The organism is Paenibacillus etheri (assembly GCF_001012825.1).
GTDB lineage: Bacteria > Bacillota > Bacilli > Paenibacillales > Paenibacillaceae > Paenibacillus_AQ > Paenibacillus_AQ etheri.
Genome location: NZ_LCZJ02000037.1, coordinates 479,010 through 594,352, shown reverse-complemented (window position 1 = coordinate 594,352; position 115,343 = coordinate 479,010). Strand labels below are relative to the sequence as shown.

At 43.6% G+C, this 115,343-nt stretch carries 104 protein-coding genes, 1 tRNA gene, 7 pseudogenes and 1 riboswitch (2 of these 113 cut by a window edge); of the genes and pseudogenes, 71 read left to right on the top strand and 41 right to left on the bottom strand.

The window, feature by feature from the left end; translation table 11 throughout:
• Positions 1-522, top strand: the end of a protein-coding gene (locus UQ64_RS26190) for an aminotransferase class V-fold PLP-dependent enzyme (protein ID WP_060626315.1). 639 nt of this gene lie to the left of the window's left edge; 522 of the gene's 1,161 nt are visible here — the last part of the coding sequence; the start codon falls outside the window, past its left edge; its stop codon occupies positions 520-522.
• Positions 523-542: 20 nt separating this feature from the next.
• The gene (locus UQ64_RS26185; protein WP_060626314.1) at positions 543-1,043 is read left to right on the top strand and encodes a DUF4446 family protein; all 501 of its coding nucleotides are present in this window, start codon (positions 543-545) and stop codon (positions 1,041-1,043) included.
• Here the strand turns inward: UQ64_RS26185 and yyaC are convergent.
• The gene (gene yyaC / locus UQ64_RS26180; RefSeq protein ID WP_060626312.1) at positions 1,018-1,623 is read right to left on the bottom strand and encodes a spore protease YyaC; all 606 of its coding nucleotides are present in this window, start codon (positions 1,621-1,623) and stop codon (positions 1,018-1,020) included. The two genes, UQ64_RS26185 and yyaC, sit on opposite strands and share 26 nt — an antisense overlap.
• Positions 1,624-1,741: 118 nt before the next feature.
• On the opposite strand from yyaC, the gene UQ64_RS26175 reads away from it, so the two are divergent.
• The 4 genes from UQ64_RS26175 to UQ64_RS26160 all read left to right on the top strand — a co-directional run bounded on the left by UQ64_RS26175 (position 1,742) and on the right by UQ64_RS26160 (position 3,384).
• Positions 1,742-1,987: a putative Se/S carrier protein gene (locus UQ64_RS26175; RefSeq protein ID WP_060626308.1), complete on the top strand. Its 246-nt coding sequence runs from the start codon at positions 1,742-1,744 to the stop codon at positions 1,985-1,987.
• A 22-nt stretch (positions 1,988-2,009) separates the two neighbouring features.
• Complete coding sequence (locus UQ64_RS26170) at positions 2,010-3,038, top strand: mechanosensitive ion channel family protein (RefSeq protein WP_060626307.1); 1,029 nt, start codon at positions 2,010-2,012, stop codon at positions 3,036-3,038.
• Positions 3,038-3,250, top strand: a complete 213-nt coding sequence (locus UQ64_RS26165; protein WP_060626305.1) for a DUF951 domain-containing protein — start codon at positions 3,038-3,040, stop codon at positions 3,248-3,250. The genes UQ64_RS26170 and UQ64_RS26165 overlap by 1 nt, the downstream gene beginning before the upstream one ends.
• Positions 3,251-3,293: 43 nt before the next feature.
• A tRNA-Ser gene (locus UQ64_RS26160) sits at positions 3,294-3,384 on the top strand.
• 381 nt (positions 3,385-3,765) lie between these two features.
• On the opposite strand, the gene UQ64_RS26155 is transcribed toward UQ64_RS26160, so the two are convergent.
• A complete protein-coding gene (locus tag UQ64_RS26155; RefSeq protein WP_042131720.1) occupies positions 3,766-3,963 on the bottom strand; it encodes a YjzC family protein in 198 nt (65 codons plus the stop codon).
• Between the two features lie 215 nt (positions 3,964-4,178).
• On the opposite strand from UQ64_RS26155, the gene rpsF reads away from it, so the two are divergent.
• The 21 genes from rpsF to UQ64_RS26050 all read left to right on the top strand — a co-directional run bounded on the left by rpsF (position 4,179) and on the right by UQ64_RS26050 (position 27,784).
• A complete protein-coding gene (gene rpsF / locus UQ64_RS26150; protein ID WP_036677776.1) occupies positions 4,179-4,463 on the top strand; it encodes a 30S ribosomal protein S6 in 285 nt (94 codons plus the stop codon).
• Positions 4,464-4,511: 48 nt separating this feature from the next.
• Positions 4,512-5,018 carry a single-stranded DNA-binding protein gene (ssb, locus tag UQ64_RS26145; protein WP_036677780.1) on the top strand — a complete coding sequence of 169 codons (507 nt, stop codon included), beginning with the start codon at positions 4,512-4,514 and terminating at the stop codon, positions 5,016-5,018.
• A 21-nt stretch (positions 5,019-5,039) separates the two neighbouring features.
• On the top strand, positions 5,040-5,312 hold the full coding sequence (rpsR, locus tag UQ64_RS26140) for a 30S ribosomal protein S18 (protein ID WP_036651767.1): 273 nt from the start codon (positions 5,040-5,042) through the stop codon (positions 5,310-5,312).
• Positions 5,313-5,863: 551 nt separating this feature from the next.
• Positions 5,864-7,816 carry an endonuclease MutS2 gene (locus UQ64_RS26135; protein WP_060626303.1) on the top strand — a complete coding sequence of 651 codons (1,953 nt, stop codon included), beginning with the start codon at positions 5,864-5,866 and terminating at the stop codon, positions 7,814-7,816.
• Positions 7,817-8,007: 191 nt separating this feature from the next.
• Entirely contained in the window at positions 8,008-9,738 is a 1,731-nt protein-coding gene (gene opp4A / locus UQ64_RS26130; RefSeq protein ID WP_060626301.1) for an oligopeptide ABC transporter substrate-binding protein, read from the top strand.
• A gap of 74 nt (positions 9,739-9,812) precedes the next feature.
• Entirely contained in the window at positions 9,813-10,757 is a 945-nt protein-coding gene (locus UQ64_RS26125) for a D-alanyl-D-alanine carboxypeptidase family protein (protein ID WP_060626300.1), read from the top strand.
• 314 nt (positions 10,758-11,071) lie between these two features.
• A complete protein-coding gene (locus UQ64_RS26120) occupies positions 11,072-12,097 on the top strand; it encodes an LCP family protein (RefSeq protein ID WP_060626394.1) in 1,026 nt (341 codons plus the stop codon).
• Between the two features lie 193 nt (positions 12,098-12,290).
• Positions 12,291-12,716: a CBS domain-containing protein gene (locus UQ64_RS26115; protein WP_042193039.1), complete on the top strand. Its 426-nt coding sequence runs from the start codon at positions 12,291-12,293 to the stop codon at positions 12,714-12,716.
• 213 nt (positions 12,717-12,929) lie between these two features.
• Entirely contained in the window at positions 12,930-13,232 is a 303-nt protein-coding gene (locus UQ64_RS26110) for a MazG-like family protein (RefSeq protein ID WP_209445886.1), read from the top strand.
• A gap of 6 nt (positions 13,233-13,238) precedes the next feature.
• Positions 13,239-14,156 carry a DUF2232 domain-containing protein gene (locus tag UQ64_RS26105; RefSeq protein ID WP_060626296.1) on the top strand — a complete coding sequence of 306 codons (918 nt, stop codon included), beginning with the start codon at positions 13,239-13,241 and terminating at the stop codon, positions 14,154-14,156.
• Between the two features lie 11 nt (positions 14,157-14,167).
• Positions 14,168-16,174 (top strand): DHH family phosphoesterase, encoded by a 2,007-nt coding sequence (locus UQ64_RS26100; protein WP_060626294.1) that lies wholly within the window; start codon positions 14,168-14,170, stop codon positions 16,172-16,174.
• Entirely contained in the window at positions 16,171-16,617 is a 447-nt protein-coding gene (gene rplI / locus UQ64_RS26095; protein WP_042193036.1) for a 50S ribosomal protein L9, read from the top strand. The genes UQ64_RS26100 and rplI overlap by 4 nt, the downstream gene beginning before the upstream one ends.
• A 1-nt stretch (position 16,618) precedes the next feature.
• Complete coding sequence (dnaB, locus tag UQ64_RS26090; RefSeq protein WP_042131710.1) at positions 16,619-17,986, top strand: replicative DNA helicase; 1,368 nt, start codon at positions 16,619-16,621, stop codon at positions 17,984-17,986.
• 209 nt (positions 17,987-18,195) lie between these two features.
• Entirely contained in the window at positions 18,196-19,482 is a 1,287-nt protein-coding gene (locus UQ64_RS26085) for an adenylosuccinate synthase (protein WP_060626292.1), read from the top strand.
• Between the two features lie 149 nt (positions 19,483-19,631).
• Positions 19,632-20,282, top strand: coding sequence for a hypothetical protein (locus UQ64_RS26080; RefSeq protein ID WP_060626290.1), 651 nt, complete (start codon positions 19,632-19,634; stop codon positions 20,280-20,282).
• 314 nt (positions 20,283-20,596) lie between these two features.
• Positions 20,597-22,141 carry a M23 family metallopeptidase gene (locus tag UQ64_RS26075; protein WP_060626288.1) on the top strand — a complete coding sequence of 515 codons (1,545 nt, stop codon included), beginning with the start codon at positions 20,597-20,599 and terminating at the stop codon, positions 22,139-22,141.
• Positions 22,142-22,331: 190 nt separating this feature from the next.
• A complete protein-coding gene (gene yycF, locus UQ64_RS26070) occupies positions 22,332-23,063 on the top strand; it encodes a response regulator YycF (RefSeq protein WP_060626287.1) in 732 nt (243 codons plus the stop codon).
• Entirely contained in the window at positions 23,063-24,892 is a 1,830-nt protein-coding gene (walK, locus tag UQ64_RS26065; RefSeq protein WP_060626285.1) for a cell wall metabolism sensor histidine kinase WalK, read from the top strand. Before yycF ends, walK begins: the two co-directional genes overlap by 1 nt.
• Positions 24,889-26,181, top strand: coding sequence for a YycH family regulatory protein (locus UQ64_RS26060; protein ID WP_060626283.1), 1,293 nt, complete (start codon positions 24,889-24,891; stop codon positions 26,179-26,181). The genes walK and UQ64_RS26060 overlap by 4 nt, the downstream gene beginning before the upstream one ends.
• A gap of 38 nt (positions 26,182-26,219) precedes the next feature.
• A complete protein-coding gene (yycI, locus tag UQ64_RS26055; RefSeq protein ID WP_042193029.1) occupies positions 26,220-26,960 on the top strand; it encodes a two-component system regulatory protein YycI in 741 nt (246 codons plus the stop codon).
• 14 nt (positions 26,961-26,974) lie between these two features.
• Positions 26,975-27,784, top strand: a complete 810-nt coding sequence (locus tag UQ64_RS26050) for an MBL fold metallo-hydrolase (protein ID WP_060626281.1) — start codon at positions 26,975-26,977, stop codon at positions 27,782-27,784.
• On the opposite strand, the gene UQ64_RS26045 is transcribed toward UQ64_RS26050, so the two are convergent.
• On the bottom strand, positions 27,750-27,959 hold the full coding sequence (locus UQ64_RS26045; protein WP_060626279.1) for a hypothetical protein: 210 nt from the start codon (positions 27,957-27,959) through the stop codon (positions 27,750-27,752). The genes UQ64_RS26050 and UQ64_RS26045 overlap by 35 nt on opposite strands.
• Before the next feature lie 374 nt (positions 27,960-28,333).
• Between UQ64_RS26045 and UQ64_RS26040 the strand changes: the two genes are divergently transcribed.
• The 8 genes from UQ64_RS26040 (at position 28,334) to UQ64_RS30440 (ending at position 37,069) form a co-directional block, all read left to right on the top strand.
• Positions 28,334-29,578, top strand: a complete 1,245-nt coding sequence (locus UQ64_RS26040; protein ID WP_060626277.1) for a S1C family serine protease — start codon at positions 28,334-28,336, stop codon at positions 29,576-29,578.
• A gap of 418 nt (positions 29,579-29,996) precedes the next feature.
• Positions 29,997-30,197 (top strand): cold-shock protein, encoded by a 201-nt coding sequence (locus UQ64_RS26035; RefSeq protein WP_019914582.1) that lies wholly within the window; start codon positions 29,997-29,999, stop codon positions 30,195-30,197.
• Positions 30,198-30,289: 92 nt separating this feature from the next.
• On the top strand, positions 30,290-30,520 hold the full coding sequence (locus UQ64_RS26030; protein WP_042131698.1) for a cold-shock protein: 231 nt from the start codon (positions 30,290-30,292) through the stop codon (positions 30,518-30,520).
• Positions 30,521-30,743: 223 nt separating this feature from the next.
• The gene (locus tag UQ64_RS26025; protein ID WP_060626276.1) at positions 30,744-32,138 is read left to right on the top strand and encodes a cytochrome ubiquinol oxidase subunit I; all 1,395 of its coding nucleotides are present in this window, start codon (positions 30,744-30,746) and stop codon (positions 32,136-32,138) included.
• Entirely contained in the window at positions 32,135-33,151 is a 1,017-nt protein-coding gene (cydB, locus tag UQ64_RS26020) for a cytochrome d ubiquinol oxidase subunit II (protein WP_060626274.1), read from the top strand. The genes UQ64_RS26025 and cydB overlap by 4 nt, the downstream gene beginning before the upstream one ends.
• On the top strand, positions 33,151-34,917 hold the full coding sequence (gene cydD / locus UQ64_RS26015) for a thiol reductant ABC exporter subunit CydD (RefSeq protein ID WP_060626272.1): 1,767 nt from the start codon (positions 33,151-33,153) through the stop codon (positions 34,915-34,917). Before cydB ends, cydD begins: the two co-directional genes overlap by 1 nt.
• Positions 34,914-36,671, top strand: a complete 1,758-nt coding sequence (gene cydC, locus UQ64_RS26010) for a thiol reductant ABC exporter subunit CydC (RefSeq protein WP_060626270.1) — start codon at positions 34,914-34,916, stop codon at positions 36,669-36,671. Before cydD ends, cydC begins: the two co-directional genes overlap by 4 nt.
• Positions 36,672-36,901: 230 nt before the next feature.
• Complete coding sequence (locus UQ64_RS30440) at positions 36,902-37,069, top strand: CxxH/CxxC protein (RefSeq protein WP_076120603.1); 168 nt, start codon at positions 36,902-36,904, stop codon at positions 37,067-37,069.
• A 95-nt stretch (positions 37,070-37,164) separates the two neighbouring features.
• Here UQ64_RS30440 and UQ64_RS26005 read toward each other — a convergent pair whose 3' ends face one another.
• Positions 37,165-38,577 carry an MFS transporter gene (locus UQ64_RS26005; RefSeq protein WP_060626268.1) on the bottom strand — a complete coding sequence of 471 codons (1,413 nt, stop codon included), beginning with the start codon at positions 38,575-38,577 and terminating at the stop codon, positions 37,165-37,167.
• 134 nt (positions 38,578-38,711) lie between these two features.
• Here UQ64_RS26005 and UQ64_RS26000 point away from each other — a divergent pair, with 134 nt between their 5' ends.
• Together UQ64_RS26000 and rlmH are read left to right on the top strand one after the other, a co-directional pair.
• Positions 38,712-39,062 (top strand): ArsR/SmtB family transcription factor, encoded by a 351-nt coding sequence (locus tag UQ64_RS26000; protein WP_060626266.1) that lies wholly within the window; start codon positions 38,712-38,714, stop codon positions 39,060-39,062.
• Positions 39,063-39,193: 131 nt separating this feature from the next.
• Entirely contained in the window at positions 39,194-39,673 is a 480-nt protein-coding gene (rlmH, locus tag UQ64_RS25995; protein ID WP_042131690.1) for a 23S rRNA (pseudouridine(1915)-N(3))-methyltransferase RlmH, read from the top strand.
• Between the two features lie 227 nt (positions 39,674-39,900).
• On the opposite strand, the gene UQ64_RS25990 is transcribed toward rlmH, so the two are convergent.
• Entirely contained in the window at positions 39,901-40,332 is a 432-nt protein-coding gene (locus UQ64_RS25990; RefSeq protein ID WP_060626264.1) for a MarR family winged helix-turn-helix transcriptional regulator, read from the bottom strand.
• 185 nt (positions 40,333-40,517) lie between these two features.
• Here UQ64_RS25990 and UQ64_RS25985 point away from each other — a divergent pair, with 185 nt between their 5' ends.
• From UQ64_RS25985 to UQ64_RS25970, 4 genes are all read left to right on the top strand, one after another.
• Entirely contained in the window at positions 40,518-41,801 is a 1,284-nt protein-coding gene (locus tag UQ64_RS25985) for an amidohydrolase family protein (protein ID WP_060626262.1), read from the top strand.
• Between the two features lie 4 nt (positions 41,802-41,805).
• Positions 41,806-43,254 carry an MDR family MFS transporter gene (locus tag UQ64_RS25980; RefSeq protein WP_156417675.1) on the top strand — a complete coding sequence of 483 codons (1,449 nt, stop codon included), beginning with the start codon at positions 41,806-41,808 and terminating at the stop codon, positions 43,252-43,254.
• Between the two features lie 319 nt (positions 43,255-43,573).
• Positions 43,574-44,203: an S-layer homology domain-containing protein gene (locus UQ64_RS31120; protein ID WP_060626260.1), complete on the top strand. Its 630-nt coding sequence runs from the start codon at positions 43,574-43,576 to the stop codon at positions 44,201-44,203.
• Positions 44,184-45,590 (top strand): DUF1833 family protein, encoded by a 1,407-nt coding sequence (locus tag UQ64_RS25970; RefSeq protein WP_245238239.1) that lies wholly within the window; start codon positions 44,184-44,186, stop codon positions 45,588-45,590. The genes UQ64_RS31120 and UQ64_RS25970 overlap by 20 nt, the downstream gene beginning before the upstream one ends.
• 145 nt (positions 45,591-45,735) lie before the next feature.
• Here the strand turns inward: UQ64_RS25970 and UQ64_RS25965 are convergent, their stop codons facing one another.
• The 4 genes and pseudogenes from UQ64_RS25965 to UQ64_RS33020 all read right to left on the bottom strand — a co-directional run.
• On the bottom strand, positions 45,736-47,151 hold the full coding sequence (locus tag UQ64_RS25965; protein ID WP_060626257.1) for a HAMP domain-containing sensor histidine kinase: 1,416 nt from the start codon (positions 47,149-47,151) through the stop codon (positions 45,736-45,738).
• The gene (locus UQ64_RS33030; RefSeq protein ID WP_425339622.1) at positions 47,148-47,501 is read right to left on the bottom strand and encodes a winged helix-turn-helix domain-containing protein; all 354 of its coding nucleotides are present in this window, start codon (positions 47,499-47,501) and stop codon (positions 47,148-47,150) included. The genes UQ64_RS25965 and UQ64_RS33030 overlap by 4 nt, the downstream gene beginning before the upstream one ends.
• A pseudogene (locus UQ64_RS33025) lies at positions 47,474-47,579 on the bottom strand (DNA-binding response regulator); the annotation flags it as partial. The pseudogene UQ64_RS33025 and the gene UQ64_RS33030, both read right to left, overlap by 28 nt.
• Positions 47,556-47,783: pseudogene (locus UQ64_RS33020) on the bottom strand (response regulator); the annotation flags it as partial. The pseudogenes UQ64_RS33020 and UQ64_RS33025, both read right to left, overlap by 24 nt.
• Positions 47,784-48,199: 416 nt before the next feature.
• Here UQ64_RS33020 and UQ64_RS25955 point away from each other — a divergent pair.
• A complete protein-coding gene (locus UQ64_RS25955) occupies positions 48,200-49,420 on the top strand; it encodes a hypothetical protein (RefSeq protein ID WP_060626255.1) in 1,221 nt (406 codons plus the stop codon).
• A gap of 379 nt (positions 49,421-49,799) precedes the next feature.
• On the opposite strand, the pseudogene UQ64_RS25950 reads toward UQ64_RS25955, so the two are convergent.
• Positions 49,800-50,105: pseudogene (locus tag UQ64_RS25950) on the bottom strand (RidA family protein); the annotation flags it as partial.
• Positions 50,106-50,115: 10 nt separating this feature from the next.
• Between UQ64_RS25950 and UQ64_RS30435 the strand changes: the two are divergent.
• Positions 50,116-50,313: pseudogene (locus UQ64_RS30435) on the top strand (response regulator transcription factor); the annotation flags it as partial.
• A 127-nt stretch (positions 50,314-50,440) separates the two neighbouring features.
• Here UQ64_RS30435 and UQ64_RS25945 read toward each other — a convergent pair.
• Together UQ64_RS25945 and UQ64_RS25940 are read right to left on the bottom strand one after the other, a co-directional pair.
• Entirely contained in the window at positions 50,441-52,432 is a 1,992-nt protein-coding gene (locus tag UQ64_RS25945) for a serine hydrolase domain-containing protein (RefSeq protein ID WP_060626254.1), read from the bottom strand.
• Positions 52,433-52,772: 340 nt separating this feature from the next.
• Positions 52,773-53,015 carry a hypothetical protein gene (locus UQ64_RS25940; RefSeq protein ID WP_060626253.1) on the bottom strand — a complete coding sequence of 81 codons (243 nt, stop codon included), beginning with the start codon at positions 53,013-53,015 and terminating at the stop codon, positions 52,773-52,775.
• A gap of 182 nt (positions 53,016-53,197) precedes the next feature.
• On the opposite strand from UQ64_RS25940, the gene UQ64_RS25935 reads away from it, so the two are divergent.
• Positions 53,198-54,079: an AraC family transcriptional regulator gene (locus UQ64_RS25935; protein WP_156417674.1), complete on the top strand. Its 882-nt coding sequence runs from the start codon at positions 53,198-53,200 to the stop codon at positions 54,077-54,079.
• Between the two features lie 285 nt (positions 54,080-54,364).
• On the opposite strand, the gene UQ64_RS25930 is transcribed toward UQ64_RS25935, so the two are convergent.
• Positions 54,365-55,294 (bottom strand): AraC family transcriptional regulator, encoded by a 930-nt coding sequence (locus UQ64_RS25930; protein ID WP_060626252.1) that lies wholly within the window; start codon positions 55,292-55,294, stop codon positions 54,365-54,367.
• A gap of 175 nt (positions 55,295-55,469) precedes the next feature.
• Positions 55,470-55,715: a hypothetical protein gene (locus UQ64_RS32420; protein WP_245238255.1), complete on the bottom strand. Its 246-nt coding sequence runs from the start codon at positions 55,713-55,715 to the stop codon at positions 55,470-55,472.
• Here UQ64_RS32420 and UQ64_RS25925 point away from each other — a divergent pair.
• The 6 genes from UQ64_RS25925 to UQ64_RS25900 all read left to right on the top strand — a co-directional run bounded on the left by UQ64_RS25925 (position 55,633) and on the right by UQ64_RS25900 (position 64,495).
• Entirely contained in the window at positions 55,633-56,565 is a 933-nt protein-coding gene (locus UQ64_RS25925; RefSeq protein WP_342447616.1) for a serine hydrolase domain-containing protein, read from the top strand. The two genes, UQ64_RS32420 and UQ64_RS25925, sit on opposite strands and share 83 nt — an antisense overlap.
• Positions 56,566-56,891: 326 nt before the next feature.
• Entirely contained in the window at positions 56,892-57,200 is a 309-nt protein-coding gene (locus tag UQ64_RS25920) for a hypothetical protein (protein WP_060626250.1), read from the top strand.
• Between the two features lie 81 nt (positions 57,201-57,281).
• A complete protein-coding gene (locus tag UQ64_RS25915) occupies positions 57,282-57,956 on the top strand; it encodes an HAD family hydrolase (RefSeq protein ID WP_060626249.1) in 675 nt (224 codons plus the stop codon).
• Between the two features lie 349 nt (positions 57,957-58,305).
• A complete protein-coding gene (locus UQ64_RS25910; RefSeq protein ID WP_060626248.1) occupies positions 58,306-61,212 on the top strand; it encodes a response regulator in 2,907 nt (968 codons plus the stop codon).
• A gap of 166 nt (positions 61,213-61,378) precedes the next feature.
• Positions 61,379-62,089, top strand: a complete 711-nt coding sequence (locus UQ64_RS25905) for a response regulator transcription factor (protein WP_060626247.1) — start codon at positions 61,379-61,381, stop codon at positions 62,087-62,089.
• A 426-nt stretch (positions 62,090-62,515) separates the two neighbouring features.
• Complete coding sequence (locus UQ64_RS25900; RefSeq protein ID WP_060626246.1) at positions 62,516-64,495, top strand: methyl-accepting chemotaxis protein; 1,980 nt, start codon at positions 62,516-62,518, stop codon at positions 64,493-64,495.
• Positions 64,496-64,778: 283 nt separating this feature from the next.
• Here the strand turns inward: UQ64_RS25900 and UQ64_RS25895 are convergent, their stop codons facing one another.
• Positions 64,779-66,524, bottom strand: a complete 1,746-nt coding sequence (locus UQ64_RS25895) for a methyl-accepting chemotaxis protein (protein WP_060626245.1) — start codon at positions 66,522-66,524, stop codon at positions 64,779-64,781.
• Between the two features lie 403 nt (positions 66,525-66,927).
• Between UQ64_RS25895 and UQ64_RS33015 the strand changes: the two are divergent.
• Positions 66,928-67,326 (top strand): annotated as a pseudogene (locus UQ64_RS33015) (NAD(P)H-dependent oxidoreductase); the annotation flags it as partial.
• 124 nt (positions 67,327-67,450) lie between these two features.
• Here UQ64_RS33015 and UQ64_RS30420 read toward each other — a convergent pair.
• From UQ64_RS30420 to UQ64_RS25835, 13 genes and pseudogenes are all read right to left on the bottom strand, one after another.
• Positions 67,451-67,633: pseudogene (locus UQ64_RS30420) on the bottom strand (hypothetical protein); the annotation flags it as partial.
• A 149-nt stretch (positions 67,634-67,782) separates the two neighbouring features.
• On the bottom strand, positions 67,783-68,607 hold the full coding sequence (locus tag UQ64_RS25885) for an HAD family hydrolase (RefSeq protein WP_167348526.1): 825 nt from the start codon (positions 68,605-68,607) through the stop codon (positions 67,783-67,785).
• Complete coding sequence (locus UQ64_RS32410) at positions 68,561-69,427, bottom strand: 5'-nucleotidase C-terminal domain-containing protein (RefSeq protein ID WP_245238237.1); 867 nt, start codon at positions 69,425-69,427, stop codon at positions 68,561-68,563. Before UQ64_RS32410 ends, UQ64_RS25885 begins: the two co-directional genes overlap by 47 nt.
• A gap of 90 nt (positions 69,428-69,517) precedes the next feature.
• Positions 69,518-70,090: pseudogene (locus UQ64_RS33010) on the bottom strand (bifunctional UDP-sugar hydrolase/5'-nucleotidase); the annotation flags it as partial.
• Between the two features lie 34 nt (positions 70,091-70,124).
• On the bottom strand, positions 70,125-70,721 hold the full coding sequence (locus tag UQ64_RS25875) for a glycerol-3-phosphate responsive antiterminator (RefSeq protein ID WP_060626242.1): 597 nt from the start codon (positions 70,719-70,721) through the stop codon (positions 70,125-70,127).
• A complete protein-coding gene (locus UQ64_RS25870) occupies positions 70,699-71,952 on the bottom strand; it encodes an MFS transporter (RefSeq protein ID WP_060626241.1) in 1,254 nt (417 codons plus the stop codon). The genes UQ64_RS25875 and UQ64_RS25870 overlap by 23 nt, the downstream gene beginning before the upstream one ends.
• A 3-nt stretch (positions 71,953-71,955) precedes the next feature.
• Positions 71,956-73,308, bottom strand: coding sequence for an ABC transporter substrate-binding protein (locus UQ64_RS25865; RefSeq protein WP_060626240.1), 1,353 nt, complete (start codon positions 73,306-73,308; stop codon positions 71,956-71,958).
• A gap of 20 nt (positions 73,309-73,328) precedes the next feature.
• On the bottom strand, positions 73,329-74,144 hold the full coding sequence (locus UQ64_RS25860; RefSeq protein ID WP_245238232.1) for a carbohydrate ABC transporter permease: 816 nt from the start codon (positions 74,142-74,144) through the stop codon (positions 73,329-73,331).
• 14 nt (positions 74,145-74,158) lie between these two features.
• Positions 74,159-75,028, bottom strand: a complete 870-nt coding sequence (locus tag UQ64_RS25855) for a carbohydrate ABC transporter permease (protein WP_060626238.1) — start codon at positions 75,026-75,028, stop codon at positions 74,159-74,161.
• A 411-nt stretch (positions 75,029-75,439) separates the two neighbouring features.
• A complete protein-coding gene (gnd, locus tag UQ64_RS25850) occupies positions 75,440-76,840 on the bottom strand; it encodes a decarboxylating NADP(+)-dependent phosphogluconate dehydrogenase (RefSeq protein WP_060626237.1) in 1,401 nt (466 codons plus the stop codon).
• 103 nt (positions 76,841-76,943) lie between these two features.
• Positions 76,944-78,290, bottom strand: coding sequence for a GntP family permease (locus UQ64_RS25845; RefSeq protein WP_060626236.1), 1,347 nt, complete (start codon positions 78,288-78,290; stop codon positions 76,944-76,946).
• 27 nt (positions 78,291-78,317) lie between these two features.
• Positions 78,318-79,856 (bottom strand): gluconokinase, encoded by a 1,539-nt coding sequence (gene gntK, locus UQ64_RS25840; RefSeq protein ID WP_060626235.1) that lies wholly within the window; start codon positions 79,854-79,856, stop codon positions 78,318-78,320.
• Positions 79,849-80,580: a GntR family transcriptional regulator gene (locus UQ64_RS25835; protein WP_060626234.1), complete on the bottom strand. Its 732-nt coding sequence runs from the start codon at positions 80,578-80,580 to the stop codon at positions 79,849-79,851. The genes gntK and UQ64_RS25835 overlap by 8 nt, the downstream gene beginning before the upstream one ends.
• A gap of 391 nt (positions 80,581-80,971) precedes the next feature.
• On the opposite strand from UQ64_RS25835, the gene UQ64_RS25830 reads away from it, so the two are divergent.
• Both UQ64_RS25830 and UQ64_RS25825 read left to right on the top strand, forming a co-directional pair.
• Positions 80,972-81,766: a DUF6597 domain-containing transcriptional factor gene (locus UQ64_RS25830; protein ID WP_060626233.1), complete on the top strand. Its 795-nt coding sequence runs from the start codon at positions 80,972-80,974 to the stop codon at positions 81,764-81,766.
• Positions 81,767-81,878: 112 nt separating this feature from the next.
• A complete protein-coding gene (locus UQ64_RS25825) occupies positions 81,879-82,250 on the top strand; it encodes a DUF8051 family protein (protein WP_156417673.1) in 372 nt (123 codons plus the stop codon).
• A 209-nt stretch (positions 82,251-82,459) separates the two neighbouring features.
• Here the strand turns inward: UQ64_RS25825 and UQ64_RS25820 are convergent, their stop codons facing one another.
• Together UQ64_RS25820 and adhP are read right to left on the bottom strand one after the other, a co-directional pair.
• Entirely contained in the window at positions 82,460-83,311 is an 852-nt protein-coding gene (locus UQ64_RS25820) for an alpha/beta hydrolase (protein ID WP_060626231.1), read from the bottom strand.
• Between the two features lie 193 nt (positions 83,312-83,504).
• Positions 83,505-84,521, bottom strand: coding sequence for an alcohol dehydrogenase AdhP (gene adhP, locus UQ64_RS25815; RefSeq protein WP_060626230.1), 1,017 nt, complete (start codon positions 84,519-84,521; stop codon positions 83,505-83,507).
• Positions 84,522-84,761: 240 nt separating this feature from the next.
• Positions 84,762-84,842: riboswitch (glycine riboswitch) on the top strand.
• 133 nt (positions 84,843-84,975) lie between these two features.
• Here adhP and UQ64_RS25810 point away from each other — a divergent pair.
• Positions 84,976-86,334 (top strand): amino acid permease, encoded by a 1,359-nt coding sequence (locus tag UQ64_RS25810; protein WP_060626229.1) that lies wholly within the window; start codon positions 84,976-84,978, stop codon positions 86,332-86,334.
• A gap of 138 nt (positions 86,335-86,472) precedes the next feature.
• On the top strand, positions 86,473-86,925 hold the full coding sequence (locus UQ64_RS25805) for a helix-turn-helix domain-containing protein (RefSeq protein ID WP_060626228.1): 453 nt from the start codon (positions 86,473-86,475) through the stop codon (positions 86,923-86,925).
• An 80-nt stretch (positions 86,926-87,005) separates the two neighbouring features.
• Here UQ64_RS25805 and UQ64_RS25800 read toward each other — a convergent pair whose 3' ends face one another.
• Positions 87,006-88,469 carry a DHA2 family efflux MFS transporter permease subunit gene (locus UQ64_RS25800; RefSeq protein WP_060626227.1) on the bottom strand — a complete coding sequence of 488 codons (1,464 nt, stop codon included), beginning with the start codon at positions 88,467-88,469 and terminating at the stop codon, positions 87,006-87,008.
• A 166-nt stretch (positions 88,470-88,635) separates the two neighbouring features.
• On the opposite strand from UQ64_RS25800, the gene UQ64_RS25795 reads away from it, so the two are divergent.
• Positions 88,636-89,196 (top strand): TetR/AcrR family transcriptional regulator, encoded by a 561-nt coding sequence (locus UQ64_RS25795; RefSeq protein WP_060626226.1) that lies wholly within the window; start codon positions 88,636-88,638, stop codon positions 89,194-89,196.
• A 290-nt stretch (positions 89,197-89,486) separates the two neighbouring features.
• On the opposite strand, the gene UQ64_RS25790 is transcribed toward UQ64_RS25795, so the two are convergent.
• The 3 genes from UQ64_RS25790 to UQ64_RS31395 all read right to left on the bottom strand — a co-directional run bounded on the left by UQ64_RS25790 (position 89,487) and on the right by UQ64_RS31395 (position 92,465).
• Positions 89,487-90,875 (bottom strand): MFS transporter, encoded by a 1,389-nt coding sequence (locus UQ64_RS25790; protein ID WP_060626225.1) that lies wholly within the window; start codon positions 90,873-90,875, stop codon positions 89,487-89,489.
• A 413-nt stretch (positions 90,876-91,288) separates the two neighbouring features.
• Positions 91,289-92,029, bottom strand: coding sequence for a GntR family transcriptional regulator (locus UQ64_RS25785; protein WP_060626224.1), 741 nt, complete (start codon positions 92,027-92,029; stop codon positions 91,289-91,291).
• 283 nt (positions 92,030-92,312) lie between these two features.
• Entirely contained in the window at positions 92,313-92,465 is a 153-nt protein-coding gene (locus UQ64_RS31395) for a hypothetical protein (protein ID WP_209445884.1), read from the bottom strand.
• 202 nt (positions 92,466-92,667) lie between these two features.
• On the opposite strand from UQ64_RS31395, the gene UQ64_RS25780 reads away from it, so the two are divergent.
• Positions 92,668-94,176: a thiol-activated cytolysin family protein gene (locus UQ64_RS25780; RefSeq protein WP_060626223.1), complete on the top strand. Its 1,509-nt coding sequence runs from the start codon at positions 92,668-92,670 to the stop codon at positions 94,174-94,176.
• 334 nt (positions 94,177-94,510) lie between these two features.
• Here UQ64_RS25780 and UQ64_RS25775 read toward each other — a convergent pair whose 3' ends face one another.
• Positions 94,511-94,945 (bottom strand): pyridoxamine 5'-phosphate oxidase family protein, encoded by a 435-nt coding sequence (locus UQ64_RS25775; protein ID WP_060626222.1) that lies wholly within the window; start codon positions 94,943-94,945, stop codon positions 94,511-94,513.
• Positions 94,946-95,042: 97 nt separating this feature from the next.
• Here UQ64_RS25775 and UQ64_RS25770 point away from each other — a divergent pair, with 97 nt between their 5' ends.
• The 7 genes from UQ64_RS25770 to UQ64_RS25740 all read left to right on the top strand — a co-directional run bounded on the left by UQ64_RS25770 (position 95,043) and on the right by UQ64_RS25740 (position 103,283).
• Entirely contained in the window at positions 95,043-95,972 is a 930-nt protein-coding gene (locus tag UQ64_RS25770; RefSeq protein ID WP_060626221.1) for a helix-turn-helix transcriptional regulator, read from the top strand.
• 239 nt (positions 95,973-96,211) lie between these two features.
• Positions 96,212-97,285, top strand: a complete 1,074-nt coding sequence (locus tag UQ64_RS25765) for a zinc-dependent alcohol dehydrogenase (protein WP_245238230.1) — start codon at positions 96,212-96,214, stop codon at positions 97,283-97,285.
• 36 nt (positions 97,286-97,321) lie between these two features.
• Entirely contained in the window at positions 97,322-99,262 is a 1,941-nt protein-coding gene (locus UQ64_RS25760; protein ID WP_060626219.1) for an alpha-amylase family protein, read from the top strand.
• Between the two features lie 15 nt (positions 99,263-99,277).
• On the top strand, positions 99,278-100,414 hold the full coding sequence (locus UQ64_RS25755; protein WP_060626218.1) for a sugar ABC transporter substrate-binding protein: 1,137 nt from the start codon (positions 99,278-99,280) through the stop codon (positions 100,412-100,414).
• 21 nt (positions 100,415-100,435) lie between these two features.
• Complete coding sequence (locus tag UQ64_RS25750; RefSeq protein ID WP_060626217.1) at positions 100,436-101,095, top strand: dihydrofolate reductase family protein; 660 nt, start codon at positions 100,436-100,438, stop codon at positions 101,093-101,095.
• A 74-nt stretch (positions 101,096-101,169) separates the two neighbouring features.
• The gene (locus UQ64_RS25745) at positions 101,170-102,534 is read left to right on the top strand and encodes an MATE family efflux transporter (protein ID WP_060626216.1); all 1,365 of its coding nucleotides are present in this window, start codon (positions 101,170-101,172) and stop codon (positions 102,532-102,534) included.
• A 164-nt stretch (positions 102,535-102,698) separates the two neighbouring features.
• Entirely contained in the window at positions 102,699-103,283 is a 585-nt protein-coding gene (locus UQ64_RS25740; RefSeq protein ID WP_060626215.1) for a DUF2238 domain-containing protein, read from the top strand.
• A gap of 214 nt (positions 103,284-103,497) precedes the next feature.
• On the opposite strand, the gene UQ64_RS25735 is transcribed toward UQ64_RS25740, so the two are convergent.
• On the bottom strand, positions 103,498-104,256 hold the full coding sequence (locus UQ64_RS25735; protein WP_060626214.1) for an SDR family NAD(P)-dependent oxidoreductase: 759 nt from the start codon (positions 104,254-104,256) through the stop codon (positions 103,498-103,500).
• 138 nt (positions 104,257-104,394) lie between these two features.
• Between UQ64_RS25735 and UQ64_RS25730 the strand changes: the two genes are divergently transcribed.
• The 3 genes from UQ64_RS25730 to UQ64_RS25720 all read left to right on the top strand — a co-directional run bounded on the left by UQ64_RS25730 (position 104,395) and on the right by UQ64_RS25720 (position 108,455).
• Positions 104,395-104,781: a MerR family transcriptional regulator gene (locus UQ64_RS25730; protein ID WP_060626213.1), complete on the top strand. Its 387-nt coding sequence runs from the start codon at positions 104,395-104,397 to the stop codon at positions 104,779-104,781.
• Positions 104,782-105,591: 810 nt separating this feature from the next.
• Positions 105,592-107,541: an FAD-dependent oxidoreductase gene (locus tag UQ64_RS25725; RefSeq protein WP_060626212.1), complete on the top strand. Its 1,950-nt coding sequence runs from the start codon at positions 105,592-105,594 to the stop codon at positions 107,539-107,541.
• Positions 107,542-107,654: 113 nt separating this feature from the next.
• Positions 107,655-108,455, top strand: coding sequence for a MurR/RpiR family transcriptional regulator (locus UQ64_RS25720; RefSeq protein ID WP_060626211.1), 801 nt, complete (start codon positions 107,655-107,657; stop codon positions 108,453-108,455).
• A gap of 320 nt (positions 108,456-108,775) precedes the next feature.
• Here the strand turns inward: UQ64_RS25720 and UQ64_RS30410 are convergent, their stop codons facing one another.
• Positions 108,776-108,946 carry a cupin domain-containing protein gene (locus UQ64_RS30410; protein ID WP_156417672.1) on the bottom strand — a complete coding sequence of 57 codons (171 nt, stop codon included), beginning with the start codon at positions 108,944-108,946 and terminating at the stop codon, positions 108,776-108,778.
• Between the two features lie 130 nt (positions 108,947-109,076).
• Positions 109,077-109,766, bottom strand: a complete 690-nt coding sequence (locus UQ64_RS25715) for a helix-turn-helix transcriptional regulator (protein WP_060626210.1) — start codon at positions 109,764-109,766, stop codon at positions 109,077-109,079.
• 176 nt (positions 109,767-109,942) lie between these two features.
• Here UQ64_RS25715 and UQ64_RS25710 point away from each other — a divergent pair, with 176 nt between their 5' ends.
• The 4 genes from UQ64_RS25710 (at position 109,943) to UQ64_RS25695 (ending at position 113,552) form a co-directional block, all read left to right on the top strand.
• Positions 109,943-110,323, top strand: a complete 381-nt coding sequence (locus UQ64_RS25710; protein ID WP_060626209.1) for a RidA family protein — start codon at positions 109,943-109,945, stop codon at positions 110,321-110,323.
• Between the two features lie 27 nt (positions 110,324-110,350).
• Positions 110,351-111,634, top strand: a complete 1,284-nt coding sequence (locus UQ64_RS25705; RefSeq protein WP_060626208.1) for an MFS transporter — start codon at positions 110,351-110,353, stop codon at positions 111,632-111,634.
• Positions 111,635-111,675: 41 nt separating this feature from the next.
• On the top strand, positions 111,676-112,626 hold the full coding sequence (locus UQ64_RS25700) for a sugar phosphate isomerase/epimerase family protein (RefSeq protein ID WP_060626207.1): 951 nt from the start codon (positions 111,676-111,678) through the stop codon (positions 112,624-112,626).
• A 545-nt stretch (positions 112,627-113,171) separates the two neighbouring features.
• The gene (locus tag UQ64_RS25695; RefSeq protein WP_342447615.1) at positions 113,172-113,552 is read left to right on the top strand and encodes a hypothetical protein; all 381 of its coding nucleotides are present in this window, start codon (positions 113,172-113,174) and stop codon (positions 113,550-113,552) included.
• 283 nt (positions 113,553-113,835) lie between these two features.
• Here the strand turns inward: UQ64_RS25695 and UQ64_RS25690 are convergent, their stop codons facing one another.
• The 3 genes from UQ64_RS25690 to UQ64_RS25680 all read right to left on the bottom strand — a co-directional run.
• The gene (locus UQ64_RS25690) at positions 113,836-114,594 is read right to left on the bottom strand and encodes an SDR family NAD(P)-dependent oxidoreductase (protein WP_060626205.1); all 759 of its coding nucleotides are present in this window, start codon (positions 114,592-114,594) and stop codon (positions 113,836-113,838) included.
• 169 nt (positions 114,595-114,763) lie between these two features.
• Entirely contained in the window at positions 114,764-115,018 is a 255-nt protein-coding gene (locus UQ64_RS25685; RefSeq protein ID WP_245238250.1) for an MFS transporter, read from the bottom strand.
• A gap of 121 nt (positions 115,019-115,139) precedes the next feature.
• Positions 115,140-115,343 carry the end of a beta-glucosidase gene (locus UQ64_RS25680; RefSeq protein WP_060626203.1) on the bottom strand. The gene runs 2,094 nt beyond the window's last position, so 204 of the gene's 2,298 nt are visible here — the last part of the coding sequence; its start codon lies beyond the right edge, outside the window — the gene reads right to left on this strand; its stop codon occupies positions 115,140-115,142.

Below are 115,343 nucleotides of genomic sequence, written 5' to 3'. Positions count from 1 at the left end.
TATATATCACCTGAATTGGATCTTGAACCCTTAATGTATGGAGGGACGGGGAGTCAATCTGAAAACAGTGATCAACCCTCTGTTCGTCCAGATCGGTATGAAGCGGGAACGCAAAATACGGTAGGGATTGCCGGTTTACTAGCAGGTGTTCAAAAGGTACAATCTTTAGGGACAAAGGTTATTCATGAGAGAGAGTGGGTATTAACTCAAAGACTGATGGAGGGGTTGTTCAACATCCCTGGCATTAGAATATTAGGACCCTCACTAGGGGCTCTGAGAACCGGCATTGTATCGTTTGTAGTGGATGGAGAAGAATCGGCGAATATTGCTCATCGTCTTGATCGTGATTATAAAATAGCGGTCAGAGCAGGTATGCATTGTACCCCTCTGGCACATAAGGCTGTTGACACGCTAGAGAGTGGTGCTGTTCGGGCGAGTGTAGGCGTAGATACGACAGAGCATAATATAAGCAGAATGCTGGCTGCTATGGATGAGTTATATGGCAATGCCCGCAGCAGATGAATAAAAAGGATGGTCCATTCATGTCTGAATTGAATCAATTAATTAGTGAACAGTTGCATTGGTTTGTGTTTGCTTTTACAGTAATTATGTTGGTGCTGGTTATCACTGTGATCGCCCAGGGGGCTAAGTTGCGTACTATGCGGCGTAAATATGAGGCCATGATGGCTGGGAGCGGTGTGGAGGATCTGGAAGGCCTTCTGATTGATCTTAAGAACCAAAGCGACATGCTGGAAGAAGAACAACGTGAGCAAAAAGCGGTATTGGAAGCTACTCAAACTAAAATGCGTGTCATGAAGTCCAATATTGCGCTGAAGCGTTATAATGCCTTTGGTGAACGTGGCAATGATTTGAGCTTCTCAGTTGCTATACTGGATGACAACAGCAGTGGCATTGTATTAACTAGTCTTCATAATCGTGAGAATTCTTACATTTACTCAAAACCTATGCAGAATGGCGAATCACAGTATATCCTATCACCTGAAGAAAAAGAAGTTGTTACTCTCGCGTTGCAGCGGACCTAGCATGAAGATTCCATTGCTTTAAGGCAGAATATAGACTCGTAGCTATAATATCAGATAGTCGCATAACTAAACTTAATCGCGTGTTCTGCAATACAAAATACTCCATAAAGCCGCCGACATTAACGATTCCCGTCAAATGGATATCGCCTACCGGCGGCAATTGTTTATTTACGCCAGCACCTGGTCTTAAAGGACCTTCAACAACTTGAATGCAGCCCACACTAGTAGAATGACCTAAACAAGCGTCTATACCGATGATAAAGGGGCTACTATATCTTTCGTTGATTAGAGATAGAGTTTCTTCAAGGTTAACGGCATGAACAGGCTCTTCAAGCGTTCCATATAAATGAAACAGAGGACTATGAAAACGTGACAATGCAGTGCCAACAAGAGGACCAAGAGAGTCTCCAGTGGATCGATCCGTACCCACACAAATGACGACAATCTGGGTCTCCGGGCGTGTGCGTGCAAAGTGAAAAAGTAGTCGGTGGGTAATCGCAGAATAGATATCCGGATCTGTATGTGATATTTTTAAACAAGACGTTTCTTGCGCTGATGTAGCTTTGGATGAAAAATTCATACCATCTTCCTTTCTGAAGCTGATTCTATTTGATGGTATCTAGTATATGGATAGAAGAGGGGTTTTATACTACAGCGGCAAGAGATAGGACGATAATCCTATGGGAGGCGTAACGTATATGCAGGAAGAGATGTTGATCGCGTTTGACTCTACCCAGCAGGCGCTTCGTGCTGAAATGCTACTTGAGTATGCAGAAATTGAAATTGATATATTTCCAACCCCGAAAGAGATCACGGCAGGGTGCGCGATATCGATTCAGTTTTATCAAAGTGCGCTGGGAGAGGTGCAGAAGATTGTAACTGAGCAGAATATCGAAATACGCGGTATTTACGGAAAGCACAACGAGAGCTACATACTGATTTGAGAGGTAGGGAGGAATACACGATATGAATAGGTGGATATTGGAGGCGACTACTCCCGATGATGCGGTGAAAAATGCTTTGCGGTTTAAAGATAAGGTGTGGAATTGGTTTACCAATGCAGATATGTGGGCCAATGTCTTATTCTCAGGATTGCGAATTCTTATTATTTTTCTCTTAACTAGGGTTATTATTAAAATTGTTTCTAATATTATTGATCGTTCGCTTGAGCGTAAAACCGGAGGCAGAATTCTGTCTAACACACGAAGGTTTACAACGGTAGGGGAATTGATGAAAAATGTAGTCACGGTTATCTGTAATTTTGTGATGATCATGCTCGTTCTTTCAGAGTTCCACTTCGATTTGGCACCTTTGTTGGCCGGAGCGGGTGTGCTTGGTTTAGCAGTAGGTTTTGGAGCACAAAGTCTGGTGAAGGATGTTATTACAGGGTTCTTTATTATTTTAGAGGATCAATTTGCGGTAGGTGATGTAATTCAGACGGGCACTTATAAAGGGACTGTGGAATTAATCGGATTGCGAACAACAAGACTACTTAGCACTACCGGCGAGGTATTTATTATCCCAAATGGCTTAATTACAAATGTGACTAATTATTCTCTTTACAATGCATTGGCTGTAGTTGATGTTCCTGTGAAAATGGAGCGAAGCTTGGAAGCCACGTTAGGATTAATTGGAGAGGCGCTAAAAGACATAGAAGAGCGTAACTCCAATGTGCTTGCTTACCCTAATGTGCTCGGTATACAGTCCATGAGTACCTCGGAATATGTGATTCGTATAGCAGCCAGCTGTGCTCCTAATGCAAGAGAGGCAGCGGAAAGACAAATTCAAAACGACATAAAACAGGCATTAGAGAAACAGAGCATGCTGGAACAGGCTCAAGCTGAAGAGGAAGCACGTAAGAAAGCAGAAGCAGAGGCAAAAGCCGAAATAGATCTTGCGAAAACAGAACATGCACTGGAAGTGACAGAGTCGGCAAACACTGGATCAAGACGGCAAATCGCAGCTACACAAGAAGGAGAAGAGGGGGAAGAATAGTGGAACGAAAAGTTTTTCAGCTTGGGGATATAGTGCAGATGAAGAAGCAGCATCCTTGTGGATCGAATGAAATGGAAATTATTCGCATGGGGATGGACATCCGAATTAAATGTACAGGCTGTCAGCATAGTGTTCTGATTCCCCGTGCTAAATTCGAGAAGAATATGAAGAAGGTACTGCGCTCTGTGGAGGGAAAAACAGACAATAATTAAGCTTGCAAATGGCATGTCTGCATGATACAATTATTTTTGCTGCGGAGAGGTACCCAAGAGGCCCAAGGGGGCTGACTCGAAATCAGTTAGGCGTGTCACAGCGTGCGTGGGTTCGAATCCCACCCTCTCCGCCACTTCAGCATAATATAACATTTAATGAATCCTTCGTTCCTGTAACGGAGGTTTTTTTGTATTTACAATAACCGATAAACAGATAATATATAACGCAAAAAGAAGGGCCCTTTCGGGTCCTTCTTCAGGAGGCAGTACATCAATGATGTTGGAATTTCTCTGGTTATAGCGACTAAAGTGATTTAGGCGTTGCTGAGGCTAATGCTTTTTTAAGGCAATTACCCACTACTCTTCCCAGCTTACAATAGATGCTGAATCAGATCTCCTGTGATTGTGTTCGTCTACGACGGCCAACGGAACCACACCTCTCTTTTGTACTGCCTGAGTATAGTATGTGTAATGTCGATTTTTTTATACACATTTATTTTTAAAATATGCTTAAATTAATGTACCCGTGCTTTTTCAACCTTTTTCCACTTTCGATTTTTGTTGGTGGTTTCAGGGAAGGTGTCCCCTTTTTCCATTTTGATGTGCTGTGGATTTGAAATCTCAGTATGGAAGCTTCGCGCTTCGCCTACCTCTGTGTACATGCCTGGATTGGGGGCTTTGTCGCCTTCTTCATATTCCGTCTTCTCACCCATCATTATTCCTCCTTTTTTAGTGTAGATGAATTCGTAATTATTGTGCGCAGGTAGTGATTTTTTCATGTAAAAAGAGGAGGAGGAGTTGTCTTGTATTAATATTGCTTGCACTCTGCTGCTCATTTTGGTATATTAATCAGGTGCGAGTCTATGTTTGTGCTCGTTCCTTGCTCCTGACGTGATTAGGGGCCTCAGACCATAAGGAGGTGAAAATTATGCGCAAATATGAAGTGATGTACATTATTCGTCCTGACATTGAACAAGAAGCCGTTCAAGCAGCAGTCGATAAATTCCAAGGCATCATCTCCAATGGCGGGGAAATTACAAAGCACGAAGTGCAAGGTAAACGCCGTCTTGCGTATGAGATCAAGAAATTCCGTGATGGCGTTTATGTTTTGGTTAACTTCAATGCAGAACCTGCAGTAGTTACTGAATTAGAACGTCTTATGAAGATTTCTGACGAAGTTATTCGTTATCTCATTACGAACGACGTTGCTTAAGATCTTGACAAGCTTTGTAATGAATCGCTCTAAAGGAGGGGACCAGAATTGTTGAACCGTATCATTTTGATCGGACGGTTGACCCGTGACCCGGAACTTCGTTATACTCCCGCTGGTGTTGCCGTAACGCAATTTACGCTAGCCGTAGATCGTAACTTTACGGGCCAGAACGGTGAACGTGAGGCAGACTTCATCCCGGTTGTAACCTGGAGACAGCTAGCAGAAACCTGTGCCAATTACTTGCGCAAAGGTCGTCTGACAGCAGTGGAAGGACGCATCCAAGTGCGGAATTATGAGAATAACGAAGGCAAACGTGTATACGTAACTGAAGTTATTGCTGATAATGTTCGTTTCCTGGAATCTTCACAGAGCCGTGAAGGTGGAAATACTTCAAGTGGTGCAAGTAGTATGCCTGAAGAGCCAGCATATGGTGGCGGTGGTAACGCTGGACGCGGAAATAACAACAATAATTTCTCGCGTAACAACAATACTCAAGATCCTTTTTCGGGCGATGGTAAACCGATTGATATATCGGATGATGATTTGCCATTTTAATTAGGAAGGACTGAAAAGAATATGGCTTTTAAACCAAGAGAAGGCGCCGACAACGACAAAAGACCGGCACGTCGTGGTGGACGCAACAAGCGTAAAAAAGTTTGCTTTTTCACTGTGAACAAGATTACTCACATTGATTATAAAGATACCGAACTTCTTAAGAAGTTCATCAGCGAACGTGGAAAGATTTTGCCACGCCGTGTAACAGGTACAAGTGCAAAATACCAACGCGCTCTTACCATTGCTGTAAAACGCTCGCGTCAAATCGCGTTGCTTCCTTACACAACGGAATAGGACGTTTTATAAAAGCAGTCGGGAAACCGGCTGCTTTTTTTGTGCATAGAAAATGGAGTACAGATAGATGGATGAGCATGAAATCGCGTCATTTGGGCGTTGAACCGTTTGACGTTCGATTGGTTATGTGTTAAATTACAGCTATCCTATAACTAAAGGGGAAATTTTGATGTTGGTGACCGTTCTTAACTAGCAATTTCATAACACTTGATTAGGAAGGCTTTAGCAGGCTCGTCATGAGGCGATTACGTGCTCTATTTGAGTTCGTTTTACGCAGCAGTCTGTTGTTCCTTACGGGTGGATGATTTAGTTAAGAACACACGAAGCGTCAAATGGCCTCTTTACGGCTGTTGTTCTCTTTGTAATTAACCGTGCTCTTATTGCACGGTTTTTTTGTTTTTTGGCACCTGTTGTATTGCGGGGGGCCTTAGAACGATAGGAGGCATCAGTATAAAAAGAAGGGCAAGGACTGCCATAGTGGCATTCTTTGCCCTTCTTTGCGTTAGGGAGAATTAGGTCCAAACTAATAGAGATTTGAAGGAGGATTTGCTGTGAATTTACAAAGTCTAAACACACTGGAATACGAAATCATTAAAACCGAGCTTGGGCGCCACGCAGTATCTTATGTGGGAAAAAAAGCTGTAGAAGAGCTTATGCCAATGACTTATTTGCCGACAATTCAAAGAGCAATGGAGGAAACTTCTGAAGCTAAAGAACTGCTGGAACGAGGATCGAGTGTACCCATTCCTTCATTAGAGGGCATTGAGTGGATTATGTCTTTAATGGGAACTGGATATTTGTACAGTGAGCAAGATTTCACTGCAGTTGCTACATTTCTTAAGAGCTGTAGTCAATTACGCAAATATATGGCCTCTAAAGAACAAAGCGCTCCACGAATTGCTGCGTATGCTTCTTCATTGATGGAATTAAATCATGTGAGGGAAGCTATTGACCGCTGTATCCGTTTTGGTGCGATTGATGATGGAGCGAGTAAGGGGCTTGAGCGAATTCGTAAACGGATCGTAGTGGCTAAAGAACGTCTTCATAAAAAAATTGAAGGGATTATGTCACGCCATCAATCGATTTTGCAGGAGAATATTTATAGTCAGCGAGGTGGGCGTTACGTTATCCCCGTAAAACGGGAATATCATAAGCAAATAAAAGGATCAGTCCTTGACCAATCCACAAGTGGACAGACGGTATTTATCGAACCAGATGAGATCGCTGCCCTCCAGATTGAGCTTGATTTGCTATTAGGAGAAGAGGCGCGAGAAGAAGCTGTTATCCTCAGCATGCTGACTAGCTTGGTAGAACAGGAACAGAATGCTCTAAACCTTAATATTGAGGTTACAGGCACTTATGATTTTATTTTTGCCAAAGCCAAATATGCACGAACGCTGGGGGCATCTGCTGTTGCTCTGAATGCGAAAGGTTATCTAAAGATGAACGGAGGCAGGCATCCCATGCTGAAGGGGATGATCCCGATCAACCTGGAGGTTGGTAAGGGTTATAAATCTCTCATCATTACAGGCCCAAATACAGGTGGCAAAACGGTGGTTCTCAAGACACTGGGGCTGCTGACGATCATGGCTCAATCAGGGATGTTGATTCCGGTCGAGGAGGGTAGCGAATTTACTATTTTTACGGATGTGATCAGTGTAATCGGCGACGGACAAAGTCTGGCACAATCACTTAGTACGTTCTCCGCGCAAATGAAGAGTATTGAGGGAATGCTGAGAGATGCATCTAAAGGGGTGCTGCTGCTCATTGACGAGCTGGCGGCTGGTACGGATCCAGGGGAAGGTATTGCGCTCTCTATCGCGATTCTGGAAGAGCTGAGCCGTAAAGGGGCGAATATTATTGTTACCACACATTTTAATGAGCTAAAAGCCTTTGCAGCCGCAACGACTGGCTTTCAAAACGCACGCATGGAATTCGATAAAGAATCGCTACAGCCGTTGTATCGATTGACGATTGGAGAAGCGGGGGAAAGTTACGCTCTGCAGATCGCTAAAAAGCTGGGGATACAGGATAACGTTATTAAGAGATCATGGGAAATCGTAGAGGCGCAGCAACAAAGGCTACAGAAAGGCAGCGGAGAGGCATGGGGAAGTCTTTTCAGCAAAGATGGAGAGCAAGGAAATGCTGCTCTTACAGTAGAGGAACATGAGAACGTAGAAGAAGAGGCTACACAATCCGTCCGCAGCAAGGAGAAGCTGGTCCAATTTGAAGTCGGGGATGCAGTTGTGGTAACTTCACTCGGCCGGACAGGGATCGTATATGAGAAGAGAGATCCTTTAGGAATGGTTGGAGTGATGATCCAGAAGCAAAAAATGAAAATAAACCATAAGCGGTTGAAGCCTTACCTTTCAAAAGATGAGCTATACCCAGAGGAATATGACTTTGATATTATCTTTGAGAGTAAGGATACTCGTAAAAAGCGCAAATTGATGCAGCGGAAACATGTAGAGGGTTTGAGGATTACGCATAGAGATGAAGAATAAATTCAATGAAGATCTGTCCAAGAGGCAGGTCTTTTTTTATATATATAACGAAATATGTGAATTTCAAGCAGGAGTAAAGGCCTAGGGCTTAGAAGTTATTGTAACCGCCATAAAACTTTGTTACAGTAAAAATATTTATATTCCATACCTTAAATGTAGATATATGTTCAACTAGAGAAGGGAAGAAACACATGAATAATAAGAAAATATGCAGGTTGTTGTTAACGCTGCTCGTGATGGCGACCTTATTGTCAGCATGTAGTAGAGCAACTTCCAGCAGTCATTCATTATCTTTGCGACATAATTCGGCAGAGGATAAGCCACAGGCTGGTGGAGTAGTTACCTACGGATTCTCCTCACCGTTTACAGGCTTGTTTGAGCCTGCTTTTTATGAAGGTGAAGATGATTTTCATGTGCTGGAGTTTATTACTGAGCCGATGTTTAATATAAATGATGAACTAGTGACGGTTCCTAATATCGCATCTTGGCAGGAATCTGATGATCATAAAATATTTACCTTTAAAATCAAACCGGGAATCCGCTGGCATAACGGTGATGAATTAACGGTGGAAGATTGGAAATTTGCGATTGAAACTATCGCTAGTCCAGATTATACGGGTGCGCATTATTATAGTGTTGAGATGATTCAGGGTGCAGAAGCCTATCATAATGGAGAAGCGAAGGCTATATCCGGCTTGAAGGTTATAGACCCCTATACTTTGAAAATAACTGTAACTGCTGCACAGGTAAACACTATCGATAGTCTGTGGCCTTATCCGATGAATAAAAAATACTATACTGGAGTCGCTGTTAAAGATATGCCCGAGAGTGACCAAATGCGAAAATCTCCTATTGGGATTGGCCCTTTTGTGGTTGAACATATTCAGCCTGGCGAGAGGGTAGAAATGAAACGTTTTGATCAATACTATAAGGGCAAGGCGCTATTGGATGGCGTAGTGTATAAGGCATTTGATGATAAGGAAGTGACTGAACGCTTTCAAAAAGGAGAAATTGATATAGAGTCAGCCCCTCGGGATGCTTATGATAAGCTAAATAAACTGGAGAATATAAACATTCTGCAAACTGCTGAGCTAGGCTATGAATATATAGGTTTTAAATTCGGGCATTGGGATACGAAAACCGAGACAATCGTAATGGATAACCCTAAATTTGAAGATAAAAGATTACGCCAAGCTATGTACTATGCGCTAGATCGTGAAGGGATCATTAAAGCATATTCCCACGGACTAGCTGAGCCTGTTGAGACACCAATATCTAGTACAAGCTGGGCGAAGATCCCTGATACTGAGATTAATGATTATCAATATAATCCCGCTAAGGCTAAGGAACTGCTGGATGATGCTGGGTTCTTAGATCTAGACGGTGATGGATTACGGGAAGACGCAAAGGGCCAGAAGCTGATGATCCATTTTGATTCTATGCTAGGCAGCCAAACAGCAGAGCTACGTACGAATGCTATTTTAAGGAATTGGCGTGATGTTGGACTCGATGTACAGCTAAACGGTGGAGCATTAAAGGAATTCCACACCTTCTACGATGCAGTGGAAGCCGACGATCCGTCTATCGAACTATTTTACGGAGTATGGGGGCTAGCGAGTGATCCCGATCCAACAGGTCTATGGAGAGAAAATGATCTATGGAATTATCCACGTTGGTCTTCAGAGCGGAATGAAGAGCTGATTCGTGAAGGCGTAAGTATGAAGGCGTACGATATGGATTATCGTAAAGAAATATATTATGAGTGGCAGAAGCTGGTCAATGAAGAGGTACCTATGATCTTCTTTGCTGAACGTAAAGCCATTGTTCCAGTAAATAAGCGCCTTCAAGGCGTTCGTGTGAATTCTATAAGTACGATTATCGACCCTTATAAATGGTGGATTAAGGAAGAGGACGAAAAATAAAATAATAATTTTTTGTGAAAAGTGAAATCAAATTGTAGTTTCATTCGTCATATATAGTATGGAGGATGACAACGATGAAGAAACGGATAGTAGTGGGGACAATTGCAGTTGTTTTAGTCGTTGTCTTGATTGTCGTGTGGAGGCCAACTGGGCTTGGTTTTAAACCGAATATTGATGCGGAATCAGCAGTGCTTCTAGATATGGATACTGGAGACATCTGGGTGGATATAAACGGCGATCAACCCATGCCACCGGCTAGTGTGTCTAAATTAATGACAGAAATGATTGTGCTGGATCAAATCTCCTCCGGAATGATTAGATGGGAGGATAGAGTACCAATAAGTGCCTATGCAAGTAAAATGGGCGGTACTAGTCTCTCATTGAAGCGGGGAGAATTCTATTCAATAAGAGAACTATTTGAAGGAATCGCCATATACTCTGCCAACGATGCTACTGTTGCATTGGCAGAGTATATGGCTGGTTCAGAAGACTCTTTTGTGCTAATGATGAACGACAAGGCACGTAATCTAGGTTTATCTTCCAATACAATATTTACTAACGCAACGGGACTATCAGGTAAGGATCTTGGTTTCACTGCTCCGAATATGCATATTAGCGGGGAGACTATGATGACAGCTCGGGATACCGCCAAATTGGCTGCCGCACTAATCTATCATCATCCGGATATTCTTAATATTTCTAGCCGTACACAAATGCATTTGAAGAATAAGGGGCTATATGTAAGTAACAGCAATTTCATGCTGCCGGCTATGGGTGGCATTTACGCTTATGAGGGTACAGATGGTTTAAAGACTGGACACAATAATCGTGCAGGATACTGCATTGCAGGCTCGGCTCAGCGGGATGGGCATAGGCTTATTGCAGTGGTTATGGGGGCAAAAACTTATGAGAGCCGATTTGAAGGAGCAGCCAAATTATTTGATTACGGATTTTTCCGCAGTTTACAATCCGGAGATCGGGTTAAACATATGATGAAACCGCTCAGAACTAGGAACTAAAGTTGGAGCGCCATACCAGTATTTATTACTTGGTTTGGTGCTTTTTCCCTATTCATGTCGTTATTTGTGGTTTCTTTTTATCCGTTTAGTGATTACAATAGAAATATTGTTTTAGTCCACATTATCTTAGAACCGCCAAAACTTTTTTTCTATAATTTTGAATGACCTGAATTTCCTGAAAGGGGGGACAATAGAATATTGGAATAAGGGACAGCCGATCGCCGTGAGAAATAAAGTCATGACTGCCTGATAAAGATTCAGGAAGCATTATATATATGGCAAGCAATTATTCTACAATAAAGAAGGAATCAAAGATGAAAAAAATAAAGAAAAGATATATCGCCCTCATTGTTCTTGTTGTTATTATAGCGGGAGGATTCCTGTTTCGTAATTCCCTGGCTGTATTAGCTTTCGACCTCTTTTTATCTGATCGGGTTGAAACTAAGCTAAAGGAAGAATCTTACCAACCCCTTAAGGATGATAACAAGGTTAAGCCAGAACCGGTTGTGTACACGAGCGATCCGTTCTCAATTATGCTCTTAGGTACCGATCAACGCGATAATGAAACGGCACGTTCAGATACCATGATGTACGCTGTTGTTCGCCCAGAGGACTATAAGATCCTGCTTATTTCTATTCCGCGTGATACGTATACGGAAATAATAGGTCATAAGGATAATAAAAAGGATAAGATTACACATGCCTATGCTTTCGGGGGGCAACAGATGGCCAAGGATTCCCTAGAAGCGCTGCTCGGTCATGATATCCAATATTATGCCACAATTAATTTCCAAGGACTCAAGGATGCGGTAGATGCTATTGGAGGCGTTCCGCTGCCGATTAAGAAAGACATTGTGAACAAAGGTAAGGATCATGAAAAGTTTACAATTGAAGCTGGAAAGTCGCTTTATAACGGGCAAGAAGCGCTGAACTATACACGTTATCGTGAGGATAGTGACTTTAACCGCACCAAGCGTCAACAAGTTTTTATTGATGTTGTAGCTAATAAAATGTTATCGATCAGCCAAATTGGTAATATTCCGAAGTTGCTGGATATCATGGGAGATAATTTCAAGACCGATATAGAGCCTTCAATGATCATTAGTCTGGCCAAGAAATTCATGGGCGGAAAAGGCATGGATATCTCAAGCTTCACAGTTATGGGTGAAGGTAAACGTATGGATGGTGTTTATTACGATATCGTTGATGAAGAAGATCTGAGCGAAGCTAAGGCGATGATTGACAACTGGATGAGTGCAGGAACACCTGTAGATCAACTAATTGAGCCTGGAAAAGCAAGTAATGCACTGGAGCCTAAATCAACAGCAGTTACGCAATAATTCTAAAGTGGAATTCAAACTCATATAATTAATTGCAGCAGCCATTCACATTCTTATGGCTGCTGCTTACTGTCTTCATGCTATAATGTATTGGAACTATTATTAAGCTGCCACGTATTAATAATTTTGCATGGCAGTAAAAGGAAGTTAAAGAACCGTAATTCCTTCGGAACTCTTTGAGGAGGATCAAGAGATGAATATTGCATTTTTTTTACTTCCGAAACAGGAAGTCGCTTGCGTAACGATCGATTCAACGCTACGCCAAACGTTGGAGAGGATGGAGTATCACCGTTATACTGCTGTCCCTATTCTGAACCGAAATGGAGAATATGCTGGTACGGTTACAGAGGGTGATCTGCTCTGGTACATGAAGGAATCCGAGGGCAAGGTTACTTTCGAGAACGCTTCAAAATTCTTACTTAAAGATTTGCCGTTGAGGATGAATAACAGACCTGTCTCGATTGATGCGGATATGGAAGATCTGATTAATTTGGCTAAGGTACAGAACTTTGTTCCTGTAGTCGATGATATGAACCGGTTTATTGGCATCGTTCGCCGGAGTCAAGTCATAGAATATTGCGAGAAATTTGTATCAAAACAATCACAGGAGTCATTATAGCCCAATTTATTCGCGGGAATAGAAGCAATCGGAACAAGGCCTGTATTTCCGGCGATAACGGAAAGCAGGTCTTTTTTTAAAATGTAAGAAGTACTAGTTCATCCCTGGATGAAGCATACTTAAGGTACGCGGGGCGCCCTTGTGTGACACGGAATTTTTTATGCTATAATGGAGAATAAAGCTTTTTGCCGGAGGTAGAGAGACGTGTCCAATGTGCCGAAGGATCTGGATGTCGCTAAACGCGCCAAGGTAATTGAATGGTTAAAAACAGAAGTGATTGACCAAGTTTCACGGTTATTTAAAGCGTTATGGGAAGGCAGTACTACCCGTGTGGGCGACAGCCTCGCTAGTTTGATTATGAGCTCTTATATTTTGGGCCGCAGACTAGGGATTCCCTATCGTCAATTAGATGACTTGCTACTCGAGAAGCTCAAAAAGCATAAGCAGGAAGGGCATCAACTGGAAGAATGGTATCAGGATATATCTGCTTTAGAAGAACATATGCGTAAGAGGTGAATACTGTTGAAATTTCGCTGGTCATCTGTGGCTTGGAGCGTAGCATACTTACTTTTGCTGCTTAGCTTAATGACTCCACTGCTCATCATCACTACCCTATTTATGATTGTTCCGGCAGTAGTGTTATTCACTACGCTGAACACCAAACAATTCGTTCTACACGTATTGCCGGTGTTGCTGATTGTTGGTCTGATTACACCTATTTATGTGCTAATCGCGGCGTATTTCTTAATACCTGCTCTGGTTATGGGACGTTGGTATAAAAGACATGCCTCAGCAATATCTACCGTGATTGCAGGTACGGTTACAATTCTTGGAGAGTTCCTGTTACTCTTATTACTCGGTACGGCGTTATTTAATTTCGATCTGTCTAGCTATGTGAACGATGTACTGCAGATGGTAAACTCGCCTCTGTCTGATCTTGGTACCGCTAATCCACTGTTTACTGATCTTGGATTTACGACTGAGGATGTAAACAAGCTAAGTCATATGACGGTTCAAATGATCCCAATGACTCTAATCGTAAGCTCTTTCGTGATAGCTGTTATTACGCATTCTATTGTTCGTCCGATTCTGAACAGTATGAATTACGCAGTGCCTAAGATGAAGCCTGCTCGTGAGTGGAGACTTTCGAGATCATTTATTTGGTATTACTTGATTGGTGTGGTTCTTCAGCTCTTCTTCTCAGGATCAGAGAATAATTACATCCTTATGATTTCTGCCAATCTGCTACCGTTGCTACGAATTGGCTTTATGATTCAGGCGATTGGATTTTTCTTCTTCCTGGCGCATGAACGCAAATGGAACAAGATGGTTGCCATTCTGCTAGCAATACCGGTCATTTTGCTGCCGCCGCTACGCATTATCGGGATTATTGACCTTGCTTTCCCACTGCGGGAGTATGTGACGAAATCGAAACGATAGGGTGAGAGTTCATGCCTAAATTTCTGCAAAGACGCTGGCACGGATATCATACCGTATGGGCGTTCATGCTACTGTTGGCCCTTATTATAATTGTTAGTATTTATAACTGGGCTCTTGGGGTCGTTAGCCTGTTTCTGGCAGGTACATTATGCTTCTATATGCTGAAGACGGAGATTTCGTTCCGCCGTAATCTGGTGGAATATATTAATGGATTAACTTTTCGTATTAAGCGAGTGGAGGGAGAAGCAGTTAGTATGCTGCCCCTCGGAATCATTCTGTTTAGCGAAGATCGAACAGTAGAATGGAATAACCGCTACGCTGGTGATGTTTTTGCGCGCAAGTCTTTAGTTGGGGAACCGCTACAGGAATTGCTGCCGGATATGCAGTCTTTTTTTACGACAAATGTATCGGGAAAACGGGATGTTCACAAAGAAGGCGTATTGCACGACACTCGCCTTGAGCTCACTGTGGATGAACGATATTATCAAGCCGTTATTATTCCAAGTGAACGTATTCTTTACATGTATGACATCACTGAGCTTGTGGTTCTACGTGAACGTTATGAGGATGAGAAGCTGGCGATCGGCATAGTGATGATGGATAATCTAGATGAATCTGCTCAAGGAATGGATGATCAACAGCGTACTTCTCTGATCGCTAAGGTAGCGAGTGAGATCACCGAATGGAGTAAACAGTTTGATGTTTACCTGCGTCGCCTGTCGTCTGAGCGTTATCTAATGCTACTTAATCATCGTAGTCTGCAAGCACTGGAAGAAAGTCGATTCGTTATTCTCGATGAGATTAGGGAAATGACGGCCGATCTTAAAGTGCCAATGACACTAAGTATTGGTATGGCATTTGGAGCGGACTCTGCAAGTGAGCTAGGCGCTCTAGCACAATCCAGTTTGGATATGGCGCTCGGCCGAGGCGGAGATCAGGCAGCTGTAAAAGCAGGCCAGAGGTTGTCTTTCTACGGTGGAAAGAGTAATGCCGCGGAGAAGCGTACACGAGTGCGGGCACGAGTCATTGCGCATGCGCTGCGTGATTTGATGCAGGAGAGTGACCGTGTGCTGATCCTCGGCCACCGGACACCAGATATCGATGCTGTTGGTGCTGCGATTGGCCTTTTGAGAGCCGCACAGATGTATAATGTAGAGGCTAGCATTGTGATGGAGACTCCTAATCCTTCCATAACGAACATGATGGAGCAGATTCGGAAAGATGATGAATTGTTTAAGTCATTCATCACAACGGAGCAGTCTTTACAAGTGATGACGGAGCATACACTGCTTATTGTTGTGGACACCCATAAGGCGTCTATGACAATGGAACCGCGGCTTGTGCAATATGCGAGTAGAATTGTGGTGGTGGATCATCACCGTAGAGGTGAAGAGTTCATCAACGATGCTGTACTTGTTTATTTAGAGCCTTATGCTTCATCAACCTGTGAGCTGGTGACAGAGTTGCTTCAATATATCCATGAGAAGGTAAAGATTAGTCCATTGGATGCTACAATGCTTTTAGCAGGAATTACTGTAGATACGAAGCACTTTGCACTGCATACAGGCTCACGTACATTTGAAGCTGCAGGGTTTCTGCGCCGAAATGGTGCGGATACCGTTCTTATTCAGCGTATGTTGAAGGAGGATTTACAGGAGTATATTTCAAAAGCCGAAATTATCAAACATGCGCGTATGATTTATGATCAAATCGCATTGGTCGTTACGGCACCAGGTATGAAGATTCCACAGCTACTTATCGCTCAGACTGCGGATACATTACTTGGGATGACGAATGTAGTCGCTTCATTTGTCATTAGCGAGCGACCAGACGGCCTGATAAGTATTAGTGCCCGATCACTTGGGCGTATGAATGTTCAGGTCGTGATGGAAAAAATGGGTGGCGGTGGGCATCTATCGAACGCCGCGGTACAGCTAGAAGGAACATGTAAAGAAGCAGAAGCCAGACTGCTGCAGGTGCTGGCTGAAATCGAATCGAAAGAGGGTTTATTCGAATGAAGGTCATTTTCATAAAAGATGTTAAGGGTCAAGGTAAAAAAGGTCAGGTTAAAGAGGTATCCGAAGGTTATGCTTCGAACTTCCTATTACCACGAGGATTAGTTCGTCCGGCAACGGAAGGCAATGTGAAGACGCTTGAGAATCAAGCAGCTGCTGAACAACGCCGTAAAGATAACGAAAAAGAAGAAGCTCAGCAACTGGGCAAGAAGATAGATGAGCTTACCCTTACTATGAAAGCAAAAGCAGGTGAAGGCGGCCGTCTATTCGGCGCAATCACGAGCAAACAAATTGCTGAGACGCTAGCTTCCACTCAAAGCATTTCCATCGATAAGCGCAAGATTGAGCTAGGAGAACCGATTCGCCATTTGGGAGTGTTTCAAGTAAGTATAAAACTACACACTGAAGTAAAGGCTACCCTTAAGGTTCAGGTAACGGAGGAGTAACATGGGTGGAGATCTCTTTTTCGATCGGGTTCCCCCGCAGAATCTTGAGGCGGAGCAAGCGGTAATTGGTGCTGTTCTGTTGCAGGATGAAGCGCTCATTACTGCAATGGAGCGGGTGAATACCGAAGACTTCTACGATAAAGCGCATCAAATGATTTTTGAGGCGATGGTGCAGCTCGGAGAAGAGAGCCAGCCGATTGATCTTGTTACGCTTACCTCTAGACTGCAGGACAAGGGAGAGCTTGAAGATATTGGTGGTGTCAGCTACTTAGCTAAGCTTGCACATGCTGTGCCTACTGCAGCTAACGTAGAATACTACGCGCAGATTATTGAAGAAAAGGCTATGCTGCGGCGTTTGATTCGTACAGCGACGCAGATCGTGAGCGAGGGTTATACGGGTGGCGAAGATGTAGCCGATATGCTCAGTGATGCAGAACGGCGAATTCTTGAAATCTCTAACCGGCGCAGCGGTAGTGGATTTATCGCAATCCGCGATGTTTTGATGGAAGTATTCGATAAGGTTGAACTACTTCATCAGAATAAGGATAAGGGCGGCATGTCAGGTATTCCAACGGGATTTGTCGATTTAGACCATATGACTAATGGATTCCAGCGCAATGATTTGATCATTGTTGCAGCCCGTCCTTCTGTAGGTAAGACAGCATTCGCGCTAAATATTGCTCAGAATGTGGCAGTGCGTGCAAAAGAGACTGTTGCCATATTTAGTCTGGAAATGTCTGCGCCGCAGCTAGTACAGCGGATGATTTGTGCCGAAGCTAATCTGGATGCGAATACTATGCGTACCGGTGACTTCAAGAGTGATGATGATTGGTCGAAGCTGACTATGGGCATTCAGTCCCTATCGGAGGCGGAGATTTATATCGATGATACAGCAGGGATTACGGTAACGGATATTCGTGCGAAATGCCGCAGGCTCAAGAAGGAAAAGGGCCTGGGGATGATCGTCATTGACTACTTGCAGCTCATTCAGGGCCGCGGTAAAGGCGGGGAGAACCGTCAGCAGGAAGTATCGGATATATCCCGTACACTGAAGCAGATTGCCCGTGAATTGGACGTGCCGGTTATCGCCTTGTCGCAGCTTAGCCGGGGTGTGGAACAACGTCAGGACAAACGACCGATGATGAGTGACTTGCGTGAATCCGGTTCTATCGAGCAGGATGCCGACATTGTTGCGTTCCTGTATCGTGATGACTATTATAATCAGGACACCGAAAAGAAGAATATTATTGAAATTATTATAGCCAAACAGCGTAATGGTCCCGTAGGGACAGTAGAGCTTGTCTTTCTCAAAAACTTTAACAAGTTCGTTAACTACGAGCGAGCACATGCAGAACCATTTGCTGGTTAACCTGTCCTGTATGATATCCGAACGATTGCACATTTCCTCGTGTAATCGTTCGTTTTATTTGACTTTGAAAAAAACGGCTGTTACACTGAGTATTGTCCTTTAGTGGGTAAATCCGCTTGGAGTCCGGAGGGCTACGTACATAAGAATGACGTACAGGGCCCATATTATGAAAATTAATGGTGCTGGCTAGCACCTACGGAGGAATGAACATGTCAACGGTAGTCGTCGTGGGAACACAATGGGGAGACGAAGGTAAAGGGAAAATCACTGACTTTCTAGCGGAAAGTGCAGATGTGGTCGCCCGTTATCAAGGGGGCAATAATGCCGGTCACACGATTCTGATTGACGGTGAGAAGTTTAAGCTCAGCTTGATCCCTTCTGGTGTATTTTATAAAGAAAAGACTTGTGTAATTGGTAACGGGATGGTTATTAACCCGGCTGCCTTGATCCAAGAAATTAATTATATTCATGAGAATGGTTTTGACACTAAGAACTTAGTGATCAGCGACAGGGCTCATGTTATTATGCCTTATCACATGGTACTAGATGCTCTGGAAGAAGACCGTAAGGGTCCGAACAAGATTGGTACAACACGCAAAGGTATCGGTCCATGTTACATGGATAAGGCTGCACGTAACGGTATCCGCATTGCTGACCTGATGGACGCTGAGGAATTCGAATTAAGACTTCGTCACTTGATGGAAGAGAAGAACCAAGTGATTACTCAAGTATATGGCGCGGAAGCTCTTGACGTTGAAGAGATTCTGACTCAGTACCTGGAATATGCGGAAGTGCTACGTAATTATGTAACTGACACGTCGGTCATTCTTAATGAAGCCATTGATGCAGACCGCAAAGTATTGTTTGAAGGTGCACAAGGGGTAATGCTTGATATCGATCAAGGTACTTATCCATTTGTAACTTCTTCTAATCCATCTGCAGGTGGCGTATGCATAGGTTCTGGTGTTGGACCTTCCAAGATTAAACAGGTTATCGGGGTTGCTAAAGCCTACACTACTCGTGTTGGAGATGGCCCGTTCCCTACAGAACTGAATGATGCAACTGGTGATTACATCCGTGAAACAGGTCATGAATATGGCACAGTTACAGGACGTGCTCGCCGTGTAGGTTGGTTCGACAGTGTTGTTGTAAGTCACGCTCGTCGTGTAAGTGGAATCACAGGCTTATCTCTTAACTCGCTGGATGTACTGAGCGGACTTGAGACTGTGAAGATCTGCACAGGCTACAAATACCGTGGTGAAGTAATCACGCATTACCCAGCTAGCCTTAAGATGCTAGCAGAGTGTGAAGCGGTATATGAGGAGCTTCCAGGTTGGAGCGAAGATATCACTTCTGCAAAGACATTGGACGATCTCCCAGCAAATACACGCAGATATGTTGAGCGTGTATCTGAGCTTACAGGGATTCCGATCGCCATCTTCTCAGTAGGCCGTAACCGTGAGCAGACGAATCAAGTAACGCCAATTTATATCTAAACAACATAGTTATTTATAGGAGGCCTCGCGAGAGGTCTCTTTTTTATGTTTACTTTTATGCCTATGTTTCCCGAAGCCGGTTCTAGTCAATACTGGGGGGTATAGAAAAACATGGAAATACTTGAACATAGGTGAGAGGAGAGACGAAGATGAAGATTGTAAAGCGTGTACTAGGAGTATGTCTAATTGTAGTACTCGCAAGTACACTTTCAATTCTAACAACGGGCGTAGTTGTAAATGCTTATATTCAGTCGGTGCTGGCGAGCTTCGATATTAAAGTGGATAGTCCAGGCCCAGGTTTAGGTGGGATGGTCAAGAGTATTATTGGCATGGATAGCCAATCAGACTCCAATAAAGCGAATAAAGAAGCGACGACAACAGGCAGTACGGTAAACAAGGATAAAGATAACAGTAAGGATACACCTGCAAAAGATAAAGGAGAGCCGGTGGAGGAGAAAGCACCCGAGGATGCTTTACCGGTTATGGGCCAAGCCTCAAACGAGTCTTCTACTAACGAAAGCCAGAGTGGAAATTCAGAGGACCGGAAATTGGTAATGACACCTGAGGCAATAGGTGACTTAAAAGATAATCTTCCTTCGGCGGAGAAGGTAAATATATTCAATATCTTGATGTCTAAACTACCGCAGAACGAGATGCAGAAAATCTCCACGGCGATGGAGGATGGCCTAACGGAGGATGAGGTTAAGGAGCTGCAACAAGTCATTGCCAAATATGTTGATCCCGATGAATACGAGAGTATAATGAAAATGCTTACACCAACTACAGCAACTGTACAGTAACAATAGAAATTGTCAATTTATAGACACAAGAAAAAGGATAAAATTGCATATTTGCGCAAAAAACCCGCGTATTTCGTGGGTTTTTTTATATGTACAAAGTTGAAATTTTCCGCTCAGCTGTGGTACATTAGACAAGGATATCAAAGGGTTAAATTTTTGTAACCAATTGTAACCTTTTGGAGGGTCCATTAGAAGCAGGAATTTAGAACTAGGATAAATAGAAATATTCATGGTCGTAATCTATATACTCGAGATCGTATAACTAGCTTGGCCGCTCGTCTCTGATGACAGGGCGGACTGAAAGGGAGAGTTTGATGAAGGGATTTAAGTTCATGCGCCGGATGGGGAAACTGCAGGATAGTGACACAGCAGAATTCGGAGCAGATGTTCAGCAGAGCCACAATTTCGATCACGACTCCATGCACTTTCATCAAGAAAAAGGTACTCGTAGATTTCGGCGCTCTTGGATTATGGGAGCTGTTGGACTAGTCCTTCTAACCACTGTGTTGATTGGTGCAGAGAAAAAGTATGTAGCAGCTAATACTGAAACCTACTATCAAGTGTTGGTGAAGGGTAAGGAGATCGGGAAGCTTAACGATCAAGCTCAGCTTAATCAGCTGTACGATAAGAAGCAACAGGAATATCAGGACAAGTATCCTGATAGAACGATGGTGCTTCAGACAGAAGGCATTACAATTAAACAGGAGAAAACGTACAAGCCGGAAGTTGATAGTGAAGTAACGCTTAATAAATTGGATGGTATGCTCAAGGCCTACGCCGTGGGTGTACAATTAATGGTAGATGGCAAGGCCGTTGGCATTGTTAAGGATCAAGAGACCGCAAATGCGGTACTTGAAGGGGTAAAGAATCATTATGTTCCGCAAACTGAAGTAGCAACTGCTAGTAAGCTCACAAGAACAGCGGCCTCAAGTTCAAGTGCTGCGAAAGCAAAACCGGCCAAACAAGTGGAGTCAGTCAAGATCAGTGAACAGGTCTCTATTGTTCCTGTGAAGACTGATCCTAATAAAGTGTTGGGTGTGGAGGAAGCGGTCAAGACACTTACCGAGGGTAAGGAAGCGCCACTTCTCTATACCGTTCAAGAGGGCGATACGATCTCGGGGATTGCTAAACGGTTTGAAATTACACAAAAAGAGATTTATAGTAACAACCCCGATGTGAAAGAGCTAACGTTGAAGATTGGAGATACCTTGAAGCTGAAGGTACCACAGCCAGATGTTACTGTTGTTACTCTGGAGCAGGTGTCAGAGCAAGTGGTTACTGAGCCTGAAGTGATTATACGTAAAAGCGACCAGTTACCGGCAGGCAAAAGTAAGGTCGTTCGTCCAGGACAAACGGGTCTTAAAGAAATGCAGTATCGTTTAACGAAGAAAAATGGAATGGTCGTACAAGAAGAGTGGTTGGGTCAGACCGTTATAAAATCTTCACTTCCTGAAGTGGTTTACCGGGGGACGAAGGTAGTTGGTGAAGGAACAGGCATGTTCAGTTGGCCAGTAAGCGGAGCCACCCTTACTAGTAGTTTCGGTGAGCGCTGGAGCCGTGCCCACAAGGGGATAGATATGGTATCTGGCAACCGGACCATTAAAGCCTCTGATGCCGGAACTGTAATTTTTGCAGGTGTGAAGAGTGGATATGGAAATGTGGTTATCGTGGATCACCGTAACGGATACGATACTTATTACGGTCACTTAAATAGTATCTCAGTCTCTACGGGACAGCGCTTAGAACAAGGCGCCAAGATTGGCGTAATGGGCAACACTGGACGTTCAACGGGAACACATCTGCATTTTGAGATTCGGAAGAATGGCACTGCAGTAAATCCAATGAAGTATTTGCAATAATTCATACGTTAACCTCAACTGCTCGATTAAACTCGAGCGGTTTTTATTTTTTTTGATATAGGAATGACGATATAGCTGTTTGTTTTTGCTGGGGAAACCGATTCCTTATTTCGTAGGATGTGACGGTAAGACAGGTATGTTAAAATAAAGGAATGATCTTTAAGTAGGGATAGGAAGGTGAAGCTGAGACATGCAGATGGGAACGATTCTGGTAGTAGACGATGAACAGCCTATTGCTGATATATTGAAGTTTAATCTAGAAAAAGAAGGCTACGAGGTTATTTGTGCTTTTGATGGTAACAGTGCAGTGGAACTGGCATTGTCCAGAAAGCCTGATCTTATGCTGCTTGATCTTATGCTGCCTGGTAAGGACGGGATGGATGTTTGTCGTGAGGTTCGTTCTGCGCACTTGGACATTCCTATTATTATGCTTACTGCCAAAGACGGAGAGATTGATAAGGTGCTTGGACTAGAGCTTGGTGCGGATGACTATGTGACTAAACCTTTTAGTACACGTGAGCTGCTCGCCAGAGTTAAAGCCCAAATGCGGAGACAGCACAAACCGTCACCAACGGGAGTGACGAATGAGCCTGCAGAGAACAAGCAGGGCATTTATCATTTTGATCTGTTTATTGATACAGATATGTATTTGGTATATAAAGGCGGGGAACCGCTTGATTTGACGCATCGTGAATATGAATTGCTCTACTATATGATCAAACATGCGGGTAAGGTGATGACCCGGGAGCATTTACTGCAGGCTGTGTGGGGATTCGAGTATTTCGGTGATGTGCGGACCGTAGATGTGACGATCCGTCGTCTAAGAGAGAAAATTGAGGAGAATCCCAGCAAGCCGGAATATATTTATACTCGGCGCGGACTCGGCTATTTAATGCATAGCCCTAAAAGCGGAGGACTGTGATGAAGTGGTGGTCCTTTTTCCGGACAATTCAGGCCAAGCTTATTATTATTTATGTGCTGCTGATTCTGATAGCTATGCAGTTGATCGGAGTCTATTTTGTCAGCTCGATGAAGAACTCGTTAACGGATAATTTCACGAAGGATCTTAAAGCACGTGCTGAGATGCTGTCCATCCTGACTGCTGATAAATTTGGCAGTGAGGCTGGAACGGCAGACGAGGAAACGGCTGTAGAAAGTCTGCGTGGCATGGTCAATAATCTTTACATTAATGGGGCCGAGATTCAAGTGCTTGATGCCAGCGGCAAAATCATCACCACTTCCGTGCCCTCGCAGAATGACTATGTGGGACAGCGCAACACTCAGACCGTAGTGAATCGTGCCTTGCAGGGGATCAGCGATAATGAAGAATATATTATTGCTGATGATAATGTGCGTAAAAAAGTTGTTGCCAAGCCGGTGCTCTCCGGTGACAAAGTAGTTGGGGCAATCTATATTGCTGCTGACATGAAAGATTTATATGCGACCATGGGCAGGATCAACAGTGTATTCATCTCTGGTTTGCTGTTAGCCTTGGGACTGACAGTTGTCCTATGTGTTATTCTTGCACACACCATTACGCAGCCGATTAAAGAAATGACTAGGCATGCAACAGCTGTTGCTGAGGGTCGGTTCAATCGAAAAATGCCCGTACTCGGCAACGATGAGATTGGACAACTCAGTCAGGCATTCAATTATATGACCGGCAGATTGCGTGAGGCGCTCTCGCAGAATGAAGAAGAGAAGGAGAAGCTCACCTCCATTCTGACGAATATGAGTGATGGTGTGGTAGCCACGGATGAGAATGGTGTAGTCATTCTTATGAACCTTCGGGCAGCACTTATGCTGGGAACAGAAGGTCCCTTGCCGGAAGGTGCTCCACTGGATAAATTGCTAGGTCTTGACTATGAGCAGAGTGGTTCTTTGGCTAAAGGAAATGCTCAATCCGCAATGCTTCATCTGACACATATGGGTGGAGGAGATTCTAATATCGTGAGAGTGACGTTTACTCCGATTCATCGCCGTGAAGGTGGGATTGCTGGTACCATTGCTGTGCTGCAGGATGTCACGGAGCAAGAGAACCTGGAGGAATCACGCCGAGAGTTCGTCGCGAACGTTTCGCATGAGCTAAGAACACCACTTACAACGATTAAGAGCTATGTGGAGGCACTCGATGATGGGGCACTTGAGGATCCGCAGTTAGCGGTTCGATTCGTTGGGGTTATTCGTAACGAAACCGAGCGTATGATTCGTCTGGTTACGGATCTACTACATCTTTCACGCCTGGATTCCAAAGAGGCACTTCTCAGAATTCAGCAGACGGATATTACTGAGATGCTGGAGGATGTAGCAGACCGTTTTTCTTTTCAGATTCGGCAGAAGCGTATCGATATTAGTACAAGGGTCCGTAGGGATGTCAGCACAGCATGGCTGGATCGGGATCAAATCGATCAAGTGCTAGGGAATTTAGTTTCGAATGCGCTAAAATATACGCCAGAAGGCGGTACGATTGAATTGGAAGCCTTGAAGAATGAGGATGGAATGCTCTCCATTTCTGTACGTGACTCCGGGATTGGTATTCCAAAGAAAGATATCGAGCGGATCTTCGAGCGCTTTTATCGGGTGGATAAGGCGCGTTCACGGAATATGGGAGGCACCGGACTTGGTCTTTCCATTGCCCGGGAAATTGTGAAAGCACATGGAGGTTCGATTTCCCTGCAATCCGAGCTAAATGAAGGCTCTAAGGTAACCTTTACACTACCTCTGAATGAGCAAAGGGGGAGTGAGGCATGAAGGAGAGATTGAAGTCATGGATTCTAGCCTTGCTCGTGCTGGGAAGCCTTGTTGAGAGTTATTATTTGATTTATCGCTTGCCTGGTGCAGACTCTGCGGTACTCTCCGAGAATCTATATGTGAAGACAGACAATATGGGAACGAAAGAAAAGGTTGAGAACCTGTTGTACCCTGACAAAATGATCATCCATATGGGTGATAACAAGCATACGCTTTTTTATCCAGACTCAACGTTCTATAGCTTGATTATGAATCGGTTAAAAGGGCGTGGATTTGAAAGCTTCCAGCGGCACTCGGTACAGGATTATGACTGGGATAAGATTCGCAATGAGAATCCGGGGATTGAGCTTTCGTTCGGATCCGGCATTCCGGTAACGTTACTGCAGCGGGTTATGCAGCTGTCACCTGATTCCCTATTTGAAGGAGAAAGCATCGATCGTATTTGGATCTATAACATTAAGAATGACTCCAAAGCGCATGCCATTTTCTTCAGTACGAGAGGCGACATTATATATGAAGCGGCAAAAGCGGATTTAACCGTGCAAGATGTGCAGCAGCATGTGGATTTCGGCAAGAACTGGACGCCTTACAAGTCAGTAGACGGTGATTATTATGTGCCTGACAGCAAGATTTCTCTGGTTCAGGTTGAGATGCCTTCAGGCATGTATACCATAGAACAAATGCAGAACAATCTTTTCTTCGATGTTGGAAGCACTAGATATATTCGCGAGAAAAATGGCTCGGAGATTTATACGGATAGCAAACGGAGTCTTCAGGTCGATAAGGAACGGAATTGGATGAGCTATAGCGATCCTGCCGCACTTCCAGCCGGAGATAGTACACCTGCCAAGGATGCGCTTGAAGCTGTAGAATTTGTGAACGAATATGGTGGATGGAACGGAACCTATCGTCTTGAAGCTACCGAGGAAGGGAGACAGGAGAGAAAGGTCTCTTTTCAACAATATTATGGCTCCTATCCGTATGGCTCCTATCCGATCATGAGTAATTCGCAGCTGCAGTATGGTGTAATTAATCTGGAATTGCAGCAAGGTACCGTATCCTCTTATGAACGCTCGTTAATCTATATTGATGAGAGTAAAGCAGAGAAGAAAATCGTAGAGCTATCTGGAGGCGTGGAGCTAGAGAATCAATTGTCTGTGGTCAGCAAAACTTCGGCAGTGAAGGATTTGACGCCTGCGTATGTACCTGTAGTGAAAGAAGAGAAGCTGCAACTGCTTCCAGTCTGGAAGGTTACGCTTATTGACGGCAGCGTTCTTACATTAAATTAATGTACAAGTCGTTCATATAACATTTAGGAGGTAAGGGTATGGATTGGGGAAGAGCCAAAAATGTACTAATTTGCGCCTTTTTAGGTCTAAATCTGCTGCTATGTTATCAGCTGTGGATTGATTTGCGCGATCAGGTTAGTGCCAATCTCGATTTCACTTCCCTGTCCGAAGAAACCCAGGCGGTCATGGAGCAGAAAGGGATTCGTGTGTTGTGTCCCATTCCGGCTTCTACCCCGCAGCTTCCTAATATAACTTATCGATATTCTGCTGAAGAGCAGAATGAACCACCCATTAAATTAGATGTTCCTATAGACAGTAAGCTGATCTACTCTTCATTCACCGACCTTAGCAAGGCGCTGGAGAGTCAAATTCCGGACATTGCAAATTATCGCTTCGATTCTCAAGAAAGTGAAGTTGGAAAGTTCGTTCTTCACCCGCTAGTTCAGAATCAGTGGTCGCTATTCCGAGTTAGATTAGAGTTGATTAATAGTGATCAGAAGATTGTAGCTTTCCGCTCGCCGAAGATTGAAATAGGGGCAAGCAGTAGCGATAAGGAACAGAAGGTACTGCCGGCATCGCAAGCGCTTAGCAGTTTGATTGAAAAATATTTTCCGGCAGACTCCGTAGTGAAGGAGATTGAGTTGGGGTATTACGGTGAGCTGTTCAACTCCGAAAGTCAGGTAGCGTCGCCGATGTGGCGGTTCATGCTGGAGAACGGCAATGCCTATTATGTAGATGCTATAAGTGCGGATATCATCAGTCCGAAGACAACAGATTAGAAGGAGTAAGGAAAATGGGGATTTCATTTACAGTACTGTCCAGTGGTTCTACCGGAAATGTAACGGTGGTACGGAACGGGGAGACAACACTTTTGATTGACGCGGGTTTAAGTGCCAAGCGGATCGATGAGCTGTTGGCCATGCGCGAGCTAACGGGTAATGATATAGACGGGATCCTAGTCACACACGAACATTCCGATCATATCAAGGGACTCGGGGCAATGGCCCGTAAATACGATCTTCCGATTTATGCGAACACTAATACCTGGGGAGCTATTGAGAAAGGCATTGGAAAAATACCGGACTACAACCGAATCATTATGGAGTCGGGACAGCATAGGGATTTTGGCAGTCTGCGAGTAGAATCGTTTGCGATTTCTCATGATGCGGCGGAACCGGTGGGTTACAACTTTTATGATGGAAAAGAAAAGCTGTGTGTAGCTACAGACCTGGGGTATGTTAGCGACAAGGTAAGAGATGCGATTTCAGATGCGGACGTATTGGTACTGGAAGCGAATCATGATATTGAAATGCTGAGGATGGGACGTTACCCGTGGAATACGAAACGACGCATACTTGGTGATATGGGTCACCTTTCTAATGAAGCTGCCGGAGCAGCACTTAGTGAAATACTCACAGGACGGACCAAGCGTACCTATTTAGCGCATTTAAGCCGGGATCATAATATGATGGATCTGGCTAAAATGTCGGTACGTTGCGCAATGGAGGATCGGGGCTGTTTCTTCAAAGATAGTGAGTTTAAGCTTTGCGATACGTATTATGATCAACCTACGCCATGGGATAAGTTGAGCCAGTTGTCATAAGCTGATCAAGCTCGGCAGTTTTTCGTTCTAATTCTTGGCGAGAGATCAGGCCTTTATCGATCATTAATTCGATCATAGCACTGAAGGCAAGGGTCATATGGTAGTGTTCATCCTTCAAATCACCAAGCTTACCGATAAATTCGACCAGATCCATACTTGTGGAAAAAGAACTCATAATTTTACCTCCTTATGTAGTGAAAATAGAACTAGAGTTGTAAAAAATTCGCAGGCTTTTTACCTCAGGAAAATCACGAATTGAGGGTTGCCTGTGATACAATTATAGACGTGATAAGCAAACCCTAAATTTATGGAACGTTTCTATTATTGTAGTCTTTTAAGTTACAAAATATTCCTAGTAGAGAAGATATATTGAAAGATTCTAATATTCTTTCGATTAACTGAAACTATTGTGGGGTTAATGGATAAAGTGAAACTTTTTAGTGACTGTTGGAGTCTAAAGAATGCAGAGGTTTATGCTTGGAACGTGATTGCTAGAGGTTCAGGTTTTAGATACTGTGAACGGTTGGCAATAGAAGGGGGAGATTTACGGTGGGATTGTTTGATGACGATTTCTATTCAACTAAAGTATCACGGTCCAGAGGGGATGAAGCATCAAAGGGATCATTTGCTAACCGCAAGCATTCTGTGCGAAGATCGCGTAAGGGCTTATCCACTTGGCAAATATCCGCCGTCTGCTCCTTAATTAGTGCTGTGGTGGCAGTGTTTTTGTTCAGTGTGCTTACTGGACAAATGAGTCACGAAGCTGCCCCAAAGTCAGTAGTAACAACTGGGGAGGTTGCCCCAAGCAGTGATCCGTTTGACCGTATCATTCAAGCTGCTGCTACGGTGCGTCCTGCAGTAGTAAGTATAATCAATCATAAGGAAGATAATAAAGAATTGAACATTCTGGATGAGTCAGCACTAGGCTCTGGAGTGATTTATAAAAAAGTAGATAATAAAGCATTTATCATTACTAATAACCATGTCATCGAAGACTCCGGCAATCTTGAGGTTGTAACTGTGGATGGTGAGACACGTAAAGCTACACTTGTTGGAACGGATAAAGTGAGTGACATCGCAGTTCTTTCTATTGACGCCAAGGGCATCAATACGATTGCACAGCTCGGGGATTCCTCCAAGCTTCGCCTAGGTGAAACGGTCATTGCCATCGGTAACCCGTTAGGACTTGGAGACACATTGACTTCGGGGATTGTCAGCTATACTGAACGTAAGGTTCCCGTATCCTTGAATCAGGACGGGGTATATGATTGGGAGCAAGAGGTTATTCAGACCGATGCGGCGATTAATGAAGGCAATAGCGGCGGTGCGCTTGTTGATCTGGAGGGTAAAGTCATCGGTATTAACACGATGAAAATCTCCGATGCAGGTGTAGAGGGTCTGGGATTTGCTATTCCAGCTAATTATGTGATTGATACTGCTAATGAGCTGGTTGAAAAAGGCCGTATTGCTCGTTCCTACTTAGGTGTATATTCCGTAGATTTAAACAACCCTTACATTCCTCTCGCAGAGGACCAACGCAAGGAACTGAACCTACCGAACAATGTTAAGGATGGGGTAGTCGTTCTGGATGCTGTTGGGCCTGCAATGGAAGCCGGATTGCAGTTCAATGATGTAATTACGAAATTTAATGATGAACCTATTACATCCACGCTTTCCCTTCGCAAATATTTATATAATCAGACGAAGATTGGTGAGGACCTGAAGATTACTTATTACCGAAATGGTAAAGTAAATCAGACGACGGTTAAACTTCTTGAAAAACCAGAGGAATAATATGCTGGAAGTCGGCATATAATGATATAGCAGTAATGACAAGTAGACGGACTACCCCTTCAGATGTGAAGGTAGACCTTCCTGAAATAGCGATACTTTGTATCGCTATCGGGGATCTGTTTCTTCTAAAGTTTTGATAAATATGGCAATTATAAGCTGATTTAATGAATTTTGGGCGGACTGGCAACCCTTACATTGGAAGGTAATACTTATTAGGGTAGAACCGGATATATACGGATGCTTGCTTGCCTTTGCTAATCAGGTGTGGTAATATGATATCAATCATACATTTAGTCCCTAATTTTCGCATTGAAAAGGGCTGTTATATTTGGTAATACAACCTTTTTCAATGTGTGAATTTTTTCTTTGTTTGAAGATAAAAAGAACATATTAATTTAAATTTGTGGAGGTAACACACATGCAAACAGGTACAGTTAAATGGTTCAACGCAGAAAAAGGATTCGGATTTATCGAAGTTGAAGGCGGAAGCGACGTATTCGTTCACTTCAGCGCAATCACTGGCGACGGCTTCAAAACTTTGGACGAAGGCCAACGCGTTGAATTCAACGTTGTTCAAGGCAACCGTGGACCACAAGCCGAAAACGTTGTAAAACTGTAATAATAGAAGAAACCGTCCCAGCTTGTGAAAGTTGGGACGGTCTTTTTATATCTAGTTAGTCACTATTGACTTACAGGATGGGAGGAACGGCAATGAACTACCGGAAGAAACCTTTGGAAGAAATACCGGAAGAAAATACCGCGATTTGGGCGTGTACCAATGATGGATGCAACGGATGGATGAGGGATAATTTCGCATTTGAACATGCGCCTTCTTGCCGTCTATGTGACTCTCCAATGGTTCGCAGCACGAAGATGCTACCACAATTGCTTAATTCGAATGGCGATCTCAAATCGCTGAAGAAGGGTATTTCCATTACCTAACCAATGCCTTTATGAGTCAAGATTGTTATAGAGCAGTGAACAACCTCAAGACGGTCAAACCGTCTTATTTTTTTTGCTTTTTTTAAGGTAAATTGTGATTTTTGTCACAAATCATTTGAATTTTACCGTTAAAAGCACCCATTTGTGTGACATTTATCACAAAAAGGCGTTTAAATATTTGACACAATATAATTAACGAAAAGGGGAGAAGGAAGGGAAAAATATGGATACAGTAATGCTGTCGCGTATACAATTTGCGTCGACGACAATATTCCACTATTTCTTTGTACCGGTATCAATCGGACTAGCGCTCTTGATTGCGATCATGGAGACAATGTACGTTAGAAAAGGAAATGAAGAGTACAAAAGAATGGCGCAGTTTTGGGGAAAGCTGTTTCTCATCAACTTTGCAGTAGGGGTAGTTACAGGGATTTTGCAGGAATTTCAGTTCGGGATGAACTGGTCTGATTATTCACGTTTTGTGGGTGATGTCTTCGGGGCTCCGCTTGCAGTTGAAGCATTGGCAGCCTTTTTTCTGGAGTCTACTTTTATTGGAATTTGGATATTTGGCTGGGACAAAGTGTCTAAGAGAGTGCACTTGATGTCCATCTGGCTGGTAGCATTCGGTACGATGTTATCCGCTTTCTGGATTCTAGCAGCGAACTCCTTTATGCAGCATCCTGTGGGATTTGCGATAAATAATGGACGTGCAGAAATGAATGATTTCTTCGCGCTCATTACGAACGGACAATTGCTGGTTGAATTCCCGCACACGGTTCTTGCTGCTTATGCAACAGGTGCCTTCCTCGTAACAGGTATTAGTGCGTATAAGATATTGAAGAAACAAGATGTATCTTTCTTTAAGAAATCTTTTCAAATTGCAGCGATCGTAGGTATCATTTCTTCTATTGGTGTAGCCGTGGCAGGCCATGCGCAAGCACAGTATTTGGTTGAGACTCAACCTATGAAGATGGCGGCTTCCGAAGGACTGTGGGGTAAGAGTGGTGACCCGGCACCTTGGACCGTATGGGCAAACATTGATCCTGAGAAGCAAGAAAGTACTGGGGAATTTCAAATTCCTTATATGCTGAGCTTCCTTTCATACAGTAAATTTTCCGGTGAAGTTAAAGGTATGCTTGAGCTGCAAGCTGAGTACGAGCAAAGCTATGGCCCTGGTGACTATATCCCGCCAGTACGTACGACATTCTGGAGTTTCCGGATCATGGTTCTAGCAGGAACGTTAATGATCGTAATGGGTATGTACGCAATGTATTTAATGTGGCGTAAGAAGATGGACCGTCCAAACACTTGGTTTATGCGGTTTATGTTATGGGGAATACTGCTTCCTCCAATCGCAAATACAGCGGGCTGGGTCATGACCGAATTCGGGCGTCAGCCATGGACGGTATTCGGACTGATGACAACGGAAGACAGTGTGTCGCCTAATATTACGAGTGGTCAGGTTCTATTCTCTGTTATTTCTTTTACAACGATTTACGCAATTCTTGGATTAGTACTGATTGGTTTGTTTATGAAAGTCATTAAAAAAGGTCCTTATGCGATGGATAACGATCACGGGGATTCGCATGATCCATATAACGAGGAGGGCGCCCAATGATTTCTCTTAATGAATTGTGGTTTGTGCTCATTGCAGTTCTGTTTATAGGGTTCTTCTTCCTGGAGGGTTTTGATTTCGGCGTAGGGATGGAAACACAAATACTCGCTAAGAATGATACTGAGCGCCGGATTCTGATTAACTCGATCGGACCCTTCTGGGATGGAAATGAGGTATGGCTAATTACTGCCGCGGGTGCAATGTTTGCGGCTTTCCCTGAGTGGTATGCAACGTTATTTAGCGGATTTTACATTCCCTTTGTCTTTGCTTTATTAGCTTTGATTGCACGTGGTGTTGCTTTTGAATTTAGAGGTAAACGGGATTCCGTAGCTTGGAAAAAAACTTGGGATGTTTGTATCTTTTTCGGCAGCTTCCTCCCACCTTTCCTCCTTGCTGTGGTGTTCGCCAGCTTCATCAAAGGTTTGCCGATTGATGGGGATATGCAAATGTACGCAGGTTTTACAGATATCGTAAATGTGTATACCGTAGTAGCTGGTGTGACTGTTGTTCTTCTTTGTTTGGTGCATGGACTAATGTTCACTACCCTGCGTACAGTGGGTGATCTACAGGCTCGCGCTCGAAAAATGGCGCAAAGATTGCTTTTGCCACTTGGGGCTCTATTGCTTGCTTTCGTGGTAATGACTTATTATATGACTGATATTTTCGAACAACGTGGTTTAGTTCTTATGATTATAGTAGCGTTGGGAATTATCGCGTTCATATTATCGGGTTTTTTCATGACGAAGAAGAAGGATGGCTACGCTTTTGGAATGACAGGAGCGGTAATAGCATTGTCCGTAACTTCTATCTTTGTAGGATTGTTCCCACGTGTTATGATTAGTTCAATCGATCAAGCCTTTAATTTGACAATTACCAATGCGGCTTCGGGACATTACTCTTTAAAGGTAATGACGATTGTGGCACTGACCATCCTTCCATTCGTATTGGGATATCAAATTTGGAGTTACTTTGTCTTTCATAAACGCGTTCACGAGAAGGAGCATCTTGAATACTAATGGATAAAAATTTGCTTGGGTATAAAGGAGTTAAGCCGGTATTTCTGATCGTTGGCCTCCTTACCCTGGTGCAAAGCATGTCCATACTTCTGCTGGCCAAATGGCTGGCAGAAGTCATCTCTGCGCTATTTGCGGGAGAACCTCTGAAGGAACAATGGGCTACTTCGCTATTGTTCCTTCTTGCATTTCTAGTGCGCCATGCTTGCGCCATGCTGATGAGCCGTATCTCTTACCGCTTTGCGGAAGCAACGGGCAGCAACATGCGGAGGGAAATGATGGATAAGCTCTTCCAGCTTGGACCCAGAATGGTGGGCGGGCGTGGAACCGGGGATCTTGTCACACTAGTGTTGGAAGGCGTTACAAAGTTCCGCACATATTTAGAAGCGATTATCCCTAGAATGGTAGGGATGTCAATTACACCGATTTTGGTGCTTATTTATATCTACAAGATGGATACCGCGAGTGGGATAATTCTAACGATCACCATGCCGATTATTATTGTTTTTATGATCTTGATCGGGATGACGGCTCGCAAGCAGATGGACCGTCAGCTGAAATCTTATCGCACCTTATCTAATCATTTCGTAGACTCCCTCCGTGGGCTAGAAACGCTGAAATTTCTGGGCCGCAGTCGTAGTCATAGCACGAGTATTGCCACCGTCAGCGATCGGTATCGCTCGGCGACGATGCGTACACTGCGAGTGGCCTTTTTGTCTTCGTTTGCGCTGGACTTCTTTACGATGTTATCAGTTGCTTCCGTAGCGGTAAGTCTCGGCCTGCGTCTGGTCAACGATCAGATGACACTGGTTACAGGCTTAACCATTTTGATCTTGGCACCGGAATATTTCTTGCCTGTTAGATTGGTGGGTTCAGATTTCCATGCTACTCTCGATGGGAAGGAAGCTGCTGAGGCAATGAAGAGCATTATAGATCAGGATGAAGTGAAAGCTGAAGTAGTAGGTTCTAATGGTAATCAAGCGGTGGAATCAGCATCGAAAACAGCAGAAGAGATATTCACTTGGCATGAAAAAAGTGTACTTACATTAAATGATGTTAGTGTGAAATATGAGGAAGCCGGTCTTTCTTCGCTGGAAGCGGTGAACCTGCAATTTAAAGGGGCCAGCAAAATTGGGATTATCGGAGAGAGTGGAGCCGGTAAATCTACACTAGTCGATATATTGGGTGGTTTCTTACACCCTACTTCGGGGAATATCACAATTAACGGTACAACGGTTAGTGCATTAACGGATGAGGCTTGGCGTAAACAGACTTCGTATATCCCGCAGCGCCCTTATATTTTTAGCGGTACGTTAGCAGATAATATTCGCTTCTATTACCCTGAGGCTTCTATGGAAGCTGTGGCTGCAGCCGTGAAAGCTACTGGATTATCGGAGCTAGTGGCAACTCTTCCGAATGGCCTAGATGAGATGATCGGCGGCGGCGGTCGTTCGTTCAGTGGTGGGCAGGAGCAGAGGGTTGCGCTGGCTCGAGCTTTACTCAGCAGTCGTCCGATTATGTTGTTAGATGAGCCAACGGCACATCTGGATATTGAGACGGAATATGAGCTGAAGGAGACGATGGTGCCTCTTTTTGAAGGAAAGCTGGTCTTTCTGGCTACACATCGCCTGCACTGGATGCTCGATATGGACATTATTGTAGTAATGAAACAAGGAAAAGTGGCAGAAATCGGTACCCATCAGGAGTTGCTTGCCCGCAAGGGTGCGTATTATGAGTTGATTGGGTCGCAATTGGAGGGAATCCATTGAAACGTGAAGGATGGTTTGCTCCGTATGTATCTTCGTATTTTTGGCGTTTTGTACTAATTATTGTGCTTGGGGCGTTGACGATTTTTACAGCCTCATCATTAATGTATACTTCAGGATTTCTGATCTCAAAAGCGTCTACACCCGTCGAAAATATTCTAATGATTTATGTACCGATTGTAGGTGTGCGTACGTTCGGAACGAGTCGGGCTGTCATTCATTATGTAGAACGTTTAGTTGGGCATGACACGATTTTGCGAATTCTATCTAAGATGCGTGTGCGTTTGTACAATATTTTGGAGCCTCAAGCCTTGTTCCTATCGTCCCGCTTCCGCACGGGGGATATTCTCGGGATGCTTGCGGATGACATTGAATATTTGCAAAATGTATATCTGCGCACCGTTTTTCCAAGCATCATTGCTTTGTTGATTTATGGAGCAGCTGTGATTGCACTGGGCACTTTTGATATCGCTTTTGCGCTATTGATGGCTCTGTATATATTGGTGTTAGTAGTGGTGTTGCCGTTCTTATCTCTATTGTTCACACAGAAGCGCCAACGTGAAGTGAAAGTAGAGCGTAATCGTCTCTATCAAAAGCTGACTGACGCCGTACTTGGTATGGGTGACTGGGTCATTAGTGGACGACAAAGCCAGTTCGTAGACACTTATGAAGCAGATGAGAGAAAAGTAGCCAAGACCGATGCAGCGCTGCGCAGCTGGGCACGTCTTCGTACGTTCATTGGGCAAACGGTAATTGGGATTGGCGTGCTTTCTATGCTATATTGGGCCGCTGGAGAGTTTGCAGATGGTGCTATTGCGGGTACATTGATTGCGGCATTCGTATTGGTTGTTTTTCCTGTAGCAGATGCCTTTCTGCCAGTGTCTGAAGCGGTGGAGAAAATCCCGCAGTACCGTAACTCGCTGGAGCGTTTGTCTGGTGTAGACGGAACTAAGCAGAATATCGTGTCTGAAAAAGCATCTATATCTGTAGTCGATGCTCTACCTCAGGCCATGCAGAGTGCTCACATCAAGCTCGAAAATGTAGGTTACCACTATGGGTCAGAAGCTAACTGGTCGGTTCGCGATCTCAGCCTCGATATTCCACAAGGTAAAAAGATTGCGATTATCGGCCGAAGTGGTGCGGGTAAATCGACGTTATTAAAGGCTATTCAAGGTGTTATTGAGCCTTCTGACGGCTCGGCTACGATTAATGGTATCGCTGCAGATGCCTATGGCGAGCATATTCCTTCTATTATAGCGGTGTTAAATCAGAGCCCACACTTATTCGACACTACGGTAGCCAACAATATTCGTATGGGTGATCCGAAGGCTTCCGAACAAGCCATTAAAGAAGCTGGCGCCTTAGCCAAAATGGATACGTTGATCTCCTCGTTGCCAGATGGCTATGATACCTTTGTCCGTGAAGCGGGGCAACGTTTCTCCGGTGGAGAGCGTCAGCGGATAGCGTTAGCTCGTATTTTGCTGCAAAATACACCTGTTGTCATACTCGACGAACCGACTGTAGGGTTAGATCCGCGGACGGAACGTGATCTTTTGAAGACAATGTTCGAAGCCATGAAGGGTAAGTCACTAATTTGGGTAACGCATCATTTGGTCGGTGCGGAGCAGATGGATGAAGTGATTTTTATGGAAAATGGCTCGGTAGAAATGCGTGGAACCCATGCGGAGCTGATGAAAAAAGAACCGCGTTACCGCAGATTATATGAGCTGGATCGTCCGGTGGAGTTTCTAGGGTAGGATGGAGAGTTTGGAGATAATATTTATAGAAAATAGAGAGAGATGAGTGAAGAGATTCCTTTTGCCCTTCGGGGTGGGAGGAATCTTTTTTTGATGTAAGGCAAGAATATAAACAATGGATGAATAGATCGCTGGAATGGACAGATAGGAGTTCCTTTTTCGTGGGAAGTATGGTAGAACAATAGAAGGAGTATTAGGCCGTAGCGGCACAGAAAGGGATGCTTGGTTGAATGTATGTAGTATGTAAAGAACATGTAGAATTAGCTATTGATTTATTTGTGGACGAGTATGAAGATGCACCAGATGTAGTGGATTTGAAGGAAACGGAATTCTCTGACTGGGACCCGCCGGCAAAGTGCACCCAATGTGAGAAGAACGCTGAATATTTGGTGGTCTAAAGGACCGTTAAGACCTATAAAAAAACACCTTGCAGTCCCGGAAATGGGCAGCAGGGTGTTTTTGCATGGAATAATATATCGGGGGCTCATTAATCTTATGCATCTGCTGCGTCCGCCATGCTGGTCAGTGAGCTACCTCGGTTGTTCCGGCGGTAGATAATAGCTGAGATGATGGCAAGCATTGCAGCAATAGAGAGTCCCCAGTAGATGTTCGAGTAGGCTGCCCAGAGCGGCAGCCCACGCTTCCATTCCAGTGTGCTTGCAGCCATAGCAACGCTGAAGGCCCCGCTAAAGAATTGCAGCAGCTGGAACAACCCCATTCCAGAGCCGATTTGCGAGGAAGGCAGAATCCGCGAGATTTCATTGGATACACTACTAGACAATGTAGTGAAGGCAAGACTCATGATCATATAGATAAGCATAACGGCAATCCAGGATCGTCCAGCAAAAAAAGCGAATAGGACGGTAGCAGTCAGCACAAGCAGTGGAGCGAAGCGCAATATCCCCGCATTGCCATAACGGTCGATGATTCGTCCGACGGAACGGGAAACGAAAATGGCGAGCAGCGATCCCGGAAAGATCACAAGCCCGGCATGACTTGCACTGAAGCCAAAGCGATGAGTCAAAATCTGCGGCAGCAGGAACAAGGTGGCGAAGCTGCACAGATAGGAGGCGATTCCGATCGCCGCCAGCACGAGATATGAGCGGTTACGGAAAAGCGCGGGCATTACAAATGGGTCGGGCGTGCTGCGGATGCGTCCAACAAATAAAGCAATGGCAACAAGGCCATCCACCAAGGCCATCCACAGCCCACTAGTCAGGAACAGCAGCAGTCCGGTAGTGCCGACGCCCAAGAGCAGCCCACCGAGCACATCGAAGGAGCCGCGGGTGGGTACCTCTTTAGGCAACAGGATGAGGAACAGCGGCACGAGAAGCAAAATAGCTGCCGTTACAGCGAACAACCAGATCCAGCCGAGATATTCGACGATGGCTCCGCCCGCCACCGGACCAAGGCCTAGGCCGAGTGAAACGGCTGACATAATCGTCGCCATCGCTTTGCCGCGACGGGCTTGTGGGACATAGCGGGTAAACAGAACAAGAGATAAGGACATTACTGCGCCCGCGCCCGACGCCTGTAGAATGCGCACGATAAGCAGAAAGATAAAGTTGGTGCTGAAGAAGCCGGCCACAGCTGCAAAGCCTAGCGTCAACAGGCCTATCACCAGCAGGCGGCGGATCGGCAGAAAATCAGAGAGCCGGCTGTACGTGATTGAGGCAATCGAAAACATAATGGAATACCCGGTAACAATCCAAGAAGCGGATGAAGCTGTAATGCCGAAGGCTTCGGTTACATCAGGCAGTGCCAGATTGAACATGGCTGTATTCATGATGACGAGAACCACAGCGATACTGAACAGCAGAGTCAGCAGGCCTTCCCGTGGAAGAGTCGCTTCCGGAGCGGAGGCTTCATGATCCGCATTCGTGGAAAGGTTATTTACAGAAGTCATGTGCGAAGCACTCCTTTTATTATTGTTTAATAGTTCGATTACTTACGAACAATTGAAATATAGCATGCGTTGATATAAAATGCAATTAGGTAATTTTTTTCGCATTAAAAGTAGGACAAAGGGGATAATCATCCATGAAAATACTATTTCATCCGGACCGCAAGGACATTCAGCTTGCTTCCGTATTGTATGCGCTCAGCGATCCGATTCGCCTCCATATCGTATCGGATATTCATAGAAATGGAGAACAGGCTTGCAACGGCTTCAACGTTCCGATCGCCAAATCCACTATGTCTCACCATGCCCGTACGCTACGCGAGTCAGGGGTTGTGTTTACGCGGGTGCAAGGAACACAGCGTATACTGTCGCTGCGGACGGAGGATCTTAACGCACGTTTCCCAGGTTTGCTGGATTCTATATTGAGTGCTTATGAAGCTGGCGAAAAGCCGGATTTTGCGATGGAGGAGCGGGAGGAGAGTAAGTAGGGGATGGATTGTCTGAAGAATAGGACATTTAAGGAATGCGAAAGATTAGGAAGGTACTTATTAAAACTACAAGGGACGCCCAGTGCGCGTCCTTTTGCTATTTCAATAGAGGACTATAACAGGAGGCACTTATGCTTATTCAAATTATTGGCGTAGGAAAATTGAAGGAAAAGTACTTGATTAATGGCATCGCGGAGTATGCTAAACGGCTGACACCGTACCTGAAATTTCAGGTGATTGAGGTGGCAGATGAAAAAGCACCCGACTCTCTAAGCGAAGCAGAGGTCGGTATTGTTAAGGCGCGCGAGGGGGAACGCATCCTCGCGCACATAAAGAGCGAGGCGCATGTCATTGCGCTCGCGATTGACGGCAAGCTGTGGAGCTCGGAAGAGCTTGCCGCAGAAATTGACCGGCTCGGCACCTACGGGACGAGCCATGTCGTGTTCGTCATCGGAGGGAGCCACGGGCTCTCCGACGAGGTTATGCGCCGTGCGCAGCAGCGCATGAGCTTCGGGCGCATGACGCTGCCCCATCAGCTCATGCGCCTGGTGCTGGTGGAGCAGATTTATCGCGCGGTGAAGATAAATCGGGGGGAACCGTATCATAAGTAGGGCGAAATACCCGTTATATTTCATGCCGGGAGGAACAGACTAGAGAAATATTAGAACAGCTTGCCTCACGAGGGGGGACCCCCTTGGCGATTCCTTTCGTGAGGCCATTTTGAGATTGGTCGGTCGGACTTCCTGATGATTGTCAGTGCGATGCTTAGCAATAAGCAGATAGAATGTTTTAGAACTCTTCCCGGCTGTTCCATCCAGCCTGCATAAATTGCGGGATTTTACATGGTTGCCTTTACCTTAATTAGTAATTTCTTGAAGGAATCACTTTCTGCTTCGGTAAGGCCTTGGATAATACTCTTTTCGACTTCCATGAATATTGTATTGAATTCTTCAACGAGGTCGCTCCCTTTTTTCAATAAGTATATTTTTTTCTGCCGCTCATTATCTTCCGGAATCACCCGCTTAATGTATCCCTTTTTCTCCAGCCCTTGAAGCATACTGGTGATGGTGGCTCCCTTCCGGTCGAAATGTTCGGCTAAATCCTTCTGTATCACCCCTTTGTCTTGATGTTCAAAAATGTAGCCCATCATTTGCCCCTGCTGAGCGTTTAGTCCCAGTTCCGACAATCGAGTGTTCGCCAAGCTTCTAATCTTCATTCCAATGGATCGGATCAAATCTGAATAGGGGGTAAGCGAATCATGTTCTGTCATATTGCATACAGTTCCCTTTCTATACTTAGAATTCTAACTATAAGAAAATCATAATGTCCTTTCGTCTAACTGTCAAATGCATAATATTAGTATTCTATCAGATTATACATTGACAATTAGAACTCTAACTATTATAGTTCAAACTATAAAGATTAAATTCATATTCATAACTGGAGGGAAACGCAATGATTACTGCAATTACCAATGCAAGAATTTTTGACGGCGAGAAAGTGATTGAAGCCGAAACGGTCCTGATCGAAGGTGAAAAGATCATATCGGTGGGTGGTGAAATACCGGAAGATGCGATCATTATCGATGCTGAAGGAGGGACCTTGCTTCCTGGTCTGATCGATGCGCACGTTCATACTTCCGTAGATGGCCTGCGGGACGCTCTACAATTCGGAGTTACGACGGAACTGGAAATGATGGGTGGGTTCACGAAAAATGGCCGCGAGTCACAATTGAAAGGGATCGAGGATATTGCCGACGTACGATCTGCAGGGATGGGGGTCACACCTCCCGGTGGGCATCCTGATGAACTCATGCCTGGGGATGGGGAAATTCCGGATTTTGTACTGAAGGAGTTGGAGGAGAAGATGAGCGAGGAAGATCGAAATGCCCTGCTGGCCGCTCATGCACATGATCATGGGGAGGCTCCTGCAGTATCGACCCGGGACGAAGCTATAGCATTCGTGGGTGAACAAGTTAGAGACGGAGCCGACTATATCAAGATTATGATCGAAGAAGGGACAGTATTAGCAGCGCCTGGACTGCCTGTCTTAAGCCAGGACATTCTGAGAGCGGCTGTAGAGGAAGCGCATCGTCATCACAAGATTGCGATTGCCCATGTATTGACTGCGGAATCCTCCCGGCAAGCAATAGAAGTCGGAGTCGAGGGACTCGCTCACATATTCATCGACCGCCCTGAAACGACTCCGGATCTGGTGAGAATGATTGCGGAGGCTGGCGCCTTTGTTACGCCATGTCTCGTCTTGAACTCCTCGATTATCGGTAAACCCGCATCGGAAATGGCGCGAGATCCACGTGTGAGTTCCAAGCTTAGTCCGGAATGGATCGATACTCTGAATGCCAGCTTCAATACCTACCCGCAAGGCAGTATGGAAGACAACTATCGGAACGTGATGGACCTTCACCACGCAGGTGTAGACATTCTTGTGGGTACAGATGTCTCTGTCCCGGTTCCAACGCTAGGCGGGCTTGCCCATGGAGTTAGCGTACACCACGAGATGCAGCTATTGGTGGAAGCGGGATTGACACCTGTAGAAGCCCTTCAGTCAGCAACTTCGAAGACGGCTCGCCGCTTCGACCTGGATGACCGCGGACGTATTGTGGAAGGGGCAAGAGCTGACTTGGTGTTGGTTGACGGCGACCCGACGACCCATATTTCGGATACGTTATCGATCCGTGAAGTATGGCAGCGCGGTATTCAAAAAATGGCGAAGGTCTGAAATCATGATGGCACAATTCCAGAACGCACAAGCTGAATTTTCATTGCGAAAGATTTTACCAATATTATTGACTGTCGCTGCTGGCATGTTCCTGGTTATCCTGGATAGTACAGTCATGAACGTGGCTGTACCTAAGCTGGTTCAGTCGTTCGACACCAATCTTGGCACTGTTCAATGGGTGATTACCGCGTATACGTTGGCCATGTCGGCCGTCATTCCGTTGGCGGGTTGGTTCTCGGACCGTTTCTCGGCCAAGCGGGTGTTTATCTCGAGTGTCGTTCTGTTTGTGCTGGCATCCGTACTTTGTTCGTTCGCCCAGACGCCGGAGCAGTTGATTATATTCCGGATCATTCAGGGGCTGGGAGGCGGCATGGTTGCTCCAATCGGAATTGCCACAGTCTTCCGGATTTCACCGCCCGACAAACGAGGCTCCATTATGGGGATTCTCGGAATCCCGATGTTGTTGGCTCCGATTCTTGGTCCTGTGCTATCGGGTTCGTTGATCGAATACATCAATTGGCACTGGATTTTTCTTATTAATATTCCGGTTGGAATGATTGCATTGTTGATGGCCTTAAAATACCTTCCGTCCTCCAATCCGGTGCATGAGATGAAATTGGATGTTCTGGGCGCGTTTCTTGCCCCGATCGCCTTTGCCTCACTTGTATTCGGTGTTCATCAGGCGGGAGCTGAGGGCTTGTTAAACGTGTGGGCGCTTGCCTCCCTTGTTGTTGGGGCTGTTGTTTTACTGATCTTTATTTGGCATGAACTCCGGCAGAAGCAGCCGCTGCTCGAACTGCGGACATTTCGTTCCCCGGCGTTTACGCACGGTATTATCTTGGGCTGGACCAACCAGATTGCCCTCTTCGGAAGCTTGCTGCTGTTCACGCTCTATTTGCAACAAGCCAAGGGACTTTCTCCGCTGGAGGCTGGACTGTACGTTATTCCCCAAGCGATCTTATCGACCATAGGAATTAACGTGGGTGGCAAGTTGTTTGACAAATTTGGCATACGTCCGGTTGCTATTGTTGGGATAACGTCGTTAGCCTGCGCCTTGTTCGCATTGACTCGAATTACCGCAGACACTAGCTCGGTCTATGTCATGTGCAGCTTTGCATTTGTAGGACTCGGCCAAGGATTGACAATGATGCAGATTAACACCCATGTTCTCAAGTCGGCGCCCAAGGAGCTTGTCAGTCGCGTAACGCCGATTACGGCCTCCGCGCAACAAATCATGTCATCATTTGGAATCACGATAACGACCGCTTACCTCACCCGGCAGATCCGGAATTTACCTGTGCAGCACACCATAGAGCATTTGGGGCGCGCATTTGGTCATACCTTCTGGATTACCCTTTGCTTTTCGCTAGTCGCCTTGGTTTTGAGTTTATTTCTTAAAAAGTCCCCGGCGACGAATTCAGATAAACAGGCAGGCATGTCCAGAACGCCATAAGCGAACTACCGTTAGTCTTTGAGGAAAATTTCAAGAGAAAATATGGAGAGGAAACTATAACAGCCAATATTCTTAATTGTTATTATCATAGATTATAAAGAGGAGCCTCGTGAGTAGTGACGAAGCTCTTTTTTATTTTAAAATCTGGGTTCGCGTAGGCACCCTATTTTGGGGGATTTTGATAATTCATTAAGATTTCATTAAGATTCGGCGCTGAGTTCTCATTTAAAATAGTAATTGATAAGGTTTTACGAATTGAAGCATAAGAGGGAACAGAGCATGGGGTATTCTAATTTGGGAAGGTAGGTTGAGTTTGAACATGAGCAAGAAATTATTAACTTGGTTTACGGTGCTGGCAATCGGTTTGACTTCCGCAGTATCGCTTGGCGGCGGTGTGAGTGAGGCGAAGACTTCGGCAGATTTCAGCGATTTAAAGGATTTGGACGCGGCTACGAAGGCAAAGTTCGATGCGATGATTCAAGCGGGTATTTTCGATGGAGTTTCTGAAGGTACTTTCGGTCTAAAAGACGAGATGAATCGCGCTCAATTTGCGAAGGTAGCAGCACTTATTTTTGGTCTTAACGTTAATCAAGATCTCAAGAAGTCTTCTTTCACTGATGTAAAGTCAGATGATCCAGCAAACGGCTTCGCACTACCTTATATTGAAGCGGTGAAGGCAGCTGGAATAACGGACGGCGTAGGCGGCGGAACATTTAACCCTGCAGATACGGTGACTAAAGAGCAATTAGCTACATTTCTCGTTCGAGGTTTAGGTCAGAACGCGCAAGCACAGTCGGCTCCAGGTGTTGACGATAATACCGTTTCCGATTGGGCGAAAGGTTATGTCCAGTTAGCTCTTGAGCAAAAGTTGTTTGGTAACTCTCCAAACGGTACATTTGGCGGTACAGCACAGGCGAGTCGTGGGTTACTTGCTACGGGGGTCCTTTGAAAGCGCTAAACAGTTCGAAGCTGCTAAACCTCTTGAAGTATTGGGGGCAAACTTTGTGGTGGGGAATAAACTTGAGTTGTTGCTGACGGCAGCGATCGATTTAAACTCCATTGATCTGTCCAAGATTACGATTAACGGTGTCCCGCTTGATCCAAAGTTAGTTAGCTTTGTGTTATCCGAAGACAAGAAGACGATCATAATAAAGCTCCATGAAGGTTTTAAACTGGATACCTCTAAGACACCGGTTATCGTAGTAGACGGCTTGAAGACAATATTCGGTAACGAGGTGAACAATGAGAAAAATAAACCATTACCGGTTAAAGTAACGGTTCCAGCGGTGACACCGCCAGTAGTCACGTATACACCATCGCCATCGCCATCAACACCTACGCCAACCCCAGTGCCCGATGTGACGCTGACAATCGATGATGTGAACGGAATAATCACGCAAACGACGGCTTCTTATCTGGTAACAGGATCTGTTACCGGAACTGTGTATTACTCCGTGCTGCCTGCCGATTCCGCAGCTCCCAGTTTGGACGGGATTAAATTAGGAACGAATGCTATCGCGTATGGTTCGGTCAAATTGGAAGGAACGAAGGGGAACTTGGACTTGAGTGGATTAGCAGCGAGTACCTCCTATGTGTTGTATGCTTATGAGCTTGCTAATGATAAGACATCTAAGATCTCTTCTGTACCTTTCCAGACGTTAGCTGAAGAGCAGCTCGTTCCTACAATTATTTTTAACGCATCAGGTACAAGTAGAAGCATGGGAATCAATAGTGATACGATTAATGCAAGTGTGAATTCAGAAGTATCTGACACCCTATATTACATACTTACGGAGTTCAATCCTTCTGATTCCCCAAGCGTTGCCCAGGTCAAATCGGGTCAAGATGTAACAGGAAACCCAGCGCTTCAGTATGGAACTGTCGACATGGACTTACACGGATCCTATATCAGCATCTCTGAGAACTTGCAATCCAACAAGACCTATCGCCTATACGTAGTCGGGTCTAAGGGAATATTGGATAGTGCAGTCGAGGGGTTCACCTTCTATCGAACGGATTCGATCATCGACACGTTTACGAGCGTAGGTACACCTGTCGTGAACAACAATTCGATGACAGTCTCGCCGAATTACAGTGGAAGTGAGTATCATTTCTACTACTTAACAACGGATCAATTTGCAGGTGTGAACCCGCCTTCTGCTGATTATATTGTTCATCAGGGTGGGGTTGGAGTGCATGATTCCGTAAACGGAACGTTTAGTATTCAAGGAACATTTACTCCAAATACCGGATTATATGTGGTTATTGTGGCTTACGATCAAGTGCTAAGCGATGATATCCGCTCGAATGTAGTAACTTACATTCCAATTCCCTGAGTAGAATATTGAATTCGCTGGTATATTTGATTCTAGGCAAAACTAGCGTACAAAATCGTTTATCGAGGGCACCCAATCGGGTGTCCTTTATTTTCGCCTTAAGCGTGATTCGGTGAAGCGTATCGCCAATAGTGGTAAAGCAGCGCTATTGTTCACGCTGATGATTTGGCAGCTGGATTTCGAACATTGTCTTTTCATAAGGGACACTCGTCAAAGTAATTGATCCACCATGGACGGCAATGATTTCTTTAACAATGGATAGTCCAATGCCAAGTCCTTCGCCCTTTCTGTTGCTATCGACACGGTAGAACCGTTCAAAAACATGTTCTTGATCCTGTAAAGGAATACCTCGACCCTTATCGATAACCGTCATGAATATAGCATCATCTTTTTCCGAAAGCCCGATCTCAAGATAATGACCCTCTGATCCGTAACGGATCGCATTGTCGAGCAGGTTTCGCAGTGCACGTTCGATTAGGGATGAATCAATCCGAGCTTCGATATCTTTGTCTGGGATATTTACTTCAACAGTGAAATTTTGCCCCTCTACAAACATCAGGTAGTCTGCAGCAATTTTTCGCAATATTTCAGATAGATTATCCATTGCAACATAGAACTCTAAATTGTCATCATACTGCTGAGTAATATCTAATAATTGATCCAATAGCTTATCCATATAACGAGAGCGCTGCAGCAAAACTTTGGCACTGGCTTGCAGCTCCTTCTCATCCTTATACAATCCAGCGCGAATCGTTTCTGCGTAGCCTAAAATCATCGTTAGTGGGGTGCGTAGATCATGGGAAAGATTAGACAGCAGCAGCTTGCGTCTGTTGTCAAATTGCTTGATTTGTTCGGCTTGATTTTGGATACGGCGAGCCATAGCGTTATAATGCGCAGTGAGTTGGCTGATTTCATCTTTTTTCGTGTCTTCTAGTACAGTGATTTCACTTTGGAGGTTAAGCCGTCCTATAGCATTATTGAGCTTATTGATGCGTCTGTTCATGGAGGAGAGAAACCATAGAGATAATAGATAGGGAATTAAGAAAGCAACAATTAACGGTAACATAAAAATCGACATGACTTTAAAGGTACGCATGTAAAAATAAATTTGGCCTTCTTTCATGGCGTCACTGGACAAACCCATTAGTAGATAATAGGGTTGATCCTCTTGGCTAATAGAAAAAGTAAGCGTAATCGGCTCATCGACCCCCCATAGGTTCTGGGGCATATAAAGCATACGATCTGCAAGCTGCTGAAAATCATAGTTTTTCTTTTCACCGAAGGTATCATAAATCGTCGATCCATCTGCTGCAATCCATTCAAAACGAATATCAGGATGGTTTCTATGAGCATCATCTAGTATTGGCGTTATGTCTGCGGCATGAAACGCTCGATGCTCTTCAATCGTATCGAGGATTTCTTGCGAAATGGTGTTCAGGCTATTTAGATCATAACCCTGATTTCCTATATTCCCAATAACAAGGCTAAGTGGAATAAACAAAAGAATACTGATGATTGCACTAATGAGCATAAGCAGCCAAAGCTTTGTTCGATTTTTCATTGTCCATCTCCTGAGAACTTATAGCCGATTCCACGTATGCTATAAAGGTAATGAGGGGAGCCCACCGTAGGTTCAAGAATGTTTCGCAGTTTGCTTATAAAAACACTTAAATTGTTATCATCAAAGTTTTCATGATTCCACACCTGCTTGTAAATTTCTCTTTTGGTTAAAACACGGTCTGGATTTTGCATGAACAATGCTAAAAGTCTGCATTCTACTGGGGTTACAGTAAATGACTTCCCATCATTTCGCAAAACATAATTGTCGATATCCAGTATTAATTTATTTAAACGCAGAACCTTAGCAGGATAAGAAGATTGAGGGCGATGTCTTCTTAACTGTGCTTGCACGCGAGCAACTAATTCCACCGGGCTAAAGGGCTTAGTGACATAATCATCTGCACCTAATCCGAGCGTCAAGATTTTGTCTTGCACTTCTCGCCTTGCACTAAGGGCAATAACTAATGGCCCAGCATTTGCTTCACGTAAATAGTGCAGCACCTCAAACCCGTTGCCATCATCCATCATAAGGTCCAGTATCATTAGTTCTATGGCCTGTTCCTGTAAGCATTGAATAGCTTGTCGTCCTGAACAAGCTTCTATCACTGATAATTCTGATTGTTCTAAATGCATTCGGATTAACTGCCGGATTTCAGGCTCATCATCTACAATTAAGATCTGATCGATGGTGAATCATTCCTCCCCCTCTAATGATATGAAACCAATCTTGTTTACGATCAAATCATAACAATATTCAATAGAAAAATATATATTTTAAGCTTCGAATTCAATGCTGAAAAAGCTCGAACATCCCCATAACAACTAAAGAGACTTCCATATCTAAATGATCTTCTCCGAGTTTAGTTTTTGAAACGCGAACTTTAGTTCAATTGGCAGTTGATTCAGGTCAAATTGATGTTCTAACATAGGGATGATACCTCTTCTGTGTGGTAGCGTATGATTCCGACACCCTCTAGTAAGATCCAAAGTGCCGAGATGTGGGGACACATAAAGCAGTACGCAGGCATTTAGAAGAAAGGATGATAGAAATGCCAAATGATAACCCAGCTCGTCCACCTGCTGGTTCCATAAAAGAAGTTGGTCGTTATCCCATCGACCTGACAGGTCCTCGCAGTCACACTCTTGTCATTGAGCCCGGCGTGGGCAGCCTCTCCATTGGACCGTCGCATTTGGGGAAGAAGGCAGACCTTCACGTCGCACCTGATGCGCACATCGATTGGACCGTATTTGATGCCTTTGCCACGCCAGCGGGCTCGCCCTGGCCGCGATTTCTACACTACACAGGCAATGAAGTAGGCTTCTTCGACTGGGCACAGAAACGCCCCATTGAAGAGATGGCGTGGGTTCCGATCCTGTCTGCAGACACGATGGCGGACGCCAGCCAGTCTAATTTGCATGGCTTGCATATCGAGCTGGACCAGTCCGGGGGGTGTTTGCGCCTGAAGCTTCCGAAGCGGAAGATCTTTGAATATTTCCGCCTGAGTGTGGCCGGCGATCTATCACGCTTCTCGGCCACTGGCGATATGCCATATTCTCTGACACTTGCGCCACGCACCAGCCGACGCAAGAATGATGTTCCTTTCTTGCTGCCCGACCTGGGTGAGCTGCACCAGGTGACGTGCCTGACGCTCCGAAACGCACCGCTGGGACAGCCCATCTCGCTGGAGTGTCTGAACCGCTTCCCAAACCTTGACTCACTGAGTTTGTCGGGGAACTTCTGCGACGTGGACTTGTTGGCCCGTCATGCCCGGTTAACGAATCTGGAGCTGCGCTTCATGCCTGATCTGGGTGACTTTCCGCCCTTGAACGCGTGGCCGTTGCTTGATAGATTTATCGCCTACAACGTGGAAGAGATCGTGGGCAAACGCCTAAAGCAGCAAATGAAAACACGCGCCAACACCCGTCCGTGGACCAGCCATGCTTCAGTGAGCCAATTGCGAAAGCCTGAGTGGTGGACGAGCGAGTTCGGCCGTCCATTCTCGTCTTGGCCTAAACGTCTGGCCAAGCTGGCTAACGAAGCTTACAACGTTGCAGAGGCAACCTTGGCCCAGGCCCGCAGTTTTGCCGATGCCGAGGCAGCCGTTACCGCCTTCATCTTGCGCTTCAATACTCTCAAAGGCATCGAAACCACTGAACGAGAAGACCTTGGTGAAGCAGTATGGCAACTAAGCCAGTCTGACCACCTGATCGGCCAGCCTATAACAGAAGAGATGGCTCAACGCTGGTTCGATGCAGCGCGCGATTACTGAATGAAGTGAGAATGATGGAGAAAAACTTATGGGATTCCCTGTGTCTCGCAATGAATTAATGGATTTAGTTCTCATAAAATGAAATAAGAATTCATAAGAACATCAACGAAGGAACATGCCGCAGCTACTCCTTTCGCATTTGCCGATAGCCCCGTTAAGCTGAACCATATCACAAGTAGGGGCAAGTTTTTTGAAGAAAAACTCGCAGGAGCCTGTATTTTCAGCATGTCAATCATAGGAGCGGGGTAGACCACGCTCCGGTCAGAACGATGTGTAAAACAGGCGTCTGTGGGATTTTCGTGCTACAAAATGATGATGTACCTCGACAGGACCTTTACTGTGAATCACCTGAACTATGTTTTACAGTGTATACTTTTAATTAATCTACATAGGCTACTGCTCTGATCTCGATCCATTGCTCGGGGAAGGCCAGGTAAGTGACGCCGATAAGGCTGCCAGCGGGTCGGTGTTGATCTCCCAGGTACTCCTTGAATAGCTCGATAACTGTTTCTCCATGCTCTTGCGCATTGGTTAGGTATACCTCGGCATACGCTAAGTTGGCTTTGGTGATACCGAATTCTGCTAGTACGCGATCTAGATTATCCAATGTCTGACGGGTTTGGCTCTCGATATCGCCGACCCCGACAAATTCACCCGTTGCATTGTAAGAGAATTGACCCGAGATAATAGGAGCCGCCTATGACTTAACGCTACGGGAGATTGAGGTACTGAGGTTCGTGTCGAAAGGTCTACGATATAAAACGATTGCCTCCAAATTGTATTTATCCGATGGTACGGTTAGAAACTATGCATCATCGGCCTACAGGAAGTTGGGAGTTCACAACCGGGAAGATGCGGTGCAAAAAGCACTAGAGGCCGGGCTCCTGGAATAATCTTTATCGCTCGGTATAGAATGCCATTGGACACGGCAATAACTAAAAACAAGCAGCAGCATAGGCAGCCGCTTGTTTCTTACTGTATAAGCCCTTTAATTTGGCTAGGGTTCTTGAATCGGATCAATTAGTGACTGATGGGTAAAGTATAGTAATTAAATGCTTGATCCAATAAGGCACTAGCTTCTTGACGTTTCAAAAGTTCTTTTGAACGGAAGTTCACGGAGCCATCAGATTTAATCTTCGTATCCGGGTCCATGATCCCTTGGGATACAAGCACTTTGATGGCTTCTACTGCCCAAGCATCCGTTTTTCCACTCAGTTTAACCTTCGTGCTAGGCTCTACCTGTCTCAGGTTTTGGATCATTACCGCTGCCATTTGTCTAGTGATCGGAGAATTAGGCTGAAAATTAGGCAGTCCGGCTACCATCTGCTTCTTATTGGGTTCAAGCATGAAAGGCTGTTTATCCCACCCATGGGCGCGAAGTAGCACTTCTGAGAATTCAGCTTGAGTCATCGTTCCTTTTGGATCAAAGATATGGGAAGACTTCCCGGTCATGACTTTTAAAGCGTTGAGATTGTTAATATATGGTTTATACTGACTATTCGCAGGTACATCAGAGAATGGTGAATCAACGTTAACTTTCTCTGTCATTGAAGCTGCCTCTGGTAGAGTCGTAACATACATATATGCAATTTTGCCAGCTGCGGTTTTGTTAAACGTCACTTTATTACCTGATTCATCTTCGAACAATGAAGGGCTGATCATTTTCAGCGTATGCTTACCTGAAGGTGATTCCGAAACTAAGTGCCCGTTCGAATAAGAAACCTTATATCTAAAACTATTCATACGAATGTTTTCATATAATCCGACATACGCTTTGGCTTGCTGCTCACTGAGTGCCGAATAGGTTGGCTTTGAAACCTCTTTCTTTTTTGGATAATAGTGATTCATAAGCGCTTGATACACGTCAATGCTAAACATGGGGTTGTCATCATTGTTGGTCATATAAAAGGCTACATTTTTCTCAGGCAGAATAACAATCAGGGATGATTGCCCTGTAACATTCCCTCCTTTTAGAATCACATGTTGACCATTCATCATCTCAGGGAAGTAGCCTTCGAACCCGATTGTTGTAATAGGAATCGTTTTATCAGCAAAATACTGGTATGTGTGCATTTGCTCTATGCTTTTTTGGCTCAGAATTTCTTTGCCATCATACTTTCCTTTGTTCAGATGCATTAAGAGATACTTCGCCATGTCATCTGCTGTTGAGATCATACCACCTTCAGGTTTTTCTGTAGGCATAGTTCCATCCATAGGGATCTTCTCACCCTTCGGTCCATAGTGAGCAGACATTCTGCCTAGTAGTTCAGGCGTAATCCGCACACTCGTTGAGGTCATGCCTAACGGGTTGAAAATGTTTTTCTCCATATACTTCGAATAGGGCATTCCCGAGGCGTTCTCTACCGCATACCCCGCTAGCAAAAACCCAAAATTGTCATAAACGTAAGCTTCTCCCGGAGGCCTCACAACCGTTGACATATGTGATTTGAGAAAATCCTTTATTAGATATTCTTTATTAACATATTCCGTTGAATAATACGAAGCGATATCGTCATTTTCAAATCCGGTTGAATAGGTAAGCAGATCATACATGGTCAGCTTTTTCTCCGTTTTATTCGGAATCTTCAATCCTCCTAAGTACTTTTGAATGTCGCCATGTAAATCGATTTTCACCTTATCGACCATCTGCATAGCAGCCAAGGCCGTGAATTGCTTGGTAACAGAGCCGATCTGGAAAACGGTGTCTTTATCAACGGGAATCTTCTTTTCTTTGTCGGCATAACCGTAACCTTTGCTTACTAACACTTTCCCATCGGCTACGAGCGAGAAATTAGTACCGACTATGTTATGCTTCTTCATCAGGTCCTTAAAAATGCTATTTGCAAATGCTTCTACTTCCTTGGCATCGCGGGGCCCCTCCAAGCTAGAATTTACAGGTGCATTAGTTGTGGACATTGTTGCGGCAGCTGCCTGGCTGCTAGGTGGGATAATTGTGGTCGTTGCCATAGCGGATAATAGTAGAGCCGCGACGGTGCGAGTCTTTTTGTTCATAAATGGTCTCTCCTCGAAATGTATTTGCCTCATAACGGCTAAACCGAGTATGGCAAAGGACTTGTCATATCAACAAGTTTCATTTCGTCATCCATCATGCCAAGACACCTCAAAGTGTCATATGATATTTAGGCACTAGGATTTATGACCACAAAAGAATTAAGATTCTCAAAAACGGTCGAATAACCATTTCTTTGCCTAGAACCATTAGAGACGGAGCGTGATCATCATCGCCTTATTACAGGACATCATTATAGAACACGGGTACATCTCCATTTTCTTCTGTTTGGCACTTGGTATTATTGGTTTGCCTGTGCCTGATGAAATCCACATTCGCCCACTACATCGACGAGCCGACCGGCTTCATCAGATCACCCTCCTCGCTGTATCGCTTGAGCAATCCACCGAGCAGAGTGCTAATTTTTGTTTTAGGATCTTCGATCTCGCGATACCTCTCCGAGCTCTGATCCAGTAGTTGGAGCTGAGATTCGCCGCGATTTCTTGAACGGTACCGCTCATAGCCTTTCTCCTTAAACAACTGGATCCTATTAAATTGCCTATTTATTATGTTGATTGTTATCATCCTCTTACGATGATGTGATAATTCTCTTTATTCTGAATGCCAGATCCAGATTTCGCTCTATAGATGTTACGGTGAACCGTATCACAAGTAGCGGTAAGTTTTTCAGATAAAACGAAGCACTTTCGAACAGGAATCCCTTCAGCCGTTCTTCTAGACTGAATAATGAAAGGAGATGAGAGCGAGTGGAAACGCTTCGGTTGCTTCGGCAGGCGATTGATTACGTAGAAGAGAATTTGCAATCGAATATTGAGATCGACGATATCGCAAGGTCCGCAATGACTTCGAAGTACCATTTTCAGCGGATATTCCATGCCTTGACGGGCTTTACGGTGACCGAATATATGCGTAACCGAAGGCTCACGCTTGCGGCGGAAGATCTGGCAGGATCGGATAGTAAGGTCATTGATATTGCGCTGAAATATGGTTACGAGAGTCCTGAAGCATTTGCCAAAGCATTTCAACGGATACATGGCGTAACACCACTTGCGGCAAAGAAAAAGAATGTGAAGCTCAAAGCGTTCCCTCGAATCTCCTTTCAAATTCAGATTAAAGGAGAAACAGAAATGAACTATCGCATTGTCGAGGAAAAGGCTTCAACAGCAATCGGCAAGGTCGTCATCATCAAGAAGGACCCTTTCACGGAGATACCGGCTTTCGTGGAGGTAATTTGGAAGAATGGCACACATGACCGGATTAACGAGACTGTTGGCAGGCCTGTAGGTTCTCTGTTAAACGGATATTACTTTGATTTCAGCGAGGATGGTACTAAGAGCTATATGACGGGTGTCGAGTTGCCAGAAGGAAGAGGAGTACCGGATGGGTTGAACATCCTTCAGATTCCTAATCAAAGCTACGCGGTGTTCGATAGTCGAGAATCGATTCCAGACGACATGGAGATCGGGTTAGAAATCCTAAACGTCTGGAAACCAATTTATTCGGAGTGGTTCCCATCCTCGGATTTTGAACAAGTTGAAGGACCATGTATGGAGAAGTACTATTGGGCAAATGATGATCACACCGAATCGATTTGCGAAGTATGGATCCCGGTTAGAAGAAAGTCGTAATTTAATTTTAGGCCGCCATTATGGCGGTCTTCATTATATAAAAGATACTTGCCGTTACAGACAGCGCGGTGAACCGTACCACAAATAGGACGAACAGTTTGACGTGATGTCCTTGCTGGCAGTGGAACGAGAGGGCGTTCAGCTAACGAGAAAGTTCAAATAAAAATCTATGTAAAATGATGTGAGACAATTTATTCAGGAGTGATGAGATGTCAAATATCGTAAAGCAAATATCGATGATATTGATAAATTGATAGATTTAAGAAAAAAGATGTGTCTGATACTTCAGAAGCCGGCTTCATCTAGTTTGATCGGGATGCCGAATTCCATTTCGCACTGTCCCTCCGGATGGTGAAGGGAGTTGGGGAAGTAAATCTCCAGGGCCGGACGTGAAACGTCCCATATATACGGGCTTAGGGGAAGCCGCTCGATGGAGACCAGGTGCAGCAGATCTTTCGCCATATCCGGTCTGTCTGTCATCCGCACAATGGCGTACTTGCCTCCAGGAATCGTCCGGATGCCCAGATCGCCAGTCGGTGTCATCCGTTGCTCCGTTGTAATGCAAGCGTCATACCTGTGTCTGCCGTCCGGCGTGATGAAAGGGTCGTCGAGGATGAGTCCGACCGTCAAGCTTCCTTTTTTCAGTGCTTCTCTCGCGTCCAACCACGAGGCTACCCGCTCAAAGAGCCCTGTAATGTCCGGATTGATTTTTCCTTCATTGATGGTTCCCCTATACCGGGCGTAGATCGCATTCATTGGAGCAAGGTTCCGAATCTCGATCGGGAGTTCCGCTAGCTTGCGGGACAGTTCGGTGGACTTTTCAAAGGTGAGTCGGGCCCTGAACCGTTCCGCAATCGTCTGGAGAGGAAACCTGTCCCGGCATTCGGAAGCGCTCAGCCCGGTATGTTCGCGGAACACTCTGCAAAAGTGGGCCGGGGTTTGCAGACCACAATCCAAGGCGATATCAGTTATGCTCCGGTTCGGGTGGAACAACAGTAGCTTGATTGCCTTCTCGACGCGGATCCGCTGGATAAACCCGTGCACGTTCTCGCCCATCACCGCTTTGAACACCCGATGGAAGTGAAAGGGGGAGAAGGCGCCCACTTCCGACACTTCTTTAAGGGTTAATGGATCCGTAAGATGCTCTTCCATGTAGTTGACGACATGGTTGACCCGGTACCGGTATTCCAATTCCAAGGCTTTGGCTGCCACCATCCGTTTCACCGCCCTCCCTTATTTCCATTATTGATTCAATCCTATCTCTATTATAGCAAGAATTGTTAATCGGGTAGCAAGAAATTGGAAGACGATCCGCGCCCATTACACTACCATAAGGGGAGATAGAAGAATAACCTTAAAGGGTGTGTTCATGTATGACCGAAATATTCCGTTATGCCAAGCTGGCCATGTTGGCAGGGGCAGCTAGCCTGATCCTTACCACGTCCGCTTGCTCTTCCGAAAAGTCCTTAGCCCCTGTGTCGTCCCCCAGCAACTCCAAGGTAATCAACTTGCCCAACGGGGAGTGGCCAATCGGCACTCCTGAGCAGGTTGAGATGGATCCCAAAGAAGTCGAAGAAGTGATGCAATATGCCAAGAAATCACCAGTTCTCTCCATGCTTGTTGTTAAGGACGGCACAATCGTCTCCGAGTATTACAAGGACGGCATGTCGGATTCCAAGCTGGCTGTAAACTCGATCACCAAGAGCGTGACATCGCTCTTAATCGGGATAGCTATCGACAAAGGTTATCTGAAAGGAATAAATGAGCCGATAGAGCCTTTTTTTCCCGAATATAAGGAGTTGTTCGATTCACCCGATAAGAGATCCATTACATTAGAGCACTTGCTCAGCATGACAAGTGGCTTGCATTTTCCGGAATGGACTGAGTGGAATTATATGCTCCGGCCTATGACGGAGACCAAGGACTGGAACCAATTTGTACTCAGCCAATCGATGGATTCCAGGCCAGGTGAAGTATGGAACTACAACACAGGTGGTTCCCAATTACTGGCGGCGATTCTCAGGAAAACGACGGGGCAATCCGAACTCGATTTTGCCAAGGAGCATCTGTTGGGTCCTCTCGGCATTGATAGCGTGAAGTGGCCCCGTTCACCGGACGATTCGAATTCAGGGGGCTTCGGCCTAAAGATGAAGCCAAGGGATCTGGCCAAGATTGGCCAACTGGTGCTTAACCGTGGCGTGTGGGATGGCAAGCGCATCGTCTCGGAAGCATGGATCCGAGAATCGACCTCTCGGCATTCGGAGGGAAATGTGTTCTTCGGCGAATATGGCCACCATTGGTGGATGGATCAGTACAGCGGGCACAAGGTAGTTTTCGGTATGGGTTATGCCGGCCAATATCTGACCATCGTACCCGACCTAGATCTAGTGATCGTCGTGAACTCGGCTACCACCGGGAATCCCCAGGATACCACTCTTCCCATCCGGTTTATCGAGAGCTTGGTCAAAGCGGTGAAGAACAAATAGAGGACATAGTCCTAGCCTGCCAGTGTTTTGTTGAACTATCGTTCCCTCTTAGCGTAATAAATTTTAATCAATCAATCAATAGAGTTTCATGCAGAGTAACTTCACTGCGAATAAGGAATCGAGCATTTACACCTGCCAATCCATTTGGAGATGAAGAATGTGCCATGGTTTCCTGAATGTATTCCTTTGTAGATACCATCGGCTGCCAGCTTACCTTTATCTATGAAATGGAACAACGGGTCATGAGTGAGAACTAGGATCGGTTTGCTTGGAACGATGTTTTCGAATGCGTTACCAATACACTTCGGGGAAGACTGGAGGAACGAATGTGCAAAGTAGACGAAGTGTTGATATGGATTCCAAATAGTGGAAGAGTATTGAATTTCAATAAGTCATGGGTGATTGAGCATATTCGAAGCCCCCCCTTTTACATACCGGAATTGGCTTTTATCGCATACGCCAATCATGAGCTGGCTGGTTACTTGATGTTCAGCAAGTTGATCATTCGGGAGAACGGGATCCCCCCAACAGTATTTGTATGCGGACATACGGATTTCTATCAAGAGATTGGTTTTGTTCCGCATGTGGGAGTAGTAGGGGGGAAAAAGAAGAAGCGGTATTGGCATATGAGTTAATTGATGGAGCATTATCCGGAATTAGCGGGCAGATGGAACCTTTTGAGCTTCTAAATGACAGTTTGAAAGAGGTGAGCCGTAATGAATAATTTTAAAGTCATCAGTCTGGATATGTTTCAAACCTTGGTCAATTTGGATAACCGGACATTAAAAATGTGGGAGGAGATTCTGGGGGATCCATATAATATAGTGACTGCACAGAAGCACCAGTCTATGCTGCTTGCTCATTATTTTGATATTGCGTCACGTATCCGAACTGAACAGACATTTGTACTGACGAAAGAAATTTACAGAGAATGTTTTGAACGGGTTTTTGCCGAGTTAAATATGACGTATGATAGTTCCGCTGCAGTAAGTATATTGGTGCATGAACATACACAAGCGGAATTTTACAAGGAGACCCTGGATTTTATTGAATATATTACTGCTAAATATGAGGTTTGTATTGTAAGCGATACGGACGAAGATATGCTGCCGCCATTTTACGGGGAGTATAGGATTCGTCTCTTTGCTTCGGAATCCTATAAATCATACAAGAACGACCACAACAATCTGATGTTTCAGGAGATTATCAAGATGTACGGAGTAGAACCTGGGCAAATTCTCCATATTGGTGATACCCCTTCGGATATTCTGGGTGCACAGAGAGCGGGGATTCAGGCCTGCTGGATCAATAGAAAACAGCAACCTTGGAACCAGGAGCAGGCTCCGGACTATACAGTCCATACCCTGGATGAACTAACAGATATTCTATAAATGAGAGGGTGTAGGATTTGCAGAGACTATGATTTGAAATCACTAGTGCGTTTACACGATCATCCAACAAGGTTTTTCATCTCACCCCTGCAGCCTAACAAAAGGTTCCCCGACCTATTCCGTTGGCTATTCGTCAGGAGTTATTCTCGCCTTATCATTATTTGATCAAGGAGCGAGATAAGATGAATAAGGTACATTTGTAACCGGCAGAGATCAAAGTGGAGTTCATTCCAGCGCAAAAAGGAGTCTATCCGTAAATGAGATAGACCTTTAGTAATAAAGAGTAGTGCTCCTTGGCACATCATAGTATTCTTACACTTTGAAGCATGCACAAATAAAGGGGTAAATCATGAAAATTTTTGAAGAAAATTATGCGAAAAAGTTGACTTATTTGATGTTAATTACGATTGTTATAGCCTTTGTCCTAACGGGAAACATTGTATTGTCACAAACAAACAAGATAATAAAGGATGAAATTGAGAGCAAGCTAACATTACAAAGTAAAGCTCTGGCAGATCAGATGAATGCTTTTTTTATGCAAAAAGGAGCTATGGTTCGGCAAATGAGTACGAACCGTACGATCATTAAGTATTTGAAAACGGCACCATCAAGAAGTGACGTACGTACCAACACTAATTATAAAGATGTGTCCTCAGAATTGGATGCAATTAAGGCGTTGGATAACAATGTGGAATTTGTATGGGTTGTGAGCAAAACAGCAAACTCTTTAATTGGAAGTGAAGGTGCAGTAGCAACGTCGGACTGGAACACTCAGGAACGTCCATGGTTTAAAGATGATCTGAGTTCAGAAGAGGTCACCTTTACAGAGCCGTACATAGATTATATAACGGGAAGGCTTGTCACTAGTGCTATTCTGAAAATCGTAGAAAACGAAGTCGTACTTGGCTTTATAGCTGTTGATCTATTGTTGGATGACATTCCGAGTATCATGGAAGCTTACCCAATCGGTCAAACCGGGTATACCATTTTACTTTCAAAGAATGGCACAATTATGTATCACCCCAGACAAGAGCTGGTTGGTAAGGACAAACTTTCGGAACAACCAGGTGGTCTGGACAATATAGGCGGAGAGATGATTGCTGGCGAGAAAGGGTTACAAATTGCTACTGTTAACGATCACAAAGAATACATAGGATACGCCCCTGTAGCTTACTCTGGTTGGTCGGTTGCAACTGCACTGCCTACTAGTGAAGCGTTAAAACAATTAAATAATGCTCAAAGACTATCCCTTATCATAAATGTGATTTCTGTATGTATTGTTGTAAGTTTGCTGTATTTATTACTAAATTACATGTTGAATGGGCAAAGACGGATACAGGCGGAGCTGGTACAAGCAAAAGAAGAAGCTGAAGAGGCTAACAAGGCAAAGACACATTTTCTTGCCAGGATGAGCCATGAGATTCGGACTCCAATGAATGGGATTATCGGCTTGTCAGAGTTAATGCAAAAAACAAAAATGACGGTTAAGCAACAAGACTATCAAGGGAAAATTTATACTTCGTCCCATGTATTATTGCGATTAATTAATGGAATTCTGGACTTTTCCAAGATAGAAGCAGGGAAGCTGGATATAGAGAAAGTGGCCTTTTATCCCGAGGAGATTGTACGACGGCTATCTGATATGTTAGGAATTTATTTGGGGACAAAGCAGTTGGAAATTATTATCGAGACTGAATCTGAAATACCCATGGAATTGATTGGGGACCCGCATCGTCTTGAGCAAGTATTGCTGAATTTGTGCAGCAACGCGATCAAATTTACGGAACGTGGATTTGTTTCTCTAAGCATAACGGTGGAATATCAGCTACAGCATGAGATGTTCCTACGTTTTGTTGTTGAAGATACAGGGGTCGGATTGACGGCAGAACAGATACTCACTCTATTTGAACCCTTTACACAAGCAGATGATTCAACGAGTAGAAGGTATGGGGGAACAGGGCTTGGGCTGGTGATCTCACAAAATCTGATTAAGATGATGGGTGGTAGATTAGATGCTTCTAGTGAATTAGGCAAGGGAAGTGTTTTTTCATTTACTCTACCTTTTGAAATATCATCAAATCAGAGAGGGAATAACCTCTATCTGAATCAAGGATATGGGGATCTGCCAGTCTTGATCGTAGAGGATCATGAGAGGATGCGGAATAATCTAGCTACTATAGTGAAATCCTTGGACTTATCTCCGACATGCTTGACTGGTTGGCAGGAGGCAATCCATCACTTGGAGCAGCAAGCGGGAGAAATTACATATAGCTTTATCTTTCTCGATATGGAAGCGGAGGATATGTATGGAGTAGAGACCTTAAGTCGTCTGGCAGCACTTATACGGGGGAGCAATAGTATAACTATTGCAATGACGACAGAATACGGAAGGGATGAATTAGCGAGGATTGAAAAGGCAGTACAGCCTAATGCGGTCTTGATAAAACCGATCAATCGAATTGATTTATTTAGGTCTCTTCAAGCGGCTTTTGAGCAAAAAAAAGAGTCGTATTTTGTAACTAACCAGCTTGTGCACAAGGATGATTTTCTTATCAGCGGTTATAAAGGAAAGATACTCTTAGCAGAGGATCATGAGATTAATCAACAAGTAGCAGTGGAATTGTTACAAGACCATGGATTTTCGGTCACGATTGCTAGGAATGGGCATGAAGTATTGAAAAATCTGGATGGAACAAGATGGGATCTCATCTTAATGGACGTTCATATGCCAGAGATGGATGGTTGTGAGGCGGCTTTGCATGTTCGCCAGGATAAACGGTATAAAAGCCTACCCATCGTGGCGATGACAGCAAGCGTCGTCAAAGAGGAGCACAACAATTGCTATCGCGTAGGGATGAAAGGTGTGCTTACTAAGCCAATTGATCCTAAAGTACTGAAAGATATGCTAAGCGAATATGTCCCACTACCCTACCTAGATATTCCCAAAGCTATGGAGCGACTGGAAGGGAAAATACCAATTTATCACCATATGCTTAAAACGTTTGCGTGGGAATATGTAAGTTTTGTTGATCAACTTCAAGAAACGATACGAACGGGGGATTACTCTACTGCTAAACGGATGATTCATACACTAAGCGGAGTTGCGGGGAATCTTTCAGCGGAAAGACTTTTTTTAGCTTCTAAACAGTTTGAAGAAAAGCTTAACAACTCAATAGATTTGAAAAGGTATCAAGAATATATGAAGGAGCTTCGGCAACAATTAAATGATGTGTTAGCTCTAGTACATAAAATTTAAGATTAGCAGACAAAATCCCTAACATTTCCCTGAATAAATGCTTATAATAAAGTATAAATATCTGATTATTCGACAAAATGTGAGGAGAATTCTAGGAGAGTATTAAGAAATATTTTCTAGTAAATCGGTTATTAATATTGTTTCTCTGGGAAAAGTGAGGGATGTTATGTACAAAATATTAATAATAGAAGACGATCAGATTATGGGTGAAATGTTAGCGATGTATTTGTCTGAAGAGGGGTTTGATGTACAGACGGCTGACAACGGCCGCAAAGGGATTGATTTGGCTAAAGAGTTCTCACCCGATGTTATCCTCTTGGATATGATGTTACCAGATACAAGCGGAATTGAATTATGTAATGAATTACGCAGTTTTTCAACCGTACCTATCTTGGTCGATTCAATGAAAACAGAAGTATCCGAACGAGTGGATGCTTTATTGGCAGGTGCAGATGATTACATTTGCAAACCATTTAGTATGAGAGAATTAACAGCGAAAATCGGTGCGATGATTAGACGAACTCATTTTTATCAGTCTACATCAGAGGTCAAGGATGAGATTGCAACGACGCTAAGTTGTAATGGCGAAGCGATTATGCTTGATGTCGAGAAAAGAGCGATCTACGTGAATAGTTTCTTTGTTGAAACAACCTTTTCTGAATTTGAGATTATGCGATTGTTTATTACTAATGAAGAAAAGGTCTTTAGTAGAGAAGAGTTACTCAATGAATTACGGGGGTTTGATTCGTTTGTTACAGAGAGAGCAATGGACGTTCATATTGCTAATTTGCGCAAAAAAGTCGAGATTAATCCTAAAGAACCGAAATATATTAAAACGGTTTGGGGCATAGGATATAAATTTGTCTCCAAAGGATAGAAGAGTGAGGAAAAAGCATCATCCTATGTGATGATGCTTTTTTGCGTTTGTTTATGTAAAAATTCATACTTTTCTGAAAGTTACTCATCAACTCTTTTAATGTCTTCTATCTATAATATATCACATAGGTGTTTAACGCATGAAGGGTGAAAAATGTCATTAAAGATAGTGAGGTTAAACAGAATTAAGAAAGAATTGAAATATGCAGGATGAATACATACTTTACAGCGATTAGCCCACCAGAGGATTAGGATTGCTTAGACGATTTTGGAATGCAATACCTCGCTTCAATACATAACGATTCTTCCGCTGCTGTATCATTTGCAGCAATGGGAATGCGACTGTGTTCAGGGATACCTATGCCGCTTTGTGAAAGATATACCGTCTTTTTTTGGCAAATTTAAATGAGAATGGAGAAGGAAATTTATGTTTAAGTGGTTGAGAGGGCTCAAAGGAACGTTAAGGGCAAAGTTAATTGGTTCGTTTGCTATGGTTCTACTAGTACCAAGTATATTCATTGGCGTACTTTCATATCAGAGTGCCAAAGGGCAAGTGGAACATGAAATCCTTAGTAGCGCGGAGGACACGGTTCATTTTCTAAATAATACGATTGATCAGCTGGTTAGTCCTAAAATTCATCATATAACGTATCTCGCGAAAAGCCTGGAAGCACGGGAGGAGACACCAAGCCAACTGGAGCTAGTACAACTCCAGCTTGAGCAATATCAAAATCTTCAAACAGATGTTTTGTTCACCTATTTTGGATCGAAAACGGGCAGGTATATCGCGACTCCAGCTAGTCAATTGCCTGAAGGATTCGACCCGAGAAAACGAGATTGGTATCAACAAGCAATGGCTAGTAAAGGCCAAGTTGTCTTTACGAATCCTTATGAAGATGCCAGTTCGAAAGAGGTTGTCGTTACTATCGCAGCGGCATTAGCTGATGGATCGGGTGTTATTGGAATGGATCTTAGCCTTGAGAAGCTTCGTGAAGTGACTGGGAAATATACAATTGGCGAACAAGGATTTGCTTATATCGTAGACAAGACGGGTAAAATTATTGTTCATCCGCAATTAAGTAATGGTGTAGAAGCAAAAGGTAGTGTTTATGATCCTTTATTTAAGCAGGAGACAGGTCAGTTTGAATATACAGAGAATGGGGAGGGGAAGCGAACCATTTTTGAAACAAGTAAACTAACAGGTTGGAAGCTAGCGGGTACAATGATGTACTCAGAAATAGAACAAGAAGTCCAACCTATCTTTAACACAACACTACTGGTCGTCGTGATTTCCTTATTGTTAGGAGCAGCTCTGATCATATTTATAATTGCTTCCATTATGAAGCCGCTTCAAGCTTTGATGGGAGTCACAGAAAAGATCAGTACAGGTAATCTGTCTGAGCGGGTCATCATTAAGAATAAAGATGAGTTTGGGCAACTAGGTATTCGATTTAATCTGATGATAGATTCACTTTCCACTCTAATTATGGGGGTTCATCAAACGGTAGACCACTTAGCTTCATCCTCGGAAGAGTTGAAGGCCGGTGCGAAGCAAACGAGTCAGGCAGCCGAGCATATCGCTGAATCTGTACAGGAAGTAGCTATAAGTGCAGAAACGCAGGTTAAAAGTGTTCTGGAGAGTGAACAATCCATTGAGCAATTCTCTGTGGGAGTCCTGCAAGTATCGAACAATGCTCAGAATGTAGCATCTACTGCTGCTCATACGTCTGAGTTAGCAGAACAAGGAAGCGTATCCCTGGAAACTGCTGTTCAACAGATGGACAGAATTCATAATACGATCACTCATGTTTCCGAAGTGATACAAGTATTAGGGGTTCGTTCAGAGGAGATTGGTGAAATTGCAGGGGACATTACAAACATTGCTCAACAAACGAATCTACTTGCCTTAAATGCGGCGATTGAGGCTGCTAGAGCAGGGGAACATGGCCGAGGATTTGCCGTCGTTGCAGATGAAGTGAGGAAGCTGGCCGAGCAATCATCTCATTCCGCAGCCAAAGTTATTAAACTGATTGATACGATTCAAGATGAGACGAATCAAGCGGTGGTCTCGATTGATCTGGGGACAAAGGAAGTTATGACTGGGATGGAAGTTGTGCATACGGCCGAGCAGTCATTTGATAGAATTAAATATTCTATCCAAGATTTGAATGGACAAATACAGGAAGTGTCCGCAGCCTCTCAACAAATGTCTGCTAGTACTGAACAATTGTTAAGTACTTCAATCCTGATTAAGGAAGCTTCCGTGAAGACAGCAGCTGGAGCAGAAGAAATTTCTGGAGCTAGTGAGCAGCAGTTGGCTGCAATGGAGGAGATTGCTTCATCTGCTACCTCACTCTCTTCCGTGGCAGAAGAGTTGAAAGAAATGGTTAGCAAATTTCATCTGTAGAAAGATGGGATAAGAGCTAGATTGTGCTGAGATAAAAGGCCATCCACTAGGATGGTCTTTTCCATGAGCGATGATATTCCAAATTAATGGGATAATGAACCTGAGTGGCTCATCAATTTGAGAGGGAGATTGGTAGAAAGATTAAAGGAACTTTGTGACGAATGAATAGAAATCCTGTTATAAAAGCTAATTCAAAAATACAAAACAGTAGCCGCACAACTTTGGATGAGAATCCTATAAGCTGTGCGGCTATATTTATGCGATCAATCTTCATAGAGTTTTCTTAAACTTTATACGTACTAATCATCTCTTTTAGTTTTTGCGAAGCATCAGATAAATCAGAGACTAAGTGCTTCATTACATCAGAGGAGGCGCTAATCTGCTGTGCCGATGCCGATACTTCCTCTATCCCCGCAGCATTTTCTTCAGATATAGTAGCGACTTCCTCGAATGAAACTTTAAACTGGCCTTCTTTATTGGACATTAGTACTAAATGTGTTGCCATGGAGTTAACTAACTCATACATATTGGATATAACCTGCGATATATCTTGGAAGGCATCTTCTGTCTTAAGTATATTAACTCGTCCTTCATCAACTAACTCTAAGCCTACGTTAAGGACTTTTACCATATTATCCGAACTGTTATGAATATTACTCACAATACTAGTTATCCCATTTACTGAGTCAGACACTTGTTCTGATAGTTTTCTGACTTCACTCGCAACAACGGCAAACCCTCTTCCGTGTTCACCTGCTCTTGCTGCTTCTATTGCGGCATTTAAGGCTAGTAAGTTGGTTTGTTCGGAAATACTACGTATCAATGTAACAAGTGTCTCCACTTCGCTATTTTGGGATTCTAAAGTTTGCACTTCGATTACTGATTGGGAGACAATGCTATGTATTTCTTCCATCTTCACGATAAAGGAGTTCAATAATTGAATTCCCATTTGGGTATTATTTAAGACTACATCCGTAGACTGTTTGATCTCGTGGCCTTGTTTATTTGTAGCCATAATAATATCCGTAAGCTCATTGATATCTTCTGAAAGGTTAGATGCTAAGTTGGCTTGTGATTCTGCACCAGATGCCATTTCATCCATTGTTATAGATACCTGGCTTGTTCCCTCATTTACTTCATCAGAAATGATATTTAAATTTGTACTTTGTTGATTTAACGTTGAAGATACTTCATGTATCTTTATTATCATATCGCTTAAAGATACAGTCATTCCAGTAAATGACTTGTAGAGTTGGCCTATCTCATCTGACGAATTAATTCTATTATTTTGAATTAATGTCTTAGCCACTACAAGATCACCCATAGCGACAGCATTGGATACTTTCGTCAAATTAGTAAGGGGATTAAGTTTCCTTCCCAGAAAATAATAGACGATGATGAGAATAATAATATTAAGCAAGATAAAAATACTTATAATGATTGGAAAAGATTGTGAAATAACATCCCTCGTAACGGATTTGACAGCATTAGCGTCTATATCAATCGCAAGAATTCCCATAACCTGCCCATCGTCATCTTTAATGGGTGCAAAGACCGACATCATCTCACCATATTTCGGATCTTCTACAATTTTAGTACTGCTAGTCTTACCTAGTAGTACTGGGGACACAATTTCATGGCTAATACTCTCTTCTTCTCCAATGGGACTGGCTTCTGCAATACTAGGTGCTCCCTCTATCATAACTTGAATGGTGTCATCATTCAGTGCCAATGTATATACGTAACGAGCTCCTATTTTTTCCCTAAAGTCATTTAATTGAATCTGAATCTGCTTGTATGAGTCATTCACCTCGGGATGATCAAGAAAAGATTGATAGACATCGGGATCAATTGCAGAAGCTATTCTTTCAGCGTTGTCTATTCCGGTCACGGTTAGCGTTTGCTTAATAGAGTTAGAGGCATTCAAATACAAAGTAAATAAACTTACGGTGATCAAAGATGTGATTAACATAAACAGCATTAGAATTAATGATGTTTTTAAAGATTTATTCTTTGGGATTTTTATCACAATCGTTCACCTCATGTCTGATTATAAGAAAACATAAAATATCTACAAAATAAGTATAAAGTATTAATCTTCTCACATAGTTGCTTCTCGCTTAATTTTCTCAGTTCACGGCTCGTGTTGGGCATGGACATCAGCATACGTTCACTCTGATTTCACTGGTGGTTACAGGTTGACTGACTGCAATGTATTCAAGGATTTTAATGTTGAAGAGGTGTATCGCTTCGGATTTCGTATCTTTGGTTATCTCACTGGTTACTTGATGAAGTAGCCGTGAAATTCTTGTCCATAAAATCACCTCTATATGAAACGATAGCAAAATGATTATCATAATACAATTATCTTTTTAAAACTAAATTCAAGTTATGCATTTTAGAGGAAGTCATTCGCGATAGCCAGGAGAATACTTAAGGTACAGGATTTATATGACGTGGGCTTTAATCCGATCCTAGTGTTTTATAAACAGAAACGTAGAAGAGATATGCATAGTGACCCGGACTTTGCTAGGAACAGGGAACAGCTGATTTGGGCTGATATAATTGTCTTTGTATATCCGATTTGGTGGGGACGTCCACCGGCTATGCTGATGGGATATATAGATCAGATGTTTTTTTTTCGGTGTTGCGTACAAGGAAACGGGCAAAATGTTACCAGAGGGACTTCTTAAGGGGCAAAGCACTGCTTAATTTTGTTAGGGATCAAAAAGGTGAAGTTCTTTGAGTTTGGTAATATGGAGAGTCCAAAGGGGGAACATAAGGAGAAATTGAACAAGATCAATCGCTATTTCAAAACAGTGGAGCAGTAAAGGTTGATGTGGATGGACTGGTGTACCCTGCCACGTCTCTGATTAATGAAAATAACGAAGGCGGCGGTAACACCGAATAGGTGACTTCGGCCGTCTTCGTTTGTGCATATGAACAATCCCAAATCATCCCTATTAATTGGAATAGCCCAATTTCTTTGCTACGGCGTTTAATAAAGATCGTATTGGCATAGAAAATAAAGATGGAAACAATAGCGACAAGGAAGATGGAGGCGGTCTTTATTGAAGCGTCTCCTTTAACCGACCCCTTTGTTTGGTCCATGGCGGGGTCATATTGTACCGTGACGAATTTGCCCCGCTTCGAGCGCACGCAAGGGCTTCGCGCATCTTTTCATTTGCCTTCGTTTTTTCGTTAACCGTCGTTATATCATCATGAGACGTAACATTTACCTATATTGGACCGTACCGCAGGATCAACTTAAACTGAACTTATCTTGCTTACCCTTCGCTATCCTGCAGCCACTGTTCCAGCTTCATCGCGACGCCATCCTCGTCGTTGCTCGCCGTAGTATCCGTCGCAATGGAAGCCAGCTCAGGAATGGCGTTGTGCATAGCAACCGAATGACCGCAATATCGGAACATCGCCATGTCGTTATAGTCATCGCCGAACGATCCGATCTCCCCGCTGGATAATCCATGCCTAAGCGCGATTCCTTCAACGCCGGACGCCTTGCTGATCGTTCTTGGAGCCATCTCCACACAAGGTGCGCTGGACAGCCTGTATACATTCAGCTCGTTTTGGAAGGTTTCGGACAAATTATCCATATCATAAACGCGAGGCAGAAGCATCTTGGACGGCTGCAGCTCCCGAATGGACTGTTCCGATAAAATAATGGGGTCCAATTGATCAGCGGGCCCTAGGAAATATGCTTTTTCCTCCTCGTAGAGCGGACGGTTGGCATGCCAGCGGTCGGCCACCTCCCATATACAAATGCCATCCGCATGATGGTTCAGTACATGCCGATGGAACCGATACGCTGTATCGTTAGAGATGGGCCGCTCTACACGCCAGTCACCCCCGGTATTGACCACAACTGCTCCATTGTTATAGATGAAATAGTCCGCTACCGCCAATTGCGGAAATAACGGGAGCACCAGCCGCGGTGGTCTTCCAGTCGCTATGATGATGATGCCGCCGCTAGCGCTGTATGCTCGAAGCGCTAGCTCGGTGCGCGCCGACAAGGTTCCGTCTGAACGCAGCAGCGTCCCATCCATATCAAAGGCCGCCGCCTTGGGCTTCTTCCTCGTTAAGTGAATCGACATCCACATTCCCCCCTATAATCTCCCAGTTTGACGTATAATCGATCCGCAGCATGCACTGTGAGCCGGCGTTACTCTCCAACAGCCGAGCAAGCGGCTCCTCAATCCCGTACAGCCTCTTCATTCTACGAAGCATGGGATACCGGGAAGCCTGCCCGGCCAAGTAGTCGGTCATCACAATCGTAAAGGAATCGGCATGCCATACCGCTTGTCCCTGATAGTGACATGCACGAAGACGCGATCCAATGGGCCGCGACAAATCGATCGTGTACCGAACGCCTTCAAACATGATGAACTGGTACAGCAGAAGCTGTGGCTTAAGCCAATCGGCGTGCGGCTCCTGCGATTTGTCATCATACCAGGAGGCGCTGACTTCCAGAGCAGAGAGCAGCTCCGCGCCCTTTATTTCAAACACGCTGAGAGAATCCATATACGGAAATATCCGCTGGATGTCCCCTCGCGTCAATTGTCCCGATGAAAGCTTCAACTGCTTCTCGCCCGCATAGGCTACAGCAGACAGCTGCGCGCGGCTCTCCTTCAACTGCACCCGGTGCATCCACTCCACAATGGGATGCTCGCTGCACGTCAAGTCGTGCCAATCATGGAGCTGGAAGCGCGAATCGCACAGACATAACACCTTGCCAAGCCCCGCTTCTGCTCTGTCGCGGACCTTTAGCACTTCTGCCACTACCTCCGCAGACTCCTCTTGCCCGGTTATATCCGTAATCCGTCCTTCCGACACCATCTCTTTCGAATCTTCCCCAGTCAAAAATGTAAGTGTAACTTCCCCTATGTCGGTACCGTGTGAGCCAGGCTGCAGCATCAGCGTCTTCCCCTCCCGCCGAACAAAGCGGTCATGCTGATGGCCCGTCAGCAGCACATCGATTCCTTCCACTTCGCGCGCCATGCGAAGCGCGGCATTCTCTTGATCCGGCGCGCCTTCCCGCTCCACTCCGCCGTGATAGCATACAACGATAGCATCAACGTTGGAACGAATATGATCTACGATTGCCTTGACCGTCAATACTTCGTCATGCCACTCCCAGCCCTCCAGCCGATCCGGGTATTGCCATGCCGGAACCCGCGTCGTAACGCCGATGAAAGCGATCCGCCTAGCTCCGAATTCCGCGATATGACAAGACTCCGCCAGCCTTTTCCCCGAACGATGGCGAACATTGGCGGCCAACCACACGCAGGAGGATGACGCGATGACACCCTTCAAATAAGGAATGCCGTAGTCAAAATCATGATTGCCGGGCACCGCCATATCCACTCCGCTTGCCCGAAGCAGATTACCAACCATCTCCGCTCCGCATTCTCCTTCATTCTGAGCGACATGACTCGCAAGCGGCGTGCCTTGCAGCAAGTCGCCATTGTCGATCATCCATACATGCTTATGTGAATTCCTAATGTTCGCGGCATATTGGGCGGCGCAAGCGAGCGACCCGTCCGACTGACCGTCAGCGCGCGTCCAATGCCCATGCATATCGCTGGTGTACAGCAATGTAATGGTATCATCGTTATGGGGCATGGTGTTCCTGCTCCAGCATCTTCCATTCAATCGACCAGAGCTCTGATTGGCTGGTCGACACCGCACAAGCGCCAGCTTCATATAGCTTCCCGACTTCCTCAGGCAACGTAATGAGTCCGCTCGCGATAATGGGCACATCGTATTGCTCGGACAGCTCGCGGACGTTCTTCGGCAAGTTGCCTGGAGCGATGTTAATGGCGTCCGGCTGCAAACCGTTAATCACCTTGTCGCTTAGCTCAAGTGAATAGCTATCGAGTAGGAACATCGTTAATATGCCGAATACGCCGAGTCTCTTCGCTTCTTTGACCACATGAGCCTTGTTGCTCACAATTCCACAGACGGCGACCTCATTCAGCAGAAATTGAACGGCTTCCTTATCCTGTGACAATCCGCGGATCATATCGAAATAGACGAATAAGCGCATGCCGCTTTTTTCCGCTTGCTTGCTGTACACCTTTAATTCGCTCAACGATGATCGAACCAGAAACACATTACTCACGCCCATGCGCTCGGCTCTCGCCATATCCAGCTCTGTCTTGACCGCCGCAATAACCGTAAAAGGGCTAAACAGATGATGTAATTTCATTGGCCACTCTCCTATCGATAGATTGAATACGCAGCACCCCGAACAATGCCGCTGTAAATAAAAGAAACAAACCCGTTACCACCATAATGGCGTGGCTGAACGAGGCGGACTGCTGCAGCGCACCAATAAGCCAGGTGGAGCAAGCTCCTCCCGCGAAGCCGCAAGCAAAAAACAAGCCCATGCGCGAAGCTGCAAGCTCTCCCCAATAATGAACAGCCAGCGCAGTCATGGTAGGAAAAATCATCGCAATCGCTATTAAAAACACCGCGTATCCGAAAGCGCCAAGCACGCCCGGGACAAAGCTTCCCCATATCAGGCACAGGATAGCAAGCGTCGCACATCGGATGAGAACGCCGCTGTAGCCCCATCGCTTCACGCTGCGGCTGACACCAAGCCGCAGCGCCGTTAAGCCGGCAAACGCGACCGAGTACAGCAGCGTTGCAAGGGAGGGCTCTAAGCCATATTGTTGGAGGAGCAAGGGGCGATACCACACCGTAAGGCCAACCTCCGCTCCAACATAACAAAAGTACAGAAGTCCGAAGCAGGCAAGCGGCAGAACGGAACCGCTATTAATCCGTTGCACAGGCGGAGCCTCGCCCTTAGTCTTCCCCGCGAGCTCGTTCCTCCCGGGCTTGCTCCCCACGCTTGGCCAGGCAAGCCTACTCCCGGCAAAGGCGAGCAGCGCGCCGAATACGGCAAAAGCGAACAGGATCAGCGGCCAAGTCACAGCAGCCTGCGCAGTGGACTTCCCGCTTACGGTCAACTCAAGCGCAAGCGGTCCAATCATAAAGCCGCAGCCCATCATAAAATGTAGCCGTCCCAGCAATTGTCCCGCTCGCTCCGGTGAAGCGAGCGGCAGCGCTACGTTGCACACCATACCGACGATTCCGTTGGCATAACCCGTCATAAGGAACAGTCCGCACCATGCTGCTGCAGAAGAAGCGGACAGCAGTGCCAATAGGGCCATGCCTGCTGCAAAGATCACTTGATGTATACTAAAGGCTCTCTGCCATCCCCACAATGCCGTTACACGGCCGGCAAGCACATTGGCCCCCAGCAATCCAGCGGAGCTAAACGCAAAGATTAGCCCGCTAGTTTGCGCGTCAAACTGGTATTCGTTCAGAAAGAAGTCCGGCAAAAAACCTTTCATGGACTCCATCATTCCAGTAACCAGCATCGACAAGCCTGTTAGAAGAGGCAGCGCCCAACCAATCGCAGCTGAACGCTTCACCTGTTACCACCCCAGTACCTTTTTGATTTCGGCGGCGGCCTTATCGAGCGCTTCATCGCCAGTCATGTCGCCGGAGAAAGAGCCCTGAATATGATCAAGCAAGGTCCGCGTCGCGCGTGTGCCCGCATCGCCCGGCCAGTTGAACCATGGCACAATATCTTGCGCTTGCTTATAAGTAGCGGCCGCCTTCGGGTTTTCCTTCAAGTAATCGGCCATCAGCTCTTCGCGAGCGCTATTGCGCACGGTCATATACCCCATCTTCTGCGCCAGCAGAGACGAGCTTTCCGGCGAAGTCGCGTACTTCACGAAGTCCCATGCCGCGGCTTCCTTCTCTTCGCTGCCTTGGAACACATACAGTCCCGCTCCGCCAGCAGGCAAGCGGCGAGGCGTTTGTTCACCCTCCCAAGTTGGAAGCAGCATAATGCCCAGTTTGAAGGAAGAGTTCTTCGACAAATTCGCTAAATTGCCCGTAGTAGCTACCAGCATGGATAGGTCGCCGCTTTGGAAAGCTTCCGCCGCTTGCGTGCCGTTCATCATTGGAATCGACTTATCCTTTTGCATCATATCCAGCCAGTAACGAAGAACTTCTTTGCCGGTCTCGTCATTGAACTGAACATCCTTATCCTTAACGGATGCGTAGCTTCCGCCTTTGCTTTCAAGAAGTGTCTGGAACATCCATGTATCAAAGTCCATCTGGAAGTAGACTCCGCCGCGGTCTGGCGCTACCGCCGCAAGCTGCTTCGCCCAGCCGCGTACTTGCTCCCAGCTTTCAGGCTGCTCCACAACCGGAATGCCCGCTTTCTCAAAGTGATCCAGGTTGACATAAATCAAAGGCGTACTGACGAGAAACGGCAGAGACTGCTGTTTGCCATCTGCGTCTTGTCCTAGCTTAAGCATTTGAGCCGTGTAGTCTTCGGTCGAATACCCTTCCTTGTTAATAAAGGTATGCATCGGGCGGATTGGCATCCGGGTGGACATAAACTCCCCGTTTGCGTAGCTGCCAATCGCGACCTCTGGAAGCTGCTTGGACACCGCCAGCGTTTGAAGCTTCTCCAGCAGTCCGTCATAGAAGCCCTGCGTCTGCTCGGCCTTTACAATGACCTTGTTCTGGGAAGCGTTATAACGATCCACCATTTCTTTAATCGCCTCGCCCTGCGTTCCACCAAATACATGCATAAATTTGATCTCTACCGCTTTCTCCGTCTTGTCCTCTTTATTAGAAGAGGCTTCTGTTCCTGCCGGCGAAGCCGAAGGCGCAGCATTGTTCCCAGAATCGGCGTTCCCTTGTCCGCAGCCAACCAAAATCCACATTAACGCTACTACCATCATTACATTCAAGCCGATACGTTTTTTCATTTCTATTCCTCCTGAAGTTCTTATTTAATCCCGCTTTGCAATGAACTTTCTGTAAAGTAGCGCTGCGCCAGTACGTATATTCCGATAACAGGCAGCACAGACAAAGTGGCAGCCGCCATCGTCGGCACCCATTCGATATAGCTGTCGTTACGGAATTGGACGATAGCCACCGTCAGCGTCATTTTCATTTCATCGTTCAAAATGAGAAAAGGCCAATAATAATCATTCCAGTTGTTAACAAATTGAATGAGTCCAACACCAAACAAGGTAGGCACCGAGGCCCTTAAATAAATGTGATACAAGGTTTGGACGGAATGGCAGCCGTCCACTCTCGAAGCCTCCTCGAGTTCTCGTGGAATAGCCATAAAGAATTGGCGGAGTACAAAAATCGCGTACGCGCTTGCGATATGAGGTATGATCACCCCCTTATATGAATTGACCCAATCAAATGAGTTGACGACCAAATATACCGGCAGCATAATAGCCTGCGGGGGAATCATCATCGTGCACAAGACGAAGAAAAATAAGGTTTCGCGTCCTCTGAATCGGTATCTGGCGAAGGCGTACGCGGCCAATACGCCGAGCATCAACTGACCCGCCGTCAATACGCTCGTCAACAGCACGCTGTTCATAAACCAGTGGGCTAACGGCGCCTGCTGGAACACTTGCAGGTAACCCTCAAGACTAAAGCTTGTCGGAATGAGAAACGCCACGCGCCGGAAAGGATCGGAGCTTGGGGACAAGGATACCGTCAGCATCCAGATGAACGGCACCAGCACCACCAGTACGGATAACAGCAGAAATACATTCAACAACAGATGATTTCGTAACTTCAAGTTGTCAATCCCCCCTATACCCATTGTGTGCGCTTCTGCATCCAGCGCACCTGAATAACGGTCAATCCCAGCACAATGACAAACAAGATCGTCGCCGCCGCGCTGGCCGTACCCGTGTTAAAAAATTGGAACGCCTCCTGCCATATGAAGAAAGCCCAGACGTTCGTCGAATTGTTGGGACCCCCGAGCGTCATAATTTGAACTGTGGCGAACACCTGCAAGGAATGAAGTAGTGTGATCGTCCAGACGAACATATGCACCGGCATAAGCATCGGGAACGTCATATGGCGGAAGGACTGCCAGCCGCTAGCTCCATCAATCGCCGCCGCTTCCTTCACCTCGTTATCCAATTGCTTCAAGCCGGAAATGTACAAGATGACGTTGTAGCCAAAGGACATCCACACCCCTACAATAGCCAGCGCGTATATTGCCAGCTGCGTGTCCTGAAGCCATGCCTTCTCACCGATTCCGAATAGGCCAAGCCATTCGTTGATCAACCCGTTCTGAGGCGAGAACATGAGCGAGAACACTAGACCCGCCACCGAGACGCTGACAACCACCGGAACAAAAAATAATACCCGGTACAAGGACCTCAGCTTGCCCGCCCGCTCAATAGCCAGCGCGTATACCAATCCGAGCGCTGCGGACAGCGGCACCGTTAACGCCATGTACAGCAGCGTATTGCCGATCACCTTCCAGAACAACGGCTTACCAAGCACCTCATTATAGTTGCTCAAGCCGACAAACTGTTTCTTATCCAGCAGCAGATCCCACTCCATAAAGCTGATATAGAGGGAGAAAAAAAACGGGAAAACAAAAAATATCGCGTAAAGCACTAACACGGGGGATAAATACAAATAGGGTTGCCATGGTATTCGTCTCATCTTATGCCTCCTTTAAGCTGAAATAAACGCAACAAAGCCCGTGACTCCCCTTATGGTTCCATCAAGAATGGAGAAGGGGAATCACGGGCATTCTCTGCAATTAAGCCCATTGCTATCAGATATTCAATTGCTTGTTGACTCTACTTTAACCCAGCAATGTTAACGGAGTGTTTGCTTTATGTTGAAAATTGTAAATGTTACTAGCTAGTCTTTTTGAAGGTACACTAAATGAATCAGGAGGATGCCTCATTTGATTCCAAACTCTTCGAGGAAAGTACTGCCCTGTAGAACCCGGATGAAGACATCTACTGATTCCCAAGAAGAGTTATGTCGAAAATAAGGGAAGCTGATTTACGAAATAGTACGGGTATCATAAAGAGATAATGAACCTTTTACTAACACTATCGATCACTACCAGTTTGTGTGAAAGAATCCTGTTAAATCACTTCGTTCATAAGTATGGGCTCCAAAATAATCCCGTTGTGCTTGCAAAAGGTTAGCATTTGAAATGCCTGTCCGGTAACTATCGTAATAAGTAAGTGAAGCACTTAAACATGGAAACGAAATACCAGAATTAATACCCTCACAGGCAACTTTTCGCAATCCTATTTGATATTCTTTAACCTTTTCAGCAAAATAGGGGGCGATTAATAGATTAGCGAGATTTGGCTGTGCTTGATAGGTTTCGCTTATGACGTTTAAGAATTCTGCACGAATGATACATCCACCACGGAAAATGAGGGCAATATCCTTTAAAGGTAAATCCCATCCGTAAAGTTCAGAAGTCATTTTATATTGTGTGAATCCTTGTGCGTAGGCACAAATTTTGCCCATATATAATGCTTGTCTAACGTACTCAATCCACAAATCTTTATCTAAACTCCGCTGATCCATCTCTGGGCCGGATAGGATAATGTCTGCATAAACCCGTTCCTCTTTTAAAGAGGAGATGTAACGGGCAAACAATGACTCTGTAATAATGGATGATGGGATCCCGGTATCTATTGCTTGAATGCTCGTCCATTTACCTGTGCCTTTTTGCCCTGTTTTATCAAGAATCACATCGATCAGCGGTAAGCCTGTTATTTCATCCTTTTTCCGTAAAATCTCTGCGGTGATTTGGATTAAATAACTGTTCAGTTCACCTTGATTCCATGTTTCAAAGATGTCAGCAATTTCGTTAACAGATAAACCTAACCTTTTTCTTAAAAATGTATAGGCTTCTGCAATTAATTGCATATCTGCATACTCGATTCCGTTATGGACCATTTTCACAAAGTGACCGGAACCTTTCGGACCAATATAAACACAGCAAGGGTCGTCGTCCACTTGGGCTGCTATTTTTGTTAGAATAGGAGCTACTTTTTCATATACGGCTTTATCTCCACCAGGCATGATCGAAGGTCCTTTTAAAGCTCCAACTTCGCCTCCGGAAATACCGATTCCTAAATAACCGATTCCTTTAGACTTCAATTCATCATATCTACGTTCAGTATCTTCGTAATGGGAGTTACCACCGTCCATGATCACATCGCCTGCTTCAAGAAAAGGTACTAATGCACTGATCACCGAATCGATCGGTTTGCCCGCTGTGACCATAAGGAAGATTTTTCTTGGCGTTTCTAAGGAGTGAACAAAGTCTTGAATTTTGTAGTAGGGATGGATTAATTGACCTTCCGTTGTGGCAACAAGATTATCGGTTAAGTCCCTCGTGTAATTATAAACACCCACTTGCTCACCTTTACTAGCCATGTTTAAAGCGATATTACTGCCCATTACCCCTAACCCAATGACACCAATTGTATTGAACATTTTTTCCTGCTCCTTCTAATTAATAGGTAGAAAAAACCCTCACTTATTGACTCAGGAGATTCTAAGAGAATAAGTGGGGGGTTACTGCCCACAAATATTGTTGTTATACGAATAAACTTAGTAATAGAATAAATCCTAATCCAGCTACAGAAACGATTGTCTCAAGCAATGTCCATGTTGCAAATGTTTCTTTCATGCTTAGACCAAAATACTCTTTGAACATCCAGAAACCAGCATCGTTAACATGGGAAGCTATTAAACTACCCGCTCCCGTTGCAAGCACGACTAAAGCAAGATTTACGTCAGATTGTCCTAACATCGGAATAACTAAACCAGCAGTTGTTAAAGATGCAACAGTAGCAGAACCTAAGGAAATACGTAAGATTGCAGCGATGATCCAGGCAAGCAAGATGGGTGATAATGAAGTTCCTTGGAATAGTTCGGCTACATAGTCACCCACGCCGCCATTAATCAATACTTGTTTGAAGGCTCCGCCGCCCCCAATGATTAAGAGCATCATCCCAATATGAGTAATAGCAGTTGAACAAGATTGCATTACAGTTTTGATTGGAATTTTTCTTGCTAATCCCATAGTATAGACAGCAACCAGTAAGGAAATTAACATGGAAGTTGATGCATCACCAATAAAACGGATAGCGGCTAGTAAACCATTATCTTCAAATCCGATTGTTTTTTGAAGTAAAGTAATAATCGTTGCAATAGACATTAAAATAACAGGAAGCATTGCAGTAAATACACTGATACCAAATCCAGGAGTATCTTCTAATTTAAATTCTTTTTGTTCACCTAAAGAGGCAATATTACCCGTTTTCGTAAATGATGCAGGTACGAGTTTTTTGGCAAGCTTAGTAAATATAGGTCCAGCCAAAATAACTGTTGGAATTGCAATAATGAAACCGTAAAGTAAAACCTCACCAATGTCCGCGCCATACTCACCTGCAATAACTGTAGGTCCTGGGTGAGGAGGTAAGAACCCGTGTGTTACGGATAAAGCTGCAGCCATCGGAATACCGAGATAAAGAATAGAAACCTTCAATTGTCTTGAAATGGCGAATACAATTGGAATTAATAACACTAATCCTACTTCGAAAAATAACGCCACACCGATAATGAATGAAGCAGCTACGACCGCCCATTGAATATTTTTTTCACCAAATTTATGAACGAGAGTCATGGCAATTCTTTGAGCGCCACCTGAATCAGCGATCAACTTACCTAACATCGCTCCAAGACCAAAGATTAACGCTAAGTGACCAAGTGTTCCGCCTAATCCGGCTTCGATGGTTTTGACAATTTCATTCAAGGGCATTCCAAGTGCTAAAGCGACACCGAACGATACAATGATTAATGAAACAAAGGTGTTTAATTTGAAACCCATTATTAAAACTAATAATGCTAAAATTCCAATTGTTACAATAACTAATGGCATCGTAATTTCCCCCTGATATTTATCTTGTTAGTGTTTGATTAAGCTTCTTTGATAATTGGCAATCCGTGTATAATCATCTTCTAATACTCTAGATATGTTAATGAAGATCGGCAGTAATTTCCTATATTCTTTCGTTGCTTCTTCGTTTGGTGTGTGTTTGTAGGTACTGCCAACCATTTCAGAAACGACTTCAAATGATTCGATCTTTCCGGTGGCATATAAGCCTAAAATACAAGCACCTAGACAAGAACTTTCGTAGCTTTCTGGAACGATTACTTCAGAATCGAATATATCGGACATCATTTGCCGCCAAACATCTGATCTTGCGAAGCCTCCGGTAGCTTGAATTCGGGTCACAGGACCGTCCATGCATTCGGTTAATGCTAAGAATACGGTGTATAAATTGTAAATGACTCCTTCTAGGGCTGCGCGAATCATATGTTCCTTCTTATGTGACATCGTTAAACCGAAGAATGAGCCACGTACGTCTGGATTCCATAATGGCGCACGTTCACCAGCGAGGTATGGATGGAATAACAATCCATCTGATCCTGGTCTTACACGTTCAGCAATCTTAGTTAATACATCATAAGGATCAATTCCTAGTCTTTTTGCTGTTTCTACTTCTGATGAGGCAAGTTCATCACGGATCCAGCGAAGGACCATCCCACCATTGTTTACCGGCCCGCCAATGACCCAGTGCTTTTCCGTTAAGGCATAACAGAATATTCTTCCCTTTTCGTCTGTTTGCGGCTTGTCAATAATGGTTCGAATGGCACCGCTTGTCCCAATTGTGACGGCAATTTCGCCTTTTCTTATCGCATTTACACCTAGATTAGAAAGGACTCCGTCACTGGCACCAATGACAAATGATGTTTGTGGATCGATACCCATCTGTTTTGCCAAATCTGAATCACAGTTGGTAAATATTTTGGTTGTTGGAACGAGTTCAGATAATTGAGCAGGTGTTATACCAGCAATTTGTAATGCTTCTTCATCCCAATCTAGTGTTTTGAGATTCATCATGCCCATGGCTGAAGCCAGGGAATGATCAACAACATAGTGACCAAAGAACTTTTTGAAAATATATTCTTTAATTCCTATATATATTTTAACCTTGGAAGCGATTTCGGGAAGGTCATTCACAATCCAAGCTATTTTAGTTAATGGTGACATGGGATGAATCGGTGTTCCCGTGCGTTTATAGACTTCATGGCCATTCAACTCATCTTTTATTTTATGTGCCCATGCTTCACTTCGGTTATCTGCCCAAGTGATACAAGGCGTCAGCGGCTGGTCATTTTCATCCATAGCAATGACACTATGCATGGCACTGCTAAATGAAACAAACGATAGCTTTTTGTGTGAATGATGTTTCATTATATTCGAAATGGCTTGTAGGACTGCCTGGAAAATCTCTTCTGGGTCTTGTTCAGCTGTCGACATATCCGGTGTATAAAGCGGGTACCCCATATTTTCTTGTTGGATGACTTCGCCTTTTTCACTAAATAAAACTGCTTTCGTACTTGTGGTTCCGATATCTATACCTAACATATAGTTAGTCATTTTGCTGCACTACTCCTTTCGAGAGCATTCGTTGCGATATCCATAGGTCTTCTACTTTTCCTTGAACATCATCAAAATTGTCATGTAAGGACTTACTCATGAGGTCTCTATCTTTTGTTTGGATCGCTTCAATATAAAGCTCATGATTTTTTATAATCCGTGTAAAGTCTTCATATTTTTCTTTGAAACGCTTACGCATCGACAAAAGAATGAAGCTTTCCATAACGGGTTTTAAATTATTCCAGATCATCAGGATGTATGAATGATTAACTGCACGAATAATCGTTTCATGGAACAAGACATCTTGATATGAAAATTCATCAGCATCACTATATTTGATTGCGACCTTCATCATTTCTAGTATTTTACTAAGTTCCTTTATTAATTCATTAGTGTCTATCTTTACAATCCGTTCAAATACAAACGATTCTATGAGTAAACGGACATCATAAATCTCTTCTATTTCTTTTTCTGATAAACCAATAACAACGGCACCCATTCTTTCTAAACGGATGATATTTTCGGATGCTAGTATTTTTAACGCTTCACGGATCGGTGAGCGGCTTACAGCAAAATCTGCAGCTAATTTATTTTCCGATAATATGGTGCCGCTTTCAATCTCGCCGGAAATAATACGCATTCTAAGCTCGCAGGATACACGATCACCAGCAGAGGCTTTTGAAAGCCATTTGGAGGGATATAGAAATCCATTTGATTCGGTCATAAATTCACCTCTTAATTAATCTAGTATACTTGTATACAAGTATTATATTCTAAATATTTAATTTTGCAAGCGATTTCATTAATTGGGGCTTGTCACTCTCGATATTTGTTGAACAATTGAACCTAAAGCGAATTGGCATATTGATTTTAGTAGGAAGAGGGGATGCGCAGCCCCTCTTCTTTTCTACAATAAACTAGAAAATAAATGGCGGGGTTTATCGAGACATATCAATATAGGGGATATAATTGAGAAGTTCGGGGCCAACGGCGATTGGAAGAAAGACTCGACAGCGAAGTGAGCACAGATGGAACCTGATGTTTAAGGTGCTAAAGGTATTAGTGGAAACGTGGACAAAAGAAATTCACCAGTCTTTTAGAAGGAGATGCATACGATGATTCGAATCTTTGAACCTATAAATGCCTTACATAAGATAGTGGACTATATTTGGGTCGTAGACTTCGACTTTCTCGCTGATGACAATAGAGAAGATATTATTATGCCGCTGGGGTATATCAATATCATTTTCAATTATGGGTCTGCTTATAGACTGGTGGGAGAAGATCAGGAAATGGTGATCCCCAATACGGTTGTGATTGGTCAAATGAAAAGCGCGAAATATGTTCGATATGGACAACAGCTGTATCAAATCGGGATTTCATTAACTCCATTAGGGTTTATACAATTGTTTCATGTGCCCAGCCTCGAATTGGCAGAGCGAATCGTACAAGCCATCGATGTGGACCCTGATCTAGATGAACTGTACCGAATGATGATGAGATTTAAAGATGTGGAGCAACATATCACAGCAATCAATCATTATTTGCTGCATAAAATGGTGTTGAATAAGAAGGATACTGGCCGCATAGAGAAAATGCTTACTTATGTAGAACGAGAATATGAAAACTTGAACATTGTAAGTATGGCAAAATTTTTTAGTATTTCAGTAAGTACGTTGGAGCGTTTCTTCAAAAAACAGATCGGACTGACCCCAAAGGCCTATGGAGATATTGTGAAGTTCAGAAAACATGTTGAGGATGAAGGATTGAGGAAGAATATGCAGCATCGTTACTACGATCAGTCTCACCTCATCAAAACATCCAAAAAATTTGCAGGCAAAACCGTCAAAGAGCTAGAGAAACTGCCACATGAATTAACCCTTCGTTATGTATGGCATGGTCAGAAGTGATGAACACCTGATCATAGATGCTGATTTTTTACAATACATGTTTTTTCCTTCCTGTTAATCTTGAGACACTAACAAATGAGAGGAAGAGATAACGATGCAGGATATTATGATCATGGCAAGTTTACTAGTGTTTTTAAATGTAACATTATTGGCGATATTGGTTCCGGGAGGGCCGATTGAGAATAGAGATTTCTCAAAATTAAAAGGAGGTGTATTTTGGGGGTTTAATCTGTTTCTTATCTTGCTTGGAATTACGTCGTTTATCGTGTGCTATCTCTTGTTGATATCACATCCACATGCCATATTCATGACACAAATCATCGCTGTTTTATACTTTATCGTGTACATTATCGACTTAGCTGGTATTTTTCCAAAATCACCGACTAAAATGTCTAAGCCGCTTATGCTTTTCGAAGTAATTAACACATCAATGGCTATATTTCTCTTCCTCTTTGTGACGGCGATTGGGCATGTCGGTTCGTAAGGACGAGGACCGTGCACGTTGTCTTTAGGGTTTAGCAACGAGGAGGAGCCTAAGCAATCTCAAGAAATAGAAAATAGTAGGTTATGAAATATCGAATATCCAGTTACAAATAGGTAAATATGTATAAATCATTGGGCGTCCGGTAGGGCGCCTTCAATAAAAAAACACTAAGAATTAACTTAGTGTTTTTCGTTATACAAAGGAAAGCCTCAATTGCCCTCAAGAATCCACTTGCTTAGCTCTTTGTCAAAGGTTTGAGGTTCTTCAAACATCGGATTGTGACCACTATGCTCAAAGATCACTTTTTTGACGTGCTTATAGGTTTCATCAACAAAATTCCAAAGTGAAACAGGCGCTACCAAATAGTCATACCTGCCTAAACCGATAAATACTGGTTTGTTGAAGTTAGCGAGTGATTGTATAAGATTCAATTCTGCGAATGCTTCTCCCCACAGATGATCGATAATTGGCATATTCGTATATACATCTTCCCACATGTATGCTGCGTTAAATGTATAGTCATAAAAGCTTTGGGCTCCCATCCGAATACACATGTGAACGAATCGTCGTTCAGGATCTTTCTGAATGTCACTTTCTAACAAAGCAATATCCATCTCGAACTGTCTTTTTCTCTCCGGACTTGCTGTCTCATTAAAAAATGCAAAACTTTGACGCTGTCTTTCCTCGCTATTTGTAGGTGCTGAATTCAATAAGGCAACTTTTTGGACATGGTAGGGATATTTTTTAGCATATTCCAAAGCCATGAAAGCATGTCCTGAATGCCCTAATAAGATGAAATTTGTTAAGTTAAGATCCTGCCTTGCCGTCTCTATATCATCTAATACTTTGTCCAATCTATAATCTTCAGGTTGCAGAGCTCGGGGCGGCTTCAAAAATCCTCTATGATCAAGGAAAATAAACTGGAATGTATCATATAAATCTTCTGAGAATAGTTGAGGATAATAAACACTGCTGCCTATCACCAAAATAGGTTTCCCAGTTCCTTTTACACTATAGTTCAGTTCAAATCCATCGCTATTTATAGTTTGGTATTTATTCATTGTCATCATCCTTTTTTCATATTTACTTTACACATCACTCCTTCCTTTCACGGATTCCATTACATTCTCCATGGAACGTTCTAACATTCCGATCACCTCAAATTTTGTGGCTTGTAATAAATATTATGTTAGCATACATTGCATAGTTAATCGATTACCGTGTTTAGACGAAATCAAGCGGTAAAGCTCTTGATCATTTCGTCATGTCAAGGACGATTCGACCATTGATTTTGCCGTCTAACATAAGATCGTAGATCTCATTAATCTCTTCTAATTTACGTGTCTCAATAATGGTTTTGATTTTTCCTTCCGCAGCGAATTGTAATGTTTCTTGCAAATCTTTGCGAGTGCCGACAATCGAACCGACTACCTTTGTACCATTTAATACCGTATCAAAGATGGGAACATCCATGGATTCAGGAGGCAGCCCAACCATGACGCAGGTACCGCCGCGACGAATGGCACGGTAGGCTTGGTCGAATGCTTTTTTCGCAACTGCTGTACAAACGACACCATGCACTCCGCCGATTTCTTTTTGAATCCAGTCTGCGGCATCTTCTTTTAATGCATTTACAGTTTTGTCTGCGCCAAGTTGTTTGGCAAGCTCCATCTTTTCATCCGACGTGTCGATGGCCACTACGTTCATTCCCATCACTTTTGCATATTGTACCCCAAGATGACCCAAGCCTCCGACGCCGAAAATGGCTACCCACTCACCTGGCTTTACACCCGATACTTTCAAAGCTTTATAGGTCGTAACGCCAGCGCAAAATAAAGGTGCGGCTTCAATGAAGCTTAGATTATCAGGAACTTTCACTACATAATCGGCAGCTGCCACACAATATTCTGCATATCCGCCATCTACGGAATATCCAGAATTTTGCTGATCCAGACAAAGAGTCTCTCTTCCTGTAAGACAATACTCACAATGACCGCAGGCTGAGTACAGCCACGGAATTCCTACTCGGTCTCCTACCTTTAAGTGAGTAACTCCTTCACCTATTTCTTCAATAATCCCAACGCCTTCATGTCCGGGAATAAGAGGGAGCTTTGGTTTGACAGGCCAATCGCCATGAGCAGCATGCAAATCAGTATGACACACTCCGCATGCCTGAATGTGGACAAGGATTTCTTTGTGTCCGGGTTTTGGTTTAGGTACTTCTTGTATCTCTAACTTTTCTTTGAATTTCTTTACTACAGCGGCTTTCATCAGCATACTCCTTTAGTTTTTTGCTTTTCAGAAAGTAGTATGTTCATGAAGCTTACTTTAAATTCTTGTGGAGGAAGAAGGTATGAGAAGCCCTTCCCATAAAATACAAAGAGACTTTTATCACTGATTAACACTCACATCGCAAGTAATATGTTAGAATATCAGAACAGCTTTACTGCGTTACCGCTTTATCAACTTCATAATTCACGAGCTATGATGGCTAAGGATTACACTTTAGCAGGAGCAGCTTCTGGAGAGACTGCGGAAATTCCGCGGCGCCGAAGGGTTCACAATCTCAGGCAAAAGGACAGAAGAGTACTGAATATGTATTTGTCATGCTGATCGCCATCAGTAGGGCAAATATTATTTGATATTCTTACGATCTGGGAGATTGGATGACATCCAATCTCTCTTTTTTATTCCAATTTATTGTACTCACAAGGGGGAACTAGGTATGGCACAACCAGAATTAAAGAGAGAGCTGGCCAATCGGCATGTTCAACTTATCGCTATTGGCGGCACCATCGGTACAGGATTATTCTTGGGATCAGGCAAGGCGATAGAGAAGGCAGGCCCATCCATCATGATCACGTATTTAATCGTGGGTATTGCTGTGTTTTTTGTGATGAGAGCACTGGGAGAACTCCTATTATCTAAGGCGGGCTATCAATCGTTTACGGATATTGCTGAAGACTACCTTGGATCACGGGTCGCATTCATTACCGGTTGGACTTATTGGTTTTGCTGGATCATGACGGCTATGGCTGATGTCATCGCTGTTGGCGTATATGTACAGTATTGGTTTGATATCCCGCAGTGGGTTCCTGCCATCGCCTGTCTGGTCGTGTTATTAGGACTTAATCTATTAACTGTAAAGAGCTTTGGCGAACTCGAATTTTGGTTTGCTTTAATAAAAGTAATCACGATTCTCGCCTTAATAGGCCTTGGAGTCATTTTACTGATCATAGGCTTTAAGACGGATGCAGGATCGGTGACGGTACGAAACCTATGGGAGCATGGGGGATTTTTTCCGAACGGCATATCAGGCTTCTTATTTTCTTTTCAAATGGTTGTATTTGCTTATGTCGGTGTGGAATTGGTGGGGGTGTCGGCAGCGGAAACAGCGGATCCGGAGAAAAATATCCCGTCGGCGATTAATAAAATTCCTTTACGGATTCTATTCTTCTATGTTGGTGCGCTTTTCGTCTTGCTATGCATTAACCCTTGGACGGAGCTAAGTCCGGCAGAGAGTCCTTTTGTAAAAACCTTTACTTTAGTAGGGATTCCAATTGCCGCAGGGATTATTAATTTTGTCGTATTAACTTCAGCCGCTTCCGCTTGTAATAGTGGGATGTTCTCGACAAGCCGAATTCTCTATAATTTGAGTAGAAACGACCAGGCGTCACCTCATTTGGGTAAACTAAATAAAAACCATGTACCAGGCAACTCGTTATTCATTTCTACAATTGTCATATCTGTAGGGGCTCTTTTAAGTAAACTTATTCCGGCGCAGGCTTTTGGAATCGTAACAACGATTAGCGCCATTTGTTTTATATGGGTGTGGGGCATTGTGCTCATCTGCCATATTAAGTATAAGAAAACCCGGCCAGACTTACAGGCGAAGTCCAAATTCAAAGCACCGTTCACGCCGGCTATTAATTATGTTGTCTTAACCTTGTTCGCTGGGATTCTGATCATCATGCTATTCGCTGGAGAGACACGCCCGGCTCTATTATGTACTCCATTATGGTTTATTTTATTATTCATCTTGTATTCGATTAGAAGCAAAAGGGGGAAAAGTAATCAAGCTTGAATTAGGCTAACATCAAGTGGGGGTAAGTCTAGTGTTGATCGCAACTTAGGGTTGCGGGGCTGCAACTAAAGCTTTCTTTACTTCTGCATGCGATTAATCCAATATAGGCTTATGAATTGTAGAAAGGTCGTTGCTGCCATGATTTTTGGGGAGAAGTTAAAAACGGAAAGAAATAAAAAAGATTGGTCACAAGAAGAACTGGCCGAGAAGCTGTTTGTAAGCCGACAGTCGGTTTCGAAATGGGAGAATGGTCAAAACTACCCAAGCATTGAAATCATTATTAAAATAAGCGATCTTTTTGGGGTAACTATCGATGAGTTACTAAGGAGTGATGAGGAGTTGACCAAAAAGGTGATAAAAGAAAGCAGGAAATTGGCTCACCCGAAATTAAAGTTTCTATTTGATGTCTTCGTAATAGCAGGCATTATGCTGTTAGTGATTAAACTCTGTGTCCTCTTTCTGAACAAAGTAACGGCGCTAGAGATTTCATTGAGTGGCGGGTCTTTCTTTTGGAACTTTGGTTCTTTGATTTTAATGGTTGGCGGAGGAATAGGCTCCAGCATACTGAAAGAAAAATATAAAAAAGAGTAAGCTGGAGAGCTGAGAATAGCTAAGAGGATAACGTAAAAGGACAGCTGATCGCTGTCCTTTTGACGTTCCACTTTATGAGGTTATTCCTTGCTAACTAGGTTTGCTTTCTTTTCAATTGTGATCTTGCTTTTCATCGGCATAAATAATGTTATAACAAACGCGGCGACGGATAAAATCATCATAAAGTAATAGGCGTCACTAGCTCCTAAAATCGATGCAAGGGATTTAAGGACCTCAGGAGTAGTAGAGGGATTGCCCTGCATCACTGTGGCCGCATGACTTGTTGCCTGCACAGTATAGATCGTAATTACTACAGCAGTACCGATGGCTCCGGCAATTTGGCGAACGGTATTGTTCACTGCTGTACCATGCGTGCCGAGTTGTTTGGGCAGTGCATTTAGTCCAGCCGTATTGAGTGGCATAGTAATAAAGCTTAATCCAATTCGCAGACCAATGGTACGAATCATTAGGTACATATACGTTGTAGATTCAGATAGATCGGTTACCGCCCACATAGATGGAATAATAAAGAGTAAACCAATCATGAACAGCGGCTTAGCACCGAAACGGTCATATAATTTACCGGTGACGGGTGACATGAACGCATTTACGAGCGCCCCCGGCAATAAGAGTAAACCTGCATCAAATGCTGTAAAACCACGGCCATTCTGCAGATAAATAGGCAATAGAATCATATCTGCGTACATCATCATGGTAATTAATACGTTAATAAGAGACGTTATCGTAAAGACTTTATTTTTGAAGACAGACAGGTTTAGCAGTGGGTCATCAGACTTGATTTGTCGAAGACAGAATACGGCCGTTACAGCGATCCCAATCCCTAAGGTAAGGATCACTATTACATCGTCCCAGCCTTTACTGCCTGCACTACTGAAGCCGTACAATATTAAGCCAAATCCGACCGTTGATAAAAGAACACTTACCACATCAAGCTTCGACTTAGACGTCTCGGATACATTCACTAAATATTTGAACGCCAACGCTATAACAAGGATGACAAGTGGGATGAGGCCGATAAATAACCAGCGCCAAGAGTGATATTCGACAACGAATCCCGCGAGCGTCGGTCCAATAGCAGGAGCAAATATCATTGCCAATCCAAGCAGTCCTATAGCACTGCCACGTTTCTCAACGGGGAAGATCGCAAGCACCACGCTCATCATGAGCGGCATTATAATGCCAGCACCAGCAGCTTGGATCATCCGACCGATTAAGAGTAGACTAAAGCTCGGTGCTGCTGCGCAAATGATCGAACCAACTAACAAAAATGACATGGCACTTATAAATAATTGCCGTGTTGTAAAGCGTTTCATTAAGTAGGCCGTAATCGGAATCAATATCCCGTTGATCAGCATAAATCCTGTTGAAATCCATTGTACGGTTGTTGCCGTGACATCAAATACATCCATTAGATTACTTAAGGCCACATTTAAAAGTGTCTGATTGAGTGTAGATAAGAAACAACCAAAGATTAGGATGGTTAGTAAGATCCCTTTATTTATTTTCTTAGTGTCTTCTTGCACTGTGCAGTCCTCTCTTCATTGCTTTTTAGACAGAGTGTCAATAAAATAAATCATATCAGCATTTAAACAGTATTCCTATTTGCAATTTTATTGAAAATGTCGACTAATCGACAGATTGGGTAAATTAGTTGATGAAGTGCCATATAAACGATAATAGAGGGATGAAATGACTGAACATAAAAGAGTTGACCCACGAGCCATCCGCTCAAAAAAGATGCTCAAGAACGCTGTTTTTTCATTATTGGCCGACAATGTGGAGATTTCTCAATTAACCGTCCAAAAAATCGCCAACCGTGCCGAACTGAATCGTGCAACGTTTTATTTGCATTATGAGGATATTAACGATTTATTGCGCCAGATCGTACATGAAATCTTTGATGACCTGTCCATGAAGGTTGAACCGCTATTACAAATGAAGAGCAACAACGAATTGGAGCAGTTGGTTACATTTTTAAATTATTTTTATGAATATCGGAAAGTTTTTGCTGTATTGGTTGAGCACAAAGGCTTCAAAAACCATTTGACCAATCTGTTAAGGAATACTATCGAAAAACGGAGAACCGCGAGAAACTTAGATCCCGCTAAAGAAGTAGTCTCCGTTGATATTATTGCAGCATCACTACTCGGGATTATTATGTGGTGGATTAAGGATGGCAGCCAATATAGCCCAGAATACATAGCGGGTCAAATTACCTTGATGTATAAAAGAAGGTATGTAACCGGTTAGGTTCAAGGTGAGAGTTCAATCGGGATTAGAATTAAAGAAGATCCATCAGGTTATCTGCGCCATCCACAATGGAACGCCTTGTTTTGAATATAGAATGATACGGTATCTAGATGGAGACTTTTTTTTCTGTGCAGGAATGTGCGAGTTCTTTTAAATCCATGATTTTGTCGTTGACCAGTTGAGAGGAGGACCTGCGCTACAAAAGAAGAGGACAAGGAAAGGAATTTTAATTTAAAAAAGAACCCTAAACTTTTGGTTTTAGGGTTCCAATTATGAACTAACAACGTAATTTATTTCGTCGTTTTTCGTCCTACGAATACCCAGTACAGAGATAAACTGAAAAGGGTAATGAATACGAGAACGAATAGGATATTACTAAACATCGAAGCATCCGAATTGCTCGTAATTCCTAAGAAGCTTCTTCGCATGGCGGAATGGTCCATCATAGCTGCTGTATAGGCAATTCCGATTGACATCGCGACATTCAGTGTTAAATTGAAAAATCCGACGGCTGTACCTGTTTTTTCTTTTTCAATCGTACGAATACAAGAATCAAGTATTGGTGCATACATGAATGCAAATGAGCTAGAGAATAACACCATGGAGATCACGAATACAACAACCGAAGTTTGTATAAAGAATGCGCCTAATAATAAGCTTACCACTATACAAGACATCGCGATTGTAATACATTGCTTGCTTCCTAAGAACTTCGCAAATTTTCCAGAAAGAGCCCCGACTAGAGTGGCTCCTATATAGCCTGGAATCAATAATAGTGAAATGGTATCTAGCTTCAGACCATAAATCTTTTCAAGTAAGAATGGAAATAAGAAAATATATGCTAACTGCACAGAGTAAATTACAAAAGCAACGCCAAGCAATGAGATAAACTGTTTATTTTTAAAGAATGATATTCCAATAAACGCTTTGGAGTTCTTACTGATATAAGTAAGGAATAATGTAATTGCAACAATAAACAAGAGAAGGTACATCCAATTGAAATCGGTGATATACAGTAGTAGGGATGCTGAAATGGTTCCCACTAGAAATAATCCTAATACATCAACATGACTGTTTTTCGCTTCTTCCTTAGGGAGATATTTTAAAATAAATGGAAGGGTGAAAAGTGTTACTAAAGAAACTAAAAACAGCATTGTCCAATGGAAATACGTAGAAATATAGCCTCCAGTTAATGCACCAATAAGCTGTGAAAGAGCAAAACTGCTTGTACTTAATCCCAAAAATTTCTTTTGTTCATTTGCAGGTAAATGTTTGGTTACAAATATAACATATAATGTTTCAGCTGATGCTAAACCTGCCGTTTGGATCAATCGTGAGATAACAACGAGTAAAAACGAATGTTGGAAAACATATCCCATGACTGAACCGACACATATTAAAATGATACCAGCGGTAAAAAGTTTTCTGAAACTAATGGAATCCGCCAAAGCTGCGTAAACAACCGCCCCAATCCCAATCACAAGGCCAGCTAGGGTTGCTTGCCAGCTGACGGTTGTCGCTGAAATGTTAAAATCTTTTGCCATATCAACAGAAATAATCTTAAATGAATTATCAATGATCAAGCATAGTAGAAATAATAGCAAGGTAATAGGTACTGCTTTCTTAAAATTATATTCCTGCGGTTTCTTCATGCATACATCTGCAGTTGTAGTAGACATAGGTGTATTCTTCTCCTTTGTTGTTTGCTTCTAATGATGTTGAATAAGGTAGCGCTTCCATGAATACCCCAAAATAATTACTCTTTGATTGCGATTTCATAGTCATTCATGATAACTTTTTGGATCATACAACATTGTATAGTTGTCTAACAACTTGTATATTCTTTAACAAAGAGAATATTACCACACCTTTATCTCACTGACAACCTTTTAAAATTTGTCTTTTTTGTTACAGAAAGGGGTTCTCCTGAAAGTTGGTTTTCTTACGAATGAGTCAGTCTCGTCTTCATTCTAATGCTTCTAAAATTAAAAAAATGGCAAGCCTCCGGTTTATTGAAGGCTTGCCATTTGACGTTTTCGGTCCATTGTGGCTTGCTTTAAGAGATGATGGGCAGCGCATGCCCTTCATTCGGTTATTTAGATGTTTTAATCCTAATTTGACTAAATTGTATGGGTATATAGTATTTATTATAAACAACAGGGTACTTATCGCTGATATATACACTTTCTAAAATTAAATCACATTCCTCTCCGTAGGAAAGTTGGTATTTTAATGACGGAGTATTGACGGAATTAGAACGTTTAATTTCAATGGTGGAGGAATTAGCTAGTTCATATACCTTCTCCTCCAACATGTCCAGTACTTCCTTTTCGTTTTGTAAGTCAAGATTTAATTGAGAAACGGCTTCGATTGGCATCATCGTAAAAGCAAAAGCTACGATCTTATCGTTACTTTTATACCAGCGTTCCAACGCAACAACTGCAGTCATTTCTCGATTTAATACTTGTATGGCATAGTCGGTTGATAGGTCAATTCGGAAAATAAGTTCGATATCATCTATGTTTCCCGTATAGCATTTATATAGAGGATTCCCCAACTTCTCCAATCCATCCATACTTTCATTCTGATGAAATTTGGTAATGAAATTTCCTTTTCCCTGGATATTTTTAACCAATCCATCTTCCTTCAAAAGTGCCAAAGCATGTCTCAATGTCATTCTGCTTACACCTAATTTTTTGGCCAATTCGGGTTCTGTTGGAAGCTGGCTGTCGGGAGGAAATATTCCTTCCATGATTAATTTATACAATTGGTCATACACAATGACGGATAGTGGTTTTTTTTGTTTATTGAGTTCATGAAGTTTATTGATCATTGTCTTATACCCCTACAGTTTTTTATTCATGAGTTATAAATTCCATTTCTTCTCGTTCTTCTTTTCTTGAATCTATTGTAACTTACTTTTCTAGGGAAATGTAGATGCTAGACAATTACGTCGAATAGATTAGGTGTCATTAAATCATCATATTGATAAATTAATGGGATAATGTCTACTTTCCTTTGAAGTACTGTTAAAAATTCAACCAAAAGGACGGAGGGAATTTAAATCCCTATTTTGTATTTTCTCAATTAGCCAATTATCAAAATCTATTGCTTCTTTAATAGTTCAGTAGCATTTCGCTCCGATACTCACTCGTCTGAATCAGCCGATTAAACGTCATACGGAATTTGGTAACCTGTTGCTTAATATTCCCAGAGATTGTAACGGTGAATTCAAGCAGCAAACCGTTGCTCCGTACAGCGTCCATCATTATGAGCATAGATAAAAGAGGCTGTCCCAAAAGCCGTAAAACGGCTGAGGTACTTTTGTATCGTTAGTTGTGTGAAGGCTGCGACATGAGTGAAATTTAATTCAGGACTAGTGATATTCCGACAAATACAACATATTTTCTACAAAAAACCGATATATACAGTAGGAAAGTCCTATCGTTTTACAAGAAGGAGGAGAAATGTATGAAAACTCAAAAACGTTTTAAAGGGGCGAAATGGTTAGGAAGTTTATTATTAAGTTTAAGCCTATTTACTTTGTCCAGTATTTCATTCGCTGAAGCAAACGTACCTAATGACATTGATGCTGGAATCGCAGGCCTAAATTATAATCGTCATGAAGTTTTGGCCATAAATGGTGATCGAATTAGTAGTTTTGTTCCCAAAGAAGGTACCCAGTCCAATGGAAAATTTATCGTGGTTGAACGGGATAAAAAATCACTCGCAACCTCACCCGTAGATATTTCCATTATTGATTCGATCACGAATCGCACGTATCCAGGTGTAATACAGCTTGCAAATGAGGATTTTGCGAATAATCAGCCTAGTCTGGTTATGGCCGCGAGACAACCATTAGATATTAGTATTGATCTACCTGGGTTGAAGAGTGAAAATACAATTGCGGTTCAAAATCCAAATTTCAGCAGTGTTTCTGGTGCCGTTGATCAGCTCGTGTCGACTTGGGTTGACAAATATTCAGACACACATACGCTGCCTGCAAGATTACAGTATGCAGAATCGATGGTGTACAGCAAAAATCAAATTGCTAGTGCACTTAATGTGAATGCACAATACCTTAACAATACGCTCGGAATCGACTTTAACGCAGTAGCAAGCGGCGAGAAAAAAGTGATGGTGGCTGCTTATAAGCAAATCTTTTATACCGTAAGTGCGGCTATTCCTAACAATCCATCGGACCTTTTTGATAGCAGTGTGACGTTTGCTGAATTAGTCCGTAAAGGGGTAAGTAATGAGGCTCCGCCACTGATGGTATCCAACGTAGCTTATGGCAGAACTATTTACGTCAAATTGGAGACAACCTCGAAGAGCAGTGATGTACAGACTGCATTTAAAGCAATGCTCAATAATCCTAACATACAAGCTAGTGGTAGTGGACAGTACAAAGATATTTATGATGAAAGCTCATTTACAGCTGTTGTATTAGGCGGCGATGCACAAACACATAACCAAATCGTCACGAAAGACTTTAGTGTCATCCAAAATGTAATTAAGGATAATGCACAATTTAGCAGTAAAAATCCAGCATACCCCATTTCATATACTAGTGTCTTCTTGAAAGACAATTCCCTTGCGGCTGTTCACAACAATACGGAATATATAGAGACTAAAACGACAGAATATACTAAGGGTAAAATAACGCTTGATCACAGTGGTGCATACGTAGCTCAGTTTGACGTATCTTGGGATGAATTTTCATTTGATGCAAATGGACAAGAAATCATTACACATAAAACATGGGAAGGAAGTGGTCGAGATAAAACAGCGCATTTCTCGACAGAGATTCCACTTCCTCCTAATGTCAAGAACATCAAAATTTCCGCCAAAGAGTGTACAGGTCTTGCGTGGGAGTGGTGGAGAACCGTGATTGATGAAACGAACGTTCCATTATCCAGCAATATCAAAGTTTCGATTGGTGGTACGACGTTATATCCAACAGGTTCGATTAGTCAATAATGATTAATGATAGGGGTTGTCTCAAAAGCCATGAAAGTGGCCGAGGGACAGCCCCTTTTTTGTGTGGAGCAGCCGAGGGGTGTGCTGAAGCGTGATATCAGTTCATGGCGTGTCTCCTCCACGATGATTATAGATAAATCCGCGCACCACCTCTTAGTTGTATACCTGAACAATGGTTACAAGCACTAGCGTCAGCCAAAAAGAAAGACTTTTCGAGCATGTTTTCTTTCGGGTTACTTCGTCATGTCAAGGACGATTCGACCATTGATTTTTCCTTCTGCAGCGAATTGTAATGTTTCTTACAATTCTTATGGATGCTGCATTTTCGGCAGTGTTATACCTCAAAAGAAACCAGTCCGGCAGTCTCATAATCCACGATGACAAAAACATCCTTAATGTGAATTTCAAAAACATCCAATGTGTCGCCAATAGCTGAGAGCGTCTCATCATATCCCGGAATTTTTTGGATAAATAGGTCCTTGACCTCATCTATGGTGTACCGGCTCTTATGTACAACTGCATGATTGGAGCGCGCATGCGGTACGGAAGACAAGTTAGAGGGGACGGTTGTGAAGGCAACATTGTTATTTAGAGCAAACTCCGTCACCTTCTGATTCTCCCTGTCTGTCGCAAAATAAAGGATTCCTGGCTTGCTGGCATCATAGCAGAAGTTGACAATCCTAACATTGGGTACGCCTGCTACCGCTGTTGCTAGAGCAATTTCATTGGTCTTGTCCAATGTGTGGTAAAATTCGTTCTTGTAATCCAATTATAGTTCCTCCTTAATATTTGATAAAGTTAGTATAGCAATGTATCGCTGACAGCTTTTATGTCAGTCATAGTATATAAATTTCAGGGGGATGATTATGAAGCTGGAACGAATGATTGCTATCATTATGCTGCTCTTGCAACGAGAGAAGATGGGTGGAAAAGAGCTAGCCGGGCTATTCGAAGTTTCACTTAGAACGATTTATCGTGATATTGAAACCATTAATCAAGCAGGTATTCCGATTGTGACCAGATCCGGTGTAGGAGGGGGCATCGGGATCATGAATGAGTATAAGATAGAAAAAGGTTTTTTTACCGTCAAGGACATAACCGCTCTACTGATGGGGCTTGGCTTTATATCCAATACATTATCAGGTGAGGAAACCACTGCTCCCCTGGCCAAAGTAAAAAGCTTTATCCCGGAGGATAAACAGCATGAAATTACGCTTAAAGCCAACCAAATCTCTTTTGACTTATCCGCTTGGCTGGGCAGCAATGATCTGCAGACCAAAGTTGAAGTGATTCGAACAACCTTGGAGCATTGCAGCATACTGTCTTTTATGTATCAAAGCGCTAAAGGAGACAAGGTCATGCGGACCCTTGAACCTCATCGTCTGTTATTGAAAGAAAATCATTGGTACGTGCAGGGGTATTGTTTAAATCGGCAGCAATTCCGGGTATTCAAGCTATCCCGTATATCTGAACTGGAGAGAACGGAAGATCGTTTTGTTATGCGTGAAATTCCTCCGGCTTTTTCAGAGTTTACAGATACCATGTCCAGGAAAATGCAAAAAATAAAATTGCAGCTAGATCATTCCATCCTAGACAGGTTGTTGGATTATTGCGGAGAAGAGAACATTACTCCCCTCGGCAATGGTCAATTCTATGCTTATTTTGATTTTATTGAAGATGATTATGGTTACGGAATCCTAATGAGCTTCGGGGATAAATGCCAATGCATTGAACCTGAGCATGTGCGCAATGAAATGAAGAGACGGCTCAATGATTCAATAAGAGCATATTATTGAAATACAAAGCAATTAACGCGATTAAACGGTCCTGGTCCTAATTTAATTGGATTTAGGCCGTTTTATTATATCTTCAAGTAAAGATGGCTTAACCTTGAGCGAAGCGTTCGAGGGGGAGGTTTTTATATTATTTAAAGCTCTTATATATGTGATGGTTATATGAAAAATGTAATCTTTAACATTTTACGACAATATTCACCTTACTTTTACATGGAAGGTATGATATATTCTGGTCGAATATGGATAACACAAAAGTGAAAGGGAGAATGCGTATGGAAGCGCTGGTATGGACATCTAATCATAAGCTGGAGCTCTGCGAACGGGAAGAACCGCAGATTGTAGCCCCAGATGAAGTTAAGATCCAGATTGAGATGACAGGTATTTGTGGAACAGATCTAGCGGTCGTAACCGGTAAAGAGGAAGGAGTGCCAGAGGTTATTCGCGGTCATGAGGCTGTGGGGACTGTAATCGAAATTGGCAGTAATGTTGACCGTGTTAAGGTGGGGGACCGAGTAGTTATCGATCCGAATCAAAGCTGCAATGAATGTTATTTTTGCTTGAAAGAACAGCCGCACCTATGTACGGGCTCCGATGGAAATGGGATGCCTATTGCTGGTTTGAATCGAAATGGGACGTTCACTTTTTTTTACTCTACTGCACAAACGTTTGCACACCTTCTACCTGATCATATGAGCTGGGAGACGGGGGTGTTAATTGAGCCACTTGCCTGTGTGCTGCACAACTTCAAAGAAGCTAATGTCACAGCAGACGATAAGGTGCTCATTCTTGGATCGGGCCCAATGGGACTGTTAAGTCAAATGGTGAGTAAATCAAAAGCTGCGCTTACAGTAGCCACTGAAATTAATCCCTATCGGCTGGCTTTTGCCAGAGAAATCTCAGATTTTGCTCTTACACCTTCCCAATTAAATCAAGCTACCGTAGACGAAATCTGCGCGGGACATAAGTTTGATGTGATTATCGATACGGTGGGCACTCAGCTCGAAGTGGCGGAGGAATGGATTGAACGTGGAGGGCGCATCGTTCCTTTCGGTATTAATGCGAAGTATCGGTACACCTTTTCCCCTACCAAATTCGTACAGCATGCCATCAAAATTATCGCAGCAGGCGAATACCGCTACATGTTCGAGGAAGCTTTGCGGTTTGCCGCTGAGACACCTGAACTGGAGAAACTGGTGACCAGAAAAGTTAAGCTCAATCAGCACGAAGCAGCAATAAACGAGTTGATCGGCTATGAATTGAACTCTTTGAAGGTGGTTGGGAGTGATACCGTAAAGACGGTTTTTGTTCCCTAAACGTAGAACTGCAATCAACGAGAGGTGGATCTGTTAATGAGCAAAGAAAGCAAATTCAGACTAGTTCAGGATTACTTGTCTACACACAAAGATAAAGACGTAGCGCCAATTTGGATACCTGCTGTGTGGAATGAGTGCGAATTTGAGCGTGTTCTCTACGAAAGAGACGGTGAAATTTGTGTACATCCGTATGATTTTATGACAGAGCATTTGAAGTATTTAGACAAGCTTTCGTGGAGGTATATGCTCAAGGAACGCACGAATTTAGACGACAGCGCGATCTATTCTTCGTTAATTCGTTATTCGACGGCTTGGGATTACAACCATGATGGAACAATCGAGTCTGGTACTTTTTTAAGATTCCTTATTCTTCTGCCGCTGCTAAAGAAAATGGGCATCAATATTCTGTACATGCTTCCAGTAAACCAGTACAGCAAGTTAAATCTGAAGGGAGATATCGGGTCACCTTACGCTGTGCAATCGTTATTCCACTTGGATCAGAACCTACACGATAGCCTGCTGGATGGTATGGAGGAGTTTACGATCCACGATGAGCTCAGCGCTTTGGTAGAAGCTTGTCATTTGCTTGATATTAAGACTGTTGTTGATTTCATTCCCCGTGTAACGGCGAAAAACAGTGCATTTATTACCGAACATCCTGAATGGGTGTATTGGATCAAAATGCAGGAATTAGAAGGCTTTGCACCGCCATCGATTCCCGAGCTTGGATTTTTTGAGGAGTGTACACCTGACAAACTGGAGGCGGTCTACCACAGCCAGGAGACCGCAGCATTTCTGCGGAAGTTCTCGCCGCCACCCAATGAACTTCATCCAATCCTTTGGCAGCAGTTAAAAGAAAGAGCTGCTAAAACTGGAGATGAACTATTAACTTTGGTGGAGCAAGAAATGGGGATAACGACTGCCCCGGCGCATTCGGATTGGATTAACGATGTGCAGCCGATTTGGACAGACATTACGTTCTTGCGTCTTTACAAGGATTTCTCTCCCCAAGTGAGACATCTTATAAGTTCGGATCAGGCACCATATGTTCTTTTTGATACGATTAAATGCAATGACTACCCGGGAGAGGAACCCAATCTGGAGCTGTGGGATGTTCTGGAGGAGGCCGTACGGTTTAATCTCGAAAAGTATGGGATTGACGGCTTTCGCATCGACATCGGACATGTGCTACCTATTCCGTTGTTGACTCGAATCTTTGACACGATTAAAGAGATGAATCCGAATGCGATCTTGATCAGTGAAGACTTGTTTAACCGCAACCACAAGAAGGCAGCGAGCACCGGTTATAACATTATGCTTGGCAGCGGATGGAACGTCATGACTCAGATTACGAAGGAGAACCTGGTTTCATTCTTAGAGGAGCTGCCTGAGTTAAATCTTCATGTGTTCGCCTGTGCAGAAACAGCAGATACGCCTCGGATCACGAGCCGTGGCGGTGTCGAGGTTGCTCGGATGATCGCGGTATTTAATCAATTTCTTCCGAACGCAATTCCTTACGTGACGACGGGTTATGAAATGAATGAGGAACAGCCCCTTAACTGTGGTCTTGGCGACAACACGAACGGTGAGGAGATTTCCCGCGCTTTTTTTAATGTCATGCAAATTAATTGGACTAATCCGGCACCGATGCTGCCGCTGCTGACGGAGCTAAGTGAATTCAAGAAAGATTGGCCACAGCTAGTGAAGCCAGAAAACTTTTTCGTGGCTCAATCTCCGGAAGGAACAGTTCTGTACGGGTATATGCACGGGGAGCGGACACTTCTGTGCTGCTTTAACTTGAGTGCGGATACTTCCTGCCAAGTCGACCTGAAGGTTGCCGTACCTGGCCGTAACCCAATGTTGGTGGCACTGGATAGTTCTTTAACAGGCAGCAGTGTAGGTCAGACGTTAGACAGCTTACTACTTGCACCAAATCAAGCTTTAGTGCTCGTAAACAATCATAGACAAGTTAGTTAAGGGAGAGAGGCAGCGATGGAAAAGAAGAACAAAGAAATCGTGTTATGGCATGAGTTTGACGGTCCAGGAGATACGTCGATTGAGGTGTTGGAGGGAATTTGCAAGCTGTATACAGAGCGCTTCGGCGTACAAATTACGCCCCAAGTGATGAACATTACGGAGTTGACTGCGCGCCTTAATCAAATTAAGGACACTCATCAAGGTCCGCATCTGGCGATGGTTCCTGCGGATATGTCCTCCTATGTTGAGAATGGCCTTTACTCTGAAGTACCGGGCTGGCTATTTGATGATGCACTGACTGAAGGGGCACTTTCAACGATGCAACTGGATGGTGTTCAGTATGGTATCCCGGTATTGCGGGGTAATCATTTGGTTGTGTATTACAATCCGGAGATTTATGCCAGTGCGCCGACGACATGGGACGTGTTCGAAGAGGCAGCAGAGAGGTTGTCCGCTCAAGGCATCATACCGATTGGAGCAGATTTACAGCAGGGTTATTGGTTTATTCCGTTTCTTACAGCTTTCGGTGGTTGGCCTGTTCAGCATGGAAAGCCGAATATCGTAACCCCTGAAATGAAGCGAGCACTTGAGTTCATCCATGACAAGATGGATCAAGGCGTGCTCGTCAGTCTCGACGGTTCCACAGGACTGCTAGAGCAGTTTATTGACGGTAAGATTGGCGCCATTATTTGTGGTGAGTGGATTTATAACCATCTGGACAAGCAGATGAACAACAGGCTTGCGGTCTGCCAGCTTCCGGTCATAGAAGGCCAGCAATCGCTATCCATGTCTTCTTCTATCGGCCTGATTTACCCGAATCATTCGTTAACGGCGGAGGAGCGGGAAGATATCTTGTCGTTCACGCATTTTATGCTGAGTGATGAGTGCCAAACCATGTGGACGCTGGGTGTGCAACGGATTCCGGCTCAGGAAGAGGTGCTGAACCGTCTAGCTGCCTCTGCTACCCCTAACAAAAAAATGATTTTATCGCTGTTGGATCACGCACGGCCGATGCCGACTTACCCCTTCATGATCCATGTATGGGAGGCGCTAAATACGGGACTGACCGAGCTGCCCTTAAGCAATCCTGAACAAGCATTGAAAAAAATAGAACAGACCATCCAAGCATCCTGGGGCGCATATAAAAGCTAAAGAGAGACGGGGAGAAGACAAATGAAAACAACGATATTCAGCCAAATTTCGATTGACGGTAAGCTAACTATGGGAGCAGGTAATTCGAGTAAAGAGCTTTTTTCTTTGTTTTCCAGTGAGGATATGGAATTCATTCATTTATTCCGGGGGAATGTGCAGGGCATTATGGTTGGCAAAAATACAATCCTGACGGACAATCCCTTTCTTACTAATCGGTACGAGGAGAATAAAAATCCAATCCGGATCATTCCGACAACCACCTTGGATATTCCGCTGGATAGCAATGTGCTCTCGGATGAGGGGAGGACGATTATTGTCACAACCGAGAAAGGACGGGATGAATATAAAATCAGGCAGATCCGGGAAAGAGGGAAGGAGTGCCTCATCTGCGGTGAGGATAAAGTCGATTTCGTGGAGCTTGAACGTCAGTTGGAAGACAACTTCGGGATTACCAGCTTGATGGTCGAGGGCGGCGGCTTTTTGAACTGGCATATCTTCGATCAGGACATCGTCGATGAAATTATATTGATGCAGCTTCCGATCATCATAGGCGGTTCCACGAACATTACTTTAGTGGATGGAGACGGGTATCAGCAATTGTGCTTTGCGAAAAAGTTCAAGGTTGTAGAAATTCAGCCAAAAGATAATTATACGCTCATGCGCTACAAAAAAGTGATATAACCTCACACGAAGTCATAGACTGCCAATGGCTATGGACGCGGTAAAATCGAGAATATGGGGGTTGTGAATGATTCATGTCAGAGAAAGAGAACTTCTACAAAAGTGTGTATAAAATAGCTGTACCCGTTACGCTTCAAAGCTTACTGATGGCATTGCTCAATTTGACGGATCAGTTAATGGTAGGGCAGCTTGGAGATGTGGCGATTGCCTCGGTGGGGATGTCCACCAAAATATATGGGATCATCGCGGTTGTCTTGGCTGGTTTATCGACGGGTGTATCCATTTATGCAGCCCAGTTTTGGGGGAACAAAGATTCCAAAAGTGTCTCTCAGGTGCTGGGCCTCGGACTGATCGTCGGCTTCGCGTTTTCGTTTTTATTTTCTGCGGCTGTCTTCATCGATTCGCCGCTTTTTCTGAGCATGTTCACGACAGATGCGAATGTAATAGATAATGGGTATATCTTTCTGCAAATCATGTCGATCGGCTTTGTACCTGTCATGCTGACGATGATGTATTCCGCGATTTTGCGTAGTACGGGCCATGCCAAATGGCCGATGTATGTAAGCTTAATTGCTGTTGTTCTGAATATTATACTGAATTACGTACTTATTTACGGGAACTTCGGTGCTCCTGCGCTTGGTCTGAAGGGCGCGGCTATTGCTACCCTTATTTCCAGGGTAATAGAATGTTTGTTGATCATTGGTGCCGTGTACCGATATCGTTTACCGGGCGCTGTTGGGTTAAAGAACTTGTTCATCATTCCTAAACCGCTCATCCGCAAGTTTTTTGGAACGACGTATCCGTTGCTGCTGACGGAATTGATCTGGGTATTGGGTGAAACAGCATATGCGATCATCTATAGCCGCATGGGGACGATGGAGATGACGGCGATGACCATTACCTTCCCATTGCAAGGGCTTTGCATTGGCTTATTGTCCGGTCTGGCTAGTGCAGCTGGGGTATTGGTTGGCAACCGTTTGGGCGCGAACGAAACGGATATCGCACTCGATCATGCGAAAAAGTTCATTCGTCTTGGCATCATTATCTCTCTGATTGTCGGGGTTATCATTGCGGCAGGCTCGAGGCTGTATGTCTCCGCGTTCAATATCTCCGAGGATGCTAAACAGATGAGCATATATATCGTTATCGTATTCGCTGGATTTCTTTGGGCCAAAGTTTCCAATATGATTATAGCAGGCGGTATTCTAAACAGTGGGGGAGACAGCAAGTTCGTATTCAGCATGGAATCGACGGCGACATGGCTGATAGGTGTCCCCTCCGGGCTGTTGCTATCATACGTCTGGAAGCAGCCTGTCTACCTTGTATATCTCGTCATATCACTTGAGGAGGTTGTCCGTTTTGGCTTCGGTTACGCCCGGATTTACTCCCGGAAGTGGATGAGAAATTTAGTTAACGATTTGGCTGAGAAAGCGATGTAGAAGTCTAAGTCACTTCTGATCTGATTAGATCGCTTAAGACCTCCGTGTATTCCCGCTTTTATGGGAATGTCTCCGGGGGTCTTATTGTTGCAACCAATTGTCGTATGGAGTGACTTTGTATGGGTGATAATTAATTAAACGGGTCTAGTCAGAAAGGAACTACTATGAAAGAGACTTCTAGAAACTATAGCTTCAATTATTTTTTTGAAATGATCCTCTACCTCATTTGTGGAGTATCGATTGTTTATTTTGGCTTGATTGGAGATTATGGTAGGACCCTTCAAGCGGGCCTTATCATTGTCGTCCTGATACTTTTTAGGGGCTTACTTACATGGACCAACAGCGAACTGCCCCCCGCACTACGATTCTCGGTGCTGATCTTTATCACAATTACGATGTTGCTCGCCAATTTGTTCAAAATGTATGGTGTTATCCCTCATTTAGACAAGATTGAGCATCTACTGTCTGGAGTTATTCTATTTTTCGTCGGACAATTCATTTTGATCAAGATGGCTAAGCGTAAAGGACTGGGCGACCTGCCATCCAACATCATCATTGGGTTCGCTTTCTTGTTTGCTGTTGCCATGGCTGGAATGTGGGAGATTTATGAGTTTATGGTAGATCATCTATTCGGATTAAACTCACAAAACGGTAGTTTGAGTGACACGATGATGGATATGATCTGCGGAACATTGAGCGCAGCCGCCGCAGCCTTCTATTTGCATAATAAAGCACGCAGAAAACCGTAGATATGAGAAAAATAGGGGATTACCAAGCCATATCGATCTTTTGAGTACCTGTTTTTTGAAACGAGAGATGATAGGGTGTACTGCTCCCCACTCCTGTATCATTTAGAAAATAGTAAAGCTGAGGAGTGGTAAGCATGGCGCGTGTCTTATTTATTAATGCTGGATCAGAGGGACATATCAATCCAACGATTGGCGTTTAACTTACGAGACAAGCCTATCGCGTGCTCTCCACATGATTAAATACAGCATCTCTCAACTCAAACTCGTACGTCACGCCATTCACAAGTCCCACCACATGATTGCTGTCATACAGATCAAGCATGAAGCCAGCCATTTCCTTCGCGGTATGGAATTTCCGCACAGCGCCGTGATATTCGAAATCCGTAACATCAAAAGCACGCTTCGCGAATTCTGTTTCTGTTGCGGCTGGTGCCAACACTTTAGCCTGCATAGGTGCACCTTGACTCTTTAACTCATGAGATAGTCCTTCAGTAAATGCACTTACATAAAACTTGGTCGCACAGTACGTTATAGCATTGCCCACAATCGTATAGCCGCCACCAGATGAAACGTTAATTAATTGCGTGCCTTCAATAGTGGAGTAGTCTCGAACAAATAGAGAGGAGAGTATGGTCAACGCTTCTATGTTCAGATGTAGCATTGTAGTTATTTTATTTAAGTCTTGCTCGGCCACTGAAGCAAAATTTCCAAATCCGGCATTGTTGATCCAGGTTTCGATGGGGTATCCTTGCAGGCTTTCATAAAATGTATAAGCATTCTCGATAACGGATAAGTCAGTCGTTTGAATGACAACCTCTACATCAGGATGACTACGAGCGATTTCAGACTTTAATTGCTCCAGCTGTTCCTTTCTGCGGGCAACGAGGATTAAGTTTTTTCCACGAGAAGCAAAAGCTAGGGCAGTTTCATAACCTATTCCTGAACTAGCGCCGGTAATTACAGTGTATTTCATGTGAGTTCCTCCTATTTTTTCTTTGAGAATGTAATTTGCTCCTACAGCGATTTGATTATATAGGTTAGAGTTTACTGTAAGGCAAATGTTTTTTATAATCAGGGTGACTTTCAAAATAAAATAGATTAGAGGAATTGCATGTACACGATTAGCGAGGTATCCAAATTATTGGACATAACCACATATACACTGAGATATTATGAAAAAGAAGGGATCGTTAAACCGGTACGCAATGCCAATGGAGAAAGGGTCTATGAGGATACTCATCTTGCTTGGCTGCGATTTGTGCTGAGGTTGAAGCAAACCCAAATGCCCATCTCACAAATCAGGGAATATGCCCAGTTATACTTAGAAGGCGAGCATACAAGCCAAGCCCGTTTGAATCTTCTGGAAGATCATAGAAGCTCAATTCAGGATCAAATCAGACATTTAACAGAGACAGAGAAGATGCTGAACGACAAAATTGCTAATTACAAAGTCTTCATTAGTAAAGGGAACACACTGGATTTATCTATGAATGACTAGTAGTACAAGTACGCTTCATCCATGAAAAGGGGATTACCTCAGACCTTACGGCCAACAGGTAATCCCCTTTTCCTCATAAATATGGATCTGTTGCAGCGATTTTTTCTGTAACCTTCCGTGCAGCGATTTCCAATTTGACTAAATTCTATGGGTATTAGTATTTATTATAAACAACAGGGTATTTATCGCTGATATATACACTTTCTAGTATCAAATCACATTCTTCTCCGTGAGAAAGTTGGTATTTCAATGACGGAGTATTGACGGAATCAGAACTTTTAATTTCAATGGTAGAAGAATTAGCTAGGTCATACACCTTTCTTCCAACATTTCTAATAATTGCTTCTCGTTTTGTAAGTTAAGATTTAATTGGAGACGGCTTCTATTGGCATCATCGTAAAAGCAAAAGCTACGATCTTGTCGTTACTCTTATACCAGCGTTCCAATGCAACAACTGCAGACATTTGTTGATTTAATACTTGCATGGCATAGTTTTTTATTCATGAGTTATAAATTCCATTTCTTCTCGTTCTTCTTTTCTTAAATCTATTGTAACTACTTTTCTACTGAAATGTAGATGCTAGACAATTACGTCGAATAGATTAGTTGTCATTAAATCCCTTTTTGTATTTTCTCAATTAGCCAATTATCAAAGTCTATTGCTTCTTTAATAGTTCAGTAGCATTTCGCTCCGATACTCACTCGTCTGAATCAGCCGAGTAAACGTCTCCTGTAGCCATCTTAAGCTGTGGAAATTTGTGTTAAAGTAAGATTGTTCAAAATTTCACAAAGTGGAGGGTTACGATTTTAATGAAGAAATGTAGAATGATTTTGAGGTTGTTTTTATGTATTTCTTTATTACTTTCTGTTGTAGGGTGTACGGATAACACAGATAGTTCACAGAGTCCATCAACTGAAAAGACTAGCTATAAAGCTGGCACTTATACAGGAGTTGGTAAAGGTAACAATGGGCCAGTAAAGGTTGAAGTTGTATTCTCGGAAGATCAAATCACATCTGTTGAAGTGAAGGAAAATAGTGAAACACCAGGGATTTATGAAAAAGCAGCTGAACGTATTCCGGCAGATATTGTAGCCCATCAATCGTTAGCTGTGGATGCGGTAACTGGAGCATCAGTTGTTAGTAACGCAATTATTGAAGCAGTTGCAGATGCTGTACAACAAGCGGGTGGAGATACTGTGGCACTCAAAGCGGTTGCCGTTACAAAGCAAGAGGGTAAGGCAGAAGAAATAACAGTTGATGTTGTTGTTGTTGGAGCAGGGGCTGCGGGTACTGCGGCTACATTAGTATCTGTCGAACAAGGGGCTAACACGCTACTGATCGAGAAGACAGCAGTGGCTAGTGGTGCAGGAACGCTTGCTGGCGGGATGTTTGCGGTAGATAGCACACAGCAGAAAGAACAGAACAAAGTAGTCGATAAAGAATGGTTATTTAAAAAGTACATGGAAACAAGTAACTATCATGCGAATGCAAGATTGGTTCGTACAATCATGGATAACGCAGGGAAGACTGTCGATTGGATGAATAAAAATGGAGCAAAATTAGTACTTACAGATCCCGGGCAAAGTGGTCAAAAAGCGTTAGTAGGTACTCCAGCTACTATTCATGGATATGTTGAGGGTGGCTCCATAGCCTTAGAGAAGCTTCGGAATCAGATTGAAACAAAGGGCGGAAAAATCATGTTCGAGACGCCTGCAGAACAATTGATAAAGGATGACAAAGGAAACGTTACTGGCGTTATTGCCAAAAAAGCGGATGGTGGAGAATTAAAAATACATGCTAAATCCGTCATCCTTGCAACTGGAGGATACGGCGGTAATGCTGAAATGATGAAAGAACATTTCGGAGAAAAGGCAGGAACAGGCTTGATCGCTTCTGCTACAGGAGATGGACTGAAAATGGCTTGGGATGTTGGCGCCGCTGAGTTGGGTACAGATTTAGCACAGTGGTACCATTACATGCCGAATCCTGAGTTGAGCAAAAAAATGGAAAACCCGTATGTTCTTTGGGATTTGACAGCCTTACCGCTTTTATGGGTGAATAAAAATGGCGAACGCTATATTAATGAAGACATTGTGTTTGACTTTGCATATGGGTCATCGGCCATCTACGAACAGCCAGATGCCTCGCACTGGGCTCTCTTTGACCAACAATTGATTGAGACGGTAAAGACCAAAGGTCTTATTGAATATGCTGACTTATACAGCTCGTTTAAAGGTAAAAAACAAGGCTTCATGGAGTTTAATGAACCGTTTGATACGGATACCAACTATAAGTCGACGGTAACTCCTTTTGACTATACGCCAATTATGGAAGAAGCAATTCAATCCGGGGTTATTGTAAAAGGAGACACGATTGCAGAGCTGGCAAGCAAAATTAGTGTAGATGAAAAGACGCTTACTGCTACCGTTAATCGTTATAATGGATTTAGCAAAAAAGGCGTTGATGAGGATTTCTTTAAAGATAAGGAATATCTTCATCCTGTAGAGAAGGGTCCATTCTATGCATTGAGTACTTCGGCGCGTTGTCTCGGGACGCTTGGCGGCGTGAAGATCAATGAGGATATTCAAGCTGTGAACGACCAGAGTAAACCTATTCCTGGACTTTGGGTAGCTGGAAATGATGCAGGCGGGATGTATGGAAATACCTATATTACAATAGAAGGTGGTACGCTTGGTTTCGCCTATACATCAGGAAAACTAGCTGGAGAAAATGCAGCAGAATACGCCAAAAAAAACTAAGTTAAAAGGAAAAAGTCATCTTATGTGATAAGATGACTTTTCTTTTTATAACAGAACAGATAAGCTTTGGGGGAGATATTTGTTTCGATTGATCCTAGAGGGGGAAATAGGGAATGCAGAGCATCTTAGCATTATTGCAGTTTTATAATACCTATGATCATGATGATATATATTTTAGCGTAGCTGAGAATTTCATCTATCAATTTGATCAGATTGGTAACATGAGTCTCATTGAAATAGCTGAAAAATCACATTGTTCGCCTTCGACCATTACAAGATTTTGCCGACATTTATTTTATTCCAGTTATCCTGAATTACGATTGGAATTATCTAGATTAAGACAGCATTATGTTCTCAATGTGCTTTCTACTAAGCATAAAGTTTCGACTCTAGAGAATAAAATGGTTGGTGGGAAAAATATTATTGCACGATCTATTGATAGTTTGCTGAATCAACTTGAGTCATCACAAGTCGACATGTTCCTTCAAATGCTACTGTCAAAGACCAAAATTGGCTTCTATGGATATAGTATTCCTCAATCTGTATGGCTGCTGCAAATTGATTTACTCATGGATGGCAAAAAGTCTACTGCATTCCTAGACCCTAGGTATCAAATAGAAGATATTCAATCTTTGGATGAGGACAGTTTTGCTATATTTTTTCACTATACAAATGACGAAATATTCACCTTAGAACAAATGATGAAAGAAGCCTCACAAAGCGGAGCTAAAGTAGCGCTCATTACGAATACATCGACGCTATTTTCGAATCTAAATGTTGATTTCTTATTTGAGTTCTCTTATCAATCATTAGCTCTAAGTTTTATGATCGTAAATGCACTTATTACCCACATGTCGATAGAATACCAGCAAAAAAATATGAATTTGACACTTGAAGCAATAGACTTAGCTTAAACGCAGTATCTGGATTGCCAACGATAAAGTTGTTCCTTCATCCAGCTTACTGCTAATGGACAGACCTTGGCCATACAATTGGATTAATCGCCTTGTCTTCGACTTAGAAGGCCGTGTTTGACAGCATTTCAACGGAAGGTCCGTAACCATTATTTACACTTAGTAACAGCCGATACTCCTCTCGGCTCCATCATGAAAGCCCCGTCCTCACGCGGATGGGGCTTTGTCATGCCCAAAATTGTAGATAACATGTTGTTTATAACTTATACAATCACGTTTTTTAAAGCGGTTTTCTAGTCAATATATTGGATGAAATACGGTCAAAATTCGAAATTACTCGTATAAAGTTTTCTCTTCCCTTCGAAATCTACTGTTAATTCTTGATCTGATGTTTGTTCCTCCGATTCAAATGTTCTTTTAAAATATCCACCCTCTGGATGTGGATCTAATCCAAGTTTTGATATGTAGTACTTTGCGTCATGTTCTTTCATAGCATTATGCCCCTCATTAGATGTGTAATATATTCTTTAAAATTACCAAACAAATAATAAGGTCCGCTGGGTAACCGGTCAATTGATCGATGTTTATACGAAAATCGCGGGCTTTTTCCACATGGCTTCGTTATTTAATTTTATTCAAGTATCTGTAGATCGTCGCTTCGGAAGCTTCCAAATGTTTGGCAACCTCGCTTACTCCACCTTTGAGCAGAAATACCCCTTTTTCGTTAAGCTTTCTAACAACATCGATTTTCTCTTTAGGAGACATTCGCTCAGGCGCGATTTCGCTCTCGGATAATACTCCTTTAATCAATGATAAGAGGAGATCTTCGATGTTGTCCTCGAAGCTTTCCAGTACGTTAAGATCCAAAGCCGATTTTTGCTGCTCCGTATGATTAGGTTTGTTGTTGGCCGTGATTGTGAAATTGGCAAGCATAATTGCATCTTCAATAACACTTCGTGCCGATATAAGATCGGATAGGTCGACGTTCACGCAGATCATACCGATAATTTCATTATGTTCATCCTTTATAAAATAACTCGATGAACGAAAAGGCTTCTTACTCTTGCCGACGCTTTCGTAATTGCAGATGAAATGTTTGTCTTTATAGTTTTTGTCCTTCATTATTTTTAAAGCAAGGTCCGTAATGGGGCCGTTCACTTTTCTGCCGCTAATATGTCCATTAACAATCTCAACGATAGAGTTATCCGGCTTCGTCACATCGTGCAACACAACCTCGCAATTCTTACCCAAGATTTCACCAATAAAGTGAACAATCGGGATATACTTCGTGAGTCTTTCTAAATCTTCCATTTATACCACTCCTTAACCTCCCGTTTCTCATATTCCGAGTCTAACAATAAAGAATTATTATTTCAATAATAATTTCTCAAGAAAGTATTGTAATTATGAGAAACATGTATTAAAATAAAATCATCGTAATAATAAATTATCATTATGATAATATTTCATACTTAGGAGGACATCACATGCATACAACAATTTCAACCCAGAATGCTCCAGGAGCCATCGGACCTTATTCTCAGGCTACCAAAATCGGAAACCTTATTTTCGTATCCGGCCAACTTCCGATCAATCCTCAAACTGGTGAAATGCCTGAATCCGTCGAAGAGCAAGCAAAACAATCGCTCGAGAATGTAAAAGCGATTTTAGAGGCTGTTGACAGCAATTTGAAGAACGTTGTGAAGGCGATTATCTTTTTGAAAGATATGAATACGTTCGCAAAGGTAAATGAAGTTTACTCTTCGTATTTTGATGGCAACTATCCAGCACGAAGCACCATTGAAGTCGCACGGCTGCCAAAGGATGCATTGGTAGAAATTGAAGTAACAGCTTTTATTGAAGAATAATAAGTTGGGGAAGGGAATGAGTAGAAAATGAATTCGAAAAGTGTAGGGGCAAAAAAATGGTTGACGCTTGCCGTACTCATTCTGGGCGGGGGGACTATTTTTAAATTACCATACTTAAAAGACGCGTTTTATATTCCGATGATGGAATATTTCCATCTGACACATACGCAAATCGGTCTCACGATGTCCGTCTATGCCATTGTTCAAACCTTTGGTTACATCACATCGATGTACATCACAGATCGGTTTTCCAAGAAAAAGCTGCTCCCAATCGCCTTGGGTGGAGTAGGGCTACTCGGATTTTACATGACAACGTTTCCAGGATATTATGAAATTTTGATATTATGGGCGCTTTTCGCTTTGTTTGCTGAACTCGCTTTCTGGCCCGTTCTGATCAAAACGGTAAGATTGCTCGGGGACAGCAATGAGCAGGGCAGAATGTTCGGCTTCCTGGAAGCAGGAAGAGGGATCGTAGATACGATTGTAGCGTTTACTGCGCTTGGTATTTTCCAATGGATGGGGGCAAATGCTGCGGGCTTAAAAGGTGCCATCATTTTCTTCTCTATTACGACGATTGTAACCGCTATCATTTCGTACTTCCTTATTGAAGACGACGTCATTAATGATACAGACGAGCATGGTAACAAAATCAATCGAAGCAAGCTGGCGTTTGATGGAGCCCTAAAAGCCCTCAAAATGCCTGAAATATGGGTAGTCTCATTTACGATCTTCTCCGTATACTCCATTTATATCGGATTAACGTATTTCATTCCGTTCCTGAAAGAGATTTACGGAATGCCTGTTGCGCTGGTCGGGGCGTACGGGATTATCAACCAATACTGCTTGAAGATGGTCGGCGGACCTATTGGCGGTTTCCTTGCTGATAAAACCTTCAAATCTCCGTCCAAATATTTGAGAATAACTTTTTGGTTAGCTATTATCGGCATGATTATCTTTATCTTGCTTCCGCATGAAACGATGAATATCTATGTAGGTATGGTGTTTACACTCGGTTATGGCGCGATTATTTTCTCACAAAGAGCCGTGTTCTTCGCTCCGATAGAAGAGGTTGGCATCCCTCGCGAAATTAGCGGTGCGGCGGTATCCATTGCTTGTATGATTGGTTATCTTCCATCCATGTTCGCTTTTACGCTGTATGGAAGTATGCTGGATCGCACACCGGGGATTAATGGATACAAACATGTGTTTATGACCATGATTGGGTTTGCGGTGTTAGGTTTAATCATCAGCAGTTACTTAGTAAGAATCGTTAAGAAGAAAAAAGCGCAAGAACAAGCTCAAGTTCAGTAGTTAATCATGATAAAAAAACAGAATGTATGGAGGAGAGACATATGAAAATCGGTTTGGAAACAGAAAGCTATCACTTGCAGTTTATTACAGGCAGAATGGATATTTTTAAATTTATTCAAAAGACCGCAGAGCTCGGGCTAGACGGGGTTATGATCAATATCGTGAAATGGCCGGGACTGCCTGGATGGGGAACACTCGAATCGTTCGAGCCTGAATACCTGAAAAGAGTGAAGGCTGAAATCCAGAAATACGGATTCTTCGCTGAGATCGATACGAATGGTACGGACCCGGATCACTTGTCGCAAGTGATTGAAGTTGCTCATCAAATCGGAGCGGATGTCATCCGGACATACACTTGTATGGGCGAATACGACGCTGCACGGATGGCTGAAGCACCTACAAACATTAAGAAAATTGTTCCTTTGCTGCAACAATACAGAATTAAGCTTGCCGTGGAAAACCATGAGGAAGAGCTAGCGGATGAGGTTATCCAAATCATTGAGGAAGTGAACAGTCCTTGGGTTGGCGCTCATTGCGATCTCGGTAATGGCATGATGGCGTGGGAGGATCCGGTTGATGCTGTGACCAAGTTGGCACCGTACGCATTCACCACCCATTTTAAAGACCATATCATCGTTCATGACGGAGAAGACTATAGAGTATGCGGTGTTCCTGCGGGAACGGGCAACATCGATTTGGATCAACTGTTCAAAATCTTTGTGGAGAAATCTACGTTGACTCGAATCAACGTAGAAATGTGTTTCCCATACGCTATCCATTTCAAAAGAGAGCCGGGCGCTGGCGGAGTGTCCAAAGTCGGTGAAGGAGCATTTAAAGTCGAGGAGCCACCTTATGACTTGTCCGTGATTAAGCCGCTAGATTATTATTACCCGCCGCAAGAGCTAATGGAGCAAATGATTGAAGATCAAGCAAGAGGCGTGGAGCAATCCGTCAAACATGCGCTGGCTTTGAGAGATAAGTATTGTCGGTAGACGCTGGCTAAAGATTCGTGAAAGTTGCAGTAACCGTATGAAGGCTTTAGGAGAGAGGGACGTTGCTCTATGCGTCGTCCCTCTCTTTTGTGTGCGTCCAGCATGAGCGCTATCTCGAATAGGTGAAGTGAACTTCATCTCTGGCACAAGAGGAAAGTACAAATCACGTAGGCCACCACGGGGGAATTTAAAACATTCCCAATGTCTGGAATACGGAAGACGTGTACGCTTCGAAGTTTTTAAGCTAAGCTTTGACAAGGTGCAAGAGGTATCTTATTGTTGTTAACAATAATGATGAGTTCTTTCTGAGGATGGTATTGTTTCTGTAATTGTCAATACAGACAGCGCGGTGAACCGTATAGTTGAATAACTGATATGCAGTATGTCAAAATATATTGTTGGCTTTCGCTGAGAGGAGTGCATAACAATTATGAATATTGGTATTGATGTCGGTGGTACGTTAATCAAAGTTGTGAGTATGTAGAATGATTCTTTGAGTTTTAGTAAATTTCCTGTTACGCAAATAGAAGACGTCGCTTAAAAAGATTAATAAGCTTGAGGGTGCAAAGATATGTATTACCGGTGGAAAGGCAGCATTATTTGAATCATTCATGATACGAAAACCTTTACGTATTGTTGAGTTTGAGGCAACGTGTCGTGGAGTACAGTATCTACTTAATAAATTCGATCCAAAGCAGCAAGAATATGTAATCACCAATGTTGGTACGGGTACTTCGCTTCACCATGTTGGCAAAAGCAAGCACGAAAGTATCGGTGGATCCGGGGTGGGAGGCGGGACGTTGTTGGGGTTAGCTCACTTGCTAAGGGTGCTGGGAAACGGAGGGTTTTATTTTTATTGGCGGTTAATAGACATTGCAGAAAAACTGCGGACATTACTAATAATTAACCCAGTCGCGTTTGAGTAATGAGAATGTGCTTCGATTACCGGACCCTAAGGATTGCGAGGTGTTGAAGTCCTTTTTTTCGTGATTGCTACACAGCTTCAATTCAGAAATTTGGAGACCACAGCGATTGAAGGAATGGTCCGTTCTCGGAACGACCGCTCACACCATCTATTTTCCTCCTACAGAACAGGGGTGTCCCTAGCCATTTCATCAATGACTTTTGGGACACCCCTTAATCCGAGTTACTACAAAAGCGGAGAGTATTCCATTAGTTTCTGAAACACCCTGTCGACATGAGTCGTGTTTATAACGTCAAACCACCGTCTACGACAACGATTGAACCTGTCATATAGCTGGATTTGTTGGAGGCCAAGAAGACCACCATCTCTGCTAATTCTGAGGGATCAGCATACCGATTCATTCGCATGTTCGGGATCTCCTCCGGTACGTAGCCAGTCTCCTGAATCATCAAAGGAACGGATTGCGTTAATGTCGTATCGACGCCACCTGGGCAAATCGCATTAACGCGTATACCTTTTTTCACATATTCCAAAGCCGCTGCCTTTGTCAATCCTATCACAGCATGTTTGCTCGCGGAGTATGCTGCTAGGCTATGCTCGGCGCGAATGCCTGCCGTAGAGGCGGTATTTATGATCGAGCCAAATCCTTGTTTCTCCATAACTTTGAGAACATGCTTCAATCCGAGAAAAACACCCTTCACGTTGACGTTCATAATACGGTCATACTCGCCTTCGGTGATATCAGACAGCATCGAAAACTTTTGAAGAACACCGGCGTTGTTGAGAAATGCGTCAATGCGTCCGTATGTTTCGACAGCGAGAAGAACATACCGCTCGACGTCTTCATTCTTCGCTACGTCGGCTTGCACGAAGATGCCTTCGCCACCATGTTCTTGTATTAGTGATAGCGTCTCTTCTCCGGTTGTTTGATTGAAGTCGACCGCAACGATTTTCGCTCCGTTCTGTGCCAGCTTTATACAACTTGCGCGTCCAATTCCGCTACCTGCTCCGGTAACCACTACGATTGAGTTTTCATTGTGCATCTTCTCATACCTCCGATTCATATTGTTATTAAATGTTACCAACATGTTGAACATGTTTTCTCATCGATTCACCTTGTGATCGTGAAAGATGTACATTACACATTATTCCATTCAATCATTTTCTTTTATAGTATGATTCTTAGAAAAATTGTATATAGGAAAGGTGTTATCAAGAAGTGATTAAGCATTTCTTGCTATTTTTCAAATCCTCAATGATTTGTGGATATTCTTTGTCCAGCTTGTATGGTATGAGAATGATCAAACCACTCGACAAGTGCTGCTCCTTGACGCTACAAGCCTTCGATCCAAAGCTACCGGCGCTATAAACAAGCCCTTCTGTACGCATGCCTGTTTTCCACTCTCCATATTCGATGGTGTCTGCCAGCATGGAAAATCCTGTGGCGGCCATCGGAACAGTACCAATTGATCTGATAATCGTGGCGATAATAATTACGGTTAGATTCGTTGGGTAAATAATCAGGATCAGACGACTCTTCTTTTAAGGGGAATGTCCTCCTGTACGACAGAAGGTTTGCCCCCATCATTTATGAAGGATTATTCAATTGCTGAATAATCCCGTTCAGCATTTCTTCCGTGAACATCCCCTGACTCATCATCGAAAGTCCGCGCAATGGCAAATAATTTATAAATCCTTCGAACATTTCACTCGAGCCTTCCCCCAGGCTTTCAGAGTCTTCAAGACCCTCCAACATCGTTCCCATGCCCTCTTGCATCTTCTGAAGCAATCC

What these genes read in the sequence shown, in the direction of transcription:
- UQ64_RS26185 (WP_060626314.1), top strand. Translation starts at nt 543, where the DNA reads ATGTCTGAATTGAATCAATTAATTAGTGAACAGTTGCATTGGTTTGTG.
- yyaC (WP_060626312.1), bottom strand. Translation starts at nt 1,623, where the DNA reads ATGAATTTTTCATCCAAAGCTACATCAGCGCAAGAAACGTCTTGTTTA.
- UQ64_RS26175 (WP_060626308.1), top strand. Translation starts at nt 1,742, where the DNA reads ATGCAGGAAGAGATGTTGATCGCGTTTGACTCTACCCAGCAGGCGCTT.
- UQ64_RS26170 (WP_060626307.1), top strand. Translation starts at nt 2,010, where the DNA reads ATGAATAGGTGGATATTGGAGGCGACTACTCCCGATGATGCGGTGAAA.
- UQ64_RS26155 (WP_042131720.1), bottom strand. Translation starts at nt 3,963, where the DNA reads ATGGGTGAGAAGACGGAATATGAAGAAGGCGACAAAGCCCCCAATCCA.
- rpsF (WP_036677776.1), top strand. Translation starts at nt 4,179, where the DNA reads ATGCGCAAATATGAAGTGATGTACATTATTCGTCCTGACATTGAACAA.
- rpsR (WP_036651767.1), top strand. Translation starts at nt 5,040, where the DNA reads ATGGCTTTTAAACCAAGAGAAGGCGCCGACAACGACAAAAGACCGGCA.
- opp4A (WP_060626301.1), top strand. Translation starts at nt 8,008, where the DNA reads ATGAATAATAAGAAAATATGCAGGTTGTTGTTAACGCTGCTCGTGATG.
- UQ64_RS26125 (WP_060626300.1), top strand. Translation starts at nt 9,813, where the DNA reads ATGAAGAAACGGATAGTAGTGGGGACAATTGCAGTTGTTTTAGTCGTT.
- UQ64_RS26120 (WP_060626394.1), top strand. Translation starts at nt 11,072, where the DNA reads ATGAAAAAAATAAAGAAAAGATATATCGCCCTCATTGTTCTTGTTGTT.
- UQ64_RS26115 (WP_042193039.1), top strand. Translation starts at nt 12,291, where the DNA reads ATGAATATTGCATTTTTTTTACTTCCGAAACAGGAAGTCGCTTGCGTA.
- UQ64_RS26100 (WP_060626294.1), top strand. Translation starts at nt 14,168, where the DNA reads ATGCCTAAATTTCTGCAAAGACGCTGGCACGGATATCATACCGTATGG.
- rplI (WP_042193036.1), top strand. Translation starts at nt 16,171, where the DNA reads ATGAAGGTCATTTTCATAAAAGATGTTAAGGGTCAAGGTAAAAAAGGT.
- dnaB (WP_042131710.1), top strand. Translation starts at nt 16,619, where the DNA reads ATGGGTGGAGATCTCTTTTTCGATCGGGTTCCCCCGCAGAATCTTGAG.
- UQ64_RS26085 (WP_060626292.1), top strand. Translation starts at nt 18,196, where the DNA reads ATGTCAACGGTAGTCGTCGTGGGAACACAATGGGGAGACGAAGGTAAA.
- UQ64_RS26080 (WP_060626290.1), top strand. Translation starts at nt 19,632, where the DNA reads ATGAAGATTGTAAAGCGTGTACTAGGAGTATGTCTAATTGTAGTACTC.
- UQ64_RS26075 (WP_060626288.1), top strand. Translation starts at nt 20,597, where the DNA reads ATGAAGGGATTTAAGTTCATGCGCCGGATGGGGAAACTGCAGGATAGT.
- yycF (WP_060626287.1), top strand. Translation starts at nt 22,332, where the DNA reads ATGCAGATGGGAACGATTCTGGTAGTAGACGATGAACAGCCTATTGCT.
- walK (WP_060626285.1), top strand. Translation starts at nt 23,063, where the DNA reads ATGAAGTGGTGGTCCTTTTTCCGGACAATTCAGGCCAAGCTTATTATT.
- UQ64_RS26060 (WP_060626283.1), top strand. Translation starts at nt 24,889, where the DNA reads ATGAAGGAGAGATTGAAGTCATGGATTCTAGCCTTGCTCGTGCTGGGA.
- yycI (WP_042193029.1), top strand. Translation starts at nt 26,220, where the DNA reads ATGGATTGGGGAAGAGCCAAAAATGTACTAATTTGCGCCTTTTTAGGT.
- UQ64_RS26050 (WP_060626281.1), top strand. Translation starts at nt 26,975, where the DNA reads ATGGGGATTTCATTTACAGTACTGTCCAGTGGTTCTACCGGAAATGTA.
- UQ64_RS26045 (WP_060626279.1), bottom strand. Translation starts at nt 27,959, where the DNA reads ATGAGTTCTTTTTCCACAAGTATGGATCTGGTCGAATTTATCGGTAAG.
- UQ64_RS26035 (WP_019914582.1), top strand. Translation starts at nt 29,997, where the DNA reads ATGCAAACAGGTACAGTTAAATGGTTCAACGCAGAAAAAGGATTCGGA.
- UQ64_RS26030 (WP_042131698.1), top strand. Translation starts at nt 30,290, where the DNA reads ATGAACTACCGGAAGAAACCTTTGGAAGAAATACCGGAAGAAAATACC.
- UQ64_RS26025 (WP_060626276.1), top strand. Translation starts at nt 30,744, where the DNA reads ATGGATACAGTAATGCTGTCGCGTATACAATTTGCGTCGACGACAATA.
- cydB (WP_060626274.1), top strand. Translation starts at nt 32,135, where the DNA reads ATGATTTCTCTTAATGAATTGTGGTTTGTGCTCATTGCAGTTCTGTTT.
- cydD (WP_060626272.1), top strand. Translation starts at nt 33,151, where the DNA reads ATGGATAAAAATTTGCTTGGGTATAAAGGAGTTAAGCCGGTATTTCTG.
- UQ64_RS30440 (WP_076120603.1), top strand. Translation starts at nt 36,902, where the DNA reads ATGTATGTAGTATGTAAAGAACATGTAGAATTAGCTATTGATTTATTT.
- UQ64_RS26005 (WP_060626268.1), bottom strand. Translation starts at nt 38,577, where the DNA reads ATGACTTCTGTAAATAACCTTTCCACGAATGCGGATCATGAAGCCTCC.
- UQ64_RS26000 (WP_060626266.1), top strand. Translation starts at nt 38,712, where the DNA reads ATGAAAATACTATTTCATCCGGACCGCAAGGACATTCAGCTTGCTTCC.
- rlmH (WP_042131690.1), top strand. Translation starts at nt 39,194, where the DNA reads ATGCTTATTCAAATTATTGGCGTAGGAAAATTGAAGGAAAAGTACTTG.
- UQ64_RS25990 (WP_060626264.1), bottom strand. Translation starts at nt 40,332, where the DNA reads ATGACAGAACATGATTCGCTTACCCCCTATTCAGATTTGATCCGATCC.
- UQ64_RS25985 (WP_060626262.1), top strand. Translation starts at nt 40,518, where the DNA reads ATGATTACTGCAATTACCAATGCAAGAATTTTTGACGGCGAGAAAGTG.
- UQ64_RS25980 (WP_156417675.1), top strand. Translation starts at nt 41,806, where the DNA reads ATGATGGCACAATTCCAGAACGCACAAGCTGAATTTTCATTGCGAAAG.
- UQ64_RS31120 (WP_060626260.1), top strand. Translation starts at nt 43,574, where the DNA reads ATGAGCAAGAAATTATTAACTTGGTTTACGGTGCTGGCAATCGGTTTG.
- UQ64_RS25965 (WP_060626257.1), bottom strand. Translation starts at nt 47,151, where the DNA reads ATGAAAAATCGAACAAAGCTTTGGCTGCTTATGCTCATTAGTGCAATC.
- UQ64_RS25955 (WP_060626255.1), top strand. Translation starts at nt 48,200, where the DNA reads ATGCCAAATGATAACCCAGCTCGTCCACCTGCTGGTTCCATAAAAGAA.
- UQ64_RS25945 (WP_060626254.1), bottom strand. Translation starts at nt 52,432, where the DNA reads ATGAACAAAAAGACTCGCACCGTCGCGGCTCTACTATTATCCGCTATG.
- UQ64_RS25940 (WP_060626253.1), bottom strand. Translation starts at nt 53,015, where the DNA reads ATGATAACAATCAACATAATAAATAGGCAATTTAATAGGATCCAGTTG.
- UQ64_RS25930 (WP_060626252.1), bottom strand. Translation starts at nt 55,294, where the DNA reads ATGGTGGCAGCCAAAGCCTTGGAATTGGAATACCGGTACCGGGTCAAC.
- UQ64_RS25925 (WP_342447616.1), top strand. Translation starts at nt 55,633, where the DNA reads ATGGATCCCAAAGAAGTCGAAGAAGTGATGCAATATGCCAAGAAATCA.
- UQ64_RS25920 (WP_060626250.1), top strand. Translation starts at nt 56,892, where the DNA reads ATGTGCAAAGTAGACGAAGTGTTGATATGGATTCCAAATAGTGGAAGA.
- UQ64_RS25915 (WP_060626249.1), top strand. Translation starts at nt 57,282, where the DNA reads ATGAATAATTTTAAAGTCATCAGTCTGGATATGTTTCAAACCTTGGTC.
- UQ64_RS25910 (WP_060626248.1), top strand. Translation starts at nt 58,306, where the DNA reads ATGAAAATTTTTGAAGAAAATTATGCGAAAAAGTTGACTTATTTGATG.
- UQ64_RS25905 (WP_060626247.1), top strand. Translation starts at nt 61,379, where the DNA reads ATGTACAAAATATTAATAATAGAAGACGATCAGATTATGGGTGAAATG.
- UQ64_RS25900 (WP_060626246.1), top strand. Translation starts at nt 62,516, where the DNA reads ATGTTTAAGTGGTTGAGAGGGCTCAAAGGAACGTTAAGGGCAAAGTTA.
- UQ64_RS25885 (WP_167348526.1), bottom strand. Translation starts at nt 68,607, where the DNA reads ATGTCGATTCACTTAACGAGGAAGAAGCCCAAGGCGGCGGCCTTTGAT.
- UQ64_RS32410 (WP_245238237.1), bottom strand. Translation starts at nt 69,427, where the DNA reads ATGCTGCAGCCTGGCTCACACGGTACCGACATAGGGGAAGTTACACTT.
- UQ64_RS25875 (WP_060626242.1), bottom strand. Translation starts at nt 70,721, where the DNA reads ATGAAATTACATCATCTGTTTAGCCCTTTTACGGTTATTGCGGCGGTC.
- UQ64_RS25865 (WP_060626240.1), bottom strand. Translation starts at nt 73,308, where the DNA reads ATGAAAAAACGTATCGGCTTGAATGTAATGATGGTAGTAGCGTTAATG.
- UQ64_RS25855 (WP_060626238.1), bottom strand. Translation starts at nt 75,028, where the DNA reads ATGAGACGAATACCATGGCAACCCTATTTGTATTTATCCCCCGTGTTA.
- gnd (WP_060626237.1), bottom strand. Translation starts at nt 76,840, where the DNA reads ATGTTCAATACAATTGGTGTCATTGGGTTAGGGGTAATGGGCAGTAAT.
- UQ64_RS25845 (WP_060626236.1), bottom strand. Translation starts at nt 78,290, where the DNA reads ATGCCATTAGTTATTGTAACAATTGGAATTTTAGCATTATTAGTTTTA.
- gntK (WP_060626235.1), bottom strand. Translation starts at nt 79,856, where the DNA reads ATGACTAACTATATGTTAGGTATAGATATCGGAACCACAAGTACGAAA.
- UQ64_RS25835 (WP_060626234.1), bottom strand. Translation starts at nt 80,580, where the DNA reads ATGACCGAATCAAATGGATTTCTATATCCCTCCAAATGGCTTTCAAAA.
- UQ64_RS25830 (WP_060626233.1), top strand. Translation starts at nt 80,972, where the DNA reads ATGATTCGAATCTTTGAACCTATAAATGCCTTACATAAGATAGTGGAC.
- UQ64_RS25825 (WP_156417673.1), top strand. Translation starts at nt 81,879, where the DNA reads ATGGCAAGTTTACTAGTGTTTTTAAATGTAACATTATTGGCGATATTG.
- UQ64_RS25820 (WP_060626231.1), bottom strand. Translation starts at nt 83,311, where the DNA reads ATGAATAAATACCAAACTATAAATAGCGATGGATTTGAACTGAACTAT.
- adhP (WP_060626230.1), bottom strand. Translation starts at nt 84,521, where the DNA reads ATGAAAGCCGCTGTAGTAAAGAAATTCAAAGAAAAGTTAGAGATACAA.
- UQ64_RS25810 (WP_060626229.1), top strand. Translation starts at nt 84,976, where the DNA reads ATGGCACAACCAGAATTAAAGAGAGAGCTGGCCAATCGGCATGTTCAA.
- UQ64_RS25805 (WP_060626228.1), top strand. Translation starts at nt 86,473, where the DNA reads ATGATTTTTGGGGAGAAGTTAAAAACGGAAAGAAATAAAAAAGATTGG.
- UQ64_RS25795 (WP_060626226.1), top strand. Translation starts at nt 88,636, where the DNA reads ATGACTGAACATAAAAGAGTTGACCCACGAGCCATCCGCTCAAAAAAG.
- UQ64_RS25790 (WP_060626225.1), bottom strand. Translation starts at nt 90,875, where the DNA reads ATGTCTACTACAACTGCAGATGTATGCATGAAGAAACCGCAGGAATAT.
- UQ64_RS25785 (WP_060626224.1), bottom strand. Translation starts at nt 92,029, where the DNA reads ATGATCAATAAACTTCATGAACTCAATAAACAAAAAAAACCACTATCC.
- UQ64_RS31395 (WP_209445884.1), bottom strand. Translation starts at nt 92,465, where the DNA reads ATGATGGACGCTGTACGGAGCAACGGTTTGCTGCTTGAATTCACCGTT.
- UQ64_RS25780 (WP_060626223.1), top strand. Translation starts at nt 92,668, where the DNA reads ATGAAAACTCAAAAACGTTTTAAAGGGGCGAAATGGTTAGGAAGTTTA.
- UQ64_RS25770 (WP_060626221.1), top strand. Translation starts at nt 95,043, where the DNA reads ATGAAGCTGGAACGAATGATTGCTATCATTATGCTGCTCTTGCAACGA.
- UQ64_RS25765 (WP_245238230.1), top strand. Translation starts at nt 96,212, where the DNA reads ATGGATAACACAAAAGTGAAAGGGAGAATGCGTATGGAAGCGCTGGTA.
- UQ64_RS25760 (WP_060626219.1), top strand. Translation starts at nt 97,322, where the DNA reads ATGAGCAAAGAAAGCAAATTCAGACTAGTTCAGGATTACTTGTCTACA.
- UQ64_RS25755 (WP_060626218.1), top strand. Translation starts at nt 99,278, where the DNA reads ATGGAAAAGAAGAACAAAGAAATCGTGTTATGGCATGAGTTTGACGGT.
- UQ64_RS25750 (WP_060626217.1), top strand. Translation starts at nt 100,436, where the DNA reads ATGAAAACAACGATATTCAGCCAAATTTCGATTGACGGTAAGCTAACT.
- UQ64_RS25745 (WP_060626216.1), top strand. Translation starts at nt 101,170, where the DNA reads ATGTCAGAGAAAGAGAACTTCTACAAAAGTGTGTATAAAATAGCTGTA.
- UQ64_RS25740 (WP_060626215.1), top strand. Translation starts at nt 102,699, where the DNA reads ATGAAAGAGACTTCTAGAAACTATAGCTTCAATTATTTTTTTGAAATG.
- UQ64_RS25735 (WP_060626214.1), bottom strand. Translation starts at nt 104,256, where the DNA reads ATGAAATACACTGTAATTACCGGCGCTAGTTCAGGAATAGGTTATGAA.
- UQ64_RS25730 (WP_060626213.1), top strand. Translation starts at nt 104,395, where the DNA reads ATGTACACGATTAGCGAGGTATCCAAATTATTGGACATAACCACATAT.
- UQ64_RS25725 (WP_060626212.1), top strand. Translation starts at nt 105,592, where the DNA reads ATGAAGAAATGTAGAATGATTTTGAGGTTGTTTTTATGTATTTCTTTA.
- UQ64_RS25720 (WP_060626211.1), top strand. Translation starts at nt 107,655, where the DNA reads ATGCAGAGCATCTTAGCATTATTGCAGTTTTATAATACCTATGATCAT.
- UQ64_RS30410 (WP_156417672.1), bottom strand. Translation starts at nt 108,946, where the DNA reads ATGAAAGAACATGACGCAAAGTACTACATATCAAAACTTGGATTAGAT.
- UQ64_RS25715 (WP_060626210.1), bottom strand. Translation starts at nt 109,766, where the DNA reads ATGGAAGATTTAGAAAGACTCACGAAGTATATCCCGATTGTTCACTTT.
- UQ64_RS25710 (WP_060626209.1), top strand. Translation starts at nt 109,943, where the DNA reads ATGCATACAACAATTTCAACCCAGAATGCTCCAGGAGCCATCGGACCT.
- UQ64_RS25705 (WP_060626208.1), top strand. Translation starts at nt 110,351, where the DNA reads ATGAATTCGAAAAGTGTAGGGGCAAAAAAATGGTTGACGCTTGCCGTA.
- UQ64_RS25700 (WP_060626207.1), top strand. Translation starts at nt 111,676, where the DNA reads ATGAAAATCGGTTTGGAAACAGAAAGCTATCACTTGCAGTTTATTACA.
- UQ64_RS25690 (WP_060626205.1), bottom strand. Translation starts at nt 114,594, where the DNA reads ATGCACAATGAAAACTCAATCGTAGTGGTTACCGGAGCAGGTAGCGGA.